This is a genomic window from Streptomyces sp. NPDC050121, assembly GCF_044460385.1.
Lineage (GTDB): Bacteria > Actinomycetota > Actinomycetes > Streptomycetales > Streptomycetaceae > Streptomyces > Streptomyces soliscabiei.
In genome coordinates, this window is the sequence record NZ_JBITJV010000010.1 from 94,918 (window position 1) to 181,729 (window position 86,812).

77 protein-coding genes and 1 pseudogene are annotated in these 86,812 nt (G+C 71.9%); 33 read left to right on the plus strand and 45 right to left on the minus strand.

Annotated features, from left to right (window positions below):
- The 5 genes from ACIBTS_RS17485 to ACIBTS_RS17505 form a co-directional block, all read right to left on the minus strand.
- The coding region (locus tag ACIBTS_RS17485) for a trypsin-like peptidase domain-containing protein (RefSeq protein WP_399320248.1) at nt 1-2,555 on the minus strand (2,555 nt) is incomplete at its 3' end.
- Nucleotides 2,552-2,878, minus strand: a complete 327-nt coding sequence (locus ACIBTS_RS17490; protein WP_399320250.1) for a CU044_2847 family protein — start codon at nt 2,876-2,878, stop codon at nt 2,552-2,554. The genes ACIBTS_RS17490 and ACIBTS_RS17485, both read right to left, overlap by 4 nt.
- An 82-nt stretch (nt 2,879-2,960) precedes the next feature.
- Nucleotides 2,961-3,596, minus strand: a complete 636-nt coding sequence (locus ACIBTS_RS17495; RefSeq protein ID WP_399320252.1) for a hypothetical protein — start codon at nt 3,594-3,596, stop codon at nt 2,961-2,963.
- Between the two features lie 207 nt (nt 3,597-3,803).
- On the minus strand, nt 3,804-5,618 hold the full coding sequence (locus ACIBTS_RS17500) for a glycoside hydrolase family 3 protein (protein WP_399320253.1): 1,815 nt from the start codon (nt 5,616-5,618) through the stop codon (nt 3,804-3,806).
- Between the two features lie 370 nt (nt 5,619-5,988).
- On the minus strand, nt 5,989-6,897 hold the full coding sequence (locus tag ACIBTS_RS17505) for a LysR family transcriptional regulator (protein WP_399320255.1): 909 nt from the start codon (nt 6,895-6,897) through the stop codon (nt 5,989-5,991).
- Between the two features lie 87 nt (nt 6,898-6,984).
- Here ACIBTS_RS17505 and ACIBTS_RS17510 point away from each other — a divergent pair, with 87 nt between their 5' ends.
- Genes ACIBTS_RS17510 through ACIBTS_RS17525 form a run of 4 tightly spaced genes read left to right on the plus strand, consistent with a single transcriptional unit; the run spans nt 6,985 to nt 10,581 of the window.
- The gene (locus tag ACIBTS_RS17510; protein ID WP_399320257.1) at nt 6,985-8,022 is read left to right on the plus strand and encodes an EamA family transporter; all 1,038 of its coding nucleotides are present in this window, start codon (nt 6,985-6,987) and stop codon (nt 8,020-8,022) included.
- Between the two features lie 5 nt (nt 8,023-8,027).
- Nucleotides 8,028-9,347, plus strand: a complete 1,320-nt coding sequence (gene aroA / locus ACIBTS_RS17515; RefSeq protein ID WP_399320259.1) for a 3-phosphoshikimate 1-carboxyvinyltransferase — start codon at nt 8,028-8,030, stop codon at nt 9,345-9,347.
- Nucleotides 9,344-10,000: a GNAT family N-acetyltransferase gene (locus tag ACIBTS_RS17520; RefSeq protein WP_399320261.1), complete on the plus strand. Its 657-nt coding sequence runs from the start codon at nt 9,344-9,346 to the stop codon at nt 9,998-10,000. The genes aroA and ACIBTS_RS17520 overlap by 4 nt, the downstream gene beginning before the upstream one ends.
- Nucleotides 9,997-10,581 (plus strand): RBBP9/YdeN family alpha/beta hydrolase, encoded by a 585-nt coding sequence (locus ACIBTS_RS17525; protein ID WP_399320262.1) that lies wholly within the window; start codon nt 9,997-9,999, stop codon nt 10,579-10,581. Before ACIBTS_RS17520 ends, ACIBTS_RS17525 begins: the two co-directional genes overlap by 4 nt.
- Before the next feature lie 81 nt (nt 10,582-10,662).
- On the opposite strand, the gene ACIBTS_RS17530 is transcribed toward ACIBTS_RS17525, so the two are convergent.
- The 3 genes from ACIBTS_RS17530 to ACIBTS_RS17540 form a co-directional block, all read right to left on the minus strand.
- Nucleotides 10,663-11,463 carry a sugar phosphate isomerase/epimerase family protein gene (locus ACIBTS_RS17530; RefSeq protein ID WP_399320264.1) on the minus strand — a complete coding sequence of 267 codons (801 nt, stop codon included), beginning with the start codon at nt 11,461-11,463 and terminating at the stop codon, nt 10,663-10,665.
- A complete protein-coding gene (locus ACIBTS_RS17535; RefSeq protein ID WP_399320265.1) occupies nt 11,460-12,425 on the minus strand; it encodes a GNAT family N-acetyltransferase in 966 nt (321 codons plus the stop codon). The genes ACIBTS_RS17530 and ACIBTS_RS17535 overlap by 4 nt, the downstream gene beginning before the upstream one ends.
- 205 nt (nt 12,426-12,630) lie before the next feature.
- Nucleotides 12,631-13,677: a LacI family DNA-binding transcriptional regulator gene (locus tag ACIBTS_RS17540; protein ID WP_399320267.1), complete on the minus strand. Its 1,047-nt coding sequence runs from the start codon at nt 13,675-13,677 to the stop codon at nt 12,631-12,633.
- Between the two features lie 316 nt (nt 13,678-13,993).
- Between ACIBTS_RS17540 and ACIBTS_RS17545 the strand changes: the two genes are divergently transcribed.
- From ACIBTS_RS17545 to ACIBTS_RS17555, 3 genes are read left to right on the plus strand one after another with little or no spacing between them, the layout of a single operon-like run.
- A complete protein-coding gene (locus ACIBTS_RS17545) occupies nt 13,994-15,151 on the plus strand; it encodes a Gfo/Idh/MocA family protein (RefSeq protein WP_399320269.1) in 1,158 nt (385 codons plus the stop codon).
- A complete protein-coding gene (locus ACIBTS_RS17550; protein ID WP_399320271.1) occupies nt 15,148-16,302 on the plus strand; it encodes a dihydrodipicolinate synthase family protein in 1,155 nt (384 codons plus the stop codon). Before ACIBTS_RS17545 ends, ACIBTS_RS17550 begins: the two co-directional genes overlap by 4 nt.
- Nucleotides 16,303-16,340: 38 nt before the next feature.
- Nucleotides 16,341-17,138 (plus strand): sugar phosphate isomerase/epimerase family protein, encoded by a 798-nt coding sequence (locus ACIBTS_RS17555; RefSeq protein WP_399320498.1) that lies wholly within the window; start codon nt 16,341-16,343, stop codon nt 17,136-17,138.
- Nucleotides 17,139-17,231: 93 nt separating this feature from the next.
- On the opposite strand, the gene ACIBTS_RS17560 is transcribed toward ACIBTS_RS17555, so the two are convergent.
- From ACIBTS_RS17560 to ACIBTS_RS17600, 9 genes are all read right to left on the minus strand, one after another.
- The gene (locus tag ACIBTS_RS17560; protein ID WP_319674581.1) at nt 17,232-17,795 is read right to left on the minus strand and encodes a dihydrofolate reductase family protein; all 564 of its coding nucleotides are present in this window, start codon (nt 17,793-17,795) and stop codon (nt 17,232-17,234) included.
- Between the two features lie 209 nt (nt 17,796-18,004).
- Complete coding sequence (locus tag ACIBTS_RS17565; RefSeq protein ID WP_399320273.1) at nt 18,005-19,210, minus strand: esterase/lipase family protein; 1,206 nt, start codon at nt 19,208-19,210, stop codon at nt 18,005-18,007.
- A gap of 422 nt (nt 19,211-19,632) precedes the next feature.
- A complete protein-coding gene (gene rbsD / locus ACIBTS_RS17570; protein WP_319674584.1) occupies nt 19,633-20,022 on the minus strand; it encodes a D-ribose pyranase in 390 nt (129 codons plus the stop codon).
- Nucleotides 20,019-20,972 carry a ribokinase gene (locus ACIBTS_RS17575; protein ID WP_399320274.1) on the minus strand — a complete coding sequence of 318 codons (954 nt, stop codon included), beginning with the start codon at nt 20,970-20,972 and terminating at the stop codon, nt 20,019-20,021. Before ACIBTS_RS17575 ends, rbsD begins: the two co-directional genes overlap by 4 nt.
- A gap of 144 nt (nt 20,973-21,116) precedes the next feature.
- Nucleotides 21,117-23,078 carry a substrate-binding domain-containing protein gene (locus ACIBTS_RS17580; RefSeq protein ID WP_399320276.1) on the minus strand — a complete coding sequence of 654 codons (1,962 nt, stop codon included), beginning with the start codon at nt 23,076-23,078 and terminating at the stop codon, nt 21,117-21,119.
- Nucleotides 23,068-24,645: a sugar ABC transporter ATP-binding protein gene (locus ACIBTS_RS17585; protein ID WP_399320278.1), complete on the minus strand. Its 1,578-nt coding sequence runs from the start codon at nt 24,643-24,645 to the stop codon at nt 23,068-23,070. Before ACIBTS_RS17585 ends, ACIBTS_RS17580 begins: the two co-directional genes overlap by 11 nt.
- Nucleotides 24,642-25,658, minus strand: coding sequence for a LacI family DNA-binding transcriptional regulator (locus tag ACIBTS_RS17590; protein WP_399320281.1), 1,017 nt, complete (start codon nt 25,656-25,658; stop codon nt 24,642-24,644). The genes ACIBTS_RS17585 and ACIBTS_RS17590 overlap by 4 nt, the downstream gene beginning before the upstream one ends.
- Before the next feature lie 288 nt (nt 25,659-25,946).
- Entirely contained in the window at nt 25,947-26,474 is a 528-nt protein-coding gene (locus tag ACIBTS_RS17595) for an NUDIX domain-containing protein (protein WP_399320283.1), read from the minus strand.
- A complete protein-coding gene (locus ACIBTS_RS17600; RefSeq protein ID WP_399320285.1) occupies nt 26,471-27,730 on the minus strand; it encodes an XRE family transcriptional regulator in 1,260 nt (419 codons plus the stop codon). The genes ACIBTS_RS17595 and ACIBTS_RS17600 overlap by 4 nt, the downstream gene beginning before the upstream one ends.
- Nucleotides 27,731-27,997: 267 nt before the next feature.
- On the opposite strand from ACIBTS_RS17600, the gene ACIBTS_RS17605 reads away from it, so the two are divergent.
- The 5 genes from ACIBTS_RS17605 (at nt 27,998) to ACIBTS_RS17625 (ending at nt 34,214) form a co-directional block, all read left to right on the plus strand.
- A complete protein-coding gene (locus tag ACIBTS_RS17605) occupies nt 27,998-28,471 on the plus strand; it encodes a hypothetical protein (protein ID WP_399320287.1) in 474 nt (157 codons plus the stop codon).
- A 297-nt stretch (nt 28,472-28,768) separates the two neighbouring features.
- The gene (locus tag ACIBTS_RS17610; protein WP_399320288.1) at nt 28,769-30,007 is read left to right on the plus strand and encodes an RNA-guided endonuclease InsQ/TnpB family protein; all 1,239 of its coding nucleotides are present in this window, start codon (nt 28,769-28,771) and stop codon (nt 30,005-30,007) included.
- 39 nt (nt 30,008-30,046) lie between these two features.
- Complete coding sequence (locus ACIBTS_RS17615) at nt 30,047-30,349, plus strand: hypothetical protein (RefSeq protein ID WP_399320289.1); 303 nt, start codon at nt 30,047-30,049, stop codon at nt 30,347-30,349.
- Nucleotides 30,350-30,451: 102 nt separating this feature from the next.
- On the plus strand, nt 30,452-32,707 hold the full coding sequence (locus tag ACIBTS_RS17620) for an ATP-dependent RecD-like DNA helicase (protein ID WP_399320290.1): 2,256 nt from the start codon (nt 30,452-30,454) through the stop codon (nt 32,705-32,707).
- A gap of 217 nt (nt 32,708-32,924) precedes the next feature.
- Complete coding sequence (locus ACIBTS_RS17625) at nt 32,925-34,214, plus strand: citrate synthase (RefSeq protein WP_399320292.1); 1,290 nt, start codon at nt 32,925-32,927, stop codon at nt 34,212-34,214.
- Nucleotides 34,215-35,023: 809 nt separating this feature from the next.
- On the opposite strand, the gene ACIBTS_RS17630 is transcribed toward ACIBTS_RS17625, so the two are convergent.
- Both ACIBTS_RS17630 and ACIBTS_RS17635 read right to left on the minus strand, forming a co-directional pair.
- Nucleotides 35,024-37,324, minus strand: coding sequence for a heavy metal translocating P-type ATPase (locus tag ACIBTS_RS17630; protein ID WP_399320294.1), 2,301 nt, complete (start codon nt 37,322-37,324; stop codon nt 35,024-35,026).
- A gap of 95 nt (nt 37,325-37,419) precedes the next feature.
- A complete protein-coding gene (locus ACIBTS_RS17635; protein ID WP_079662135.1) occupies nt 37,420-37,659 on the minus strand; it encodes a heavy-metal-associated domain-containing protein in 240 nt (79 codons plus the stop codon).
- A gap of 214 nt (nt 37,660-37,873) precedes the next feature.
- Between ACIBTS_RS17635 and ACIBTS_RS17640 the strand changes: the two genes are divergently transcribed.
- On the plus strand, nt 37,874-38,917 hold the full coding sequence (locus ACIBTS_RS17640; RefSeq protein ID WP_399320499.1) for a zinc-dependent alcohol dehydrogenase family protein: 1,044 nt from the start codon (nt 37,874-37,876) through the stop codon (nt 38,915-38,917).
- 37 nt (nt 38,918-38,954) lie between these two features.
- Here ACIBTS_RS17640 and ACIBTS_RS17645 read toward each other — a convergent pair whose 3' ends face one another.
- Both ACIBTS_RS17645 and ACIBTS_RS17650 read right to left on the minus strand, forming a co-directional pair.
- Nucleotides 38,955-39,155 (minus strand): MerR family DNA-binding transcriptional regulator, encoded by a 201-nt coding sequence (locus ACIBTS_RS17645; RefSeq protein ID WP_319672033.1) that lies wholly within the window; start codon nt 39,153-39,155, stop codon nt 38,955-38,957.
- Between the two features lie 336 nt (nt 39,156-39,491).
- Nucleotides 39,492-40,324, minus strand: a pseudogene (locus ACIBTS_RS17650) (helix-turn-helix domain-containing protein).
- 252 nt (nt 40,325-40,576) lie between these two features.
- On the opposite strand from ACIBTS_RS17650, the gene ACIBTS_RS17655 reads away from it, so the two are divergent.
- A complete protein-coding gene (locus tag ACIBTS_RS17655; RefSeq protein ID WP_399320296.1) occupies nt 40,577-40,789 on the plus strand; it encodes a hypothetical protein in 213 nt (70 codons plus the stop codon).
- Here the strand turns inward: ACIBTS_RS17655 and ACIBTS_RS17660 are convergent.
- Both ACIBTS_RS17660 and ACIBTS_RS17665 read right to left on the minus strand, forming a co-directional pair.
- Nucleotides 40,756-41,259: a hypothetical protein gene (locus ACIBTS_RS17660; RefSeq protein WP_399320298.1), complete on the minus strand. Its 504-nt coding sequence runs from the start codon at nt 41,257-41,259 to the stop codon at nt 40,756-40,758. The two genes, ACIBTS_RS17655 and ACIBTS_RS17660, sit on opposite strands and share 34 nt — an antisense overlap.
- 88 nt (nt 41,260-41,347) lie before the next feature.
- Complete coding sequence (locus ACIBTS_RS17665) at nt 41,348-42,265, minus strand: sugar phosphate isomerase/epimerase (RefSeq protein ID WP_319672037.1); 918 nt, start codon at nt 42,263-42,265, stop codon at nt 41,348-41,350.
- Nucleotides 42,266-42,466: 201 nt separating this feature from the next.
- Here ACIBTS_RS17665 and iolC point away from each other — a divergent pair, with 201 nt between their 5' ends.
- Genes iolC through mmsA form a run of 5 tightly spaced genes read left to right on the plus strand, consistent with a single transcriptional unit; the run spans nt 42,467 to nt 48,524 of the window.
- Complete coding sequence (iolC, locus tag ACIBTS_RS17670) at nt 42,467-43,417, plus strand: 5-dehydro-2-deoxygluconokinase (RefSeq protein ID WP_399320500.1); 951 nt, start codon at nt 42,467-42,469, stop codon at nt 43,415-43,417.
- Nucleotides 43,414-44,298 carry a deoxyribose-phosphate aldolase gene (locus ACIBTS_RS17675; RefSeq protein ID WP_399320300.1) on the plus strand — a complete coding sequence of 295 codons (885 nt, stop codon included), beginning with the start codon at nt 43,414-43,416 and terminating at the stop codon, nt 44,296-44,298. The genes iolC and ACIBTS_RS17675 overlap by 4 nt, the downstream gene beginning before the upstream one ends.
- A 7-nt stretch (nt 44,299-44,305) precedes the next feature.
- The gene (iolB, locus tag ACIBTS_RS17680) at nt 44,306-45,133 is read left to right on the plus strand and encodes a 5-deoxy-glucuronate isomerase (RefSeq protein WP_399320301.1); all 828 of its coding nucleotides are present in this window, start codon (nt 44,306-44,308) and stop codon (nt 45,131-45,133) included.
- Entirely contained in the window at nt 45,130-47,007 is a 1,878-nt protein-coding gene (gene iolD, locus ACIBTS_RS17685) for a 3D-(3,5/4)-trihydroxycyclohexane-1,2-dione acylhydrolase (decyclizing) (RefSeq protein ID WP_399320303.1), read from the plus strand. The genes iolB and iolD overlap by 4 nt, the downstream gene beginning before the upstream one ends.
- A gap of 14 nt (nt 47,008-47,021) precedes the next feature.
- Nucleotides 47,022-48,524 (plus strand): CoA-acylating methylmalonate-semialdehyde dehydrogenase, encoded by a 1,503-nt coding sequence (mmsA, locus tag ACIBTS_RS17690; RefSeq protein WP_319672041.1) that lies wholly within the window; start codon nt 47,022-47,024, stop codon nt 48,522-48,524.
- A gap of 55 nt (nt 48,525-48,579) precedes the next feature.
- Here mmsA and ACIBTS_RS17695 read toward each other — a convergent pair whose 3' ends face one another.
- Nucleotides 48,580-49,413 (minus strand): hypothetical protein, encoded by an 834-nt coding sequence (locus tag ACIBTS_RS17695; RefSeq protein ID WP_399320304.1) that lies wholly within the window; start codon nt 49,411-49,413, stop codon nt 48,580-48,582.
- Between the two features lie 227 nt (nt 49,414-49,640).
- Here ACIBTS_RS17695 and ACIBTS_RS17700 point away from each other — a divergent pair, with 227 nt between their 5' ends.
- The 3 genes from ACIBTS_RS17700 (at nt 49,641) to ACIBTS_RS17710 (ending at nt 54,790) form a co-directional block, all read left to right on the plus strand.
- A complete protein-coding gene (locus tag ACIBTS_RS17700) occupies nt 49,641-52,292 on the plus strand; it encodes an alpha/beta fold hydrolase (RefSeq protein ID WP_399320305.1) in 2,652 nt (883 codons plus the stop codon).
- Nucleotides 52,289-53,143 carry an ABC transporter permease gene (locus tag ACIBTS_RS17705; protein WP_399320307.1) on the plus strand — a complete coding sequence of 285 codons (855 nt, stop codon included), beginning with the start codon at nt 52,289-52,291 and terminating at the stop codon, nt 53,141-53,143. Before ACIBTS_RS17700 ends, ACIBTS_RS17705 begins: the two co-directional genes overlap by 4 nt.
- Before the next feature lie 141 nt (nt 53,144-53,284).
- Nucleotides 53,285-54,790 (plus strand): von Willebrand factor type A domain-containing protein, encoded by a 1,506-nt coding sequence (locus ACIBTS_RS17710; protein ID WP_399320309.1) that lies wholly within the window; start codon nt 53,285-53,287, stop codon nt 54,788-54,790.
- 277 nt (nt 54,791-55,067) lie between these two features.
- Here ACIBTS_RS17710 and ACIBTS_RS17715 read toward each other — a convergent pair whose 3' ends face one another.
- From ACIBTS_RS17715 to ACIBTS_RS17725, 3 genes are all read right to left on the minus strand, one after another.
- Nucleotides 55,068-55,472, minus strand: a complete 405-nt coding sequence (locus tag ACIBTS_RS17715; protein WP_399320311.1) for a rodlin — start codon at nt 55,470-55,472, stop codon at nt 55,068-55,070.
- Between the two features lie 128 nt (nt 55,473-55,600).
- The gene (locus tag ACIBTS_RS17720) at nt 55,601-56,632 is read right to left on the minus strand and encodes an LCP family protein (protein WP_399320313.1); all 1,032 of its coding nucleotides are present in this window, start codon (nt 56,630-56,632) and stop codon (nt 55,601-55,603) included.
- Between the two features lie 106 nt (nt 56,633-56,738).
- Nucleotides 56,739-57,146, minus strand: a complete 408-nt coding sequence (locus ACIBTS_RS17725; RefSeq protein ID WP_399320316.1) for a rodlin — start codon at nt 57,144-57,146, stop codon at nt 56,739-56,741.
- Between the two features lie 285 nt (nt 57,147-57,431).
- On the opposite strand from ACIBTS_RS17725, the gene ACIBTS_RS17730 reads away from it, so the two are divergent.
- Nucleotides 57,432-57,662 (plus strand): chaplin family protein, encoded by a 231-nt coding sequence (locus tag ACIBTS_RS17730; RefSeq protein ID WP_399320319.1) that lies wholly within the window; start codon nt 57,432-57,434, stop codon nt 57,660-57,662.
- A gap of 236 nt (nt 57,663-57,898) precedes the next feature.
- Here the strand turns inward: ACIBTS_RS17730 and ACIBTS_RS17735 are convergent, their stop codons facing one another.
- Nucleotides 57,899-59,143 (minus strand): FAD-dependent oxidoreductase, encoded by a 1,245-nt coding sequence (locus ACIBTS_RS17735; RefSeq protein ID WP_399320502.1) that lies wholly within the window; start codon nt 59,141-59,143, stop codon nt 57,899-57,901.
- Nucleotides 59,143-60,477 (minus strand): ATP-grasp domain-containing protein, encoded by a 1,335-nt coding sequence (locus ACIBTS_RS17740; protein ID WP_399320321.1) that lies wholly within the window; start codon nt 60,475-60,477, stop codon nt 59,143-59,145. Before ACIBTS_RS17740 ends, ACIBTS_RS17735 begins: the two co-directional genes overlap by 1 nt.
- Nucleotides 60,478-60,639: 162 nt before the next feature.
- Here ACIBTS_RS17740 and ACIBTS_RS17745 point away from each other — a divergent pair, with 162 nt between their 5' ends.
- Nucleotides 60,640-62,046, plus strand: a complete 1,407-nt coding sequence (locus ACIBTS_RS17745) for a glycoside hydrolase family 26 protein (protein WP_399320323.1) — start codon at nt 60,640-60,642, stop codon at nt 62,044-62,046.
- 28 nt (nt 62,047-62,074) lie between these two features.
- Here the strand turns inward: ACIBTS_RS17745 and ACIBTS_RS17750 are convergent, their stop codons facing one another.
- From ACIBTS_RS17750 to ACIBTS_RS17790, 9 genes are all read right to left on the minus strand, one after another.
- Nucleotides 62,075-63,190 carry a GNAT family N-acetyltransferase gene (locus ACIBTS_RS17750; protein WP_399320325.1) on the minus strand — a complete coding sequence of 372 codons (1,116 nt, stop codon included), beginning with the start codon at nt 63,188-63,190 and terminating at the stop codon, nt 62,075-62,077.
- A 193-nt stretch (nt 63,191-63,383) separates the two neighbouring features.
- Nucleotides 63,384-64,031 (minus strand): lipopolysaccharide biosynthesis protein, encoded by a 648-nt coding sequence (locus ACIBTS_RS17755; protein ID WP_399320327.1) that lies wholly within the window; start codon nt 64,029-64,031, stop codon nt 63,384-63,386.
- Nucleotides 64,028-65,194, minus strand: a complete 1,167-nt coding sequence (locus ACIBTS_RS17760; protein WP_399320328.1) for a glycosyltransferase — start codon at nt 65,192-65,194, stop codon at nt 64,028-64,030. Before ACIBTS_RS17760 ends, ACIBTS_RS17755 begins: the two co-directional genes overlap by 4 nt.
- Nucleotides 65,191-65,931 carry a polysaccharide deacetylase family protein gene (locus ACIBTS_RS17765; protein WP_319672055.1) on the minus strand — a complete coding sequence of 247 codons (741 nt, stop codon included), beginning with the start codon at nt 65,929-65,931 and terminating at the stop codon, nt 65,191-65,193. The genes ACIBTS_RS17760 and ACIBTS_RS17765 overlap by 4 nt, the downstream gene beginning before the upstream one ends.
- A complete protein-coding gene (locus tag ACIBTS_RS17770; RefSeq protein WP_399320330.1) occupies nt 65,918-67,747 on the minus strand; it encodes a lipid II flippase MurJ in 1,830 nt (609 codons plus the stop codon). The genes ACIBTS_RS17765 and ACIBTS_RS17770 overlap by 14 nt, the downstream gene beginning before the upstream one ends.
- Before the next feature lie 98 nt (nt 67,748-67,845).
- Nucleotides 67,846-69,168: an O-antigen ligase family protein gene (locus ACIBTS_RS17775; RefSeq protein WP_399320332.1), complete on the minus strand. Its 1,323-nt coding sequence runs from the start codon at nt 69,166-69,168 to the stop codon at nt 67,846-67,848.
- 7 nt (nt 69,169-69,175) lie between these two features.
- Complete coding sequence (locus ACIBTS_RS17780; RefSeq protein WP_399320333.1) at nt 69,176-70,591, minus strand: exopolysaccharide biosynthesis polyprenyl glycosylphosphotransferase; 1,416 nt, start codon at nt 70,589-70,591, stop codon at nt 69,176-69,178.
- On the minus strand, nt 70,588-71,763 hold the full coding sequence (locus ACIBTS_RS17785; protein ID WP_399320335.1) for a glycosyltransferase: 1,176 nt from the start codon (nt 71,761-71,763) through the stop codon (nt 70,588-70,590). Before ACIBTS_RS17785 ends, ACIBTS_RS17780 begins: the two co-directional genes overlap by 4 nt.
- A gap of 53 nt (nt 71,764-71,816) precedes the next feature.
- Nucleotides 71,817-72,932 (minus strand): DUF3344 domain-containing protein, encoded by a 1,116-nt coding sequence (locus ACIBTS_RS17790; protein ID WP_399320337.1) that lies wholly within the window; start codon nt 72,930-72,932, stop codon nt 71,817-71,819.
- A 285-nt stretch (nt 72,933-73,217) separates the two neighbouring features.
- Here ACIBTS_RS17790 and ACIBTS_RS17795 point away from each other — a divergent pair, with 285 nt between their 5' ends.
- The 6 genes from ACIBTS_RS17795 (at nt 73,218) to ACIBTS_RS17820 (ending at nt 76,894) form a co-directional block, all read left to right on the plus strand.
- Entirely contained in the window at nt 73,218-73,457 is a 240-nt protein-coding gene (locus ACIBTS_RS17795) for a chaplin (protein WP_399320339.1), read from the plus strand.
- A 305-nt stretch (nt 73,458-73,762) separates the two neighbouring features.
- Nucleotides 73,763-74,059, plus strand: coding sequence for a hypothetical protein (locus tag ACIBTS_RS17800; protein ID WP_399320340.1), 297 nt, complete (start codon nt 73,763-73,765; stop codon nt 74,057-74,059).
- A gap of 169 nt (nt 74,060-74,228) precedes the next feature.
- Nucleotides 74,229-74,729, plus strand: coding sequence for a DUF5949 family protein (locus ACIBTS_RS17805; protein WP_399320342.1), 501 nt, complete (start codon nt 74,229-74,231; stop codon nt 74,727-74,729).
- Nucleotides 74,729-75,361 carry a vitamin K epoxide reductase family protein gene (locus tag ACIBTS_RS17810; protein ID WP_399320343.1) on the plus strand — a complete coding sequence of 211 codons (633 nt, stop codon included), beginning with the start codon at nt 74,729-74,731 and terminating at the stop codon, nt 75,359-75,361. The genes ACIBTS_RS17805 and ACIBTS_RS17810 overlap by 1 nt, the downstream gene beginning before the upstream one ends.
- 110 nt (nt 75,362-75,471) lie before the next feature.
- Complete coding sequence (locus tag ACIBTS_RS17815; protein WP_399320345.1) at nt 75,472-76,044, plus strand: tyrosinase family oxidase copper chaperone; 573 nt, start codon at nt 75,472-75,474, stop codon at nt 76,042-76,044.
- Nucleotides 76,028-76,894 carry a tyrosinase family protein gene (locus ACIBTS_RS17820; RefSeq protein ID WP_399320347.1) on the plus strand — a complete coding sequence of 289 codons (867 nt, stop codon included), beginning with the start codon at nt 76,028-76,030 and terminating at the stop codon, nt 76,892-76,894. The genes ACIBTS_RS17815 and ACIBTS_RS17820 overlap by 17 nt, the downstream gene beginning before the upstream one ends.
- 87 nt (nt 76,895-76,981) lie before the next feature.
- Here ACIBTS_RS17820 and ACIBTS_RS17825 read toward each other — a convergent pair whose 3' ends face one another.
- The 4 genes from ACIBTS_RS17825 to ACIBTS_RS17840 form a co-directional block, all read right to left on the minus strand.
- Nucleotides 76,982-77,305: a chaplin gene (locus ACIBTS_RS17825; protein WP_399320350.1), complete on the minus strand. Its 324-nt coding sequence runs from the start codon at nt 77,303-77,305 to the stop codon at nt 76,982-76,984.
- Nucleotides 77,306-77,446: 141 nt separating this feature from the next.
- Complete coding sequence (locus ACIBTS_RS17830) at nt 77,447-77,725, minus strand: phosphopantetheine-binding protein (RefSeq protein WP_319677299.1); 279 nt, start codon at nt 77,723-77,725, stop codon at nt 77,447-77,449.
- A complete protein-coding gene (locus tag ACIBTS_RS17835) occupies nt 77,722-78,792 on the minus strand; it encodes an HAD-IIIC family phosphatase (protein ID WP_399320352.1) in 1,071 nt (356 codons plus the stop codon). The genes ACIBTS_RS17830 and ACIBTS_RS17835 overlap by 4 nt, the downstream gene beginning before the upstream one ends.
- The gene (locus tag ACIBTS_RS17840; protein WP_399320354.1) at nt 78,789-80,579 is read right to left on the minus strand and encodes a GNAT family N-acetyltransferase; all 1,791 of its coding nucleotides are present in this window, start codon (nt 80,577-80,579) and stop codon (nt 78,789-78,791) included. The genes ACIBTS_RS17835 and ACIBTS_RS17840 overlap by 4 nt, the downstream gene beginning before the upstream one ends.
- A 315-nt stretch (nt 80,580-80,894) precedes the next feature.
- Here ACIBTS_RS17840 and ACIBTS_RS17845 point away from each other — a divergent pair, with 315 nt between their 5' ends.
- Together ACIBTS_RS17845 and ACIBTS_RS17850 are read left to right on the plus strand one after the other, a co-directional pair.
- Nucleotides 80,895-81,275 carry an S-adenosylmethionine decarboxylase family protein gene (locus ACIBTS_RS17845; RefSeq protein WP_079662176.1) on the plus strand — a complete coding sequence of 127 codons (381 nt, stop codon included), beginning with the start codon at nt 80,895-80,897 and terminating at the stop codon, nt 81,273-81,275.
- 41 nt (nt 81,276-81,316) lie between these two features.
- Nucleotides 81,317-82,042, plus strand: coding sequence for a 4'-phosphopantetheinyl transferase family protein (locus ACIBTS_RS17850; RefSeq protein WP_399320356.1), 726 nt, complete (start codon nt 81,317-81,319; stop codon nt 82,040-82,042).
- A 38-nt stretch (nt 82,043-82,080) separates the two neighbouring features.
- Here the strand turns inward: ACIBTS_RS17850 and ACIBTS_RS17855 are convergent, their stop codons facing one another.
- From ACIBTS_RS17855 to ACIBTS_RS17865, 3 genes are read right to left on the minus strand one after another with little or no spacing between them, the layout of a single operon-like run.
- The gene (locus tag ACIBTS_RS17855; protein WP_319675308.1) at nt 82,081-83,400 is read right to left on the minus strand and encodes an MFS transporter; all 1,320 of its coding nucleotides are present in this window, start codon (nt 83,398-83,400) and stop codon (nt 82,081-82,083) included.
- The gene (locus tag ACIBTS_RS17860; protein ID WP_399320359.1) at nt 83,397-84,212 is read right to left on the minus strand and encodes an alpha/beta fold hydrolase; all 816 of its coding nucleotides are present in this window, start codon (nt 84,210-84,212) and stop codon (nt 83,397-83,399) included. Before ACIBTS_RS17860 ends, ACIBTS_RS17855 begins: the two co-directional genes overlap by 4 nt.
- Nucleotides 84,209-86,545, minus strand: coding sequence for an amino acid adenylation domain-containing protein (locus tag ACIBTS_RS17865; RefSeq protein WP_399320361.1), 2,337 nt, complete (start codon nt 86,543-86,545; stop codon nt 84,209-84,211). The genes ACIBTS_RS17860 and ACIBTS_RS17865 overlap by 4 nt, the downstream gene beginning before the upstream one ends.
- Nucleotides 86,546-86,570: 25 nt before the next feature.
- Here ACIBTS_RS17865 and ACIBTS_RS17870 point away from each other — a divergent pair.
- On the plus strand, nt 86,571-86,812 hold a 242-nt coding region (locus tag ACIBTS_RS17870; protein WP_399320362.1), incomplete at its 3' end, for a hypothetical protein.

Consider the following 86,812-nt stretch of genomic DNA (forward strand, 5'->3'; position numbering starts at 1 on the left):
GGTTTGCCGGTGTCGGCGTTCCAGAGCCGGATCGTCCTGTCGTCGCTTGCGGTGGCAAGCGTGCGGCCGTCGGGGCTGAAGGCCACGGACCACACCTTGCCGGAGTGCCCATTGAGGATGCGGCGGAGCTTGCCGGTGCCCACATCCCACAGCCGTACGGTTTTGTCCGCGCTGGCACTGGCGAGGATGCGGCCGTCGGGGCTGAACGCCACCCGGTACACATCGCCGGTGTGTCCCGACAGGCGCCGATGCGCCGACAGAAGCGCGGCCATGGTCCGCAGGTCTTCCACGGCCGCGGCAGTGTGATCGCTGCGATACGCCTGGATCGCCAGCAGCGACGCGAGATCGGTGTTCGTGCCGCTGACCTCGTTGGACTGTGCGGCCAGTTGCCGGGACAACGCCACATGCCGCGCCTCGTTCACCGACCGCCACTGCGAGATCGCAACGCCCGCGGCTACCAGCGCCAGCACCAGCAACCCCCCGAGCACCGCGTTCAGTCGCCTGCTCCGTCGGATCACCGCCCGTTGCCGCTGTCGGCTGGCCGTGAGGAACTCCGCGATGTCGGACGGCAGATGGCGTCGCCGTGACCACTCCAGCCCCTCCGCGAGTGCCGTCCCGCTGAGCAGGTCCCCGGGATCCTTCTCCGTGGACCATCGGGCCTGCCGCTCACGGATGTGTTCGAGCCACTCCTGGAAGCGGTGGTCCTGGTCGACCCACTCGCGCAGTGCGCCCCAGTCGCGGATGAGAGCCTCGTGGATCAGCTCGGCCACCGGTTCCCCGGGAGGAGCGCCGGGGTGTTGCGGTGCCCGAAGCGTCTGGGTGGTGATGATGCGATGACGTGCGAGCATGGCGATGACGTCGTCGACGGCCGCGTTCTCTCTGTCGGACGTGTCGCTCGGGTCGGCCGCCAGGTCGCGCAGTTCGTCGAGGGGGACCTGCGTGCGGACGGCCGTGATGTGGTGGCTGGGGTCGGCGGGGTGCACCAGGGAGGTCAGCGTCCGCCGGGCGATGGCCCGTTGCTCCGCGGACAGTTCGCTCAGGGCGCTGTCGCACCACGTCGTCACGCTTCCGCTGACCGCCCCGATGCGCCGGTACGCCTCGTGGGTCAGGTATCCGTCCTGCCGCCGTTGCCACAGCTGGCTGAGCGTCATCTCCAGCAGGGGCAGCACGGTGACAGGCGCCTCACGGGTGATGGCCGCCTCGGGCGTGATGTCCAGGACGTCGCCGATGATCCGCTCGGGCAGTCCCGGCTGGAAGCGGAGTCCCACGTCCAGGGCGGGCAGGACGATGATGTCGTGCAGGTCCTGCTGGCTCAGGGTGCCCGGCACGTTCAGGAGTCCCGGCATCGCGGCTTGCAGCAACCGAGGTGCCAGGGACGCCAGTTGAGGATAGAAGTCGTCCCGCATGATCAGGATCACGGTGATCTTGGTGTAGGCGTCGGCGGCCGAGGTGACCTCGTCGATGACGGCCAGGAACTCTCGCAGCCGGCCGTTGCCGGTCTGGACGAGGAGCTCCTCGAACTGGTCGATGACCAGCAGGACGCGCTGGTAGGAGGCCTCGGCCGCCAGCCTGCGGTTGACCGCCGCCACGATCCCGTCCTCGCTCGCCCCCGGCAGCCCCGCCCGCTCGATCTCGGCCAGCATGTCCTGCCTCGGCCGGGTGAGAACGGGCAGCCACCGATCACTCCCCGCCACCTCCCCCTCCGCCAGCGCCCGCAGCACCCCCGCCTGGATCAGCGATGACTTGCCCGACCCCGACGGCCCCAGCAGCAGGTTCAGCCGGCGTTGCCGGGCGAGGTTCGTCACAACCTGCCGTACCGCCTCCGCCCGGCCCTGGAACCAGCGGGCGTGCTCCGCGGTGAACGGCTCAAGGCCCCGGTACGGGCACACGTCCTGCTCGGTCAGTTCCGGCAGGATCTCGCGGAGGACCTGGGTCGGTGTGACATACGCGATGCCCTGCCCCCGCTCGAACTCGTCCGGCGCGGTGATCTCCGTGAGCATGCCGATGATCAGTCCGGTCACCTCGTCCAGGACGGGCCCGCCGCTGAAGCCGGTGGTGAGGTCGTTCGCGGCGGTCAGTTGCAGGTGCGGGCCCCTGCCATCCGTGCCCGGCAGCAGGTCGCCGGTCACGGCGTAGCCGAAGTGTCCTTCCGGCGGGGCCTGCGCAGGGAACCCGTACGAGTGCACCCCATGGCCCCGGCGTCCCTCCGCCGAGCCCAGCGGCACCGGCCGCGCCCCGGCCGGCATACCGTCCCTCAGCCGGATGAACGCCACATCCCCGGCTTCGGCGGCACGCCACAGGTCGCCCGGGACGTCACCCTCGACGCGTCCCGCGGCCTTCAGATGGGGAAACGACAGCAGGGCCGCGGCCCCTGGTCCGCCACCGGCGGCCTCGACGACGTGCGCGCAGGTGACCACGATCCCCTGGGCCACCAGGAACCCCGCCCCGGCCACCGACCCGTCCGGCCCGAGGATCCGGGCGACGGCGGTCAGCAGATCGGATGCGACGCCGCCCCCCGGCGGACCGCCCGGCGTCCGGTTCTCCGCGTCGGTCACGAGGAACCGTCGCTCTTCCAGGACATGGTCACCTTCAGATGGCAACCGGCCTGGCTCTTGGTGATCACGGCCCCCGCCTCCACCGCGAGGTCGATGCCGAACTCGACGGTGATCTCGTCGGCGCGAGCCTTGCGCAACTGGTCGAGGGTGGCTCGGGCGGCCTGAGTGATCGGCTCCAGCGCCCCTTGCAGGGTCGCCGGCATCTCGCGCACCGCGTCGCCGACCCGGCCGGCCTTCACCGGCCCGTCCCACGCGGCGGCCGGCTGCTCGACCAGAACGGAGCCGCCGCCGTCCAGCGGAATCCGGGTCAGAGGAGTCACCATGCCACCAGCCTCCTCGGCACTGGCACATGCGGCATGCCGGGTGGGCTGTACGGGGGAGGCGGCGTCCCAGCGAGGGCGCATGTCACACCGGCCGGGCGCATCCCACCGGGTTCGGGGCGCCGCCGAGTTGGACGTACAGGGCCGTGGACGGTGGGCAGTTCGCGCGGGACGGTACCGCCTTGATCACCTTGTACTGGGGGGTTCGCGTGCCCGAGCCGTCGCATGCCGTCTCACGGACCTGGCCGTGGCCCGTGCCGTAGACGCAGTCGCCGACGATCGTGCGGGGGCCGCCGCCGGCGCCCGGGTCGCCGGGGTGGGGCGGCTGGAGGGTGCGCATGCAGGCGTAGCCCTGCCAGATGGAGCCGGTGCCGGTCTCGGTGGGCTGTTCGCCGATGTGGAGGACGAAGTCGGTGGTCGGCGGGCAGGGCGGGCCCTCGACGGCCGTCCCGTCGTGTCGGGCGACGACCCGCGCCGCCGCCCGTTCCCCGCCGCACGGCACCTCGGTGAAGCTGGTCGTCCCGAAGGAGCTGCACTCGCCGACGGCGAGGAAGAGCGGGCCGGAGCCGGAGACGGGGGCCAGGGAGGAGGGAGGCGTTCGCGCTGTCGTAGGCGCGCTGCCGTCGGAGCCGTCGTCCGAGGACAGGAGTTGACATGCCGTCAGCAGGAGGGTGGCGGTCAGCGTCCCGCAGGCCACCCTCACGGACCGGCTCCCGCGCATCGGCCTCCCCCCACCTGCCCCGACGCTCCGGTGCCCCGACGAACAGGGCCTGACCAGCGTGACCCGTCACGCCCGGCGCACGCCAGCCGCGTGGAGTGCTTTGCGCGTGGGTGCGGGGCGCGCGCTCGGCGCTCGGCGTACGGCCGATACGTCAGGCCCGGTACGTCAGGCCCGATACGTCAGGCCCGGTACGTCAGGCCCGATACGTCAGGCCCGGTATGTCAGGCCGTGGCCGATCGGGTACAGCACCTGCGTCGGATCGTCCGCCCGTCGCACGGGCACCGGCAGTTTCCCGCGCGGTGCGACCGTCCCGGCGATCACCCGGGCGGCGGCCCGCAGTTCGACGTCGGTCCAGGAGTAGGCCGCCAAGTGGGCTTTCACCAAAGGCAGTCGGGCCGCGTCGTACGGGTTGCGGATCGACACCGCCACCAGCGGACGACCGGCCGGCGCCAGGTGCTTCGCCAGTTGTTCCACCAGCGTGCGCTGCCCGCCGTCCGCCGTCACGTTGTACGTCGTCACCACCACGGCGTCGGCCGTGCCCGCCGCCGTGACCGCCTGGGCGATCGTCTCGGGCGGCGGGGCCGTGCCCGTGGCCAGGGCCGTCGCAGTGAAGCCCAGTTCGGTGAGGGCGGCGGCCAGAACGCCGGTGGGCGGGCCCGTGGTGCCGGTGGGGGAGGCCGGGTCGGCGCCGACGACCAGGACGCGGGGGTGGGTCCGGGGGGACAGGGGCAGCACCTGCCCCTCGTTGGCCAGCAGTGTCGTCGTCCGCTCCGCGATCCCGTCGGCCGCCGCGAGGTGCGCCCGCGTGCCGACCGTCCGCGCGACCTCGGCCGGGTCGACGTACGGCTCGTCGAAGAGCCCCAGCCGGGCCTTCAGCCGCAGGATCCGCAGGACCGACTCGTCGAGCCGCTGCTCGGTGAGTTCCCCGTCCTGGACGGCCTTCAGGACGGCGTTGAAGGCCACGTCCAGCTTGGGCGGGTTGAGGAGCTGGTCGACGCCCGCCTTGAGGGCGAGCACGGGCACCCGGTCGTCGCCGTACTTCGTGCGCACCCCCGCCATGTCGAGCGCGTCGGTGACCACGACCCCGTCGTAGCCGAGCTTCTCGCGCAGGAGGCCGGTGACGACGGGACGGGACAGGGTGGCGGGGTCGCCGGAGGCATCCAGGGAGGGGACCAGGATGTGGGCGGTCATGAGGGAGTCGACCCCGGCCGCGATCGCCGCCCGGAAGGGCGCCGCGTCCAGCGTCTCCCACACCTCACGCGTATGGGTGATGACGGGGAAGCCGGTGTGACTGTCGACGGCCGTGTCCCCGTGCCCGGGGAAGTGCTTGGCGGTCGCCGCCACCCCCGCCGACCGGTAGCCCTCGATCTCCGCCGCGACCAGCGCGGCCACCGCGTCCGGGTCGGCGCCGAAGGAACGCACGCCGATGACCGGGTTGGCCGGGTTGACGTTGACGTCGGCGACGGGGGAGTAGTCCTGCCGGATGCCCATCGCCCGCAGCTCGCGGCCCGAGAGCCGCCCGAGCGTGCGGGCGTCGGCGCGCGAGCCGCCGGCCCCGATCGCCATCGCGCCCGGGAAGAGGGTGGCGGGCCTGCCCACCCGGCAGACGGCACCGTGCTCCTGGTCGGTGGAGATCAGCACCGGCAGACCGCGCGGCTGCCCGAGCGAGGCCCGCTGGATGCCGTTGGAGAGCTCCGCGAGCTGCCGCGGGTCACGGATGTTGTGCGCCCAGGTGAAGTAGATGATCCCGCCGAGCCGGTAGCGGGCCAGCAGCTCGGCGGCCGTGCGTACGCCCAGTTCGGTGCGGTTGGCGTCGACGTCGGCCCGGTCGGGGGCGGTCGCCGAGTGGCCGTACACCCGCGAGACGAAGACCTGACCGACCTTCTCCTCCAGCGTCATCCCGGCGAGGAGGGCGCTCGGGTCACGGTCGCTCGCGGACGCCGCCGCGCCGACGGTGAAGGCGGCGGTGAAGGCGGCGGTGACACCCGCGGTGGCGGCGAGGACGGTGCGTCGGGAGGGCATGTGCGCTCCTTACCGGAGGCCGAAGGCCGCGGAGGCCGGGGGCCGGGTGGGGGTCCGGGTGGGGGGTCCGGGAGGGGGTCCGGTGGCGCACGCTACCTGGAGCGGCGCCGCCATCGGCGCATTGGAGGGGGGCGCGCCGATGACGGCTCGACTGCCGGTTCGCGGTGCGGCGGAGAGGGTGGGTCAGCGATCGCAGCCAGTGGCGAGGGCCGACACCGCACCGAGAGGACTCGTCCGACAGCTTGCGAGTTGGACGAGCGGGCCTCGGACGGGGTTCCCGCTCACGCCCGGATTTCCGGAAGTCGGTACGGGCGGGACGTGAGCGGACTTCTGGGACGCGGCCGGCAGAGGCATGCGGGTCACTCGCCCCTCAGTGGGCCGACACCCGCGGCCACTGCTCGCGCAGCACCCGCACCGTCTCCGCGATCGCCGGCCGCCGCGCCGCGCCCGTGCGCCACAGCGCGTACAGCCGCCGTACGGGAATCGGGTCGAGCGGCACCTCCACCACCCCGGGCGGCAGCGGGCCGCGCCCGAGCCGGGGGACGAGGGCGACGCCGAGGCCGGCGGCGACCAGGGCGACGAGGGTGGGGTTCTCCTCGGCGGTGTGGACGACGTCCGGCTCGTGCCCGGCCGCGCGCAGGGTGCGCATCAGCCAGTCGTTGCAGACCCGGCCGGGCGGCTGGCAGATCCAGCGCTCACCGCCCAGCTCCTCCCGCCGTACCGCCGTACGCCCCGCGAAGGGGTGGCCCTCGGGGACCAGCAGGTCGCACAGGTCGTCCCCGATCACCGCCTGTTCGACACCCGCCGGGGCCGGCAGTGGGGCGATGTCCCAGTCGTGGGCGACGGCGAGGTCCACCGCGCCCTTCGCGACCAGGTCCACCGACAGGTGCGGGTCGACCTCGCTGAGCCGGGCGTCCAGGGCGGGGTGCGCGCGGGCCAGTTCGGCGAGGACGGACGGCAGCAGGCCGCGGGCCGCCGAGGGGAACGCCACCAGGGTCAGCCGCCCGGCCGGCACCCCGCGCCGCTCCTCCAACTCGGTCTCCGCACGCTCGACGATCGCCAGCAACTCCTTTGCCGTGGCGGCGAGTTGGAGCGCCTCGTCGGTGAGCCGGATGCCGCGCCCCTCCCGCTCAAGGAGCACCGTCTGGGTCTCCCGTTCCAGCTTGGCGATCTGCTGGGAGACCGCCGACGGGGTGTAGCCGAGGGCGGCGGCCGCGGCGCCGACCGTGCCGTGGACGGAGACGGCGTGCAGGGCGCGGAGGCGTTGGAGATCAAGCACCGCAGGTCCAATCGGTAGTGTTGCTTCATCCAACCGTGCAGTAATCATCGCTGGTGCTTCACGGTCCGCACCAGTGATCCTCGACGTATGCGACCCGCCCACGTCCTTCTCGCCGTTCTCGTCGCCGCCGTCTGGGGCGTGAACTTCACCGTCGTCGAGATCGGCCTCGACCACTTCCCGCCGCTGCTCTTCTCGGCGCTGCGCTTCCTCACGGCGGCGCTGCCCGCGGTGTTCTTCGTGGGCCGCCCGAAGGTGGCCTGGAAGTGGATCGTGGCGGTGGGCCTGGTGCTGGGCGTGGCCAAGTTCGGGCTGCTGTTCGTCGGCATGGACGCGGGCATGCCGGCCGGGCTGTCCTCCCTGGTCCTGCAGATACAGTCCGTCTTCACCGCCGTCATCGCCTTCGCCGTACTCGGCGAACGCCCCACCCGGTTCCGGGTGCTGGGCATGGCCGTGGCCCTCGCCGGCATCGCGGTGGCGGCCGTCGACGAGGGCGCCTCGGGCCCGCTCGGCGCGTTCGCGCTCGTCATCGCGGCGGCGGCCTGCTGGGGGGTGTCCAACGTCCTGACCCGCAAGGCGTCCCCGCCGGACGCCCTGAACTTCATGGTCTGGGTGAGCACGGTCCCGGTCCTGCCGCTGCTCACCCTCTCCCTCCTCACGGAGGGCCCGTCCAGGGACCTGGCCGCACTGCGCGGGCTCGACTGGCAGGGCGTCGCAACGGTCGTCTACGTCGCCTGGGTCACCACGGTCTTCGGCTTCGGCGCCTGGGGCCGGCTGCTGCACCGCCACCCGGCGTCCACGGTGGCCCCCTTCTCCCTCCTCGTCCCCGTCTTCGGCATGACGTCCGCCGCGCTGTTCCTCGACGAGCCGGTGAGCGGCCTGCGCTGGTGCGCGGCCGCGCTACTGGTGGGCGGGGTCGCACTGACGTCACTGGCGCCGGCGAAGAGGGCCGTCCCCCCGGCGGTTCGCTTGCCTGTTCCTCCGTCCGTTCCCCCGTCCGTTCCCCCGTCCGTTCCCCCGGCCGATCCCCCGGCCGATCCCCCGTCTGTTCACCCACAGGACGCCGCACCGACCGTCGTCCATCCCGTGGACGTACCGGCAGCGGGGCGTACCGGCGCGGGATCATGAGGGGCATGGCCCTCGTCGACATCCCCGGTTCAAAGTCCATCACCGCCCGCGCCCTGTTCCTGGCCGCGGCCGCCGACGGCGTCACCACCCTCCAGCGCCCCCTCCGGTCCGACGACACCGAGGGGTTCGCCGAGGGTCTGACGCGGCTCGGCTACCGCGTCGGACGGACCCCGGACGCCTGGCAGGTCGACGGCCGCCCGCAGGGGCCGGCGCTCGCCGAGGCCGACGTCTACTGCCGGGACGGCGCGACCACGGCCCGCTTCCTGCCGACCCTCGCCGCCGCCGGCCACGGCACCTACCGCTTCGACGCCTCCCCGCAGATGCGCCGCCGCCCCCTCCTCCCGCTCACCCGCGCCCTGCGTGACCTGGGCGTGGACCTGCGGCACGAGGCGGCGGAGGGCCACCACCCGCTGACCGTGCGGGCGGCCGGAGTCGAGGGCGGCGAGGTGGTGCTGGACGCCGGCCAGTCCTCCCAGTACCTGACCGCCCTCCTCCTGCTCGGCCCGCTCACCCGCACCGGCCTGCGCATCACGGTCACCGACCTGGTCTCGGTCCCGTACGTCGAGATCACGATCGCGATGATGCGGGCGTTCGGGGCGGAGGTGGGCCGCGAGGGGAACACGTACGTCGTCCCGCCGGGCGGCTACCGGGCCACGACCTACGCCATCGAGCCCGACGCGTCGACTGCGAGCTACTTCTTCGCGGCGGCCGCGGTGACCGGCGGCGAGGTGACCGTGCCGGGCCTCGGCGCGGGCGCGCTCCAGGGCGACCTGGGCTTCGTGGACGTCCTGCGGCGGATGGGCGCCCGGGTGGACGTCGGCGCCGACCGTACGACCGTGGCCGGGACCGGCGAACTCAACGGCGTCACCGTCAACATGCGGGACATCTCCGACACCATGCCCACCCTCGCCGCGATCGCCCCCTTCGCCTCCGGACCCGTACGCATCGAGGACGTGGCGAACACGCGCGTCAAGGAGTGCGACCGGCTGGATGCCTGCGCGGAGAACCTGCGGCGGCTGGGCGTGGAGGTGGCCACGGGCGACGACTGGATCGAGATCCGCCCCGCCGCGGGCGGCTCTCCCGCGGGCGGCCCTCCTACGGGCGGCTCTCCCACGGGCAGCCCTCCTACGGGCGGCTCTCCCGCGGGCGGCTCTCCCACGGGCGCCGACATCAAGACCTACGGCGACCACCGCATCGTCATGTCCTTCGCGGTGACCGGTCTGCGCGTCCCAGGAATCTCGTTCGACGACCCGGGCTGTGTCCGTAAGACTTTCCCCGGTTTCCACGAGGCGTTCGCGGAGCTGAGGAAGGACTTGATCGGGTGACGTTCATACTGCGGGGGCCGGTTCTCGAGGGCACGCTGGTCCGCCTGGAGCCGCTGGAGCGGCGGCACACGGCCGAACTGGCGGCGGCGGCCGAGGAGAATCGGGGGACGTACACGTTCACGTGGGTGCCCCGGGCCGACGAGGTCGGCGACTACGTCGACGCCCAGCTCGCCCGCGCGGCCACGGGCCGGCTCGCGCCCTACGCCCAGGTGTCCCTCGCCTCGGGACGGGCGGTCGGCGCCACCTCGTACTGGGAACCGCGCAGCTGGCGGGACGAGGACCGACTCGACGCCGTCGAGGTCGGCTTCACCTGGCTCGCCGCCTCCGCCCAGGGCACCGGCGTGAACGCGGAGGCGAAACTCCTCCTCTTCCGGCACGCCTTCGAGGAGTGGGGCGTCGCCCGCGTCGACCTCAAGACCGACGCCCGCAACGCCCGCTCCCGCGCCGCCATAGAGAGCGTCGGCGCCCGCTTCGAGGGCGTCCTGCGCAACTGGTCCCGCTCCCGGGCCCCGGGCGAGGACGGCCGCCTCCGTGATTCCGCGATCTTCTCGATCACGGCGGACGAATGGCCCGAGCGCCGGGCACGGCTGGAGGAACGGGTGGCGTCGAAAGCACGGCAGGCACGGCAAGCACCGAAAGCAGCGGGATCATGACCACACGTTCCTTCCTCATCCTCCACGGCTGGCAGAACCACCGCCCCGAGGACCACTGGCAGCACTGGCTCGCCGACCGCCTCACCGCACTCGGCCACGATGTCGTCTACCCGCAGCTGCCCGACCCGGACGACCCCGGCCTGCCGGAGTGGCTGGGCGAACTGGAGCGGCATCTGAGGGAGTTGCCGGACGCCGACGACCGTGTGGTGGTCGCCCACAGTCTCTCCGTCCCCCTCTGGCTGCACGCCGTCGCGCGGGAGACACCGGGGGTCGGCGACGTGGACCGCGTCCTGCTGGTGGCTCCGCCGTCCGGCCCGGTGCTCGCCGGCTACCCCGAGGTCGCGGAGTTCGTGCCCCCGCCGCTCGACGCCCTCGAACTCCCCACCCCCACCCGGCTCGTCGCCGGCGACGACGACCCGTACTGCCCGGAAGGCGTCCAGACGGTCTACGGCGACCCGCTGGGCCTCACCGCCGAACTCCTCCCCGGCGCAGCCCACCTCGACCTGGACGCGGGCTACGGTTCCTGGCCCTCGGTGCTGGAGTGGTGCGCCGACGGGGAGGCGAAGTTCAGGGCGCGGTAGCGCGTGATGCCGCTCACCCGGAGTCGTCGCTCACCCGGAGTCGTCGCTCACGCGGAGTCGTCGCTCACCCGGAGTCGTCGCTCACGCGGAGTCGTTGAGCAGCCGTCCGAGGTGCTTGCGCCCGTCGTCCAGCAGCTCCGGCAACGGCTGGGCGGCCTCGTACCACCGCTTCTCGTACTCCCAGCACAGCCACCCGTCCCAGCCGTGCCGCGTCAGCACCTCCACGCACTCGGCGAGCGGCAGCACCCCGGCGCCGAGCGCCAGCGGGGTGGTGTCCTCGGCCGAGGCGATGTCCTTGACCTGCACGTACCCGAGATACGGCGAGAGCGCGGCGTAGGTCTCCAGCGGCTGCTCGCCGCCCAGCCAGGTGTGCATGACGTCCCACAGCGCACCGACCTGCCGATGCCCGACCAGCCCGAGCACGCGCATCGCGTCCGCTCCGGTGCGGTGCGAGTCGTGGGTCTCCAGCAGGATGCGTACGCCACGGTCGGCGGCGTGTTCGGCGGCCGTACCCAGCCGGCGCGCCGCCACGGCGTCGGCGTCGGCGGCCGACTGTCCGTCGGCCCCGCCCGGGAAGACGCGGACGTACGGCGCCCCCAGGTCCACGGCGAGGTCGATCAGCGTCCTGACCTCCTCGACGACCGCAGCGTCGTCCCCGGGAGCCGCGACCCGCGCGTACCCGGCGATCCCGAGCACCGCCACCCCGGCGGCCCGGAACGCGGCGGCCACGGCCGCCCGCTCGTCCGGGCTGATGCCGGGATGGACCGGTTCCTCCGGATGGGCGCGCAGTTCGACGCCGTGGTAGCCGTGCGCGGACGCGAGCGCCAGTACCTCCGGTACGGACAGTCCTGGAACTCCGAGGGTGGAGAAGGCGAGCTTCATGCCTCGGACCCTACTCGCCGTAGATCCAGTCGCCAGTCCTGGCCCACCAGGTCCTTGCCGAAGGAGTGATGGGGGCGTTCGGCGGTGAGCGTGAACCCGTGGCGGCGGTAGATGTGCCGGGCGGTGGACAGGATGTCGTTGGTCCACAGGACGACGTCGTCGTAGCCGGCCTCGCGGGCGAACGCGACGACCGCGCCGACCAGCCGGTCCCCGATCCTGTGGCCGCGCGCGTCCGGCTCGACCAGCAGCAGCCGCAGTCGGGCGGTGCCGGGCGCCTCGTCCCGTACGCACATCACGCAGCCGACCGCCCGCCCGGCCAGCTCGGCGATCCACACCCGCTCCCGGCGCGGATCGTGGTCCTGGGCGAAGTCGGCGACGATCCGGGCGACGAGCCCCTCGTAGTCGGCGTCGAAGCCGTACTCGGCCGTGTAGAGCGCGGCGTTGCGCTGCACGATCCACCCGAGGTCGCCGGGCTCCGGCTCGCGCAGCAGGACCTCCTGGGACTCCGGTGGCTGTTCGCCTCGCTGTTCACCGAGGAGGTGGCGGATGGTACGCATGGCCGCGGAGAGCCGCGCCCGGTCGGCGGGCGCGACGCTCTCCAACAGCGTGCCGCTGCTGTCCTGGGCCCGCTCGTCGAGCAGAGCGGCGGCCTCCCGGCCGCGCTCGGTGAGGACGACACGGCGCCGCCGCGAGTCCTCCTCGGACGGCACCCGTTCCACCAGTCCGTCCTGCTCGAACCGGTTCAGGATCCGGCTCAGATAGCCCGAGTCCAGCGAGAGCGCGGCCCGCAGATCGGCCGCGTCCGTGCGGGGCGCGTGCGCGAGTTCGTACAGGACGCGGGACTCGGTGAGGCTGTAGGGGGCGTAGAGGTGGCGTCCGTAGTCGAGGGCGCCGATGACGTTCGTGTAGAAGCGGTTGAAGGCACGGAACTCCTGGACTGTCTGGACTGTCTGCCCTGTCATGACCGACCCGATCCCCTCGCCGTGGAGACATCTCTGACTCAGTCAGAGAAACCGTCCCGCCGAGCGTAGCCCCCAAACCCGACCACCCTCCAGTACCCGACCTCCAGTACCCGGTCTCCGGCACTCCGTCCTTCAGCACCCCGGTCTCCGGCACCCCGACTTCCGGGCACCCCCACCTTCGGTACTGCCGATGTCCCGTCGGTCCTCACCCCCGCGGCGCCCCCGTGGACCCCCGCACCATCAACTCCCCCCGCACGGTGGCGATCCCGCCGGGCGGTGGCTCCTCGCGGCCCATGGCGATGCGGCCCGCGCGGGCGCCCGCCTCGGCCAGCGGCAGCCGCACCGTCGTGAGGGAGGGCACCGCGTCGATGCTGAAGGGAAGGTCGTCGAAGCCCGCCACCGACACGTCGTCCGGGATCCGCATCCCCGACTCCCGCAGCGCCGCGCACGCGCCCAGCGCGACGGAGTCGTTCGCGGCGACGACCGCCGTCAGGGACGGGTCCCGGCGCAGCAGTTCCAGCGTCGCCTCGTAGCCCGCCCGCCGGTCGTAGCGGCCGTGCACGGTCCAGCGCGGGTCCTCCTCGATGCCGGCCGCGGCCAGCGCCGCCCGGTGGCCCTCCAGCCGGTGCCGGGTCGTCGTCCGCTCCTCCGGGCCCGCGATGTAGCCGAGCCGCCGATGGCCGAGCCCGATGAGGTGCTCGGTCAGCTCCCGTCCGCCGCCGCGGTTGTCGAAGGTCAGTGCGATCGCCGAGGTCTGGGGCGCCGGCGGCCGGCCGCACAGCACGATCCGTGTCCCCGCCTCGCCCAGCCTGCGCAGCTTCGCCGCCACGGCCGCCGCGTGCGGCTCGTTCTCCATGGCCCCGCCGGTCAGCACCACGGCCGCGGCCCGCTGCCGCTGCAACAGCGTCAGATAGGTCAGCTCACGCTCGGGTGAGCCCCCGGTGTTGCAGACCACCGCCAGCCGCTCGCCGCCCGCCCGGCCGCCCGGCCCCCCGATTTCCTGCTGGATCGCGCTCGCCATGATCCCGAAGAAGGGGTCGGCGATGTCGTTCACCAGGATGCCGATGAGGTCGGACGTCGCCGCCGCCAGCGCGCTCGCGGGCCCGTTCAGCACGTAGTCCAGCTCGTCGACCGCCCGCAGCACCCGCTCCCGGGTGGAAGCGGCGACGGGGTAGTTCCCGTTCAGCACGCGCGACACCGTCGCGGGCGAGACCTGCGCGCGGGCCGCCACGTCCGCCAGGGTCACCGTCATCTTCGTCGTCCTCCGGTCACGCATCTCGTCATACGTCATACGTTGTCGTACGTCGTCGTACGCCCTGGTAGACAGCCGCCATGACGGTGCGGTTCCGGGCGTGTCGAGCAGACCTTACGGCCCCGCACCCCTGTCGTTCGCCCCCTCGAACAAATCGGGACGGACGCGGTCTTGTCCGGACCGCTGGTCAGAGGCTAGCTTCTCCTTGGATAGAAAGCGCTTGCTGTAACGCTGATCAGGAAAAGGCGTACGCGGCGCGCACAACGCGTACGAATAGCGCAGGCATGCTGCGCACGACGCCTACGAAGGGATCGACGTGACACGCAAGACGGTGCGAATCGCCATGAACGGCGTGACAGGGCGCATGGGCTACCGCCAGCACCTCGTCCGCTCCATCCTGGCCCTGCGCGAACAGGGCGGCCTCGACCTCGGGGACGGCACCGTGCTGTGGCCGGAACCGATCCTCGTCGGCCGCCGCGAGTACGCGCTGAAGGCGCTGGCCGAGCAGCACGGTCTGGATCCGCAGAACGTCTCCACCGACGTGGACGCGGTCCTCGCCGACCCGACCGTCGACATCTACTTCGACGCCCAGGTGACGTCCGCCCGCGAGGAGGCCATCAAGAAGGCGATCGCGGCGGGCAAGCACATCTACACCGAGAAGCCGACGGCCGCGGGCCTCGACGGCGCCCTGGAGCTCGCCCGCCTCGCGAACGCCAAGGGCATCAAGCACGGCGTCGTCCAGGACAAGCTGTTCCTGCCGGGCCTGCTCAAGCTGAAGCGCCTCATCGACGGCGGCTTCTTCGGCCGGATCCTGTCCATCCGCGGGGAGTTCGGCTACTGGGTCTTCGAGGGCGACTGGCAGACCGCCCAGCGCCCGTCCTGGAACTACCGCGCCGAGGACGGCGGCGGCATCGTCGTCGACATGTTCCCGCACTGGGAGTACGTGCTCCACGAGCTGTTCGGCCGCGTGAAGTCCGTCCAGGCCCTCACCGCCACCCACATCCCGCAGCGCTGGGACGAGCAGGACAAGCCCTACGACGCCACCGCCGACGACGCCGCCTACGGCATCTTCGAGCTCGACGGCGGCGCGATCGCCCAGATCAACTCCTCCTGGGCGGTCCGCGTCAACCGCGACGAGCTGGTGGAGTTCCAGGTGGACGGCACGGAGGGCTCGGCGGTCGCCGGACTCCGCAACTGCCGTGTCCAGCACAGGTCCGCCACCCCCAAGCCGGTCTGGAACCCCGACATCCCCGCCACCGAGGCCTTCCGCGACCAGTGGCAGGAGGTCCCGGACAACCAGGACTTCGACAACGGCTTCAAGGCCCAGTGGGAGCTGTTCCTCAAGCACGTCTACGCCGACGCCCCCTACCACTGGGACCTGCTGGCCGGCGCCCGTGGCGTCCAGCTCGCCGAGCTGGGCCTGAGGTCCTCGGCGGAGGGCCGCCGCCTCGACGTCCCGGAGGTCACGCTGTGACGATCCGACTCCCGGACCCCACCGGCGCCCTGCGGTCGTACGAGCCCCGCACGGAACCCCTCGCCGTCACCACCGGCGCCCCCTTCACCTCCCGCACGGTCTTCTCGGCGGCGCACGTCGTCGCCGACCCGTTCGCGGACGTGTCGCCGGACTCGCCGGCCGCCGTCGACTGGGACGCCACCCTCGCCTTCCGCCGTCACCTGTGGTCCCACGGCCTCGGCGTCGCCGAGGCGATGGACACCGCCCAGCGCGGCATGGGCCTGGACTGGGCGGGCGCGGCCGAACTGATCCGCAGATCGGCCGCCGAGGCCAAGTCCGTCGGCGGGCTCATCGCCTGCGGCGTCGGCACCGACCAGCTCACCGCCCCGGCCTCCCTCGCCGAGGTCCGCGCCGCCTACGAGGAGCAGCTCGCCCTCGTGGAGGAGTCGGGCGCCAAGGCGATCCTGATGGCGTCCCGGGCCCTGGCGGCGGCCGCCACCGGCCCCGAGGACTATCTGGACGTCTACGGCCACCTGCTGCGCCAGTCCGCCGAGCCGGTGATCCTGCACTGGCTGGGCCCGATGTTCGACCCGGCGCTGGAGGGCTACTGGGGGTCGCCGGACCTGGACGCGGCGACGGAGGTGTTCCTGGAGGTCATCGCGGCCCACCCCGACAAGGTGGAGGGCATCAAGGTCTCCCTGCTGGACGCCGGACGCGAGATCGACATCCGGCGCAGGCTGCCGCAGGGCGTCCGCTGCTACACGGGCGACGACTTCAACTACCCGGAGCTGATCGCGGGCGACGAGAAGGGCTTCAGCCACGCTCTCCTCGGCATCTTCGACCCCCTGGGCCCCCTGGCGGCTCAGGCGGTGCGCGTCCTCGACACGGGAGACGTGGCGGGTTTCCGCTCGCTGCTGGACCCGACGGTCGACCTCTCCCGCCACCTCTTCCAGACCCCCACCCGCTTCTACAAGACGGGCGTGGTCTTCCTGGCCTGGCTGTCTGGCCACCAGTCCCACTTCACGATGGTCGGCGGCCTGCAGTCGGCCCGTTCCCTCCCGCACTTCGCCCGCGCCTACGAACTCGCCGACGGTCTAGGCCTGTTCCCGGACCCGAAGCTGGCGGAGGAACGCATGAAGAACCTGCTGTCGCTGTACGGGGTGAACCAGTGAGCGCTCTCGGGGACCTGTCCCGCTTCTCCATCAACCAGATGACGGTCAAGCAGTTGTCGATGCCCGAACTCGCCGATGTCTGCCGCGAGTTGGGCGTGACGAACGTCGGCCTGTGGCGTGAGCCGGTCCAGAGTCACGGTCTGGAGGCGACCGCGAAGCTGGTCCGCGACGCGGGCCTGACGGTGACGACGTTGTGCCGGGGCGGCTTCTTCACGGCCATCGACCCGGCCGAGCGGACGGCGGCCCTGGCCGACAACCGCCGGGCCATCGACGAGGCCGCGACCCTCGGCACCGAGGTGCTGGTCCTGGTCTCCGGTGGCCTCCCGGCCGGCTCGAAGGACCTGCACGGCGCGCGGGAGCGCATCGCGGACGCCCTGGCGGAGCTGGGCCCGTACGCGGAGCGGCACGGCGTCCGGCTGGCCATCGAGCCCCTCCACCCGATGTACGCGTCCGACCGCTGCGTGGTCTCGACCCTCACCCAGGCCCTGGACCTCGCGGAACGCTTCCCGGCCCACCAGGTCGGCGTCGCGGTCGACACGTACCACATCTGGTGGGACGACCGGGCCCCCGCCCAGATCGCGCGGGCGGGGGCGTCCGGCCGCATCCACACCTTCCAACTCGCCGACTGGACGACCCCGTTGCCCGAGGGCGTCCTGAACGGTCGCGGCCAGATCGGCGACGGCGCGATCGACATGCGCGAATGGCAGAGCTACGTGGAGGCGGCCGGCTACACCGGCCCCATCGAGGTCGAACTCTTCAACGACGGGCTGTGGGCCCGCGACGGCCGCGAGGTCCTCGCGGAGACGGCGGCCCGGTTCCTGGAGCACACGGCGTAGGCCTCGGCGGCGGTGGCCGGAGAGAGGAGACGGGGGATGGCAGGTCGCCCTCTCTCCGGCCACCGAACGGCTCCGGCTCGGGGGACGAGCCGGCTAGCGCGCCACGCGGTAGCGGAGGTAGACGAATTTCGAGCCGAAGGTGCGGGTCTCGACGAGTTCGAGATCCACCCGGCGCTCGTTTCGGGCAAAGAACGGAATGCCGCCGCCGACCAGCACCGGGTAGACGATGACCCGGTACTCGTCGATCAGACCCGAGGCGGCCGCCTCGGCGGCGAGAGTCGCGCCACCGATCGCGATCTCGCCCTCGCCCGGCTCGGCCCGCAACCGCTCGATCTCCTCCGCGAGGCCGCCGGAGGCCAGGCGGGCATTGCCCTGCACCGCCGACAGCGTGGTGGAGAACACCACCTTCGGGAGCGGCTTCCAGAGCGCGGTCCACTCGAGCTCTGCGGCGTCGAGCGATCGCTCCTGCTCGGCGGTCTCCCAGTACAGCATCGTCTCGTACAGCCGTCGTCCCATCAGGTGGACGCCGACCTCCCGAATGTCGTCGATCCAGAAGCGAAAGACCTCCTCGTCGGGCGCCGACCAGTCGAAGCCGCCGTCCGGCCCGACGATGTAGCCGTCGAGCGAGACACTCATCGAATAGGTCACGCTGCGCATCAGAAGGCCTCCTCGATACCGGGTTTCGACACTACGACTGCCGGACACCCCCGAACTCATCGCGACTCGCGGAAGATTCCCTGGCGACCCTTCCTGAATCCCGGCGCCCGCCAAGCCGCTCCGACCGCCCCGCCGGTTCGCCTGCCCGGCGGGACGTCTGCGTGCCCCGGGAGGCCGCCAGTGGGCTCGGACACCCCCCTCGTGGATGCTCAGTCAGGGAGGCGGTCCAGGAGCCAGGTGCAGAGTTCCTCGGTGATGGCCGTGTGGGCGGTGGTTGTGGACGAGCAGAGGAATTCGTCCAACTCGCTTTCGTCCGGCGCGAGTTCGTCGATGTTGATGTACAGGTCCGGCTGGCGTTCGACCTCGCGGACGGCGACCGCGCTCACCGACGGGACGAAGCACACCTCCCCGTGCCGCAGGTCCACCGTGCCGCCGAGCTTCCGCAGCGTCTCGGCGAGGATCTCGTACGTGTGCAGCGTGCCTCCGGGCGCGCCGTCCAGCTCCGGGAAACCGCTGGTGGTGATGGTCTTTTCCGCCTTGGGGAATCTCCGGTTGAGGTAGGCGACCGTCACGTCGTCGCCCTGGGCCTGGGTGTAGAAGGTGGTGCCGGGGTAGATGCGGTCGATCCGCAGCGCGACGTCGCCGGGCGGCACGTCGGGCAGGCCGACGCCGTCGCCGCGACCGTTGGCCACGGCGATCCTGAGCGGGATCTGTGGCCAGCCGCCGAGCCGGTCCAGCGCGGCCAGGAAGTCCGTGCGCTCCTTGGCGACCCCGATCTTCCCGGTCTCCTTGTCGTAGTGCCGCCACAGCATCTGGCGCGCGGCCGGGCTGTCCATCTGCTTCGCGAAGTCGTTCGGGAACGGGATGAAGTACGAGAACGCCTGCACGCCGACCGGGATGGAGGCGCCCCGGTGCGGGCTGTCGTAGGAGAAGTACAGGGCGGTCCGGTGATCCCTCCGCTGGGCCTCCATCTTGGCCAGCGCGTAGCGGGTGACGATGCCGCCCATGCTGAAGCCGCCGACCACCAGCCGGCTGCCGCCGACCTGCTCGGCGGCAGCCCGCACGATGGCGGCCTCGACTGCGTGCGCGTTGTCCAGGATGGACGCGCTGCGCTCCTCGAAGCCGAGCAGGATCACGTCCCTGCCGCGCCGGCGCAGTTCGGTGACGAACGGGAAGCCGCCCTCCAGTCCCTGGTAGAGCTTGTCGAGCTCGCTGCGGCCGAGGTTGAAGCCGTCGGCCATGATCACGGGCCGGACGAGACGGCCGTTGTTGCCCTCGCCGGGGAAAACCCAGGCGAAGCCGTTCGGCAGCGTCCATTCCTCGTGCTCCGGTACGTCGACCGGGTTGGCCGGTTCGAGGGTCAGCGGGTCGCCGAGGGTGAACGTGCCGACGTTGGGTTCGGTCGTCTCGGACATGGTCGTACTCCTCGCGGAAGAGGCGGCAGAGACGACGTCAGCATGCGGGGCGATCCGGGCGAAACGCCCATCGGATCAAGGGTGTTCACCACAACTGATGGAATACGCGCGGGAATGGTTTGATGCATCCGGCATGTGCCGTTGGCCTGTTCTCTTCGCTTACCTGTTCCTCGCCTGGCCCATGCCGAATTCACGCGGAAAAATTTCTCGCGGACCGTGCAACCCTTACCGTCCCGTGCCTGTCGTACATGGCATCAGGACTTCTGGAGGGGGATCCGGGGGGATCGCGGGGGTTCTGGTACGGAGGGGAAAAACCGAGGGGGCCTGGTCGACGGACCAGACCCCCTCGAAGCTTTTCCAAACCCCCGTGTCCGCCATGGTGGCGGTGAAGTCTCAGGGTGCCGCGTGCGGGCGAGCCTGCGTCAGAAGAACACCCCGCACCGCAGCAGTACGTTCGCGTAGGGCCGCGCCTCACCCGTGCGCACCACCAGCCGCGCGCCCGCCGACAGCCTCTTCAGCTCCTCGTGCGAGACCAGGGCCAGCTCGGGGAAGTGCCCGTCCAGCAGTGCGGCCGCCGCCGGATTCGCCGCCCGGACCTCGGTCGCCGCCGTCGCGCCCTCCACGACCAGCTCGGCGAGCAGCCCCTCGACCACCTCCGCGAACGACGGCACCCCCGCCCGGAAGGCGAGGTCCACGATCCGGGGACCGTCCGGTATCGGCATGCCGGCGTCGCACACCAGCACCCCGTCCCCGTGCCCCAACTCGGCAAGCGCACCGGAGAGCTGACGGTTGAGGATCCCGGCCTTCTTCACAGGGACCCACCTCGCAGAGGCTCTCCGGTCGCGCTGCCCGGCTCCCGGCCCAGCGAGGCCACCTCCTGCGCCGTCGGGAACGACTCCTGCGCGCCGCGCCGGGTCACGGCGACCGCCCCGACCCGCGCCGCGTACGCCGCCGCCTCGGCCAGGGACGCACCGGCGCCCAGCTTCCACGCCAGCGCCGCCGTGAAGGAGTCGCCCGCGCCGGTCGTGTCCACGGCCGTCACGGCCACGGACGGCACCCGCACCACACCCTCCGCCGAGGCCACCAGCGCGCCCTCCGCGCCCAGCGTGACGACCACCGACTTCGGCCCCTTCGCGAGCAGCATCCGCGCCCAGTCCTCGGGCTGGTCGCCGGCCGCCGCGTCCCCGAGGATCACCTTCGCCTCGTGCTCGTTGACGATCAGCGGGTCACAGGCCGCGAGCAGCACGGCGGGCAGCGGGCGCGGCGGAGAGGGGTTCAGCACGAAGCGGCTGTCCGGCGACAGGCTCGCCGCCACCGCGACGACCGTCTCCAGCGGGATCTCCAGCTGCGCCGACACCACCCGGGAGGTCTGGAAGAGGCAGGCGGCGGCGCGTACGTCGTCCGGCGTCAGCCGGCCGTTCGCGCCCGGCGACACCACGATGCTGTTGTCGCCCGACGGGTCCACGGTGATCAGCGCGACGCCGGTCGGCGCCCCGCCCACCAGCACGCCCACCGTGTCGACCCCGGCCGCCCGCTGCGAGTCGAGCAGCAGCCGGCCGTTCGCGTCGTCGCCGACCCGGGCCAGCAGGGCCGTACGGGCCCCGAGGCGGGCGGCCGCGACGGCCTGGTTCGCGCCCTTGCCGCCGGGGTGGACGGCCAGGTCGGAGCCGAGGACGGTCTCCCCGGCCCCCGGCCGCCGCTCGACGCCGATCACCAGGTCGGCGTTGGCCGACCCTACGACCAGCAGGTCGTAGTCGTACATGAAGCAACTCCCCTGATACGTGGCCCGGTACGTGGCCGGTACATGGCCTGATACGTGGCTCGGGGCGGGCGCCCCCTCACCGAGGTGACCGCCCGCCCGTCCGCCGAATGCCGGCCGAATACCGGCCGAATGCCCGGCCGAATGTCAGCCGCTGAACCCGGTCACGTTCTCCTTCGTGACCACCTTCACCGGCACCTTCACCGTCTGCTCGACCTTCTTGCCCTGCAGCGCCTTCAGCGCGTTGTCCACAGCGATCATGCCCAGCTGGGACGGCTGCTGCGCCACGGACGCGTACAGCGTGCCCTGTTCAACGGCCTTGAGACCGTCTGGGGTTCCGTCGAAGCCGACGACCTGGACCGACTTGCCGGCCTTGGAGCCGAGCGCCTTGATCGCGCCGAGCGCCATCTCGTCGTTGGCGGCGATGACGCCCTGGACGTCCGGGTGGGCCTGGAGCAGGTTCGACATCACGTCGAGTCCCTTGGTGCGGTCGAAGTCGGCCGGCTGCTGGGCCACGACCTGGATGCCGGGGTAGGCCTTCAGCCCCTTGGCGAAACCTTCCGCCCGCTCCCGCGCGGCAGACGTGCCCGCCTGGCCCTGCAGGATCACGATCTTGCCGGCGCCGCCCAGCTTTTCGGCGACCGTCTTGGCGGCCAGCTCGCCGCCCGCCACGTTGTCGGAGGCGACGAGCGCGTCCACCGTGGCCTTGTTGACGCCCCGGTCGACCGCGATGACCGGGATCTTCGCCTTGTCGGCGGCCTTCACCGAGTTGCTCGCGGCATCCGAGTCCACCGGGTTGACGATGATGGAGTCGTAGCCGGAACTGGTGAAGTTCTGCAGCTGGTTGGCCTGCTGGGAGGCGTCGTTCTGCGCGTCGGTGACGGTCAGGTCCACGCCCAGCTTCTTCGCCTCGGCCTTCGCACCCGACTGGATCTGCACGAAGAACGGGTTGTTGAGGGTGGACAGCGCGAGCCCGACCTTCGGGTTCGCGGTCGACGAGCTGCCGCTGTGCAGGAAGGAGGTCGCGCCGACGACCGCCACGGTGACCACGGCCGCGAGACCGTACGTCGCCGCCTGCTTCCCCTTGCCGCCGCCGATGCCGACCCCGGCGCCGGCCGCCGCCGGGCTCGCCCCCGCCTTGCGGCGCAGGGTGTCGAGCAGCACGGCCAGCGCGATGACGACACCGATGACGACCTGCTGCCAGAACGCGGAGACGGACAGCAGGTTCAGGCCGTTGCGCAGCACCGCCAGGATCAGCGCGCCGATCAGGGTGCCCGACGCCTTGCCCGTACCCCCGGCGAGGGAGGCGCCGCCGATGACGACCGCGGCGATCGCGTCCAGCTCGTAGCCGTCGGCCGCCTGCGGCTGCGCGGAGGACAGCCGGGAGGCGAGCACGATGCCCGCCGCGGCGGCGAACACACCGGACAGCGCGTAGATCGTGAGTTTCTGCCGCTTCACCCGCAGACCGGAGAGACGGGCCGCCTCCTCGTTGCCGCCGATGGCGTACATCGAACGGCCGATGTAGGTGCGGCCGAGGACGAACGCGGCGATCAGGCCCATGACGACCATGACCAGCACCGGCACCGGCAGCCAGCCGCCGAGCGTGTCGCCGAGGTGCGACACGGAGTCGGGGAAGGCGATCGGCGAGCCCTTGGAGATCACCAGCGACAGACCGCGCCCCACCGACAGCATCGCGAGCGTCGCGATGAACGGCGGCAGCTTGCCGTAGGCGATGAGGAAACCGTTCACCAGACCGGCCGCGACACCGGTGGCGACGGCCAGGACCACCGCTATGACCACCGGCACGCCCTGCTGTGTGGCGCTCCACGCCAGCACGGTCGCCGACAGCGCCGCCACCGAGCCGACCGACAGGTCGATGCCCGCCGAGACGATCACGAAGGTCACACCGAAGGCGAGGATGGCGGTCACGGCCGCCTGGACACCCACGTTGAGCAGGTTGTCCGTGGTCAGGAAGTCGCCCGACAGCGCCGACATGGCGATGACGAGGACGATCAGCGCGGTCAGCGCGCCGTTGTCGAGCAGCAGACGGCGGACCGCCGCGGCGCCGCCACCGGCGCCCGTCGTGCTCAGATGCGTGTCAGCGGCCACGGCCGGCCTCCACTTCAGTGGTCGGAGGGGTGTCAGGGGTGTCGGGGGTGTCAGAAGTACTGGAGGTGCTGGGGGTGCTGGGGGTGCTCACGGCCAGGGCCATCACGGCGTCCTGGGTCGCGTCCTGCGCCGACAGCTCGCCGGCGATCCGGCCCTGCGCCATCACCAGCACCCGGTCGCTCATGCCGAGCACCTCGGGCAGATCGCTGGAGATCATCAGGACGGCGGCCCCGGCGGCCGTCAGTTCGTTGATCAGCTGGTAGATCTCGACCTTCGCGCCGACGTCGATGCCGCGGGTCGGCTCGTCGAGGATCAGCACCCTGGTGTCGGCCAGCAGCCACTTGCCGATGACGACCTTCTGCTGGTTGCCGCCGGACAGGGTGCGCACCTGCTGGCCGAGCCCGGCCATCCGCACGCCGAGCTGTTCGGCGATCCGCGCCGCAGCCTCGTGTTGGCCCCTGAGGTCGACGAGTCCGCCACGGGTCGCGGCCCGCATGGTCACGAGCCCGAGGTTCTCCTCGACCGACTGGTCGAGCACCAGCCCCTGGCCCTTGCGGTCCTCGGGCACGAGCCCGATCCCGGCGGCCATCGCGGCCGGCACGTCGTGGCCGGCCAGCCGGTCGCCCCCGACCCGCACGGCGCCCCGGTCGTAGGGGTCCGCCCCGAAGACGGCCCGTACCACTTCGGTACGGCCCGCGCCGACGAGCCCGGCGATGCCGACGACCTCACCGGCGTGCACCTCGAAGCTGACGTCGTGGAAGACGCCGTCCCGGGTCAGGCCCTCGACGGACAGCAGCGCGGCCCCCGTCTCGGCGCGCTCCCTCGGGTACTGCTGCTCGATGGAACGGCCCACCATGAGCCGGACGAGCTCGTCCTCGGGCGTCGAGGCGGGCACCTGGCCGACCGACTTCCCGTCCCGGATGACCGTGACCCGGTCGCCGAGGGCGGCGATCTCCTCCAGGTGATGCGTGATGAAGACGATGCCGACGCCGTCCTCGCGCAGCCTGCGCACGATGGCGAAGAGCTTCTCGACCTCCTCGGAGGTCAGCACGGCGGTCGGCTCGTCCATGATCAGCACGCGCGCGTTCAGGCTGAGCGCCTTGGCGATCTCGACCATCTGCAGCCAGGCGATGCCGAGTTCACGCACCCGCGCGCGGGGCGACACATTCACCCCGACCCGCTTCAGCAGGACGGCGGCGTCCGCCTCCATCGTCTTCCGGTCGATCATCCCGAAGCGGCGCGGCTGCCGTCCCAGGAAGATGTTCTCGGCGACCGTCAGATCGGGTACGAGATTGAACTCCTGGTAGATGGTGGCGATGCCGAGGCGCTCGGAGTCCTGCGCGCCATGGATGCGCACCTCCTCGCCGCCGGCCAGGATCCGCCCGGCGTCGGGCGTGTAGGCGCCGGAGAGCATCTTGATGAGGGTGCTCTTGCCCGCGCCGTTCTCACCGAGCAGCACATGCACCTCTCCCCGGCGCAGGTCGAAGTCGACGCCGTCGAGCGCGACCACCCCGGGGAAGGACTTGCGTATGCCTTCGATGCGCAGCAACTCGTCCGCGTTGCTCACGTCTGGCTCCTGTTCGTTGCGGGGGACTCGCCGCACGACCGGCGTACGACGAGACGGGCGGCGAAGGTGACGGACTGCGGGGGGCGGCCCTCGATGCGGTCGACCAGGGCCCGTACGGCGGCCCGGCCCAGCTCGCCCGTGGGCTGGGCGATGGCGGTGACCGGCGGATCGGTGTGCACGAACCACGGGATGTCGTCGAACGCGGCCAGCGCGAGATCCTGCGGAACCCGCAGCCCACGCGCGCGTACGGCGTCCAGCGCGCCCAGTGCCATCAGGTTGTCGGCCGCGAAGACGACCTCGGGCGGCTCGGGCAGGTCGAGGAAGCCCTCGGTGACCCGGCGTCCGCTCTCGGCCTGGAAGTCGCCCTGCCCTGTGTAGACGTCCGGGAGGGGAAGCCCGTACTCGGCCATGGCGGCCCGGAAGGCCTCCACGCGCTCGCTGCCGGTGGTGGTGGCGGCGGGGCCCGCGATGATGGCGAGCCTGCGGTGCCCGAGCCCGTGCAGATGCGCCACGAGGTCGCGCACGGCGGCCCGGCCGTCGGCCCGTACGACCGGCACGTCGACGCCAGGGATCCACCGGTCGACGAACACCATCGGCGTCCCCCCGCGCGCGGCGTCCAGCATCAGCGGGGAGCCGCCGTCCGTGGGGGAGACCAGCAGGCCGTCGATCCGGCGGTCCAGCAGGGTCCGTACGTGATGGTCCTGAAGGTCGGGCCGCTCGTCGGCGTTGCCGATGATGACGCTGTAGCCGAGCGCGCGGGCCTCCTCCTCGACGGAGCGGGCCAGCTCGGTGAAGTAAGGGTTCATCACGTCGCTGATGACCAGACCGAGGGTGCGGGTCTGGTCGGTGCGCAGCGACCGGGCGACGGCGTTCGGGCGGTAGCCCAGCGTCTCGACGGCGGTCAGCACGCGCGTGCGTGCGTCCTCGCTGACCGACGGATGGTCGTTCAGGACGCGCGACACCGTGGCGACGGAGACCCCCGCCTCGGCAGCGACGTCCTTGATGCTCGCCATCGCCGCTCCACCTCCTCGTGGACTCGGTTCATGAACGTCGAGGAGTCGTGATCCCTCGTGGAATCGATTACATCGACGTGTATGGAGGATTGGAATCGATTACACGGGGGTTAATCAAGCCTCAGGCGTGGCTGAAACCGGATCGTGATGAACGAGGGCGGCGCGTCAGCCTTGGAGCAGTGTGTACAGGACAGCACGGACCACGCCAAGGTTGCGCGGTCAGCGGCTGCCCCACGCACGAGGCTCCCGCCCAGGAGCGATCCGGCCTGGCGAGGGCTTCGGCAGTTCCTACGACTGATACTGGTACGTCTGCCCGTCGTGCAGGTACGCCGTCCGCTCCTCCCGCAGAGCGCGCACCGCCGCTGTCAGCCGCCGTTCCATCCGGTCCCGGAGCAGCGCTCCGGCCTTGGCGGGGTCGACGAACCGGGCTTCCGAAAGTTCCTCGTCGTGAGGCATCAGCTTCCCCTCCACGTCGATGGTGCCGCCGTCGAAGATGAAGGCAATCTGGTCGTCCCAGGGGCCGTGCGGCGCCACCCAGTCGACGACCAAGAGCCCGTGCACGACGACGTCCAGGCCCAGCTCCTCCCGAAGCTCCCGCACGACCGTCTCCTCCGGCGGTTCGTTCGCCTCAGCCATGCCACCTGGAAGGTCCCACCCGGGTTTATAGGTCGGGTTCACCAACAGCACCCGCCCGGCCGCATCGCGCAGGAGCACGTCCGCCGCCACCCGCTTACGCGGCTGCTTGGCGTTGCCCTCGGCGAGATAGGCGTTCCAGGCTTCGGAGTTGGCGGGGGTGGGGGCGGGTTTCGGCGTCATTGACGAGTGCCTCCCGGTGACGGGATCAGATCTGCGAGCAGCAATAGTCTGGCCCTCCTCGCATCGCCGAATCTCGCCAGGTACTGCCGGACCGGCCCGTAGCCCCTGTGCGGCTCCAGGAGTGCCCGGAGGCCGTCGAGCTGGTGGACGACGCGTACGGAGCCGAGGATCGGACTGGTGGCGAGCAGGTCGTGGCCTACGGCGAGTGCGGCGTCGAGGTCACCCCGCCGGACGTGGATGTCGGTGAGGGTGATTCGGGCCAGAGCGAGAGAGCGGGCCCGTCCCGCGTCCCGCAACGCCACGGCCTCCTCACCTGCGGCCAGGGCCTCGTCGTACTCGCCGAGGTCGACCAGGACCAAGGCCGCCTCACTCGCCAGACGGCCGACGTCGAACGGGCTGAGCCACGGGTGAGGCTCACTGTCGGAGGTGGTGTCGAGGTCGCGGTGAGCCTGTTCGAGGGCGCGGTGGGCGGCGGTGTGCCGGCCGGCTGCCGCCATGGCGCGGGCCTGCATCGTGTGCAGTCGAGCCGTCAGCGCAGGAATCCGCGCGCCTTGGCCGACGAGGTCGAGGCCCGTCTGAGCCCAGCGTGCGGCCCCGACCGCGTCGTTGCCCTGGAGGACGAGGTGAGACAGGGATGCGGCGACGTGCGCGGCGAGCGGGAGGTCACCACCGGTCTGCGCGAGAGCCAGGGCCCTTCCGAAGTGGCCGAAGGCGTCGCCATCGCGTCCACCGTCGTGCGCCATCCACCCAGCCATCTCAGTCAGCGCAGCAGCAGCGGCGAACACACCGCTTCCGCCGGAGAGGTCGACGAGGCGGGGGCCGACATGGTTTCGGAGGTGCTGGACGACGGCGCCGTACAGCCGCCCCCCGCCGCTCTGTCGGTCAGCGGACCGGAAGGCATCCATCGCCGCCATGTCGTTGCCGTCCGGTGGAGGTTGGGCCTGCTGCGGCTGCGCCTCGACAGCGGGCTCCCACGACCGGCGGGCGAGGCCGAGTAAGTGGCCCGGGATGTGGAAGGCGTCGGCGATCTGCTCGAACAGCGTCAGTCTCTCTACGCGACTCTTGCCGTTCATGTAGTCGTAGAGCCGACCCTGGGTGATGTCGACGGCGGCCGCGATCCTGCGGGTGCTGACACCACGATGGTTGAGCATCCGGAACACGGCGCCCATGTCCCGCTCTGAACACGCACCGAGGAACCGGCTGTCGGCGAGCAACCCCACGACCACTTCTCGCGGGTCCTGTGTCTGTCGATCCATGCGTTCCCCGACTAACACGTGTCCGTCGACGCTACACCTCGCGCACGGGCGGTGACTCCATCTCGGGGTCACCTCTCGGAGTCCCCTCCGACCCCTCGCAAGCCGTTGACTCTTCATCAGCCGCCGAGGTCGTCCGCAGGTTCCCCGTTCTCGGCAGCGTGGAGAGAGGCCCGCCCGTGTCTCCCGCATGGACGGGCCATCCGCTCGGAGGAGACAAAGTATGACGACGGCACGGCGGCGGGCCAGATCATTGGCCGCTCCTCTTTCATGCACGCCCGCGCCCAGGCCCTGACGCCCCTGGCCGGTGACCTGTCGGCCCGCACCGCCTACGCGGACACCGAGCGCCCCGCCAAGATCCCGCCCGTGCTGTTGGACGAGTGGATGCCCGCCTTCCTGGCCCAGCTCACCGCGCCTGGCGCACAGTTTGTATGCGCCACGGTCGGCGACGGTACGCGGAATCTCTACCTCTTCGACGCCGAGCGGGAGTCGTTCGCCGCGTTCACCAAGGACACCGCAGGCTGGACGGTCCGCCAGGGCGGCCCCATGGCCCTGTGGGACGCCGTCGAGGAGACGCTGACCGCCTGGCGGGATGCCGGGAGCCCCAACATCGCGAGCGTCCGCCTCCACATCACCATGGAGGCGCACACCTACTGGATCGGCGGGCAGCAGATCACCACCAACAGCGGATCCTGCTCGATCGGCGACCAGCAAGCTCTCCGGTGGGAACATCGACTCACCTGATCTGCCCTCAACAGCGCCCTGCCCTCCGTGGGCGTGGACAGAACACTTAGGCTTCCCCTGTCCGTCACGGGTGGCATGCGCGTGCCAATCACAGGGGAGACTTCAGCGGATTCCTGCGAGGAACCCCAGGGCTTCAGCCCCTGGGAGGATTCGCATCCTCGTGGTCGCGGCGCGGAGCGGCCGGGTCTCGTCTCCGGGGAAGCCGGGACGCTGCCGCACAGCGACGGATTCACCCGGTCGAGTGGTCAAAGACGAACCTGCGGCGTGTGGTCGTACATGTGTGTACGTTGAGTGATCGTGAAGCTGACGGTGCAGATCAGGCTGCTGCCGACGCCTGTGCAGGCGGCGGCGCTCGGGGCGACCTTGCACGCCTGCAACGAGGCCGCCACCTGGGCCAGTCAGATCGCGTTTGAGAAGGACGTGAAGCGCAACTTCGCGCTGCGTGAGCATGCCTACGGAGAGATCAGGGCGCGGTGGCGGCTGGGGGCGCAGGCCGCCCAGCACGTCGTGAAGAAGACCTGTGACGCGTACGCCACGCTGAAGGCCAGCCTGAAGGCCGGGAACCTGGGCAGGCCGGACTCCAAGCGGTACCGGAAGGCGACCGGCAAACCGATCGCCTTCCGGCCGGAGGGGGCGCAGCCCTACGACGACCGGATGCTGTCCTGGCAGATCCCCGAGCGGCGGATCTCGATCTGGACGGTGTCGGGCCGGGTCAAGGACGTGGCCTTCACCGCATCGCCGGAACAGCTGGCCATGCTGGCCGCGTACCGCAAGGGCGAGTCCGATCTGGTGGCGAGGGACGGGATGTGGTTCCTGCTGGCCACCTGCGAGATCCCCGAAGCCGAGCCGAACACTGACCCGGCGGACTTCCTCGGCATCGACCTGGGCATCGTCAACATCGCCACCACCAGTGACGGCGAGATCATGGCCGGGCGCGAGCTCAACCGCACACGGCTGCGGGAGCGCACGCTCCGTACCAAGCTGCAGAAGAAGAACACCTCGTCCGCCAAGCGCCGGCTGAAGAAGCGGCGCCGTAAGGAGGCGCGGCGGGCGAGGGACGTCAACCACAAGATCGCGAAACATGTGGTGGCCGAGGCAGAACGCACCGGTCGCGGGATCGCCCTGGAAGACCTGACGGGCATCCGCCAACGGGTACGGCTTGCAAAGCCCCAACGGGCCACCCACTCCAGCTGGAGCTTTGCCCAGCTGGGGGCGTTCATCGCGTACAAGGCCCGCAAGGCCGGAGTGCCGGTGGTGCACGTCGATGCGGCGTACACCTCGCGCACCTGCGCCGAATGCGGACACATCGACAAGGCGAACCGGGTCTCGCAGACCTGGTTCGCGTGCCGGAACTGCGGATTCGTTGATCACGCGGACCGGAACGGCTCCCGCAACATCCGCGCTCGTGCGTGGGAGTTGTGGCGACGCGGGGCCCCGTCAACGGCCCCCGCCTCACCACCGCAGCAGCGGGGTGGGGCTGGACGCGAACGCAGCATCACCGCCAGTGATGCCCGTTGCGCAAACGGGGCGCTTTAGCGCCGGGTAGTTGACTTATGCGCGTTGGACGGATACTTGGTGCGTCCATGGGGGGCGGCCGCCCTGGTCGGGACCTCGTTCGTGGCCGCCACCCCCGCAGCGGCGGCGAGCTGCACGGCCACGGCCCTCGAGACCGTGATCATTCGATCGACGACCAGCGCCAGCGGCACGGCCCTCGCCCAGATCAACAAGGGTTCGAGCGCGTCGGCGTCCTGCGCGGACTACAACGGCACCTCCACGTACGAGAAGTGCGGCATCGTCAGCAAGCGCTGGGTGAAGGTCACCAGGAGCGGTGTCACCGGCTACGTGGTCGGCACCTGCGTGATTCTCGACCAGGTCTGACCGGACTCCCGGCGCCGAGCCTCCTCCCGGCGCCGAGCCTCCGGGTGCCGACAGGACCGGCCACGGGGCGGCCTTGTCGGTGCCGGGCGGTACCGTCGCATCATGACCGATCAGGTGGGGGCCTCCCAGGCGGGAGAACGGCGACTGGCCACCCTCGAAGGCGTGCTCGAACGCATCACGTACGCCAATGAGGACAACGGCTACACGGTCGCCCGGGTCGACACCGGCAGAGGCGCCGGCGATCTTCTCACGGTCGTCGGCGCGCTGCTCGGCGCGCAGGTGGGGGAGTCCCTGCGCATGGAGGGCCGCTGGGGCTCGCACCCCCAGTACGGCAAGCAGTTCACCGTCGAGAACTACACGACCGTGCTGCCCGCCACCGTCCAGGGCATCCGCCGCTACCTGGGATCCGGCCTGGTCAAGGGCATCGGCCCGGTCTTCGCCGACCGCATCACGCAGCACTTCGGCATGGACACCCTGAAGATCATCGAGGAGGAGCCGAAGCGCCTCATCGAGGTCCCGGGCCTCGGCCCGAAGCGCACGAAGAAGATCGCCGACGCCTGGGAGGAACAGAAGGCGATCAAAGAGGTCATGCTCTTCCTCCAGACCGTCGAGGTGTCCACCTCCATCGCCGTGCGCATCTACAAGAAGTACGGCGACGCCTCGATCTCCGTGGTGAAGAACCAGCCGTACCGGCTGGCGGCCGACGTCTGGGGCATCGGGTTCCTGACCGCCGACAAGATCGCCCAGTCCGTCGGCATTCCGCACGACAGCCCGGAGCGCGTCAAGGCGGGCCTGCAGTACGCGCTGTCCCAGGCCACCGACCAGGGCCACTGCTATCTCCCCGAGGAGCGGCTGATCGCCGACGCGGTGAAGCTGCTGCAGGTCGACACCGGCCTCGTCATCGAGTGCCTGGCCGCCCTCGCGACGCCCCCGGAGGAGGGCGAGGACCCCGGAGTCGTCCGGGAGAAGATCCCGGCGCCGGACGGCGGGGACCCCGTCACGGCCATCTACCTGGTCCCCTTCCACCGTGCCGAACTCTCCCTCTCCGCCCAGCTGTTGCGCCTGCTGCGCACCGGCGAGGACCGGATGCCGGCCTTCCGTGACGTGGCCTGGGACAAGGCGCTGGCCTGGTTGAAGACCCGCACGAAGGCCGAGCTCGCGCCCGAGCAGGAGGCCGCCGTCAAGCTGGCGCTGACCGAGAAGGTCGCCGTGCTCACCGGCGGTCCCGGCTGCGGCAAGTCCTTCACCGTGCGTTCGATCGTGGAGCTGGCCCGCGCGAGGAAGGCCAAGGTGGTGCTGGCGGCCCCCACCGGCCGCGCCGCCAAGCGCCTGGCCGAGCTGACCGGCGCGGAGGCCTCCACCGTCCACCGTCTGCTGGAGCTCAAGCCCGGCGGCGACGCGGCCTATGACCGCGACCGCCCGCTGGACGCCGACCTGGTGGTCGTCGACGAGGCGTCGATGCTGGACCTGCTGCTGGCCAACAAGCTGGTCAAGGCCGTGCCCCCGGGCGCGCACCTGCTCTTCGTCGGGGACGTCGACCAACTCCCCAGCGTCGGCGCGGGCGAGGTGCTGCGCGACCTGCTCGCCGACGACAGCCCCGTCCCGGCCGTGCGCCTCACGCGCGTGTTCCGCCAGGCCCAGCAGTCGGGCGTGGTGACCAACGCGCACCGGATCAACGCCGGTCAGCATCCGGTCACCGACGGCATGAAGGACTTCTTCCTGTTCGTCGAGGACGACACGGAGGAGGCGGGCCGCCTCACGGTGGACGTGGCGGCCCGTCGCATTCCGGCCAAGTTCGGCCTCGACCCGCGCCGGGACGTGCAGGTCCTGGCGCCCATGCACCGCGGCCCGGCGGGCGCCGGCGCCCTCAACGGCCTGCTCCAGCAGGCCGTCACGCCCGGTCGCCCCGACGTTCCCGAGAAGCGGTTCGGCGGCCGGGTCTTCCGCGTCGGCGACAAGGTCACCCAGATCCGCAACAATTACGACAAAGGGAAGAACGGTGTCTTCAACGGCACCGTGGGCGTGGTCACCTCGCTCGATCCGGTCGACCAACGCCTCACGGTGCTGACCGACGAGGACGAGGAGGTTCCGTACGAGTTCGACGAACTGGACGAACTGGCCCACGCGTACGCGGTGACGATCCACCGTTCACAGGGAAGTGAATATCCCGCCGTGGTGATCCCCGTCACCACGGGAGCATGGATGATGCTCCAGCGGAACCTCTTGTATACGGCCGTCACCCGCGCGAAGAAGCTGGTCGTGCTCGTCGGGTCACGCAAGGCGATCGGCCAGGCGGTGCGCACGGTGTCCGCGGGCCGCCGCTGCACGGCCCTGGACTTCCGGCTCGCCGGTCAATGAGCGGTGACCACAAAAAATGATCGATCAAATGAGTCACAAAGGTCACAGGCACTTCCGCAACCGTGACCAAGGCGTCAGGATGGGCTAGTTGGCGGCACTGAGTGCCGCCAATAAGCCCAATGGTCGACCCCGAGTGCACTCTCCTGCGCCAAATGGGGGATGGTAGAGACAGTCAGGGCAACCTCGAAGAAGAGGCACAACGTCGGTGAGGGATGACGTGAGCGACAACTCTGTAGTACTGCGGTACGGCGACGGCGAGTACACCTACCCGGTGATCGACAGCACCGTCGGCGACAAGGGCTTCGACATCGGGAAGCTCCGCGCCCAGACCGGTCTGGTGACCCTGGACAGCGGCTACGGCAACACCGCCGCCTATAAATCCGCCATCACCTACCTTGACGGCGAACAGGGCATCCTCCGGTACCGCGGCTACCCGATCGAGCAGCTGGCCGAGCGTTCGACCTTCCTCGAGGTCGCCTACCTGCTGATCAACGGCGAGCTGCCGACCGTCGACGAGCTCACCGTCTTCCAGAGCGACATCACGCAGCACACCCTGCTGCACGAGGACGTCAAGAACTTCTACCGCGGCTTCCCGCGCGACGCGCACCCGATGGCCATGCTGTCGTCGGTGGTCTCCGCGCTGTCCACGTTCTACCAGGACAGCCACAACCCGTTCGACGAGAAGCAGCGCAACCTCTCCACGATCCGGCTGCTCGCCAAGCTTCCGACGATCGCGGCGTACGCCTACAAGAAGTCGATCGGCCACCCGTTCGTCTACCCGCGCAACGACCTCGGCTACGTCGAGAACTTCCTGCGCATGACGTTCTCGGTGCCGGCGCAGGAGTACGACCTCGACCCGGTCGTCGTCTCCGCGCTCGACAAGCTGCTGATCCTGCACGCGGACCACGAGCAGAACTGCTCCACGTCCACGGTCCGCCTGGTCGGCTCGTCGCAGGCGAACATGTTCGCGTCGATCTCGGCCGGCATCTCCGCCCTGTGGGGCCCGCTGCACGGCGGCGCCAACCAGTCCGTCCTGGAGATGCTGGAGGGCATCCAGGCGAACGGCGGCGACGTCGACTCCTTCATCCGCAAGGTGAAGAACAAGGAAGAGGGCGTCCGCCTGATGGGCTTCGGCCACCGGGTGTACAAGTCCTTCGACCCGCGCGCGAAGATCATCAAGGCGGCGGCGCACGACGTCCTCTCGGCCCTCGGCAAGTCCGACGAGCTGCTGGACATCGCGCTGAAGCTGGAGGAGCACGCGCTCTCCGACGACTACTTCGTCTCGCGCAACCTCTACCCGAACGTCGACTTCTACACCGGCCTGATCTACCGGGCCATGGGCTTCCCGACCGAGATGTTCACGGTCCTCTTCGCCCTGGGCCGCCTCCCGGGCTGGATCGCCCAGTGGCACGAGATGATCAAGGAGCCCGGCTCCCGCATCGGTCGCCCGCGCCAGATCTACACCGGCGTGGTGGAGCGCGACTTCGTGCCGGTCGAGCAGCGCTGACACCTGCCGGTGGGGGCGCCGCGTCACGGGGTGCCCGTCACTTGGTTTTCCGACTGCCCGGGACCTGTGTCCCGGGCAGTCGCGTGTGTGGGTCCCGGGGTACGTCTTCGGGTGCGGGTGGGTGGGGGCTGATCGCGCAGTTCCCCGCGCCCCTGAGGTGGGAACGGTCGGCGCCTGCTCGCTGGCTCCGGTGCGGGCGGAGGTGGGAACGGTCGGCGCCACCTTGCGGGCTACGGTGCGGGCGGGCATACGGAAGGCGCCCCGGCGCCAGTCCCCCCACGGGCCGACGACCAGGGCGCCTTCCCATGTCCCGGTGCGGATTCCCCCCACGGGATCCGGCCGGGCGTTGTGAGGACAGCGCCTGAATTCGCTGTTTTCGTAACCGTCTTCGGTTGTCGTGCCTGTGGTGAGCAGAACGAGCAGAACTCGCCGTACCACCGCCGTGTGCGATCTGCCGGGACAGCGCACGCTGGGAGGGCCGCTCAAAGCTTCCCGGTGTACTGCCCCGGCAACGCATCTCTGAGGAAGTCCCCCAAGACATCCCCAGATGTCAGGTCACGCCCCCCAAGACGCTTCCTGACATCGTCAACTTAGACCTTCGAGCCCCTTCGATGGTTACGTTCGCATCACTGTGATCTGTGTCTCTTGCATATGTCCGTTAAATGCGCAAGAGACCGGATACGGCGATCGGGGCCCATGCGTAAGGATGATGCGCGAGCCTTGTGAAGAGCTTATGTGAGGCTCGCGCAGGACTCCAGGGGGTCTCTCCTAAAGGCGCGGTATTAGTCGTATGACTCGTTACTCGGCGGTTACTTGAAGGCGCGCAGTCGAAGGCTGTTCGTCACGACGAAAACCGACGAGAACGCCATCGCCGCACCCGCGATCATCGGGTTCAGCAGTCCGGCCGCGGCCAGCGGCAGCGCGGCCACGTTGTAGCCGAACGCCCACACCAGGTTGCCCTTGATCGTCGTCAGGGTCCGCCGGGACAGCCGGATGGCGTCCGCGGCCACCCGCAGATCCCCGCGTACCAGGGTCAGGTCGCTCGCCTCGATCGCCGCGTCCGTGCCCGTCCCCATGGCCAGCCCCAGGTCGGCGGTGGCGAGCGCCGCCGCGTCGTTGACCCCGTCGCCGACCATCGCGACGACCCGGCCCTCGCCCTGCAGCTCCCGCACGACGTCGACCTTGTCCTCGGGCAGCACCTCGGCGATCACCCGGTCGATCCCGACGGCCTGGGCGACCGCCTCGGCGACCGCCCGGTTGTCCCCGGTCAGCAGTACCGGCGTGAGCCCCAGCGCCCGCAGTTCCCGCACCGCCTGCGCGCTGGTCTCCTTCACCGCGTCGGCGACCGCGATCACCCCGCGCGCCTCGCCGTCCCACCCCACGAGGACGGCCGTACGACCGCCCCGCTCGGCCTCGTCCTTGGCGCGGGCCAACGCGTCCGGGACGGTTTCGAAGAGGCGCCCCACGGCGACCTCCCGGCCCGCCACCCGGCCCCGCACGCCCCGCCCGGGCACGTTCTCGAACCGCTCGGCCGCCGGCAGCTCCCCGACCCGCTCCTCGGCGCCGGCCGCCACCGCCCGCGCGATCGGATGCTCGGAGGCGTGCTCCAGGCCGCCCGCGAGCCGCAGCAGCTCCTGCTCGTCGGTGCCGTCGACGACCGTCACGTCCTGCAGCGTCATGCGGCCCGTGGTGACGGTCCCGGTCTTGTCGAGGACGACCGTGTCGACGCGGCGCGTGGACTCCAGCACCTCGGGGCCCTTGATCAGGATGCCGAGCTGCGCGCCGCGGCCGGTGCCGACCATGAGCGCGGTCGGCGTGGCGAGCCCGAGCGCGCACGGGCAGGCGATGATCAGGACGGCGACGGCCGCGGTGAACGCGGCGGCCGTGTCACCGGTGGCGACGAGCCAGCCGCCGAAGGTGGCGAGCGCGAGCAGCAGCACCACCGGCACGAAGATCCCGGAGATCCGGTCGGCCAGCCGCTGCACCTCGGCCTTGCCGGTCTGCGCCTCCTCGACCAGCTGCGCCATGCGCGCGAGCCGGGTGTCCGCGCCGATCCGGGCGGCCTCGACGACCAGCCGGCCGCCCGCGTTCACGGTGGCCCCGGTGACGGCGTCGCCCGGTCCGACGTCGACCGGCACCGACTCGCCGGTCAGCATGGAGGCGTCCACGGCGGACACGCCCTCCACGACCGTCCCGTCGGTGGCGATCTTCTCCCCGGGCCGCACCACGAACAGGTCCCCGACCGCCAGCCGGTCGACGGGAATCCGTACCTCCCTGCCGCCCTCCCGTCTCCCGCCACCGTCCTCAACCGAGAGCGCTCCGCGCTCGCCCCCCTCGTATCGCAGTACGGCCACGTCCTTCGCGCCCAGCTCCATCAGCGCCCGCAGGGCCGCCCCGGCGCGCCGCTTGGAGCGGGCCTCCAGGTAGCGGCCGAGCAGGATGAGGGCGGTGACGCCGGCGGCGACCTCCAGATAGATCGTCGACGCGCCGTCCGTGCGGGAGACCGTGAGCTCGAAGGGGTGGCGCATGCCGGGCATGCCCGCGTCGCCGAAGAACAGCGCCCACAGCGACCAGCCGAGCGCGGCCAGCGTGCCGACGGAGACCAGTGTGTCCATGGTGGCCGCGCCGTGCCGCAGATTCGTCCAGGCGGCCTTGTGCAGCGGACCGCCGCCCCAGACGACCGCGGGTGCGGCGAGCGTCAGCGAGAGCCACTGCCAGTTGTCGAACTGCAGCGACGGGACCATCGCGAGCAGTACGACGGGCGCGGCGAGCAGCACGGAGACGAGCAGTCGGTGCCGAAGGGAGACGAGTTCGGGATCCTGCGGGGCGTCCTTCGGGTCCGGTTCCGGCGCGCGCACGGGCGCGGGCTCCTCGGCCGTGTAGCCGGTCTTCACGACGGTCGCGATCAGCTCGGCGACCTGGATCCCCGCCGGATAGCTGACCTTGGCCTTCTCGGTCGCGTAGTTGACCGTCGCGGTGACGCCGTCCATGCGGTTGAGCTTCTTCTCGACGCGGGCCGCGCAGGAGGCGCAGGTCATCCCGCCGATGAGCAGTTCGACCTCGGAAGTCGAAGCGGCTATCGGCGTCTGAGCGGTGGCGGTGCTGGTCATGTCCGTACTCCAGGAAGCAGGCCGGACCGTACGGAGCCAGTATCAGCTGGTCGGCACGGCCCGGTGGGTGGAGGAAGGGGGGTGTCGAGGGTGCCTCAGGCCTGGCCGACCAGCTCGAAGCCGGCCTCGTCGACGGCGGCGCGGACGGCCTCCTCGTCGAGTGTGCCGACGGAGACGACCGTGACCTCGCCGGTCGAGGCGACGGCCTGCACCGAGGTGACCCCGGAGAGCTCGGAGAGCTCGCCGGAGACGGCGCCCTCGCAGTGGCCACAGCTCATGCCGCTCACCTTGTAGACGGTGGTGACGGAGCCCGGGGTGTCGGTGTGCGCGGTCATGTCGTTCTCCTCGTTGCGGCGCAGGCGGTAGCGGCAGGTGGGGCGGGTGGCGCCCGGAGGGGCCTCCCGTTCGTCAACACTATACCCCTAGGGGGTATTCCCCAAGGAGGGTCGGCCGTGTCGACGAGCGCGACCGGCGACGATGTACCCGAACAACCGGGCGGAACCCGTGGAACCCGCGGAGCCCGCGACGAGAACGGCGATGGGAGCGCAGATGCGAGCGGTGGTCTTCGAGCAATACGGTGAACCCGCCGAAGTGCGTGACCTGCCCGACCCGCGACCGGCCCCCCACGGCGTGGTCGTGCGCGTGGAAGCCACCGGCCTGTGCCGCAGCGACTGGCACGGCTGGATGGGCCACGACCCGGACATCGCACTCCCGCACGTGCCGGGACACGAACTCGCCGGCGTGGTCGAGTCGGTCGGCGCCGGCGTCAGCCAGTGGCAGGCCGGTGACAGGGTCACCGCCCCCTTCGTGTGCGCCTGCGGAACCTGCGGAGCCTGCGCCGCCGGCGACCACCAGGTGTGCGAGCGACAGACCCAGCCCGGCTTCACGCACTGGGGCTCCTTCGCCCAGTACGTGGCCCTGGACCATGCCGACGTGAACCTCGTCGCGATACCCGACGACCTGTCGTACGCCACCGCCGCCTCCCTCGGCTGCCGGTTCGCCACCGCGTTCCGGGCGGTCGTGCAGCAGGGCCGGGTCGCCGCGGGGGAGTGGGTGGCGGTGCACGGCTGCGGGGGTGTGGGCCTGTCGGCGGTGATGATCGCGGCGGCCTCGGGAGCGCGGGTGATCGCCGTGGACGTCTCCCCGACGGCGCTGGACCTGGCGCGGAAGTTCGGCGCGGCCCAGTGCGTGGACGGGGCGCGGGTGCCGGACACGGCGGAGGCGGTCCGTGAGCTGACCGGAGGCGGCGCCCACCTCTCCCTCGACGCCCTCGGTTCTCCCGCCACCAGCGCCGCCTCGGTCAACGGCCTGCGCCGCCGCGGCCGGCACGTCCAGGTCGGCCTGCTCCCCTCGACGGACGGCACGACCCCCGTCCCGCTGGCCCGCGCCATCGCCCTGGAACTGGAGATCCTGGGCAGCCACGGCATGGCCGCGCACGCCTACCCGCGGATGCTGGAGCTGGTCCGTGCGGGGGTACTGCGCCCGGACCTCCTGGTGACGTCGACGATCACCCTGGACGCCGCCCCGGACGCGCTGGCGGCACTGGGGACGGCGCCCGGAGCGGGGGTGACGGTCATCGAACCGTGGAGCTGAGGGCCGACCGCCGTCCCCGGGGTCCTCCCGGTGGAGGTCAGTCGAAGCCGCGGCCCCGGTTGCCCGGCCGGGAGGCGACCCAGGCGCGGACGGTGTCGACGTACCAGAAGGGCTTGCCGCCCTCGACGCGGTCGGGCGGGGGCAGCAGTCCGTGCTTGCGGTAGGACCGTACGGTGTCCGGCTGCACCCTGATGTGAGCCGCGATCTCCTTGTAGGACCAGAGCCTTCGGTCGGTCATGAGCCGCACCTCCCTGCGCGCGAGGGGGTGGCGGCCGGGAGGCCGCCCGGGGGAGCCCGGCGCGCGCTGGCGATCACCAAGCCTGTGCCCCGTGAACGACGCTCGGTGGCGGTGGGGAAGCGGGTGTTGACCATGTGTGACGCAAGACGTGCGTACACGGGACATGTGTGACGAGAAGGTGGCTTTTGTGACGCGATTGACGCAAAGGCGTACGTGGTGCCCGTCGACAGGAGACGGGCCGGGCCCGCTGCGACAGGCCCGGCCCGGCCCCGTTCCCCGCCGTCCCCCCGGAGCAGCCGGAGCAACCGGATCAACTGGCAGGACCCCAGCGTGTATTCAGCCGGCGCGCCGGGTCTTGGAAAAATGCGCACCCGGTCCGGACCAATCGTCGTGCGGGGCCGGCAGGACCAGACTCGTCGCCTCGCCGCTCACCCGGTCCGCCACCGGCGACACCGCCGCGGGGAGCCGCCTGGCCTGTGTGAACTCCCTGGGCGTGCATCCCGTCATCGCCTTGAAATCACCGCTGAGATGGGCCTGGTCGTAGAAGCCGCAGAGCGCCGCCGTCTCCGCCGCGCTCTGCCCCTGCGCGAGCAGCCGACGGGCGCGTTGCAGTCGCAGCACGCGGGCCGCCGCCTTGGGGCGAGTCCGATCTGCTCCCGAAAACGGCTCTCCAGTTGCCGTACGCTCCAGCCGACCTCCTCGGCCAGCCGCGGAACCGGAATCGCGCCGTCCGTGCGCACCAGCAGCGACCAGGCCCGCGCCACCCGCTCCGAACACGGCGTCCCGGCCTGCTGCCAGCGGTCGAACACCTCGTCGAGCAACGCGAACCGTCGCTCCCAGCTCGGCAAAGCGGCCAGCGCACCGGCGAGTTCACCGACGGGCGGGCCCAGGGTGTGGGGCAACTCATCAGGATCCACGGTGCGGTTGACGAGTTCGTACTGCGGGGTGCCGAACAGCGTGAACGCGGCCCAGGGCGCGAGCAGCACCTCGATGCCCGACATCCGCCCGCCGTGCTCGCCCACGGCCGGGGTGGTCGTGGGCCCGCAGTACACGGACACCAGCGTGTCCGGGGGCCGCCCCGCACGCGTGATGCGAACGGGTTCCCCGAACCCCAGCAGCAGGGTCGAGGCCCCGATCGGAGTCTCCAGCCGCCGGCGGGGCCGATTCATGGCAAGCCGGACCCCGCGATAACTCATCACCCCGGGCCGCAGCCGGGGATGGGGCAGGGCGAGGGCGAACTCCCAGGACCCGGCGGGCCCTTGTCCCGCCCGCATGTGCACGGCGCTGACAACCATGGGCCCCCATGCTAGGAGCGGTGAGCGCGGTTCCCTAGGGGCGCGGCGCATGCGCGGGCTTTCGGGTGGCCCGGTGCACGAAAGCGGGCGGCAGGTTCGGCGCCGGACGCCATGATCCATGTACGGGTGGACACCGGGACCCAGGGGCCCGGACGGCTGGTCCGCTTCCGGGTGGAGAACTCGGCCGGAGCCGGGGGAGGTGCCGCCGCAGAGCACTGCGCGCCGCTGCTCTCCTCCGGTCACGGACTCACCGGCATGCGCGAGCGCACCGCCCTGTACGGCGGGAGCGTCGCGGTGATCTTCGTCTACGAGAGCGGACTGGTACGGGTCGGGGACTGATCGGCGCCGGGGTCCAGCAGCCGGCGGATGCGCTCGTACTCGGCGGCCATCTCCGGTGTGGCGAGGAAGTCGTCGAGATCGGCGGAGACCTCGTAGTCGACGTCCTCGATGGAACGGATGGCGAGTTCGTAGATCTCGCCGCGCCGGTTCTCCTCCAAGTAGCTCTTCCAGTGCGCCAACGCGCTGATGACAGTGAGGATCTTGGTGTCCAGACCGTCATCGACCAGGATGCCGTCATCGATCGTCGCCAGCTTGTCGTGCAGCTCGGCGGCGCTGAGCGTCAGGACGTTCGCACAGGCGGCGGCCAGTGTGGCCCGGGCCTCTTCGGTGAGTTCGTCATCGGCCGCGTCGTGGAGCAGCTCCGGCCGCACCAGACGAGTGACCGTCGCCTCTCCGAAGGCGCGCAGGCCGTCCTCGGTGGCTCCGACGATCAGCCGATGTATGTCCGCCTCGAGTTCGCTGTAGTTCACGCCCGCAGCCTAGGCAGTCGGGCCTGTCCGGCGGATCGGGCGTCGCTGCTTTTTTCGCGACCCGATCCGTCGGACAGGCCCCAGGCGGCTACGCCCCGCAGGAGCGCAGGAACGCCCGGGTCCGCTGGGCGATCGGCAACGGCTTGTCCGGCTCGCACGGGTACATGTCCTGCTCGACGATCGCGAACAGATCGACGTCCAGCTTCTGGGCCGCCTCCAGGACGGGCCCGAGCGCCGGCACGCCCGCGGGCGGCTCGCACATCACGCCCCGCGCCACCGCCGGCCCGAACGGCACCTGGTTCGCCCGCACGTCCGCGAGGATCTCCGGGTCGACCTGCTTGAGGTGCAGGTAGCCGATCCGCTCCCCGTACGTCTCGATCAGCTTGACGCTGTCGCCGCCGCAGTACGCGTAGTGCCCGGTGTCCAGGCACAGCGACACCAGGTCGGAGTCCGTGCCGTCCAGGAACCGGACGACGTTCTCCTCGCTGTCGATGTGGGTGTCGGCGTGCGGGTGGACGACGATCTGCAGCCCGTACCGCTCCCGCACCTCCTTGCCCAGCCGTTCGGTCAGCGAGGTCAGGTTGCGCCACTGCTCGGGCGTCAGCGTGTCCGGCTCCAGCACCTCGCCGGTCTTGTCGTCCCGCCAGAAGGACGGGATGACGACGAGGTGCCTGGCGCCCATGGCCTGGGCGAGGACCGCGTTGTCCGCGACGTGCGCCCAGGTCTTCTCCCAGACGGCCTCGCCGTGGTGCAGCCCGGTGAAGACCGTGCCCGCCGACACCTTCAGGCCACGCCTGGACGTCTCCTCGGTGAGGACTGCGGGATCGGTCGGCAGGTACCCGTAGGGGCCGAGCTCGATCCACTCGTAGCCGGACTGCGCGACCTCGTCGAGGAAGCGCTGCCAGGGAACCTGGGCGGGATCGTCCGGGAACCAGACGCCCCAGCTGTCGGGGGCCGAACCGACCCGGATACGGGAAAGTGAGGACTGAGGTGACAACGACGTCATGGGCGTCAGAGTGCGGTCTCCCCGAAGGGGGTGTCAAGGGCTGGTCCGAATGTCTGGACAAAACATTGACAGGGTCGGTCGACCGGGGCTACAAAGCCGTGAGAGCCGATACGGGGACGTGGGCCGGGACGCGCCACGAGCGGCGTCACGAGCGGCGTCATGAGCGGCGTCACGGGGACGAGCCGATACGAAGGGAACTCGATGGCGTACGACCTGATCACCATGGGGCGGATAGGAGTGGACCTCTATCCGTTGCAGACGGGCGTCCCACTCCCGCAGGTCACGTCCTTCGGGAAGTTCCTGGGGGGATCGGCCACCAACGTCGCCGTCGCCGCCGCGCGGCTCGGCCGGGACACGGCGGTGATCTCCCGCACCGGCGACGACCCCTTCGGCGTCTACCTGCACGAGGCGCTGCGCGGCTTCGGCGTCGACGACCGCTGGGTCACCTCGGTGCCCGGCCTGCCGACGCCCGTCACCTTCTGCGAGGTCTTCCCGCCGGACGACTTCCCGCTGTACTTCTACCGGCAGCCCAAGGCGCCGGACCTGGAGATCGACGCCCATGAGCTCGACCTCGACGCGGTCCGCGAGACCCGCGTCTTCTGGGTCACCGGCACCGGCCTGAGCGAGGAGCCGAGCCGTACGGCGACCCTCGCCGCCCTCGCCCACCGGGCCAAGGCCAACGCCACGGTCTTCGACCTCGACTGGCGGCCGATGTTCTGGTCCGACCCGGACGCGGCCCGCCCGTTCTACACCGAGGCCCTGAAACACACCACCGTCGCCGTCGGCAACCTCGACGAGGTGGAGGTCGCCACCGGTGTGCGCGAGCCGCAGGCGGCGGCGCAGGCGCTGCTGGACGCGGGCGTCGAGCTCGCCGTCGTCAAGCAGGGACCCAAGGGTGTCCTGGCCGTCAACAGCAAGGGCGAGTCCGCCGAGGTCCCGCCGCTGCCGGTGAACGTCCTCAACGGCCTCGGCGCGGGTGACGCCTTCGGCGGCTCCCTCTGCCACGGCCTGCTGGCCGGCTGGGACCTGGAGAAGACCATGCGCCACGCCAACGCGGCCGGCGCCATCGTCGCCTCCCGGCTGGAGTGCTCCTCCGCGATGCCGACACCGGCCGAAGTGGAAGCGGCGCTCGAGGCAGGAGCGGTCCTGTGACGACCGTCGACGTATCCGAACTCGTCCGGCTGCGCACGCGGCACCCCGAGGCCATCGCCGAGGCGGCCGCCCGCCGCCCGCGCAGGGCGCTCCTCAACGACGCCGGCCGGCTGATGATCGTCGCCGCCGACCACCCGGCCCGGGGCGCGCTCGGCGTCGGCGAGAACAAGCTGGCCATGGCCAACCGCGCCGACCTGCTCGCACGCCTGGTCCTCGCGCTGTCCCGCCCCGGCGTGGACGGTGTCCTCGCGACCGCCGACATCCTGGACGACCTGCTGCTCCTGGGCGCCCTCGACGGCAAGGTCGTCATGGGCTCGCTGAACCGGGGCGGCCTCCAGGGTTCCGTCTTCGAGCTGGACGACCGCTTCACCGGTCACCGCCCCGAGGACATCGAGCGCCTGAACTTCGACGCGGGCAAGCTGCTCCTGCGCATCGACTACGACGACCCGGGCTCCCTCACCACCCTGGAGTCCACGGCCCGCGCCATCGACGACATGGCCGCCCGTGAACTCCCCCTCTTCGTCGAGCCGTTCATCAGCCGGCGCACCCCCGACGGCAAGGTGCGCAACGACCTCTGCGCCGAGGCCGTCACCAAGTCGATCGCCATCGCCTCGGGTCTGGGCGGCACCTCGGCCTACACCTGGCTGAAGGTCCCCGTCACCGACAACCCCGATGACATGGCCGAGGTCATGGAGACGTCCACGCTGCCCGCCGTCCTGCTGGGCGGCGAGGTCGGCGACGACCAGGACGGCGCGTACGAGAAGTGGCGCGGCGCGCTGCAACTCCCCACCGTCCGGGGCCTGGTGGTCGGCCGCTCGCTGCTGTACCCGGCGGACGGGGACGTCGCCGCCGCCGTGGACACCGCCGTAGGACTGCTGTGAGGGCCGCATGACGAACCGAGAGCCGCACCACGACCTGTACGTTCCCAAGGGGGCGACCGCCGGCGCGCACTACGCGCTCGACATCGACCCCGAGCGGGCCGGCTGGACCTACAGCAGCCTGCGGATCATCGAGCTGGAGCCGGGGGCCACACACCTCTTCACCACCGGCGACAGCGAGTGGATCGTGCTTCCGCTGGAAGGCGGATGTACGGTGCACACCGCGAATGAAGAGTTCCAACTCCTGGGCAGGGAAACGGTGTTCGCGTCGGTCACCGACTTCGCGTACGTTCCCCGCGACGCCCGGGTCACGATCGCCTCCGGCGCGGGAGGCCGCTTCGCCCTGGCAGGAGCGAAGTGCGAGCGACAACTCCCCGCCCGCTACGGCCCCGCGCCGGAGGTCCCCGTCGAAGAGCGCGGCAGCGGCACCCAGTTGCGTCAGGTGCGCAACTTCGCCTCCGCCGACGCCTTCGACTGCGACAAGCTGATCGCCGTCGAGGTGATCACCCCGGGCGGCAACTGGTCCTCGTACCCGCCGCACAAGCACGACGAGCACCGGCCGGGCGAGGAGGCCGAGCTCGAGGAGATCTACTACTTCGAGATCGACGGCCCGCACGGTTTCGGCTACCAGCGCGTGTCCCCCTCGCGCGAGGGCGGCTCCGACGTCCTCGCCGAGGTCCGCTCCGGCGACGCCGTCCTCGTCCCCGACGGCTGGCACGGCCCGTCGATCGCCCAGCCCGGGCACGCCATGTACTACCTGAACGTCATGGCCGGACCCGGCGAGACCCGGGAGTGGCGGATCTGCTTCCACCCGGACCACACGGAGGGTTACCGATGACCATCAGGCTTACGGTCGCCCAGGCGCTCGTCCGCTTCCTCGCCGTCCAGTACACGGAGCGCGACGGCGTACGGCAGCGGCTGATCGGCGCGACCTGGGGCATCTTCGGCCACGGCAACGTCGCGGGCCTCGGCCAGGCGCTGATCGAGTACGGCGACGACATGCCGTTCCACCAGGGCCGCAACGAGCAGTCGATGGTGCACGCGGCCGTCGGGTACGCCCGCCAGTCCAACCGCCTGTCCACGCACGCCGTGACGACGTCCATCGGCCCCGGCGCGACCAACCTGGTCACCGGCGCCGCCCTGGCCACCGTCAACCACCTGCCGGTCCTGCTCCTGCCCGGCGACATCTTCGCGACCCGCGTCGCCGACCCCGTCCTCCAGCAGCTCGAGGTCCCCTACGCGGGCGATGTGTCGGTCAACGACTCCCTGCGCCCGGTGTCGAGGTACTTCGACCGGATCACCCGGCCCGAGGCCCTGATCCCGGCCGCCCTGCAGGCCATGCGCGTCCTCACCGACCCGGTGGAGACGGGCGCGGTCACCCTGGCGATGCCCCAGGACGTCCAGGCCGAGGCGTACGACTGGCCCGAGGAGTTCTTCGCCGAGCGCACCTGGGCCGTACGACGTCCGGGCGCCGACCCCGCCGAACTCGCCGAGGCGGTCCGGGCGATCAGGTCGGCCAGGCGGCCGCTCGTCGTCGCGGGCGGCGGTGTGCACCACAGCCGCGCCGAGGAGGCTCTCGCCGAGTTCGCCGAGGCCACCGGCATCCCGGTCGCCTCCACCCAGGCCGGCAAGGGCTCCCTGCGCTACGACCATCCGCAGGACGTGGGCGGCGTCGGCCACACCGGCACCGCCACCGCCGACGAACTCGCCCGCACCGCCGACCTGATCATCGGCGTGGGCACCCGCTACACCGACTTCACCACGGCCTCGGGCACCCTGTTCCAGGGCGACGGCGTGCGCTTCCTCAACCTCAACGTCGCCCCCTTCGACGGCCACAAGCTCGGTGGTCTGCCCCTCGTGGCGGACGCCCGCAGCGGCCTGGGCGAGCTGACCGAGGCCCTCCAACTGCACGAGCACCGGGTCGCGGACGCGTACGTCAGCGAGTACTCCGAGGACAAGGAGCGCTGGGAGCAGCGCGTCGACGCCTGCTACGAGGCCGACGAGCCCGACGTCCGTCCGACGCAGCCGCAGGTGCTCGGCGCGCTCGACGCCCTCGCCGACGAGTCCGACGTGATCATCAACGCGGCCGGTTCGCTCCCCGGCGACCTGCACAAACTCTGGCGGACGCGCTCTAAGGACCAGTACCACCTGGAGTACGGCTACTCCTGCATGGGGTACGAGATCCCGGCGGCGATCGGCGTGAAGCTGGCCGCTCCCGAGCGCAATGTCTGGGCGCTGGTCGGCGACGGCACCTATCTGATGATGCCGACGGAGATCGTGACGGCCGTGCAGGAGGGGATCGCGATCAAGATCCTGCTCGTGCAGAACCACGGCTACGCCTCGATCGGCGGGCTCTCGGAGTCCGTCGGCGGTGAGCGGTTCGGCACCGCGTACCGGTTCACCTCCGAGGACGGCACCTTCACGGGCGCGCCGCTCCCCGTCGACCTGGCCGCCAACGTGGCCAGCCTGGGCATGCGCGTGCTGCGCGCGAAGACCGTCCGCGAACTGCGCGAGGCCCTCGCCGAGGCACGCCACGCCGACACTCCCACTTGTGTCTACGTCGAGACCGAAACGGCCGACACTGTGTCGGGCCCGCCGCCGGCGCAGGCCTGGTGGGATGTACCTGTCGCCGAAACCGCGACCCGACCGTCCGCGGTGAAGGCACGAGAGCTGTACGAACGGCACGTCTCTACCCGACGCCACCATCTGTGAAGGAGTACTCGGTCATGACGAAGATCGTCAACCACTGGATCGGCGGCAAGCCCGTCGAGGGCGCGTCGGGTACCTACGGCCCCGTCACCGACCCGGCGACCGGCGCGGTCACCACGAAGGTCGCGTTCGCGACCGTCGACGAGGTCGACGCGGCCGTGGCCGCCGCCAAGGACGCCTACGCCGGCTGGGGCACGTCCTCGCTGGCCAAGCGCAGCACCATCCTGTTCAAGTTCCGGGCGCTGCTGGACGCCAACCGGGACGCGATCGCCGAGTTGATCACCGCCGAGCACGGCAAGGTGCACAGCGACGCGCTGGGCGAGGTCGCGCGCGGCCTGGAGATCGTCGACCTGGCGTGCGGGATCACCGTGCAGCTGAAGGGCGAGCTGTCGACCGAGGTGGCCAGCCGCGTGGACGTCTCGTCCATCCGCCAGCCGCTGGGCGTCGTCGCCGGCATCACGCCGTTCAACTTCCCGGCGATGGTCCCGATGTGGATGTTCCCGATCGCCATCGCGTGCGGCAACACGTTCGTGCTGAAGCCGTCCGAGAAGGACCCGTCGGCCTCCCTCAAGCTCGCCGAGCTGCTGGCCGAGGCGGGTCTGCCCGACGGCGTGTTCAACGTCGTCAACGGCGACAAGGTGGCCGTCGACCGCCTGCTGGAGCACCCGGACGTCAAGGCGGTGTCCTTCGTCGGCTCGACGCCGATCGCCCGCTACATCCACACCACGGCCTCCGCGAACCACAAGCGGGTCCAGGCCCTCGGCGGCGCGAAGAACCACATGCTGGTCCTCCCGGACGCGGACCTGGACGCGGCCGCCGACGCCGCCGTGTCCGCCGCCTACGGCTCGGCGGGCGAGCGCTGCATGGCGATCTCCGCGGTCGTGGCGGTCGGCGCGATCGGCGACGAGCTGGTGGAGAAGATCCGCGAGCGCGCCGAGAAGATCAAGATCGGTCCGGGCAACGACCCGACGAGCGAGATGGGCCCGCTGATCACCGCCGTCCACCGCGACAAGGTGGCGTCGTACGTGACGGGCGCGGCGGCCGAGGGCGCCGAGGTCGTCCTCGACGGCACCGGCCACACGGTCGAGGGCTTCGAGGACGGCCACTGGATCGGCATCTCGCTCCTCGACAAGGTGCCGACGACCGCGAAGGCCTACCAGGACGAGATCTTCGGCCCGGTGCTGTGCGTGCTCCGCGTGGACACCTACGAAGAGGGCGTGGCGCTGATCAACAGCTCTCCCTTCGGCAACGGCACCGCGATCTTCACCCGGGACGGCGGCGCGGCCCGCCGCTTCCAGCTGGAGATCGAGGCCGGCATGGTCGGCGTGAACGTCCCGATCCCGGTCCCTGTCGGCTACCACAGCTTCGGCGGCTGGAAGGACTCGCTCTTCGGCGACCACCACATCTACGGCAACGACGGCACGCACTTCTACACCCGCGGCAAGGTCGTCACCACCCGCTGGCCCGACCCGGCCGACGCCCCCGCCGGCGTCGACCTGGGCTTCCCGCGCAACCACTGAGGCGGCACGGCGCCCTGCCTCTCCGAGGGGAGGCAGGGCGCCGTCGTGTCCGGGTTCAGCTCTGCTGCTTCTGGGCGTTCTTCATGGTCTCGGTGAGGTCGGCGGTCTGCGCGGCCGGCGGGGCCTTGATCGCGGTGGTGGCGCCGAACTTGTCGAAGTCCATGGTCACGTTCACCTTGCCGATCCGCTCCTTCAGGCGGACCGGCAGGTCCTTGGCGTCGAGCCACACGTCCAGCGTCATCGATTCGGCGCCGCCGGTCAGCGAGCTCATGCCGTCACTGCCGAAGGCCTTCTTGAACTTCCCCATCTGCGCCTGGTCGACGACGGCCCGGTAGTGGGTCGTGCTCCGCCCGTCGACGGTCTGCTTGCCGAGGTCCTCGACGTCGTTCGCGTACTTGAGGGACTTCATCGAGGCCGCCGGGTTGCCCCCGCCGCTCCCGGTGAACGCCTGGGCGCCCTTGTCGCCGAAGAGCACCGACGCGTCGATCCTCATCCACTCCTTGCCCTTGAGCGGGCCGGAGGCCTGGGGGTCGACGTCGTAGTAGTAGGAGCCGTCCACGAACAGCATCCGGATCGTCGCGCTGTCCTGGAGTTGCTGCATGTTCGCGGCCTTGGTGTCCATCTGGACGTCCATCGCCATGCCGTCGCCCCAGGAGTACGTGCCGTTCATGGCGACCGGGGCGCCCGTGCCGATGTCGGTGCTCATCCTGACCTCTGCCGAGCCGAGCTGCTCGGTCCGGTCCGTCGCCCGCGTCAGCGCCGCCATGATCGCCGCGCTCGGGTCCACGGCCTTGGCCGCCCCCTTGGCCGCCTCCGTGCCGCATCCCGCGGTCGTCACGAGCACCGCCGCCGTGACCCCTGCCCAGGCAGCACCGTACTTCGCCTTCATGCGTCCCCACCCCTGTGAATCGTCTGTGTCCCCCGCACCCTAACGACACACACTGACATGTCCGCGTCCTGAATGTCCGCAGGTTTTCCCGCCGCCCGTTCCCGCGGACGCGCAGGTCCGGTACTGCGGCTGGAGTACGCCGACGGGGCGCGTACGCCCCGGGGAGGGCCCGCAGTTCGGTCCCCGGTCGGCGGCTCCCCGACAGTTTCACCCCGTACCGTTGAAGCATGGATCTTCGACCGCCCCGTCTGCGAGGGCTGCTTCGGGGGCCCCGGAGGCTACTGGCCGCCGGGGCCGCCGTCGTCGTACTCGCCGGCGCCGGCACATGGACGGCGGCCGTCGCCTCCGACGACGCACCGCAGGTACACCGCGCCGACCGGCTGATGGCCGTGGACGGGGTGAAGCTGGACACCTCCTACTTCACCGCCGGCGGCTCGGGCCGCCGCCCCGCCGTCCTCCTCGGACACGGCTTCGGCGGCAGCAAGGACGACGTCCGGCAGCAGGCCGAGAAGCTCGCCCGCGACGGATACGCGGTGCTGACCTGGTCCGCGCGCGGCTTCGGCGGTTCCACCGGCAAGATCGGCCTGAACGACCCGAAGGGCGAGGTCGCCGACGTCTCGAAGCTGATCGACTGGCTGGCCGAGCAGCCGCAGGTCCAGCTCGACAAGGCCGGCGACCCGCGCGTCGGCGTGGCCGGCGCCTCCTACGGCGGCGCGATCTCCCTGCTCGCCGCCGGGTACGACGCCCGCGTCGACGCCATCGCCCCCTCGATCACCTACTGGAACCTCGCGGACGCGCTGTTCCCCGACGGCGTCTTCAAGAAGCTGTGGGCCGGCATCTTCTTCAACACCGGCGGCGGCGCAGCCCACTTCGAACCCGCGCTGGCCGCGATGTACGACCGGGTGGCCGAGTCCGGCGCCCCCGACGCCGCCGCCCGCAAGCTGCTCGAAGAGCGCTCCCCGTCGGCCGTCGCCGACCGCATCAAGGTCCCCACCCTCCTCATCCAGGGCCAGACCGACTCCCTCTTCACCCTCGCCCAGTCCGACGCCGCCGAGAAGGCGATCCGCGCGAACGGCGCGCCCGTCGACGTCGACTGGATCGCGGGCGGCCACGACGGCGGCGATCTGGAGGCGAGCCGCGTACAGAACCGGGTGCGGTCCTGGTTCGACCGGTATCTGAAGGTCGACAAGTCCGCCGACACCGGCCCCGCGTTCCGCGTCACCCGCACCGGAGGAGTCGACTCCACCGACGGCGCCGCCCTGCTCAGGGGCGCGAGCGCGGACAGCTACCCCGGCCTGGAGAGCGGCGAGCGCACCTTCGCGCTGACCGGCCGCCGCGAGGAGCAGTCCTTCGCCAACCCGGCCGGCGCCAGCCCGCCCGCCGTCTCCGCCCTGCCCGGCCTCGGCGGCGGCGGCCTCTCCCAGCTGTCCTCCCTCGGCGTCGGCGTCTCCCTCGACTTCCCCGGCCAGTTCGCCGCCTTCGACTCCGCGCCGGTCACCGGCGACCTGCGCATCACCGGCTCCCCGACGGTCACCGTCCACGTGAGGTCGACGTCCGACCAGGCCGTCCTCTTCGCCAAGGTCTACGACGTCGGCGCCGACGGCACCCGGCAGGTGCTGCCCTCCCAGCTCGTCGCCCCGGTCCGCGTCGAGGGCGCCAAGGCCGGCAAGGACGTCACGATCACGCTCCCGGCGATCGACCACAAGGTCGACGACGGCCACCGCCTGCGCCTGGTCCTCGCCTCCACCGACCTCGGCTACGCCTCCCCGGTGACCCCGGCGACGTACACCGTGTCCCTGAAGGGCGACCTCGAGGTCCCGACCGCCCCGGCCGTGACGACCGCGGCCGCCCCCCTCCCGTCCTGGGTGTGGTGGCTGCCCCCAGCGGGCGCGGCCGTGGCGCTGGCCCTGCTGCTGACGGCCCGCCGCCGCACCGCCATGCCCGCGCCCGACCCGGCGCTCGCCGAGGTCCCGCTGCAGATCACCGACCTGAGCAAGAAGTACGCGAACGGCGACCGCTACAGCGTCCGCGACCTCTCCTTCCGCGTCGAGAAGGGCCAGGTCCTCGGCCTGCTCGGCCCGAACGGCGCGGGCAAGACGACGACGCTGCGGATGCTGATGGGCCTGATCCAGCCCGACGACGGCGAGGTCCGCGTCTTCGGCCACGCCATCCGCCCGGGCGCCCCCGTCCTCTCCCGCGTCGGCTCCTTCGTCGAGGGCGCCGGCTTCCTCCCGCACCTCACCGGCCGGGAGAACCTGGAGCTGTACTGGCAGGCCACCGGCCGCCCCGCCGAGGACGCCCACCTCGCGGAAGCCCTGGAGATCGCCGGCCTCGGCGACGCCCTCGCCCGCGCGGTGCGCACCTACTCCCAGGGCATGCGCCAGCGCCTGGCCATCGCCCAGGCCATGCTGGGCCTGCCGGACCTGCTCATCCTCGACGAACCGACCAACGGCCTCGACCCGCCGCAGATCCGCGAGATGCGCGAGGTGATGATCCGCTACGCGGCCGCCGGCCGCACGGTGATCGTCTCCAGCCATCTCCTGTCCGAGGTCGAGCAGTCCTGCACGCACCTCGTCGTCATGGACCGCGGCAAACTGGTCCAGGCCGGCCCGGTCGCCGAGATCGTCGGCTCCGGCGACACCCTCCTCGTCGGCACCGCCACCCCCGTGGACGAGCCGATCGTCGAGAAGATCGCCGCCCTGCCCGGCGTGGCCTCCGCGGCCCCCGTCGACGAGGGTCTGCTGGTCCGCCTGGACGCCGACGGCACCGCCCAGCGCCTGGTCACCGAACTCGTCCGGCTCGACGTGCCGGTCACCTCGATCGGCCCGCACCGCCGCCTGGAGGACGCCTTCCTCACCCTGATCGGAGGTTCCGCATGAGCACCCTCACCGAGGTCGCCTCCGGCTACCAGGCAGGCCGCACCCTGCCGCTGCGCGTCGAACTGGTCCGCCAGCTCAAGCGCCGCCGCACGCTGGTCATGGGCGGCATCCTCGCCGTCCTGCCGTTCGTCCTGCTCATCGCGTTCGCGATCGGCGGCGAGCCCGGCGGCCGCAACGGCCAGGTCACCCTGATGGACACGGCCACCGCGTCCGGCGCCAACTTCGCCGCGGTCAACCTGTTCGTGTCGGCGGGCTTCCTGCTCGTCATCCCGGTCGCCCTGTTCTGCGGGGACACGGTCGCCTCGGAGGCCGGCTGGTCCTCCCTGCGCTACCTCCTCGCCGCACCCGTGCCCCGGGCCCGCCTGCTGTGGTCCAAGCTCGTCGTGGGCCTCGGCCTCAGCCTGGCCGCGATGGTGCTGCTGCCGGTCGTCGCCCTCGCCGTCGGCACCGCCGCATACGGCTGGGGCCCGCTGGAACTCCCCACGGGCGGCTCGCTCGACTCGGGCACGGCGGCCGGGCGGCTCGTGGTCGTCGTCGGGTACGTCTTCGTCTCCCAACTGGTCACCGCGGGGCTGGCGTTCTGGCTCTCGACGAAGACCGACGCCCCCCTCGGCGCGGTCGGCGGCGCGGTCGGCCTGACCATCGTCGGCAACGTCCTGGACGCCGTCACGGCCCTCGGCGACTGGCGCGACTTCCTGCCCGCCCACTGGCAGTTCGCCTGGGCCGACGCCGTCCAGCCCACCCCCGAGTGGTCCGGCATGATCCAGGGCACCGCCGTCTCCGTAACGTACGCCCTGGTCCTGTTCGCCCTGGCCTTCCGCGGTTTCGCCCGCAAGGACGTCGTCTCCTAGGTCACCGGAGGATCACCCACCGGTCTCGAACACCGGCGTTCGTGCCCACTTCGAGACATATCCGAAACACCCCGTGGCGCACGTTCCGGCCCCCTGCCCCGTCACAGTCACAGACGTCGACGGAAACAGGGGGCACAGGACATGAAGACGCACCGCACGCCACGACTGCTCGCGTTCACGGCGGCCACCGCCCTGCTCCTCACCGGCTGCGGCGCAGGCGACTCCAGCGGCAGCAAGGCCTCGGACGGGGCGCGGGGCGGCAAGGCCTTCCCCGCGCCGAGCGCACCCCGCGGCACCGAGGACGACGCGGCCGAGAACGACAGGGCAGACCCCGACCACCTCTCCACCTTCGCCCTCGACGTCGACACGGCGTCCTACGGCTACGCCCGCCGCACCCTCGCCGACGGCCGCCGCCCCGACCCCTCGACCATCCGCCCCGAGGAGTTCGTCAACAGCTTCCGCCAGGACTACGAACGCCCCGACGGCAACGGATTCTCGGTCACCGTCGACGGCGCCCGCACCGGCGACGACGACTGGTCCCTGGTCCGCGTGGGCCTGGCCACCCGCACCGCCAAGAAGCAGGGCGAACGCCCGCCCGCAGCCCTCACCTTCGTCATCGACGTCTCCGGCTCGATGGGCGAACCAGGCCGCCTGGACCTCGCCAAGTCCTCCCTGGACACGATGACCGACCGCCTGCGCGACGACGACTCCGTAGCGATCGTCACCTTCAGCGGCGACGCCAAGACCGTCCTGCCGATGACCCGCCTCGGCGACGGCAAGGGCCGCAACCGAGTCCACGACGCCGTCGACGGCCTGGAGCCCGACGACTCCACCAACCTCGGCGCCGGCGTCGAGACCGGCTACGCCACCGCCGTCGAAGGCCTGCGCAAGGGCGCCACCAACCGCGTCGTCCTCATCTCCGACGCCCTCGCCAACACCGGGGACACCGACGCCGACGCCATCCTGGAACGCATCGACACCGCCCGCCGCGAACACGGCATCACCCTCTTCGGCGTCGGCGTCGGCAGCGACTACGGCGACGCCCTGATGGAACGCCTCGCCGACAAGGGCGACGGCCAAACCGCCTACGTCGCCACCGCGGACGACGCGACCAAGGTGTTCTCCACCGACCTCCCGCAGAACGTCGACCTCACCGCCCGCGACGCCAAGGCCCAGGTCGCCTTCGACCCCGAGACGGTCGCCGACTTCCGCCTCGTCGGCTACGACGACCGCCGCGTCGCCGACGACGACTTCCGCGACGACCGCGTCGACGGCGGCGAGATCGGCCCCGGCCACACGGTCACCGCCCTCTACGCCGTCCGCACCAGGCCGGGCGCCGACGGCCACCTCGCCAGCGCCACCGTCCGCTGGCTCGACCCCGACACCCGCACCCCGCACGAGACCACCGGCCAACTGGAGACCGGCGCCCTGCACGACGACCTCGCCGACGCCTCCGCCCGCTTCCAGGTCACCGCCACCGCCGCCTACTTCGCCGACGCCCTGCGCGAGGGCGACCACCCCCTCCCGGACGCCCCCGGCCTGTCCGAACTCGCCGACCGCGCCGACACCTTGGCGAGGAAGACCGAGGACAAGCAGGTGAGCGACCTCGCCGACGCGATCGGCCGGGCCCGCGAACTCGGCGTCTAGGGCCTGTCCGGCGGATCATGCCGCAGACGCGGGGGATGGCACGCCCTCCCCCACTCTCGGCTGCGCTCGAGCGGGGGGACCCCCATCGCGTCGACGCCCTCCTCCGCCTTGCAGTTGGACGCACCATCCCCCGCTCACCTGCGTCGATCAGGTGCCGCTGCTTTCCTGCGACCTGATCCGCCGGACAGGCCCTAGCCGCACACAGGACGACACGCGAAACGGCGGGTCACCGGAGAACCGGTGACCCGCCGTTTCGCGGTACGCCAGATGCGGCGGCTCAGCCGTTGTGCACGCCATTGGCCGAGAGGAACGAGATGTCGTCCAGGACGTGCGAGAGCGGGTCGTCGCCCTTGGCCTGGGTGGAGTTCTCGGCACACTGCTGGTTCTGCGACGACGACAGGATCGGGACGTCCTGGAGCAGCGCGCCGGGGCCCGGGGACGTGGCAGTGTTGATCTTGGTCGGCAGGGCGAGGCAGGGCTTGTTCAGCGAACCCTGAACCAGCGAGAGCTGCGGGCTCTCGTTGCCGAACGTGGCCGAGTTACCGAACTTCGACGAGGCGCCGTTGCCACTGGCGGAGGTGGTGCCGGTGTCGTCGCCGACGGCCAGGGCCTGGGGCGCGGCCGCGACCGCGACACCGGCCAGGGATGCGGCGACCGCCGCGGTTGCCCACAGCTTCTTCATGTTGTTTCCCTTCGAAAAAGCGGACTCCGGGGGAGGAGCTGCGTGATCACCAACGCGCCGCCCCCGCCCGGGGTTGCGTGCTGTGCCCCGATCGGCCCAGCGCATGGCGTGCGACGGCGGCGCGCCCCTCATGCGCACGCGTACGAGCTCCCCCGCACCGCCACCGTGCTGCCGAGGACGGTCGGCGGGTCGTTCGGCGCCGGGTTCGCACCCTTCGCCACCAGCGGCCGGTCCTCGCGCACCTGCGCGAAGAGCGCGTCCGTGCGCCCCCGGTCCCAGACCAGCGCCGCGCCGATGCCCAGCTCGGGCGGGGCGAACCCGGAGATCGGCACCGTCGTGAACTCCGTCGCCGAGGCCGGCAGCCGGTGCAGTACGGCCGCCAGCTCCACGAGCTCGGACACGCTGAAGCCCTGAGGGCCCGACCCGAGCAGCGTGCGCACCAGGTGCCGCGTGCGCGCCGGGTCGGTGAGCAGCCTGCCCGCCTGGAGCCCCCGCAACGCCTGGACGAGGAAGCGCTGCTGACGCTGGATCCGGCCCAGGTCGGCACTGTCGTCGACATGGCGCGAGCGGACGTACTGCAGGGCCTGCCCGCCGTGGAGCCGGTGCGTGCCGGGTCCGAGGTCGAGCTTGGTCGCGGAGTCCCTGAGCCGCCGCGGTGTGCACACCTTGACGCCGCCGGCCTCGTCCACGCTGTCGATGAACCGCCGGAAGTCCACCTGGACGAACCGGTCGATGCTCACCTTGGTCATCGACTCCACGGTCCGGATCGCGAGCTCCGGACCGCCCTCCTGATAGGCCGCGTTGATCTTCGCCGGATGCGCAGGCCGTTGCACGCCGCCCGCCCCGGCGGGGTTCGGCGGAATCTCCGCGGCGGAGTCGCGGGGAATGCCGATCACGCTGACGCGGTCCCGGCGGGCCGAGAGATGGATCAACATGAGGACGTCCGTGCAGCCGCAGGGCTGTCCACCGGCGTGGAAATCGTGCTTCTCGGCGGCGCTGATGGTGTCCCGTTCGTCAGTGCCCATCAACAGGATGTTCATCGCGCCCGGAGCGTGTTCCCGGCCGGGGAGTGCGGAACTGCCGAGCAGCACGCCGGTCGTGATCAGGACGATTCCCGGAATCATCAGACGACGCGGCCAAAGGTTCTTCTTCGTTTTCACACGCCGCACGCTAGAACAGCGGGCCGCCGATGATCCGGCGGCCCGCTGTCCGGGCGGAGAAAATACCCCGGGGGCCGCGAAAAGAGACCCCGTTCAACCCTTGGGGTCAGTGGTTGCCAGCGCCATTGGCCGAGAGGAGCGCGATGTCGTCCAGGACGTGCGAGAGCGGGTCGTCGCCCTTGGCCTGGGTGGAGTTCTCGACACACTGCTGGTTCTGCGACGACGACAGGATCGGGACGTCCTGGAGCAGCGCGCCGGGGCCCGGGGACGTGGCAGTGTTGAGCTTGCTCGGCAGGGCGAGGCAGGGCTTGTTCAGCGAACCCTGAATCAGCGCCATCTGCGGGCTCATGTTGCCGAAGGTGGCCGAGTTGCCGAACGACTCGCTGGCACCGTTGCCGCTGGCGGACGTGGTGCCGCTGTCGTTGCCGGTGGCGAGCGCGGGGGCGGCGGCAGCGGCGGAGGCGCCGACGACGGAAACGGCGACCGCGGCAGCGGCCAGTACCTTCTTGATCACTTGATTAGGTCCCTTCGATGAGAAGCCCCGTCCACCGGAGCGTGCTGACCAACTTCCGGCCGCCCGCTTTGGTTCCTCGGCTTCACCTCAATGGCCCATTGAACAAACTGTTTCCACCCCACCTTTGAAGACGTTCGAGTGATCTCTCCTCGTCGCGCGTTTGTCCGTTTATCGCAGCGTCTATCTCTCGTTCGTAGCCTGCAGGTCATGGTGCGAGCTCTTCCGGTTGTGCTCGCTCGGTTCTTTCGACCGTCATCACGGCATGACCGCAGAGAAGGGAATAACATGAAGAAGACCGCTGCTGTTGTCGCGGGTCTTGTCCTGGCCCTCGGAGGAGCCGCCCCAGCCTTCGCCGACGCCGACGCCAACGCTGCCGCCATCGGTTCCTCGGGATTCCTCTCCGGCAACGTGTTCCAGATGCCGATTCATCACCAGGTCAACGTGTGCGGCAACAGTGGGTGGGGCCTTTACAGTCTGCTGAGCCCGAGTATCGGCACCGTCTGCGTCAACGACTGACGATGCCGTCACTCCAGCCGTCCGGCTGGGTCGAGGTCGGCCTTGGACGACGTGCTGTGCGTTCCAAGGCCGGCTTCCCCTCGCCGACTCGCGCGGAGCTGCCGGCCGCCTCGGGTGTCAGCGCGTTGCTCATCGGGGGCGGCGCCGTCCCGTACCGGCGTGGCAGGGCAGCGTCCCGTCGCTGAACGTGCCGGGTGCCGGACGCCCTCACGGACGGCACCCGTGCGCCACCTCGCTCAGCCCCGTACGGCCTCCGTCGCCCCGTGCCGGCCCGGCGCCGGGATCGCGCCGCCCGGCACACCCGTGCGCAGCCGGCGCCGGACGCCTCGGACGAGGGCGCCCGCGGTGAACGTCGCGCCGTGGACGAAGCGCATCGCCGGGCCGAAGCCCGCCGCCGTCACCAGGCCGGCCATGAACAGGCCGGGGTGGGACGACTCGAAGTCCCGGCCCACCTCGGGGGAGCCGTCGGCCACCGTGGCCAGTGCGCCGCGCAGATCGCCGGAGAGCAGTCCGAGCCGGTCGCGGGTCGCCTTGAAGCCGGTGGCCGCGATCACATGCTCGGTCTCGAAGGAGTCCGCTCCCGTCACCTCCAGCCGTACCCCGCCCGGCACAGCCCGCGCCGCCGTCACCTCGTGGTCGAGGCGCACCTCCACGGAGCCCTCGACCCGGTCCCGCACCCACCACGCGCCGGCCGGTCCGAGCGCCGTCGCCGCGATCCGCGCCCGGGTCGGCTCCGGGAGCCGGCGGTACAGGCCGGGGCGCTCGGCGTAGAACCAGTTGCGCCAGCCGGAGCCCAGTCCGCTGTGCGGGGAGCGGGCCGACTGCCACCACGGGCGCTCCCAGGGCGGCGGCACATCGTTCCAGGACAGCCGGTCGGCGCGGGCCAACACCCTTACCCGGGTGTCCTGTTCGGCGAGCAGGGCGGCCGTCTCCAGGGCCGCCTGGCCGCCGCCGATCACCGTGACGTCCCGGCCGCGGAAGCGCCCGAGGTCGCCGTGGTGGCTGCTGTGCGTGACCAGGTCGGGGGTAAGGCCGCGCAGGGCGGCCGGGATCTCGACGAACGGCATCACACCGACGGCGAGGGCGACCGTCCGGGCCTGGACGCTCTCGCCGTCGTCGGTGACCGCCTCGAAGCCGCCCGGCACTGCGGCGATCCGGGTGACCGTGCGCTCGTCGACGTCCGGGACGGCGTTGCGGGCGAACCACAGGCCGTACTCGGCGAACATCTCGACCGGGATGGGCTCCCCGTGCCGGGCCGTGACGCCCTGGGTCTCGCAGTAGAGGTCGAGCCGCCAACGGGCCGCGGGGTCGGAGAGGTTGGAGGCCCACGGCTCGGACTTGAGGAACATCCCGCCCGGCATGTTGTCGCGCCAGGAGGCCATCGGCCGGCCGAAGACGCGCAGGCTCAGCCCGGCGGTCGCGGCGTGGGACGCGATGGACAGGCCGTACGGGCCCGCGCCCACCACCAGCAGGTCGTACATCAGCAACGGCTCGCTTTCTCGTCGTCGGTCGGTTCGGTCGGTTCGGTCGTTTTGGCCAGGGCGGCCAGATCAGCCAGGTCGGTCCGGGACGCCGGGGGCGGGGGTGCCTGGCGGATGACGCGGGGGCCTGCTGCGACCGTGCTCGGCGGGCCGAGCCGGCGCGCCCGGTCGAGCAGTCGGCGGGCGACATGGGAGCCCCACAGGCCCCACATGGCCCGGCCCGGTGCGGTGTCGTCGGCCGCGTGCCAGGCCAGCTCGCGGCCGGCGCGCGCCGGCCGCAGAGCGGCCAGCGGCGCGTAGTTCTCCACCACGAACGACCGCCCCGGCAGCGGCGCCCCGGCGGCCAGCGGACGGTGCGTCAGGTCCAGATGCTGGGCGCGTACGACGTCCAGCCCCGCGCCGTCGGCGAAGAGCCGGAACTGGGCGCCGGGGCGCGGGTTGAAGTCGAGCAGGTGGTAGTCGCCCGTCTGGCCGCAGCGGCGGAAGTCGAGGTCGAAGATGCCCCGGTAGCCGAGGTGGCCGGCGAGCCGCTCGGCCAGCGTCCGCACCTGCGGGTTCTCGGTCCACTCGCCCACCGCGGTGAGCCCCGCGCCACGCGGCCAGGCGCACAGCTTGCGGCCAGGACCGCCGCCGCCGACCGCGCCGGAGCGGTCGACGTACCCGTGGAAGAACCAGTCGCGGTCCGGCCCCGGCGGCAGGAAGGTCTGCAGCAGCAGCCGGCTGCCGGCGTCCTCGGTGCGCAGGAACAGATCGCGCGCCTCCTGAGGGGAGCGCACCACGACCGTGCTGCGCAGCCCCGAGTCGGCGGGCAGCAGCCAGGGGCGGCTCCACTTCGCCACCACCGGCAGGCCGAGCCGCCAGGCGGCGGAGGCCGCCTGCGTCGCGCTGTCGGGGACGACCGTGAGCGGGTGCGGCACGTCCGCCGCCGCGCACAGATCGGCCAGTTCGGCTTTGTCGGCGACTCGTTCGGGCACCGCGCCGGGCTGTTGCGGCAGCAGGTAGGCGGGCGCCAGCTCCCTGCGCAGCCGGCCCACCGCGACCGCGCCCGCGTCGTCCATGGGGATCAGGACGGCGGGCCGTTCGATGCGGGCGGCCACCCGCATCAGGACGGCGGCGATGTCGTCGGGGGCGGCACCGGGTGGCGGCGGGGGATGCAACTGGCGGACGAAACGGGATGTGCGGACGGGGCTTCCCATGGCGTCGGCGACCACGTGCACGTCGATTCCGGCTCTGCCGAGCGAGCGCACGGCGCCCAGCGTTCCGTGGTGAAAGGGATTCCGGTCGATCCGCAGGAGAACGGCGGGGACGCGGGTGTCGAGCAGTGACTCGGGCATTTTTCTCCGGGTCCTTCGATTCGGTTCACCGATTCGGGCCATCGAGGCACTCGAAAGCCCTAACGGCGGTGGCGAGATTCCGTCTCGTGTGACTTTCATATGACTGAGTGTCAGTAATGCGCGAGTAGAGCGCGTTACGTGAGAGTGGAGAAGGGAGCAGGCATGGCCCCACAGCAGCGACGCGCGCGCACCCGACGGCTGGCCGTCGTCGCGGCGGCGGTCGCGGCCTCGGCCGCCCTGGCGTCCGGACCTGGATTCGCCGCGGGCGCGGGGGTGGTGCGGGTCGCCGATCCTCCCGCTCCGACCCCGACCGTCCCGAACAGGCCGGCGCCCGCGGCCGCCGCCCCGGTCGTCCCCGTGCCGAGTGCGACGTCTGCGGCCCAGGTCGCCCCGGCCGCACCGGTGACACCTGTGGCCCCGGCGTCCGTGTCCCCGCAGGCGTCGGTGACCCCGGCGGAGACCTCCACCCCGGTGCCCACCGCCACCGCGACCACCCTGCCCGCGAAGGTCGCCCCCGCCTTCGGCGCCTACCTCGACTACGGCGCCCAGGGCGTGGCCCGCATCGCCCAGCTCAGCAACTGGCTGGGCGGCGCCGAGCTGCGCGTCGGCCACACCTACCTGCCGGGCGACCGCTGGCGCAACATCGAGGGCCCGCCCGGCTTCCTCGACGTGTGGGCGCGCTGGCGGCTGGCGAAGGACGATCGGATGTTCGTCCTCAACGTGCCCATGATGGAGCGCAACGAGGAGGGCGTGTCCGACACCGAGGTGCGCAGGCTGCTGCGGCTGGGCGCGTCCGGGGAGTTCGATCACCACTTCAGGGCTCTCGCCGAACGCCTCGTCGCGCTGAACGTGCCGGACACGGTGATCGTGCTGGGCTGGGAGATGAACGGCATCACGTACACCCACCGCTGCGGGCCGGACCCGGAGGCCTGGAAGGCGTACTGGAACAGGATCGTCTCCACGATGCGTTCCGTGCCGGGCCAGAAATTCAAGTTCGACTTCACGCCGACCCGCGGCAAGGACGCCGTTCCCTGGACCCAGTGCTACCCGGGGGACGACACCGTCGACATCATCGGAATGGACTCGTACGACCAGCCGACCGGGCTGTCCTTCGACGAGCAGGTGAAAGAACCCTACGGGCTCCAGGAACACGTGGACTTCGCCAGAGCCCACGGCAAGCCCATTTCCTATCCCGAATGGGGACTCTTCCGCAACGGTGACAACCCCGAATACATGCGGCGCATGCTCGCCTGGATGGACGAGCACCAACCGCTGTACAACACGCTGACCGACTACTGCCCGCACGGTGTCTGGCAGTGCCGGCAGAACCCGCGGTCGTCCGAGGTGTACCGCTCTCTCCTGTCCGGCCGCACCGACGACCCGACCACGACGACCCCGGTGCCCACCGACCCCACCACGCAACCGCCCACGACCGAGCCCACCGAGCCCACCGAGCCCACCACCGAACCCCCGGTGGACTGCGCGCCGATGGACCTCGGCGACTGGGTCGAGTACTGGCTCGGCGGCCGGCTCTGCGTCCGCCTGGACTGGTGGTCGCAGAGCCAGTGAACCGCGAGGCGGTGGCGGCCGGCCCACGTCAGGACCCGCCGCCACCGTCACGCTCCTTCCGCCGCTCCAGCCGCAGCAGCAGCTCCTTGCCCCGCCGCCGCGCGGCCACGCCGCAGACGACCGCCGACAGCAGCGGCGCGGTACGCCGACGGGCCAGCAGCAGCCGCTGGTTGACGACCGGCTCGGGCCGCCAGTGATGCTTGTACGGCTCGTTGCCGCGCAGCAGGCTCAGCGCGGCGCGGCCGCCGCCCCGGGTGTGCTCGGCGCAGGCGTCGAGCAGCATCACCGCCACGTCCGCCTTGCGTTCCCGCAGCCGTGGATGGGCGCCGTAGAGATAGCCCCCGGCCAGGCGGCACGACAGCAGCGTCAGATCGACGGCCACCACGTCGTCGTCCAGCCGGAACTCGGTGACCACCGCGTCCCCGGAACGCACCATCGGGCCGACCGAGCGCACCAGGTGCTCACAGAAGCGGGAGCGCAGGTGCTCGCCGGTCACCTTCCGACCCTGCCACTGCAACTGGTGCAGTTCCAGGAGCCGACGCAGCGCCGACTCCACGTCCTCCGGGCAGACGACCTGACGCTCCACGCCCAGCGCGGTCAGCTTGCGCAGTTTGGCGCGCACCCGCTGGGCCTTCGCCGACGGCAGCCGGGCCACCAACTCGTCCATGGGGACGGCCGGCAGCTCCAGGCACACCGAGTCGCTCACCCGGCGCCGCGGCCCGTGCCAGCGCTCGTAGACCTGCTCCACCGCGCCGCCCGGCCGCACCTCGCGGAAGTCGATCAGCGCGGTGCGGGCGGCCGTCGCGAGGCCCTCGGTGAGCGCGGCGACGGCCCGCTCGCCATGTGCGTCGTCGACGAGGACGTCGCCGTAGTCGGAGATCGCCCCGCCGAGCGGCACCAACGCCGGCAGCGGCCGGCGGACGGCCGTCAGCGGGGCGGCGGCGACGAGGTCACCGCCGTCGCGGACCAGCAGCAGACGCAGTCGCCCGCGCCTGCCGTACGACAGCCACCACGAGTGCAGCCAGGCGTGACTCTGGAACGGTGTGGCCGTCGCGCACCTCTGGTACAGGCGCCCCCAGGCGGGCGCGAGGGCGGCGAAGTCCTGTTCGTCCGTGACGAGTTCGGTCGAATACCTCGGATTCACCGGGCGACCCACCCGAGCGCTTGGTACGGTCGGCGCGTGCTGAGCGAGAACCAAGCCAGCACAGCAACCTCCATTCCTTGGGGAGACCGGGCTGGTTCCAACCCGGCTGGTGCTGATCGCGTAGGACTCGATCACTCGCTGAGCGACCGAGCGGCGTGAGCCAGGAATCCCCCTCCGTTGCGAGGGGGAGGGTTCAAAGCGTTCCGTGTGCGTCGGCGGCGACGGCCGGGCCGGGGACGGCGGCAGGACGCGCGGCCTCCTCCTCCCGGGCCCGCTTCGGCCGCACCAGCAGCACCAGCCCGCCGAGCAGCCCGCCCGCGCTCGCCCCCACCAGAGCGGTCACCGCCCAGGACGCCGAGGAGGGGGCGGTCGGCTCGACCGCCCGGGCGAACTGCTGGAGCTCGACGTTGGTGGTGGCCTGGGAGCTCTTCGCGTGCTGGGTCAGCGAGCGGGAGACCGCGTTGGCCATGTCGGCGGCCAGGTCGGGACGCGAGGAGGTCGCCGTGATCGAGACCATCGGGGCGTCCGGCGAGGTCGCCGTCTGCACACTGCGCTGAAGCGTCTTCACCGGCACGCCCGCCCACACCTGCGCGTCCCCGAGCACCGCGAGCTGGGTGGCGACCCGGCCGTAGGCCTGCGCGAAACCGAGCGCGGACGCCGGGTCGGACTTCTCGGTGGGGACGGCGACGACATAGGCGGTGGCCGTGTACACGGGCGGCTCGACGGCCCCGTACACGCCGCCGAGCAGGCCGCCGACGACGGCGCCGGCTGCGAGCAGGGACCACGGCGGGAGCGTCCTGGCGCGGCGCAGGGCGGCAGGACGACGGGGGTTCTCGGTCATGGGGAACTGACTCCCTGGGGTGTCGGGGTAGTTGGGGAGAGCAGGGGTGGTCCGGAAACGGTGGCCGCGTACACGTCCATGAGCTGGGCGGCGCTGCGGGTGATGTCGTAGTGGCGGGCCGCCTCGGGCGCGGTGCGCGGGCCGGCGGGACGCGCGCGCGCCTCGGTGAGGGCGTGGACGAACGCCTCGGCGCCGCCGCTCACCCGGCGGGCGTCCGCCGTCGCCCGGGCGGGCAGGTGTTCGATCGCGGGGCAGGAGGCGTAGAGCACGGGCAGCCCGCAGGCCAGCGCCTCCACGATCGCCAGGCCGAAGGTCTCCTCGGGGGAGGGGGAGACGAACAGGTCCATGGCGCAGATGAGGGAGGGCAGATCGGGGCCGGGGGTGCCGTCGGGGACGCTGGGGCGTTCGCCGGTGAACAGGACGCGGTCGGCGACCCCCGCCTCGTGCGCGGTGCGCCGCAGCACGTTCTCCTCGGGGCCGCCGCCGACCAGCAACAGCCAGTGGTCGGGGGGCAGCCGGGCGAGGGCGTGGAGGACGACGTCGAAGCGTTTGGCGGCCGTGAGACGTCCGATGCCGCCGATGACGCAGGCGTCGTCCGGCAGGCCCAGGCGTCGGCGGGTGCGGTGCCGGGCTTCGGGGTCGAAGCGGAAGCGGGCCAGGTCGATGCCGTTGGGGACGACCTCGATCCGGGGGGCCGGGACGCCCCAGCTGCGCAGCCGGTCGGCGACGGTCGGGGAGACGGCGACCGTGGTGCGGCCCAGCCGCTCGCTGGCGAGGTAGAGCGCACGCACCCCCGAGGTCAGCTTTCGTCCCTCCAACTGCGAGGCGCCCAGGGAGTGTTCGGTGGCGACGACGGCGCGCACCCCCGCGAGCCGCGCCGCCAGCCGGCCGTAGACGCAGGCCCGGTAGAGGTGGGTGTGGACGAGGTCGTAGCCGCCGGAGCGGATGAGCCGGACCAGCCGCGGCAGCGCGCCGAGGTCGCGGTTGCCGGCCATGCCGAGGTGCACGACCCGCACCCCGTCCGCGGTCAGCCCGTCGGCGACCGACCCCGGGTTAGTCAGCGTCACCACGTCGCAGTCGACCGGCAGGTGGCGCAGCAGCAGCCGCAGTTGCTGCTCGGCGCCGCCGACGCCCAGCCCCGTGATGATGTGCAGCGCCTTCACCGCAGCCCCTCCACGGGACGCCGGCGCAGCCGGTGCAGCCGGTATTTCAGCAGCAGGCGCAGCGCGTTGTCGTTCTCCCCGATGTGCACGCGGGGCAGGGCGTGCAGGCCGTTCAGCCTTCCGGGGTCGATCGCGCAGGCGTAGCTGTAACCGGCTTCCCGGACGGCGTCCATGGCGCGCCGGTCGATCGTCCCGTACGGGTAGCAGAAGCCGGCGATCTCGGTGTCGAGGAGTGCGGTGAGGGCGGCGCGGCTCTCGACGGTCTCCGCCTTGAGGGTGAGGTCGTCGGCCCGGGTGAGGTCGACGTGGGTGAGGCCGTGCGAGCCGATCTCGACGCCCTCGTAGGCCGCGCGGCAGATGCCGTCGGCGGTCAGCAGGGGCTTGCGCGGGCCCAGCGGGTCCCAGGCGTTGTCGCCGCCGAGCCGGCCGGGCAGCACGAAGAGGGTGGCGTTGCAGCGGTGCCGGCGCAGCACGGGCAGGGCGTCGGTGAGGAAGTCGGCGTAGCCGTCGTCGAAGGTGAGACCGACGAGGCCCTGGCCCTTGCCCTCCGCGCGGGCGGCGAGGAGCCGGCTCATGGAGACGCCGCGCAGTCCGTGCCGGCGCAGCCACATCAGCTGCTTCTCCAGCCGTTCGGGGGTGACGGTGATCTGGTACGGGTCCTCGGGGCAGTCGTCGACGGAGTGGTACATCGCCACCCACGGGACGGAAGTGCGTCTGCTGGTGTCAGAAGCGGCCATGGGAGAGCCTTCGGGTCGCGGAACGTACGGAACGGAGGGCGGAGACGATGCCCTGGGCGTCCAGGGCACGGCCGAGCAGCAGATAGACGGCGGTCACGGTGAGCCCGCCGGCGGCGAGACCGGCGAGCGGGTCGGCGAACCGCGCGGCGGCGAAGCCCCCGGCCAGGGCTGCCGCCAGAGCCGCCGACACCGGCCGGCTCAGCTCGCGCAGCACGCCCGGGACGCTGACCGGGACGCTGCGCGGACCCATCCCGGCCAGCAGCACCAGCGCGGAGACGGTGATGCCGGTCGCGTTGGCGGCGGCGATCCCGTACACGCCCCAGGCGTGGACGCTCAGCGCGCCGATCAGGGAGGTCACGGCGATCCCGGCGGCCATCGAGCCCACCGGGTACCAGGAGCCGCGGCCCGCCGAGAAGTAGGAGCGGACCAGGACGCCCACCAGGGTCTGGCCGAGCAGTCCGAGCGCGTACACGCGCATCACGCCGGCCGTCGCCGCCGTGTCCCGCGCGGTGAACGCGCCCCGCTGGAACAGCACCTCGACGATCTGCGGCGCGCACGCCACCACGGCGGCCGCGCCCAGCAGCACGATGCACGCGGCCAGCGCCAGGTCCCGCTCCACGCGGCCGCGGGCCCGCTCGGTGTCGCCCTCGGCCAGTGCCCGCGCGACCACCGGGAAGGTGACCGTGCACACCATCACCGACAGGATCATCGGCATCTGCGCGACCTTCTGCGCGTAGTTCAGATGCGAGATGGCCCCGGCCGGGAGGTGCGAGGCGAGGAAGCGTTCGATGAGGACCTGGGACTGCCGGCACAGGGCGAACAGGAGCACGGTCGTCAGCAGCGCGGTGTCCAGCGGCCGCGGCTCCGCCTGCCCGGCGGCCACCCCCGCGCCCGCCTCCCGCTTCCTCAACTGCCCCAGCAAAGACGGCAGTTGTACGACGACCATCAGCAGTCCGCCCACCGCGACCCCGACCGCCGCCGACCGCACCCCCCAGCGCCCGCCGAGCACGAACATCCCGGCGATGATGCCGACGTTGTAGGCCACGTAGATCGCCGCGGGCGCCAGGTACCTGCGGTGCGCGCGCAGGGCCGCGCTGCAGTACCCGGCGAGCCCGAAGCTCACCACGCAGGTCGCGGTGAGCCGGGTGCAGTCGACGGCGAGCGCGGGGTCGGGCAGGCCGGGTGCGAGGACCCCGACCAGCTGCGGGGCGATGCCGATGAGCAGGGCGCCGACCGCGACGAACGCCAGCGACAGCCGGGGGAGCGTACCGGCGACCAGCGCGCGGACCGGGTCGCCCGGGGCGCCCTGGGAGCGGCGGGCCAACGCCATGCTGAACGCGGGGATCAGGGCGAACGCCAGCCCGTCCTCGATGAGCAGCGTGGCCGCGAACTCGGGCACGGTCCACGCGACGAGGAACGCGTCGGTGTCCCTGCCCGCCCCGAACAACCGGGCCAACGCCTGATCCCGCACCAGCCCGAGCAGCGCCCCGGCCACGGAGAGCACAGCGGTGACAAGAGCGGCCCTGGCGAGAAAACCCCGCGAGGGCGGAGAGACATCGGCACCGCTCCCACCCGCGGCCTCACCCGCGTCGCCGCCCACGTCCTCGCCCGCGTTCGGGTTTCCGAGTACCTTCGCGGCCGCTTCTTCGGCGGCCACGCCGACCGTGCTTCCGATCGTCTCCGCGGCCGTGTCCTTGGCCGTCGCCCCGGCCGTGCCGTCGGCTGCCGTGGTGGCCGTGATCCCCGGCGATGTCCCGGCGGCCTCCCCTGCGGCGTTTTCAGTGCCCTTCCCGGTGGTCTTCCCAGCGCCCTTCACGGTCGTCCTCTTTGGCGCCCCTTCCGGTCGGGGGGCGGGTCGTGCCGGTGGGACGGTGGTGGGGTCGGTCGGATGGGGGAGCCGGGGAGGCATCGGCTTCATCGGGTGCGGGCCTCCTCGCGGGGGCTGCCGTCGGCGTCGGCGCCGACCAGCGCCCACCAGGCCGCCACCCCGAAGACGACCGCGGTCAGGACGGTGGAGGGGCCGCCGATGTCGGCGTACATGAAGTCGATCAGCTGCCAGAGCAGCAGGCCGCAGGCGACGAGCGCGCAGTCGAGGCCGGGGCCGCGGCGCCGGACGCGGAACCAGCCGCGCAGCCCGCACGCCAGCAGCGCCAGCCAGCCGCCCGCGAGGGCGAGCAGCCCGATCAGGCCCTGCTCGGCGAGGACCAGCAGGTACATGTTGTGCGGGGAGAGCAGCGGCTGCCGTACGAAGGCCGAGCCCGCGCCCCCGGTGTCGCTGCCGGAGGACAGCGCGAGGGAGGCGTGCGTGTCGCGGTGTGCGGGGAAGTCCTTCAACCCGACGCCGGTGAGCGGCTGTTCGCGCCACATGCCGACCGCCGCCGCCCACATCGTGTACCGGTCGGTGACCGACTGGTCGGGAGCGTCCGTGACCTGCGTGATGCTGCTGACGCGCTGCTGGAGCATCGCCGAGCCGACGCCGACGCCGCCGACCAGGACCACGCCGGCCGCGACCGCGACCGCTCCCACCTTCAGCGCGCGCCGCAACCCGGCGAGGGCCAGTTGGATCGTGCAGGTCAGCGCGGTCGCGATCCACGCGCCCCGGCTGAAGGACAGCGCGAGCGGCGTCAGCAGCGCGAGCGCGCAGCCCGCGGCGATCGCCCGCTGCCGCGGCGAGGTCCGGCCGAGCGCCAGCCCGACCGCGCAGATCAGCCCGAACGACACGACGGTCGCCATGCCCATCACGTCCTGCGGTCCGAACGTGCCGACCGCCCGGATGTCCTCGCCCTGGTAGGAGGCGCCGGTCCCGGTGACGAACTGATGGACGCCGACCGCCCCCTGCCACCCCGCGAGCCCGACGAACGACCAGGCCAGCACCCGGAAGTCGGACCGGTCACGGACGAGGAGGACGACGGCCGCCGGGACGAGCACGAAGATCTGCAGATAACGCCCGAGCCCGGTGAGCCCCGAGCCTGGCGAGGACGCGCCCAGCGCGGCGAGCGCGACCCCGACGACCGGCAGTCCGAGGACCACGGCGGCCGTCCGGGACAGGGGGCGCCGCCGCTGGCGCAGCAGCCGTACCGCGCAGAACAGCACGACCAGCGCGGACAGGGCGTCGGCCGGCCCGGCGCCGCCCTCGGCGCCGGGGGCGGGCGGCAGCCCGAGCAGGGCGACCACGGCGACCAGGGGCAGGACCGGTGACAGGGCCCGGGCGCGCGGCACGGACAGGGCGAGGGTCATCGGCGGGTCAGCTCCCGGTCGGTCGCACGAGGGAGGCCGCGGTGCGCAGCAGGATGCAGACGTCCTGCCACAGCGACCAGTTGTCGATGTACGCGTTGTCGAAGCGGGCCCGGTCCTCGATGGAGGTGTCGCCGCGCAGTCCGTGGACCTGGGCGAGGCCGGTGATGCCGGTCTGCATCCGGTGGCGGGCCGCGTAGCCCGGGTAGGTCTGGCTGAACTGGCTGACGAAGAAGGGGCGTTCGGGTCGCGGCCCGACCAGGCTCATGTCGCCGCACAGGACGTTGAACAGCTGGAGCAGCTCGTCCATCGAGGTCCGGCGCAGGAAGCGGCAGAAGGGGCTCATCTCCCGCTCGCCGGCCACGCTCCAGCGGGTCGCGGCCTCGTGTTCGTCGACCGGGCTGTGGGTGCGGAACTTCAGCAGCGTGAAGGGCCGGCCGTCCTTGCCGATGCGCTCCTGCCGGAAGACGATCCCCGGCCCGTCCGTCAGCCGCAGCACCGCCGCGCACACCAGCAGCAGGGGGCTCACCAGCAGCAGCAGCGTCCCGGAGGCCGTGACGTCCAGCACTCGCTTGCCGAGGCTGCCCTGGCGCCGGGCGCCCAGGTCGAGGCGTCGGCAGGAGAACCCGGCGAGCTGCTCACGGCTCGCGTACGAGGGGGTGTCGGCGTCGACCTCCCACACCGTGCAGCCCGACTCGGCGAGCGCCCGCAGCAGCGGGCCCTGCACGGTGCGCACGGCCGGGTGGACGCACAGGACGTCGCGGACGCCGTTCTGGATGAGGGCCCGCTGCACCTCCTGACCGGTGGTCAGCACCGGCAGTCCGTCGGCGCCGTCGGGGCGCTCGGTGACGATCCCCACCGGTCGTACCCCGCAGCGCGGGTGGCGCAGCACGGCGGCGGCGACGCGCTGCGCGGTCGTGGCGGGGCCGATGACGAGCGCGGCGTGCGGGCGGCGCAGCAGCGCCCGGCGGCGCCGCCGGTGCACGACCGCGCGGCCGGCGCACGCCGCCGCGGCCTGCGCCGTGCACCCGAGGAGCAGGGTGTGGGCCGAGAGCGCGTGCGCGGGGATCCACGCTGCGACGAACGCCCCCAGCGCCAGCCAGGCAACGGCGATCCGGCCGCAGACGGCGGGCAGTTCGTCCAGCACCCCCGTCACCGGGCGCGGACGCTGCGGGCGCAGCAGCATCGTGGCGGCGACCAGCAGGGCCACCAGTAACGGGCGGCGCTGCGCCCCGGTCAGTGCCAGGGCGCCCAGCGACGCGGCGAGGCCGTCGGCGAGCAGCAGCGGCAGCGGCGACACGGGCCGCGCGGAGGGCCGCCGGGCGGGGAACCGGAATCCCGCTGCGCTCTCCCGCCGCGGAATGACCGAGACGGGTGAGTATCCGGGCTGCGCGCCCGGGGAAGGGACGGTGCTTTCCGCAGTCACGAGTGGATGGACTCCCTGCACTCGGGGGGCGCGACGCGCGCCCCTTCCGTGGTCGTGAGCAGCTCTCGGTACACGTCCGCGACCGCCTCGGCCGTGCGCCGCACGTCGTGCGCGGCCAGGACGTGAGCGCGTCCCCGGTGGCCGAGCGACTCGCGCAGCAGTGGGTCGAGGAGCAGTGCGGCGACGGTGTCGGCCAGCGCCGCGGGGTTCTCGGCGGGTACCAGACAGCGGGCGGCGAGCGGGTCGGGCAGGCTCTCCCGGGCGCCGTCCACGTCGGTCACCACGACGGGCCGCCCACAGGCGAGTGCCTCGAGCGGGGCGAGCGCCATGCCTTCCCAGCGAGAGGGCAGTACGACGAGGTCGGCGGCCTGGTACCAGGGCACGGCGTCGGCGACGGCGCCGGTGAACAGCACGGACTCCGGGGCGCAAGAGCGCAGTTGTTCCCCGTCCGGGCCGTCGCCGACCAGCACCAGCCGGGCGCCGGGCACCTTCCGTGCCACGTCCGCCCACGCCGCCAGCAGCACGTCCTGCCCCTTCTGCCGGCACAGCCGCCCCACGCACACCACCAGGGGTGCGGCCGGGGCGAGCAGCGGGAGGAGGCCGGCCCGTACGGTGTCGACGGGGGCCGGGTGGAAGCGCTCGGGGTCGATGCCGTTGGGGACGACGCTCCACCGCCCGGCGATCCGGGCACGTTCCCCGGTCGCGCGCTCCGCCTCGCTCACACAGAGCAGCCGGTCGGCCCAACGGGCCCCGTACCGCTCCCAGGTGAGCGCGAGGGCCGCGGTGGGGCCGCCGACCGCCTCGAAGGACCAGGCGTGCGGCTGGAACACGGTCGGGATCCGCCCGCGCACCGCGAGCCGCCCGGCGAGTCCGGCCTTGGCGCTGTGCGCGTGCACCAGATCGGGGCGTACCTCGTCGAGCAGGCGTCCGAGCCGCCGTACCTCACCGGGGAGCGAGGGACCCGGAGCCCGTGCCGCCGCCCAGTGCCGTACGTTCGCGCCCAGTGCGCGCAGGTTCTCGGAGAGGGGGCTGTCGGGGCAGGCCACGGTGAGATGCAGGCCGGCCGCGAGCTGGGCCCGCGCCAGGTCCGTGACGACCCGGGCGACCCCGCCGTCCACGGGCTGGGTGAGGTGCAGGACCCGGGTTCTGTCGTCGGGTTCTGGCTGGTGCATGGCGCGGTTTCCTCGCTCACGGTGGCGCTCGGGACGTGCGGGAACGCGCTTGACTACTTCTTTCGTGTGTCGACGGCGACGAAGAGCGCCCCGGCCCACGCCGCGTCCCGGGTGGAAACGAGCCGAACGGCAAGCTGGTCACCGCCGCGCCGCAAACCCCGGCCGAGATCGAACACGTCGGAGTCGTAGCCGAGGGTGTTGACGTACGCCGGTACACGCGCCGCCGGAGCCGCCCCCGGCTCGCTGATCGTGGAGTTCAACACATCGTCAGATGGATTGACCGGGTTCGTGAGCGCGGTGGCCGCCCGTCCATCGGTCGAGAACATGAGCGAATCACCCGTTCGGCCGCGGTCGCCGTCGTACCCGACGAGCCCGGCCCGGCCGCCCGCACCCGCGGGGATGTCGAGCCCGCGCAGCCGGATCTCCGTCGCGGCGGTGGCGCCGGAGGGGGAGCCGAGGGTGTCGAAGCCGTCCCACAGCGCCAGGTGCCGCAGCGGCTCCGCCGGGTTCTCGTACGCCACCACCAGCGTCCAGCCGCCCCAGGCGCCGGCCGCCGATCTGCCCATGGCCACGTTGATCTGCGCGACCGTGTACAGGCCCGGGCCGCTGTCGCGCACCAGGTCGGTGACGTCGGCGGAGGCCTGGAAGGCGTCGGCGCCCTGGGCCACCCGGTGGCCGACGACCGTGTCCGCGGGCACCGCCTTGTACTGCCCGCCCGGCTCGGCGATCAGCACGCGCGCGTTGTCCGCGGGCGGCTTCTGCTCGCCGACGCGCAGGTTGCCGCCCCAGTACAGCCGCGCGTACGACACCCGCGCGCCCCGGGGGAGACGGACCTCGGCGCTGGAGGAGTTGTAGGTGTTGGGGTCGTCGTCGACGTCGACGTAGAACATGTCGAAGTCGTTGTTGACGCCGGTGCCGCCCTTGCGCACGGCCGGGCAGGCGCGGGCGGCCCGAGGGGTCGGCGAGGTGCGGCAGCTGATCGCCGCGTTGGCCGCGCGGACGATCCCGCCGTGCTGTGTCGCACGGTAGCGCTGCGCGAAGGGGATGCTCTCCGCCTCGGCGACGGGCGCGGCGCCGATCGCCCCCGCACTGCCCGGCGCCCAGACCGAGGCGAGGGCGAGAACTCCGGCCGTCGTGCCGCGCAGCAGCGGCCCCAGGGAAATGCGCATGACCGGCGGTGCCCTTTCGGAAAGACCGTGGAGTCGGTGTCTGTCGATATCCATCGATGCCTGCGGTGCTATTTGCTGGCTGTCGGAGTGCAGCGGGCGAGGCGCAACTCTAACCAGTATCCGGACTAATACGCTGATACCGGTCAAGTGTGTCGGGATCGTGAAGTCCGGCCCGTCGTGGCGTCACTCGAATGGCTGCGCAACTCCGGGGAATCGTGCGCGTTGACCTCAGTGCCGGGCACCCCGCCCGGGTGTTTGTGTCAAAACCTCAAGGAGCACCTCTCCATGTCGCGTATCGCGAAGGGCCTGGTCCTGACCTCCGTTGCCACCGCGGCCATCGCCGGCGCCTCTGGCATCGCCGTTGCCGACAGTGGCGCGGAGGCCGTCGCCGCGCACTCCCCTGGCGTGCTGTCCGGCAATGTCATCCAGCTGCCGCTGCACGACCAGACCAACACCTGCGGCAACTCCACCGACGCGACCGGCCTGCTGAACCCGGCGTTCGGCACCACCTGCGTCAACGGCTGACGCCACGCCGCGCTTCGTCGAGCGGCCGTCCTCCCCCCTAGGAGGGCGGCCGTTGGCGTTGTCCCGAAGGGAGGCGGAGCCAGGACCCCGGCCGAGAATCCTCGACGGGCCGCTCTTGGCAGGCTTTCCGGCCGCTCCTTGAATTCAGCACCCGGCAGGGCCTTCTCGCTCGGGGAGAGGGCTTCTGCCGGGGGTGCTCGAGATTTCCTGCACACGGGGTTTCCGCTTCCGGCGGGACTCGTTGTGCATGGCGTCAGACTTCCCCTGGTGACTTGAGTTGCCGAGTCGCCGAAGAAAGGAACCCGATGAAGTCCCTGAAGGCCGCCGCTGTCATTGCCGGGTCCATGGTCCTCGCCGGTGCCGCCGCGCCCGCGTTCGCCAACAACGCCGCCGATCTCACGCCCACCAGCCTCACTGGCGCGGTGAACACGCTCACCAAGGGTCCCCTCGCCCTCGACGGTGCGGACGTGACGCGGATGCAGCACCAGTCGAACGCGCTCGACACCGAGAACAAGGACTCCGTGCTCAGCACCGTCAAGGGCGCGACCGGCACTCTCAACAACCCCAAGCCGCTCCTTGGCGGACTGCCCCTGAAGAGCTGAGACGTCCTTCCCGCAGGGCCGGCGCCGTGTCGTACGGGCCGGCCCTCGGTGCGCTGTTCGAGCCGGGTCGGGAGGACCGTCCCTCGTTCGTGTGGAGCTCTGGTTGGGCGTCCTCCGCACGGGTGAGAACGCGCCCGGCCGCCCCCCGGGCCGCCGATAAGGTCGCGCGGTGACCCCAACCCCAAGCGCAACCCGCCCCTTCCGCGCGGCCGACCTGGGCACCCTCGTCGTGATGCCATGGAGCGGCGAGGCCCCCGACGGCGGCGACATGCCCTATCTCCTCGCCTACTCCCTCGGCGACGCCGCGGACGGCCCCGCGGCGACGGCCGCGGCTGTCGAACGCCTGCTCACCGACCACGGCCTGCCCGTCGGAGGGGACCTGGTCGACGGCGCCGTCCGGCCGAGTCTGCCGGTGACCCTCCTCGTCGAGGCGGGCCACGCCGTCCTGAACACGCCGAGCTTCAACGCCCAGTGCGTTCCGTCGCCCGAGTGGCTCGCAGCCGTCAAGAAACGTGGCTACGCCTATCTCGTCTTCACCACCCGGCCGTGGCCCGAGGCTGTGCCCGGCAAGCCCGTCGAGCCCGAGGAGCTGGCCGCGTTCGCGGGCGCCGAGGAGACCCTCACGGCCGCGGCACACGCCGTCCTGCCGGCCCGCAGCCTGCGCAGGTGATGGCGAGAGCCGGGGGTGACAGCAGGGCGGCAGTCGCGGGCGGCAGTCGCGCGCACATCGCCGGGAGCGGCCGCGCGTACGCCCTGTTCCTCGTCCTCACCGGTGCGGCGGGGCTGCTGGCCTCCTGGGTCATCACCATCGACGAGTTCAAGCTGCTGGAGGACCCCGGATTCACCCCGGGCTGCAGCCTGAACCCGGTGGTGTCCTGCGGCAGCGTCATGAAGAGCGACCAGGCCTCGGTGTTCGGGTTCCCCAACCCGATGCTGGGCCTGGTGGCCTACGGCATCGTCGTCTGCGTCGGCATGAGTCTGTCGGCCCGTGCAGCCTTCCCCCGCTGGTACTGGCTGACCTTCACGGCTGGCTGCCTCTTCGGTGTGGGGTTCGTGTCCTGGCTGCAGTTCGAATCCCTGTACCGGATCAACGCGCTGTGCCTGTGGTGCTGCCTGGCGTGGGTCGCCACGATCCTGCTGTTCTGGTACGTCGTCTCCTTCGACGTACGCCACGGGTTCCTGCCGGCGCCGGCAGCGTTGCGGACGTTCTTCGACGAGTTCAGCTGGGTGCCGCCCCTTCTGCACCTCGGAGTCGTCGGCATGCTGATCCTGACCCGATGGTGGGATTTCTGGACGGGCTGACCATCCAGCCGTCGCCCTGTCCGGCGGTTGCCTGTCGGTGCCGGGCAGTGACCACACGGACCGCCAAACGGTTACCGCTACGGACAACCGGACAGGACGAGGAGCACACCATGGTCGTCAACGCCGACGGAGTACCCGTCACCGCGGTTCCGCTGGGGGTGGTGAGTCGGCGCCCGGCCCGCGGCACTCGACGGAACCTGCTGCGCGGGCTGCTCGGCGCCGGCGCCGCGCTCGTGCTCGCCCCGGTCGTCGCCGCGTCCCAGTCCCCCGGCCCACAGGACGGGCCCGCGGACACCCCGCCCGGCTCCTTCGAGGAGACGTACCGCGGCAGGCGCCTTTGCGGCGTCCTCACGCCGGTGGATCGCGCGCCCGGCGACGGCCCCCGATGGGAGGTCACGGTCGACGGCCGTCCGCTGCACCTCATGCGTCGCGCGGACGGCACCTGGCTGAGCACGGTCGACCACTACCGCTCGTACGCCACCCCACTGGAGGCGGCCCGCGCCGCCGTCGACGAACTGGGCCCGGGAGAACAGCTGCGCGCCACCGGCGCCCCGAGGGACCACCCGCACCACGGATCAGACGGAACACGTGGGGCAGACGGAACACGTGGGGCAGACGGAACACGTGGGGCAGACAGGATGGACGGATCACACATGGGGGGACACCATGGTTTACACGCGTAAGGACGTCAGCACGCTCACCGGCGCCGAGCGGCGGCGGTTCGTGAAGGCGCTGCTGGAGATCAAACGACGGGGCGAGTACGACGAGTTCGTCCGCATGCACATCGAGCACTACGTCTCCGACGGCGAGGGCGGTCTGCGCACGGCCCACATGGCGCCCTCCTTCCTGCCCTGGCACCGGCGGTTCCTGCTGGAGCTGGAGAAGGCGCTGCGCCGGGTCGACTCCTCGGTGACGGTGCCGTACTGGGACTGGACGCGTGATCGTTCCAAAACCTCCGCGCCGTGGACCGAGGACCTGCTCGGCGGTGACGGTCGGCGCTCCGACCGCCAGGTGACGACCGGGCCGTTCGCCTACTCCGCCGGCAACTGGACGATCAAGGAGGGCGTTACGGACGGGGAGTTCCTCACCCGGGACCTCGGCCGCGCCCGCGACCCGATCGAACTGCCCACCAAGAGCGAACTGGAGTGGGCGCTGAAGGACCCGGTCTACGACGTCGCGCCCTGGGGGTCGACGGTCACGCAGGGGTTCCGCAACAAGCTGGAGGGGTGGGGGACCGGCCGGGGAAGCGTCGCCTGGCGCAACCACAACCGGGTGCACCGGTGGGTCGGCGGGGCGATGCTCGGCGGCGCCTCCGTCAACGACCCGGTGTTCTGGCTGCACCACGCCTTCGTGGACCTGGTGTGGACCCGCTGGCAGCAACGCCACCGCGACCACCGCTATATGCCCGCTGAGCCGCCGGGACCGAGGGACGGGCAGTACCGCCGGGTCGTCGCCCGACACGAGAAGCTGCCTCCGTGGGACGTGACGCCGGACCAGTTGGAGGAGATCGGCCGGATCTACCGGTACGCGTGACGTGCCGGGTTCACACTGTGCCGTGCACACCACGAGAGCCCCGGCGCTCAAAGCGCCGGGGCTCTCGTGGTGCGTACGACGGGCTGGTCAGTCGCCGTAGCCCGAACCGTCCTTGTCCTCGTAGCCCTTGTCGTGACCGCCCCTGTCGTGGTCGCCCTTGTCGAGGCCGCCGCCGCTGTTGACGCAGGTGTGGCCGAAGGTCGGGTTCAGCAGGCCGCCGACGCCGGTGCTGTTGCCGCAGGTGTTGAGCTGCGTGTCGACCGGAATCTGCACGACGTTGCCGGAAAGGACGCCCGGCGAGCCCACAGCCGCGCCCTGCGCACCCGCGTCCGCCATGGCCAGGCCGGCCCCTGTGACGACCACGGCGCTGGTGCCGAGGGCAACTGCGGCTGCCTTCGCGATGCGAGACATCACGTTCTCCTTAGTGAATTCGGATCGCGCGGCAGCAGGACGCGCCGCCGCACTCCCCGTTCAACGCCGCCGCCCTGGGCGAGTCACGGCATGGCCGTATGGATCACCCATTTTGAACAAGGAGGACGTACAACCGGATGCCTACGTGGGCTGGAGGTGGGACGCGACGAAGTCCGACAGCGTGGCGATGGACTGGAGGCTGTCCAGACTCAGGTCCAGGGCGGCCACGTCGACGCCGTAGCGTTGGTCGATCGTGCCGAGCAGGGTCACGCCGGCCAGCGAGGTGAGGCCGATCTGCGGGCCGAACAGGTCGGTGTCGGCGGGGAGTTCGGCGACGACCGCCTCGTCCAGGCGGGCGGCCTCGGCGATCAGCGAACGGAGCTCCTGTTCCACCGTCGCCCGGTCTCGGGTCTGCGTCACGCGTCGGCGTCCTCTCGGTCGGATACGTGCAGCCAGGCCGGCGGTGCCGGCAGGTCGCCGTCCAGGGTCCTGCCCAGGACCGCGGAATCGGGGTGGGCCGGGTGGGCGTCGTCCGTGCGGCGCAGGCCCGCCTGGCGGAGCAGGATGCGCATCTCCAGGTTGGCGTCGGTCGGGCGCAGGGTCACCCGGAACTCCTCGGCGCCCGCCGCACGGGCCCGCTCCATCAGCCGGAACAGGAAGGCCGCCGCCGCGCCCCGGCCGGCGACCCGGCAGGAGAGCGCGAGCAGCGGGACGGACCGGACGGCGGGAGCGGTGCGGTCGACAAGGGCGGCGCCGATGATGCCGTACGCGCCGAAACGGTCCGTCATGCGGGCCGTGTACAGCTCGTGTCCCGCCGAGGCGGCCAGGTCGCGCAGCCCGTCGGGGGTGAGGCCGGAGGAGTTCAGGCGGTGGGTGCGGGCGGCGAGTTCCAGGGCGCGGGGGATCTCGTCGGGCGTGGCCAAGCCGACCGTGAGGCGCATGTCGCACCAGCGCAGGAACTCCTCGCGCGAGCCCTGGAAGCGCTCGCCCTCGGCCCGGCGGGTCTCCTCGGTGCGGTAGCGGTGCACGCGCTCACGGGACTCGGGGGTGACCTCCCGGCCCTCGAACGCGGCAGCCAGCGCGGGCACGTCCTCGGGGGCGAGGGTGCGCACGCCCGGCAGCAGGGCCTCGACCTCGGCCCGCTCGTAGGGGGAGTCGTCGACCAGGACCAGGGCGTCCACCGCGATGCCGAGGTCCTTCGCGATCCTGCGCAGCGACTCGCTCTTGTCCTGCCAGGACACCTGCGGGGCGAGGAAGCGCGCACGCAGCTCCGGTACGGCGTCCAGCCGGTCCAGCACCGACGGCGCGCTGCGGCTCGCGATGCTGCTGAGCACGCCGTGGGCGGCCAGCGCGTCGACCGCGGCGAGCATCCCGGGGCGGGGCGTGGGCAGCTCGTCGGTGGGGGACTCCACGGCGATCTCGTCCCACAGGGTGCCGTCGAGGTCCCATACGACGCACTTGACGCGGTCGGGGTCGAAGGCGGTCACCGGTCCCCCTCGGGCAGGAACAGCTTCATGGACAGGCTCGTGGGGTCGAAGCCGAACTTGCGGTAGACCGTGCGCATCGGGACGTTGCCCACGTGCACCCGGCCGACGACCTCCGTGATGCCGTTCGCCAGGCAGAACTCCAGGCCCGCGGTGAGCAGGAGTTCCGCGACGTCACTGCGGTTGTCCACCGGGGAGACGGCCAGGGAGCGGAAGTTGGCGTAGCGGTCGCCGGTCATCGCGTTCTGGTTGATGCTCACCCAGCACCAGCCGACGGGCTCCTCGCCCGGCCCGTGGGCGACGATCATGCCCTCCTTCGACTTCTCCATGGCCCGGCCCAGCCGGGCCGCCCACCGCTCGGGGTCGTCGATGGCGTCCTCACCGAAGGAGACCCGGGCGATCTCGGCCTCGAACCGCCCGATGGCCGGCAGATCACGCTCGTCGGCCTGACGGGTGACGTACGGCCGCGCCCGCTCGGCGAGAGCGGCCCGGTCGGCGTCGGACGGCGCGCGCCAGCCGGGGGTGCGGGGGGCGGGAGCGACGGCGGGAGCGGCGCTGGGAGTGGGGGCGGGCGTCCTGACGGGGGCGGCGATGGGGGCGGGGGCCGGGCTCGGGGGCTGCTGGGGTGCCGTGGGTGTCGGTTCGTCCGCCGGGACCAGGCGGCCCGGGCGGAAGGGGCCCTTGCCGCAGTTCGGGCAGCCGTCGGCGCGCAGGGCGGCGACCGAGGTCCAGCGGGCGCCGGGGCCGACGCGCAGCCGCGTCTCGCACGCCACACACGTGTACTCGCGCTGCCGGGTCCGCTTGTCGCCGGTGTAGAGGGGGCCGCTGAACTCGCCCTCGTGGGAGGGGGCCGTCGAGGTGGTGGTGAGGAGGTGCTGGAAGAAGCCGACCCCGCCGAGGATGCCGCTGCCCTCGTACTCGTTGAAGTTGCGGATGTAGCCGTTGGTGACCAGGCCGAGCGCCATGATCTCCCGCTGTACCTCCAGCATCTCGTCCGGGCTCTTGCCGCCGAAGGAGAAGAAGACGCTGTGCGCGGGGCCGGGCCGCAGGCCCTCCACGGCACGGGAGAGGAAGAGCCGGGCGCCCTCGGGGGTGTACGGCGGGTCGGTCATGGCCACGTCGTGCTGCCGGTGCAGTTCGTCGGGCAGCGGCAGCCGCAGGTCGTGCCGGACCGTCTCCACACGGGTGCCGAGACCGGCCGACGCCTTCTGGATGTAGTCGAGGATCTCCGGCGAGATGTCCACGACGGTGACCCGCTCGACGATCGGGGCGCCCAGCACGTCGCCCACCACGGCGACGGCGAGGGAGACGAGGTCGTCGTCGCCGATCAGCAGCAGCGAGCCGCCCGGCAGCGCGCCCGCCGTGAGCAGCGCGAGCACCCGGCGCACCTTGGTCTCGGCCGTGCAGTGCGACTGGTCGATCGCCATGTCGGCGGCGGGACCCGCCTCCATGAGCGCCCGCAGCCGCGGCACGGCCTCCTCCAGCACGTCGGGGATGACCAGCTCGCGCCCGTCGCAGGTGCGGCAGGTGGCGTCGAGGGCGAGGTCCATGCCGAGCCGGGCGACGAGGTCCCGGCCGGTCTCCGTCAGCCGGGACGGACGCTCCTTGGTGACGAGGCCCCGGCGGCGCAGCTCGTTGCCCAGGGCCGCCACGATCGGGACGGGCAGGCCGGTCGCGCGGCTGAGGTCCTTCGTGGAGGCGGGAGCGAGGCGGCGCAGGGCGCGAAGGACCGACCGCACTCCGGGCGGGCCCTCCTGGAGCCGGACGGCGTCCGCGACTTCCGTGAGCACGGAATCGGCGGTGGTACTCCGAGGGTGCCGACGCGCGTTCGTCACAATGCTGCTCCAGGCAAGCTGATTGATGGATTCCGGGACTATCGAGTATACGGGCTGGTGGAGAGCCGTCCGGACCCGCTCGGGCAGCCGGGAAGGAGCGTGAATTCGGGTGGAATTCCAGTGCGTGAAAACAAATGCCGCGATATTCGTTCCGGAAGGCTTTTCCTAAAGGGTTTGCGTGCCCCGGTGCGCCCCGGATGCTACTCTGGGCACCACCGAGCGCCTATGTGAAAGGAGACGGGGGCAGCGGTTCGTCACCCCCGGTTCCCCATGACCAACTCCGCCAACCTCGCCACCGAGGGTATAAACGTCGACGATCTGTGCTCTTATGCCGTCGACGTATGGGTGAGCGACCACAGCATCCTGACCGACGAGGAGCGCCTCCTCCAGGTGCTGCGCACGGCTGCCGAAAAGGGAAACGCCACGGTACTCGGTGAGGCGTCGCACGTTTTCCCGAACGGCGCCGTCACCGCGATTCTCCTGCTTTCCGCCTCGCATCTGAGCATTCACACCTGGCCCGAATTCAGCCTGGCCAACGTGGATCTGCTCGCCTACGGCCGGCTGAACGGCGAGCGCATGATGCAGAGCGTCGAACTCGGCCTGTCGCCCACCCGCATCAACGTGACGCGCATGCTGCGCGCCGTGCACTGACCGTTCCCTCCGCCAGTCCCCGGGCCGGTCTCGTGTTCTGCGTGCAGGTCTCGTGGGCGCGTCTCGGCGACGCCCACGAGGGCCTGCTGCGGCTGCTGGACCCCCGGGAGCGCGGCCGCCACGACGCGACCGTCCGCCCCGACGACCGGGCCCGCTTCCTGGTCGGCTGCGCCCTGAGCCGGCTGCTGCTGGGCGAACTGCTCGGCGTGGCCCCGGCGGACGTGCCCCTGCGGCGCGTGTGCCCGCGCTGCGGCGGCCCGCACGGGAAGGCCCGGCTGGACGCCGCGGACCCGCCCGCGCCCTACGACTTCTCCGTCACCCACAGCGGTGCGGTCATCGGCGTCGCCGTGTGCCGGGGCGGGCAGGTCGGCCTGGACGTCGAGGAGGACGGCACTCCCCTCGACGTCGACAGCGCGGCGCGGGCCGCTCTCTCCGACACCGAGCTGGCCGCGCTGAACGCCCTGCCCCCGGCCGAGCGGCGGCCCGCCTTCCTGCGCGTCTGGACCCGGAAGGAAGCCGTGCTGAAGGCCCTCGGCGTGGGCCTCACCGTGTCGCCGCGCGAGCTGGAGGTGTCGGCGCCCGGTCTGCCGCCGGCCGTGCTCACCTGGCCCGGCCGGCCGTCCGTCGTCCGGCCCGAAACGGGCCTCGCGGACCTGGTCGTCGCCGGGACGCATCCCGCGGCGGTGGCCGTCACGGGGGCGGGCGCGAGCCGGGTGCGCGTCGAGCAGCGCGAGCGGTCCGGCCTGGTGGCCGGGTACGGCCGCTGACCCGCACCACGCCTGTGCGCTCGTGCGGGCCGCCGTTCTCACGCCGCGGCCACGGCGCCGTCCTCGGGACCCGTCGGCATCGTGCGCAGTCTGCCCACCGGGGACAGGATGATCGGGACGAGCATCGCCGCGGAGACCACGCCCGCGATCCACAGGGCGCCGTGCAGCCCCGCCACCGCCGCCAGCAGACCGCCCACGGGGCCGCCCAGCGCACCGCCGCCGTACAGGAGCATGCGCATCGCCGCCGTCATCCGGCCCATCAGGGCCTGCGGCGTGATGGTCTGACGCAGGCTCACGATGAGGACGTTCGAGACGCTGCTGCCGAAGTACTCCAGGAAGAACGAGGCGACGAACAGGATCATCAGCATCCAGCGGGGACCAGCCGCCGCCGGGATCAGCAGCGGGCCCAGGAAGATGATCGAGACCGACACCTGGTAGGCGCGGCCCACCGTCAGCCGGCGCACCACCATTCCGGACACCAGCGCGCCCAGCAGACCCCCCACGGCCGCCGCGCCCATGACGAAGCCGACCGCGGCCGCCGACAGGTCCTTGTCGCGCACGGCGTACAGCAGGAACAGCGACTGCACCATCGTCAGCAGGAAGTTGCAGGAGCAGCCGACGAGCCCGATCGCGCGCAGCCAGCGGTTGCCGAACACCCAGCGCAGGCCCTCGGCGAGTTCGGCGCGCAGCGGCCGCTTCTCGCGGGGCGTCTCCGGGGCGGGCTCGGGGGTCCTGATGATCAGCAGGGAGAGCACCGACACCGCGTAGGAGAAGGCGTTGGCGGTCATCGCGAAGGGTGCCGAGAACGCGCTCACCAGCGTGCCGGCCACCCCCGGCCCGGCGATGTCCGCCGACGACAGCGTGGCGTTGAGCTTGGTGTTGGCCTCCAGCAGACTGCGCCGGTCCTTCACCAGCACCGGGACGTACGACATCCAGCTGACGTCGAAGAGCACCGACGCCACCCCGACGCCCAGCGCCAGCGCGTACAGCAGCGGCAGGGTCAGCAGGTCGAAGTGGTAGAGGACCGGGACCAGGCCGATCAGCACCATCCGCACCAGGTTGGCGCCCAGCATCACCGGCCGCTTGCGCACCCGGTCCACCCACACGCCGAACAGCAGGGCCAGCCCCAGGAACGGCACCAGTTGCGTGAACCGCAGCAGCCCGAGCTGCTCGGCCCCCACGTCGAAGACCAGTACCGCGGTGAGCGGAAGCGCGAGGTTGGTGATCTGGGTGCCGTACAGGGAGAGCGCCTCGCCCGTCCAGAACACCATGAAGTCCCGGTGGTGCCAGAGCGAGCGGGGCGGACTGTCCGGCTCGGCCTCGGCGACCGTCTCGGCGTGGGTGCCGTGCTCCGTCATGCTGGCGTTGCCTCTCGTAGGGCCTGGTCGACGATGGCGCTGATGGCGGTCAGCCCGGGCTCCTGCCACACGGAGTGGTGGTCGCCGGGCACGGTGTGCTCGGTCAGCCGGCTCAGCCGGGGACGCCAGTCGAGCAGCCGCTCCTGCGACTCCGCGGCCTTGATCAGGATCGCGGGCCCGTCGTGGACCGACGCCACCGAGTGCTGCCGCAGGGCCACGACATGCGTGCGGAAGAGGGCGTAGCGCTCCAGCAGGAACTCCGCGTCGAACTCCTCGGGCACGACCCCGTCGCGCTCCACCACGGCGAAGATCTCGGCCGGCTCCGCCCCCGGCCGCATGTGTGCCAGGGCGGTGTCGACACCGGGCGCCCGGTCCCGGGTCACGCCGAGGAAGTCGTACAGGAAGTAGCGGGCGAGCTGGTCCTCGGGCGGCACCTGCTGGGTGCCGGGCAGTGCCGCGTCGACCATGACGAGCACGGGCACCTCTTCGCCCGCGGCGGCCAGCAGCCGTGCCATCTCGTAGGCGACGACCCCGCCGAGCGACCAGCCGAGCAGCAGGTACGGGCCGTGCGGGCGGGCCGCTCGCAGGGCGGCCGTGTGCAGCTCGGCCAGCTCCTGGATGGAGCGGGCGGGTTCGCAGACGCCGTCGAAGCCAGGTGCCTCGAAGCCGAACACGGGGCGTTCGGGGTCCAGTTGATGGGTCAGGCCCGCATAGCAGTAGGGCGAGCCGGAGACCGGATGGACGCAGTACAGAGGGGGCAGGCCGCCCGCCGCGCGAAGGGGGACGATGCTGTTGACGGAGAGTTCGGTCACTGCTCCGGAGCTCCGTTCGTGGTCGGTGCCGACCGCGCGAGCCGCTGGTCGATCTCGGAGGCGATGCCGCTGACGGTGTTCCCGCCGTACAGCAGCCGGACGTTCACCCTGACCCCGAAGTGCTTGGTGAGCCGGGTGACGGCACGCATGGCCTGCAGCGAGTTGCCGCCGACCGCGAAGAAACTGCTGTCCGCGCCGACCCGGGACACCGACAGCACGGTCGCGAAGACCTCGGCCACGGTCCGCTCGGTCGGCGTGACCGGCGCCGCATACGTCCCCTCGGGCTCGCCGACGGGCTCCGGCGGGGCCGGCAACGCCTTGCGGTCGACCTTGCCGTTGGGCGTCAACGGCAGCTCGGCCAGGACGAGTACGGTGCTCGGCACCATGAAGCGCGGCAGGGACCGCGCGGCGTGCTCGCCGACCGCCTCCGGCGACACGGTCCGGCCCGCCGCGGCGACCACATGGGCGACCAGCCGCCGGTCGCCCGACCCGTCCGGGTGCGCGGTGACGACCGCCTCCCGGACCGTGTCGTGGGCCCGCAGGACGGCCTCGATCTCGCCGAGTTCGATGCGCAGCCCGCGCACCTTCACCTGGAAGTCGGACCTGCCCAGCAGCTCGATCAGACCGTCGGGGCCGTAGCGGGCCACATCGCCGGTCCGGTAGAGGCGCTCGTCCCTCACCTCGCCGCAGGACCAGGTGAAGAACCGCTCCGCGGTCTGCTCGGGCCGGCCGAGATAGTCCCGGGCGAGACCGATGCCCGCCAGATGCAGCTCGCCGGGCACACCGGGCGGCACCGGCCGGCGTGAGTCGTCGAGGATGTAGGTGCGCTGGTTGGCCATGGGGCGCCCGTACGGGATGCTCGTCCAGCGCGGGTCGGTCTTCTCCACCTCGTAGAGGGTGGAGTGGATGGACGACTCGGTGGCCCCGCCGAGGGCGATGAAGCGCACGCCGGGAGCGAGCGCGCGGGTCCGGTCGGGCAGTGACACGGGGATCCAGTCGCCGCCCAGCAGCGCCAGCCGCAGGTCGCCGAGCGGCGGCGCGCCGACGCTGTCGAGGTGGGTGACGACCAGGTCCAGGAGAGCGGGCGCCGAGTTCCAGACGGTGACCCGGTGCGCGGCCAGCAGCTCCGCCCAGTGCTCGGGGTCCTTGGCCCGCTCCGGGTCCGGCAGGATCACGGTGCCGCCGGCGGCCGTCAGCCCCAGGAACTCGTAGACCGACATGTCGAAGCTGGGCGAGGACAGCGCGAGGACGCGGTCGCCGGGGCCCACGCCGAAACGGGAGTTGAGGTCCGCGATGTTGTTCATCACCCCGCGGTGGCGCAGGGCGATCGGCTTGGGGGCGCCGGTCGACCCGGAGGTGTGGATGACGTAGGCCAGGTCGTCCGGGCCGGCGCCGCCCCGCGGGTTGTGTGCCGGGCGGGCCGCGAGGAGGGCCTCGTCGCGGTCGAGGAGCACCACCGGACCGCCCGGCGTGGTGTCCGGCAGGGGGAGGCCGGCGGCCGGCCCGCTGCGGCTGATCACGGCCGTGCAGGAGGTGCCGGTCATCATCGCGGCGAGCCGCTGCTCGGGGTAGTCGGGGTCGAGCGGCACATAGGCGCCGCCCGCCTTGAGCACGCCCAGGACGGCGACCAGCAGGTCCCAGGAGCGCTCCAGGCAGATGCCGACCCGCCGGTCGGGGCCCACGCCCAGCTCGCGCAGATGGTGGGCGAGCTGGTTCGCCGCCTCGTTGACCTCGCGGTACGTCCACGTCCGGCGGCCGCTGTCGCCGTCGACACCGCCGCTGTCGTCGGCGATGAGCGCGGGGGCGGTGGGCGACTCGGCGGCGCGGGCCTCGAACGCGGTGTGCAGGCACACGTCGTGCGGCAGGTCCGTGTCGGTGGCGTTCCAGTCGACGAGGACGCGGTGCAGCTCAGTCTCCGGGAGCAGACGCAAGCGGGAGACCGGACGGTCCGGGGCGGCCAAACCGTCCGCCAGCAGGGTGCGGTAGCAGGCGAGCAGCCGGACCAGGGTGTCATGGTCGAACAGGGCGGGCGGATACCGCAGTTCGGCGGTGCGCGGGCCGTCGTCGGGCTCGCCCGGCGGGTGCAGTACGAGCTCGAACTCGTCCGGCTGCGCGGGGTCCGTGGCCGGTGTGCGGTCGGCGGCGGTGTCGCGGGCCAGCCCGGCGAGGGTGGACGCCGCGGTGACGGCGCAGGTCGGACGGACCGCGCCCGTCGTGGGGGTCCGCGCGGCGAACGCGAACTCGGACTGGCCCGTCCAGCGGTGCAGCAGCGCGGTGAACGCGGCCAGGAGGACGTCGTCCGGGGCGGTGCGGGCCGAGCCGTCGAGCCGCACCCGGGCGGAACCGGTGCGGTCCGGGGTGGTTCCGGGCAGCCGGGGCCGGTCCGTCGGCAGCAGGGCCGGGGGCGCCGAACGCGGAGCGGCCGGAGAGGAAGCAGAGGAGGAAGCCGGAGAGGAAGCAGAGGAGGGAGCAGAGGAGGAAGCCGGAGAGGAAGCAGAGGAGGGAGCAGAGGAGGGAGCAGAGGAGGGAGCAGAGGAGGGAGCAGAGGAGGGAGCAGAGGAGGGAGCAGAGGAGGGAGCAGAGGAGGGAGCAGAGGAGGA

What these genes read in the sequence shown, in the direction of transcription:
- ACIBTS_RS17530 (WP_399320264.1), bottom strand. Translation starts at nt 11,463, where the DNA reads ATGAAGCTCGCCTTCTCCACCCTCGGAGTTCCAGGACTGTCCGTACCG.
- mmsA (WP_319672041.1), top strand. Translation starts at nt 47,022, where the DNA reads ATGACGAAGATCGTCAACCACTGGATCGGCGGCAAGCCCGTCGAGGGC.
- ACIBTS_RS17560 (WP_319674581.1), bottom strand. Translation starts at nt 17,795, where the DNA reads ATGCGCAGCGTGACCTATTCGATGAGTGTCTCGCTCGACGGCTACATC.
- ACIBTS_RS17555 (WP_399320498.1), top strand. Translation starts at nt 16,341, where the DNA reads ATGACGGTCAAGCAGTTGTCGATGCCCGAACTCGCCGATGTCTGCCGC.
- ACIBTS_RS17700 (WP_399320305.1), top strand. Translation starts at nt 49,641, where the DNA reads ATGGATCTTCGACCGCCCCGTCTGCGAGGGCTGCTTCGGGGGCCCCGG.
- ACIBTS_RS17640 (WP_399320499.1), top strand. Translation starts at nt 37,874, where the DNA reads ATGCGAGCGGTGGTCTTCGAGCAATACGGTGAACCCGCCGAAGTGCGT.
- ACIBTS_RS17800 (WP_399320340.1), top strand. Translation starts at nt 73,763, where the DNA reads ATGAAGTCCCTGAAGGCCGCCGCTGTCATTGCCGGGTCCATGGTCCTC.
- ACIBTS_RS17755 (WP_399320327.1), bottom strand. Translation starts at nt 64,031, where the DNA reads ATGACCGAGAACCCCCGTCGTCCTGCCGCCCTGCGCCGCGCCAGGACG.
- ACIBTS_RS17525 (WP_399320262.1), top strand. Translation starts at nt 9,997, where the DNA reads ATGACCACACGTTCCTTCCTCATCCTCCACGGCTGGCAGAACCACCGC.
- ACIBTS_RS17540 (WP_399320267.1), bottom strand. Translation starts at nt 13,677, where the DNA reads ATGACGGTGACCCTGGCGGACGTGGCGGCCCGCGCGCAGGTCTCGCCC.
- ACIBTS_RS17790 (WP_399320337.1), bottom strand. Translation starts at nt 72,932, where the DNA reads ATGCGCATTTCCCTGGGGCCGCTGCTGCGCGGCACGACGGCCGGAGTT.
- ACIBTS_RS17630 (WP_399320294.1), bottom strand. Translation starts at nt 37,324, where the DNA reads ATGACCAGCACCGCCACCGCTCAGACGCCGATAGCCGCTTCGACTTCC.
- ACIBTS_RS17795 (WP_399320339.1), top strand. Translation starts at nt 73,218, where the DNA reads ATGTCGCGTATCGCGAAGGGCCTGGTCCTGACCTCCGTTGCCACCGCG.
- ACIBTS_RS17695 (WP_399320304.1), bottom strand. Translation starts at nt 49,413, where the DNA reads ATGAAGGCGAAGTACGGTGCTGCCTGGGCAGGGGTCACGGCGGCGGTG.
- ACIBTS_RS17645 (WP_319672033.1), bottom strand. Translation starts at nt 39,155, where the DNA reads ATGACCGACCGAAGGCTCTGGTCCTACAAGGAGATCGCGGCTCACATC.
- ACIBTS_RS17535 (WP_399320265.1), bottom strand. Translation starts at nt 12,425, where the DNA reads ATGACAGGGCAGACAGTCCAGACAGTCCAGGAGTTCCGTGCCTTCAAC.
- iolB (WP_399320301.1), top strand. Translation starts at nt 44,306, where the DNA reads ATGACGAACCGAGAGCCGCACCACGACCTGTACGTTCCCAAGGGGGCG.
- ACIBTS_RS17635 (WP_079662135.1), bottom strand. Translation starts at nt 37,659, where the DNA reads ATGACCGCGCACACCGACACCCCGGGCTCCGTCACCACCGTCTACAAG.
- ACIBTS_RS17705 (WP_399320307.1), top strand. Translation starts at nt 52,289, where the DNA reads ATGAGCACCCTCACCGAGGTCGCCTCCGGCTACCAGGCAGGCCGCACC.
- ACIBTS_RS17575 (WP_399320274.1), bottom strand. Translation starts at nt 20,972, where the DNA reads ATGTACGACTACGACCTGCTGGTCGTAGGGTCGGCCAACGCCGACCTG.
- ACIBTS_RS17810 (WP_399320343.1), top strand. Translation starts at nt 74,729, where the DNA reads ATGGCGAGAGCCGGGGGTGACAGCAGGGCGGCAGTCGCGGGCGGCAGT.
- ACIBTS_RS17605 (WP_399320287.1), top strand. Translation starts at nt 27,998, where the DNA reads ATGCACGCCCGCGCCCAGGCCCTGACGCCCCTGGCCGGTGACCTGTCG.
- iolD (WP_399320303.1), top strand. Translation starts at nt 45,130, where the DNA reads ATGACCATCAGGCTTACGGTCGCCCAGGCGCTCGTCCGCTTCCTCGCC.
- ACIBTS_RS17740 (WP_399320321.1), bottom strand. Translation starts at nt 60,477, where the DNA reads ATGCCCGAGTCACTGCTCGACACCCGCGTCCCCGCCGTTCTCCTGCGG.
- iolC (WP_399320500.1), top strand. Translation starts at nt 42,467, where the DNA reads ATGGCGTACGACCTGATCACCATGGGGCGGATAGGAGTGGACCTCTAT.
- ACIBTS_RS17765 (WP_319672055.1), bottom strand. Translation starts at nt 65,931, where the DNA reads ATGGCCGCTTCTGACACCAGCAGACGCACTTCCGTCCCGTGGGTGGCG.
- ACIBTS_RS17785 (WP_399320335.1), bottom strand. Translation starts at nt 71,763, where the DNA reads ATGCACCAGCCAGAACCCGACGACAGAACCCGGGTCCTGCACCTCACC.
- ACIBTS_RS17735 (WP_399320502.1), bottom strand. Translation starts at nt 59,143, where the DNA reads ATGTACGACCTGCTGGTGGTGGGCGCGGGCCCGTACGGCCTGTCCATC.
- ACIBTS_RS17595 (WP_399320283.1), bottom strand. Translation starts at nt 26,474, where the DNA reads ATGACGCCGAAACCCGCCCCCACCCCCGCCAACTCCGAAGCCTGGAAC.
- ACIBTS_RS17815 (WP_399320345.1), top strand. Translation starts at nt 75,472, where the DNA reads ATGGTCGTCAACGCCGACGGAGTACCCGTCACCGCGGTTCCGCTGGGG.
- ACIBTS_RS17775 (WP_399320332.1), bottom strand. Translation starts at nt 69,168, where the DNA reads ATGACCCTCGCCCTGTCCGTGCCGCGCGCCCGGGCCCTGTCACCGGTC.
- ACIBTS_RS17620 (WP_399320290.1), top strand. Translation starts at nt 30,452, where the DNA reads ATGACCGATCAGGTGGGGGCCTCCCAGGCGGGAGAACGGCGACTGGCC.
- ACIBTS_RS17665 (WP_319672037.1), bottom strand. Translation starts at nt 42,265, where the DNA reads ATGACGTCGTTGTCACCTCAGTCCTCACTTTCCCGTATCCGGGTCGGT.
- ACIBTS_RS17600 (WP_399320285.1), bottom strand. Translation starts at nt 27,730, where the DNA reads ATGGATCGACAGACACAGGACCCGCGAGAAGTGGTCGTGGGGTTGCTC.
- ACIBTS_RS17510 (WP_399320257.1), top strand. Translation starts at nt 6,985, where the DNA reads ATGCGACCCGCCCACGTCCTTCTCGCCGTTCTCGTCGCCGCCGTCTGG.
- ACIBTS_RS17845 (WP_079662176.1), top strand. Translation starts at nt 80,895, where the DNA reads ATGACCAACTCCGCCAACCTCGCCACCGAGGGTATAAACGTCGACGAT.
- ACIBTS_RS17710 (WP_399320309.1), top strand. Translation starts at nt 53,285, where the DNA reads ATGAAGACGCACCGCACGCCACGACTGCTCGCGTTCACGGCGGCCACC.
- ACIBTS_RS17820 (WP_399320347.1), top strand. Translation starts at nt 76,028, where the DNA reads ATGGTTTACACGCGTAAGGACGTCAGCACGCTCACCGGCGCCGAGCGG.
- ACIBTS_RS17565 (WP_399320273.1), bottom strand. Translation starts at nt 19,210, where the DNA reads ATGTCCGAGACGACCGAACCCAACGTCGGCACGTTCACCCTCGGCGAC.
- ACIBTS_RS17715 (WP_399320311.1), bottom strand. Translation starts at nt 55,472, where the DNA reads ATGAAGAAGCTGTGGGCAACCGCGGCGGTCGCCGCATCCCTGGCCGGT.
- ACIBTS_RS17745 (WP_399320323.1), top strand. Translation starts at nt 60,640, where the DNA reads ATGGCCCCACAGCAGCGACGCGCGCGCACCCGACGGCTGGCCGTCGTC.
- ACIBTS_RS17855 (WP_319675308.1), bottom strand. Translation starts at nt 83,400, where the DNA reads ATGACGGAGCACGGCACCCACGCCGAGACGGTCGCCGAGGCCGAGCCG.
- ACIBTS_RS17825 (WP_399320350.1), bottom strand. Translation starts at nt 77,305, where the DNA reads ATGTCTCGCATCGCGAAGGCAGCCGCAGTTGCCCTCGGCACCAGCGCC.
- ACIBTS_RS17490 (WP_399320250.1), bottom strand. Translation starts at nt 2,878, where the DNA reads ATGGTGACTCCTCTGACCCGGATTCCGCTGGACGGCGGCGGCTCCGTT.
- ACIBTS_RS17500 (WP_399320253.1), bottom strand. Translation starts at nt 5,618, where the DNA reads ATGCCCTCCCGACGCACCGTCCTCGCCGCCACCGCGGGTGTCACCGCC.
- ACIBTS_RS17730 (WP_399320319.1), top strand. Translation starts at nt 57,432, where the DNA reads ATGAAGAAGACCGCTGCTGTTGTCGCGGGTCTTGTCCTGGCCCTCGGA.
- ACIBTS_RS17495 (WP_399320252.1), bottom strand. Translation starts at nt 3,596, where the DNA reads ATGCGCGGGAGCCGGTCCGTGAGGGTGGCCTGCGGGACGCTGACCGCC.
- aroA (WP_399320259.1), top strand. Translation starts at nt 8,028, where the DNA reads ATGGCCCTCGTCGACATCCCCGGTTCAAAGTCCATCACCGCCCGCGCC.
- ACIBTS_RS17590 (WP_399320281.1), bottom strand. Translation starts at nt 25,658, where the DNA reads ATGGCGAGCATCAAGGACGTCGCTGCCGAGGCGGGGGTCTCCGTCGCC.